Origin of the sequence: Pseudoalteromonas sp. JSTW (assembly GCF_013423925.1) — a bacterium.
Classification (GTDB): Bacteria; Pseudomonadota; Gammaproteobacteria; order Enterobacterales; family Alteromonadaceae; genus Pseudoalteromonas; species Pseudoalteromonas lipolytica.
Map to the genome: position 1 here is coordinate 2,470,590 of NZ_CP058972.1, position 115,343 is coordinate 2,585,932.

The 115,343-nt window shown below is 41.8% G+C and carries 98 protein-coding genes (2 of these 98 cut by a window edge); 53 read left to right on the forward strand and 45 right to left on the reverse strand.

Annotated features, from left to right (window positions below):
• The 6 genes from yegD to GZH31_RS11270 form a co-directional block, all read right to left on the reverse strand.
• Positions 1-144, reverse strand: partial view of a molecular chaperone gene (gene yegD, locus GZH31_RS11245; RefSeq protein ID WP_065978847.1) — the beginning only. The gene continues 1,224 nt to the left of window position 1, outside the view; 144 of the gene's 1,368 nt are visible here — the first part of the coding sequence; its start codon is at positions 142-144; its stop codon lies off the left edge, out of view.
• Positions 145-216: 72 nt separating this feature from the next.
• Positions 217-1,062 carry a DNA ligase gene (locus tag GZH31_RS11250; RefSeq protein WP_075593751.1) on the reverse strand — a complete coding sequence of 282 codons (846 nt, stop codon included), beginning with the start codon at positions 1,060-1,062 and terminating at the stop codon, positions 217-219.
• Between the two features lie 63 nt (positions 1,063-1,125).
• The gene (locus tag GZH31_RS11255; protein WP_074989565.1) at positions 1,126-1,782 is read right to left on the reverse strand and encodes an HAD family phosphatase; all 657 of its coding nucleotides are present in this window, start codon (positions 1,780-1,782) and stop codon (positions 1,126-1,128) included.
• Positions 1,783-1,847: 65 nt separating this feature from the next.
• Positions 1,848-2,147 (reverse strand): hypothetical protein, encoded by a 300-nt coding sequence (locus GZH31_RS11260; RefSeq protein ID WP_036966929.1) that lies wholly within the window; start codon positions 2,145-2,147, stop codon positions 1,848-1,850.
• A 109-nt stretch (positions 2,148-2,256) separates the two neighbouring features.
• Complete coding sequence (locus tag GZH31_RS11265) at positions 2,257-4,548, reverse strand: TonB-dependent receptor (RefSeq protein ID WP_036966926.1); 2,292 nt, start codon at positions 4,546-4,548, stop codon at positions 2,257-2,259.
• A gap of 367 nt (positions 4,549-4,915) precedes the next feature.
• Positions 4,916-6,607 (reverse strand): mechanosensitive ion channel family protein, encoded by a 1,692-nt coding sequence (locus GZH31_RS11270; protein ID WP_244887004.1) that lies wholly within the window; start codon positions 6,605-6,607, stop codon positions 4,916-4,918.
• Positions 6,608-6,763: 156 nt separating this feature from the next.
• Between GZH31_RS11270 and GZH31_RS11275 the strand changes: the two genes are divergently transcribed.
• Positions 6,764-7,312: an HdeD family acid-resistance protein gene (locus GZH31_RS11275; RefSeq protein ID WP_036966921.1), complete on the forward strand. Its 549-nt coding sequence runs from the start codon at positions 6,764-6,766 to the stop codon at positions 7,310-7,312.
• 30 nt (positions 7,313-7,342) lie between these two features.
• Here the strand turns inward: GZH31_RS11275 and GZH31_RS11280 are convergent, their stop codons facing one another.
• Complete coding sequence (locus GZH31_RS11280; protein ID WP_036966919.1) at positions 7,343-8,212, reverse strand: mechanosensitive ion channel family protein; 870 nt, start codon at positions 8,210-8,212, stop codon at positions 7,343-7,345.
• 183 nt (positions 8,213-8,395) lie between these two features.
• On the opposite strand from GZH31_RS11280, the gene GZH31_RS11285 reads away from it, so the two are divergent.
• The 6 genes from GZH31_RS11285 to GZH31_RS11310 all read left to right on the forward strand — a co-directional run bounded on the left by GZH31_RS11285 (position 8,396) and on the right by GZH31_RS11310 (position 15,572).
• Positions 8,396-8,605, forward strand: a complete 210-nt coding sequence (locus tag GZH31_RS11285) for a hypothetical protein (RefSeq protein ID WP_036966917.1) — start codon at positions 8,396-8,398, stop codon at positions 8,603-8,605.
• Between the two features lie 213 nt (positions 8,606-8,818).
• The gene (locus GZH31_RS11290; RefSeq protein ID WP_075593752.1) at positions 8,819-10,951 is read left to right on the forward strand and encodes a M3 family metallopeptidase; all 2,133 of its coding nucleotides are present in this window, start codon (positions 8,819-8,821) and stop codon (positions 10,949-10,951) included.
• A gap of 147 nt (positions 10,952-11,098) precedes the next feature.
• Positions 11,099-12,526, forward strand: a complete 1,428-nt coding sequence (locus tag GZH31_RS11295; protein ID WP_180310995.1) for an amidohydrolase family protein — start codon at positions 11,099-11,101, stop codon at positions 12,524-12,526.
• 98 nt (positions 12,527-12,624) lie between these two features.
• The gene (locus GZH31_RS11300) at positions 12,625-13,479 is read left to right on the forward strand and encodes a carboxylate/amino acid/amine transporter (protein ID WP_180310996.1); all 855 of its coding nucleotides are present in this window, start codon (positions 12,625-12,627) and stop codon (positions 13,477-13,479) included.
• Between the two features lie 38 nt (positions 13,480-13,517).
• Entirely contained in the window at positions 13,518-14,747 is a 1,230-nt protein-coding gene (locus tag GZH31_RS11305; protein WP_180310997.1) for a glycerophosphodiester phosphodiesterase family protein, read from the forward strand.
• Between the two features lie 87 nt (positions 14,748-14,834).
• On the forward strand, positions 14,835-15,572 hold the full coding sequence (locus GZH31_RS11310) for a dienelactone hydrolase family protein (RefSeq protein WP_180310998.1): 738 nt from the start codon (positions 14,835-14,837) through the stop codon (positions 15,570-15,572).
• 10 nt (positions 15,573-15,582) lie between these two features.
• Here GZH31_RS11310 and GZH31_RS11315 read toward each other — a convergent pair whose 3' ends face one another.
• A complete protein-coding gene (locus GZH31_RS11315) occupies positions 15,583-16,494 on the reverse strand; it encodes a LysR family transcriptional regulator (RefSeq protein ID WP_118844482.1) in 912 nt (303 codons plus the stop codon).
• A 136-nt stretch (positions 16,495-16,630) separates the two neighbouring features.
• Here GZH31_RS11315 and GZH31_RS11320 point away from each other — a divergent pair, with 136 nt between their 5' ends.
• The gene (locus GZH31_RS11320; protein WP_074988973.1) at positions 16,631-17,317 is read left to right on the forward strand and encodes a type 1 glutamine amidotransferase domain-containing protein; all 687 of its coding nucleotides are present in this window, start codon (positions 16,631-16,633) and stop codon (positions 17,315-17,317) included.
• A 104-nt stretch (positions 17,318-17,421) separates the two neighbouring features.
• Positions 17,422-18,006, forward strand: a complete 585-nt coding sequence (locus GZH31_RS11325) for a rhomboid family intramembrane serine protease (protein WP_065978581.1) — start codon at positions 17,422-17,424, stop codon at positions 18,004-18,006.
• An 18-nt stretch (positions 18,007-18,024) separates the two neighbouring features.
• Here GZH31_RS11325 and GZH31_RS11330 read toward each other — a convergent pair whose 3' ends face one another.
• Positions 18,025-19,044, reverse strand: coding sequence for an endonuclease/exonuclease/phosphatase family protein (locus tag GZH31_RS11330; RefSeq protein WP_118844484.1), 1,020 nt, complete (start codon positions 19,042-19,044; stop codon positions 18,025-18,027).
• Positions 19,031-19,426: an STAS/SEC14 domain-containing protein gene (locus GZH31_RS11335; RefSeq protein WP_180310999.1), complete on the reverse strand. Its 396-nt coding sequence runs from the start codon at positions 19,424-19,426 to the stop codon at positions 19,031-19,033. The genes GZH31_RS11330 and GZH31_RS11335 overlap by 14 nt, the downstream gene beginning before the upstream one ends.
• 178 nt (positions 19,427-19,604) lie before the next feature.
• On the opposite strand from GZH31_RS11335, the gene yghU reads away from it, so the two are divergent.
• From yghU to GZH31_RS11350, 3 genes are read left to right on the forward strand one after another with little or no spacing between them, the layout of a single operon-like run.
• Positions 19,605-20,444: a glutathione-dependent disulfide-bond oxidoreductase gene (gene yghU, locus GZH31_RS11340; RefSeq protein ID WP_036966885.1), complete on the forward strand. Its 840-nt coding sequence runs from the start codon at positions 19,605-19,607 to the stop codon at positions 20,442-20,444.
• A 55-nt stretch (positions 20,445-20,499) separates the two neighbouring features.
• Positions 20,500-21,798: an MFS transporter gene (locus tag GZH31_RS11345; RefSeq protein ID WP_036966882.1), complete on the forward strand. Its 1,299-nt coding sequence runs from the start codon at positions 20,500-20,502 to the stop codon at positions 21,796-21,798.
• A gap of 59 nt (positions 21,799-21,857) precedes the next feature.
• Complete coding sequence (locus GZH31_RS11350) at positions 21,858-22,241, forward strand: hypothetical protein (protein WP_036966879.1); 384 nt, start codon at positions 21,858-21,860, stop codon at positions 22,239-22,241.
• Between the two features lie 26 nt (positions 22,242-22,267).
• Here the strand turns inward: GZH31_RS11350 and GZH31_RS11355 are convergent, their stop codons facing one another.
• Positions 22,268-24,193: a S9 family peptidase gene (locus GZH31_RS11355; protein WP_180311000.1), complete on the reverse strand. Its 1,926-nt coding sequence runs from the start codon at positions 24,191-24,193 to the stop codon at positions 22,268-22,270.
• A gap of 185 nt (positions 24,194-24,378) precedes the next feature.
• On the opposite strand from GZH31_RS11355, the gene GZH31_RS11360 reads away from it, so the two are divergent.
• From GZH31_RS11360 to GZH31_RS11375, 4 genes are all read left to right on the forward strand, one after another.
• Entirely contained in the window at positions 24,379-24,978 is a 600-nt protein-coding gene (locus GZH31_RS11360; RefSeq protein WP_036966872.1) for an FMN-dependent NADH-azoreductase, read from the forward strand.
• A 156-nt stretch (positions 24,979-25,134) separates the two neighbouring features.
• Positions 25,135-26,631 carry a cryptochrome/deoxyribodipyrimidine photo-lyase family protein gene (locus tag GZH31_RS11365; RefSeq protein ID WP_118844486.1) on the forward strand — a complete coding sequence of 499 codons (1,497 nt, stop codon included), beginning with the start codon at positions 25,135-25,137 and terminating at the stop codon, positions 26,629-26,631.
• On the forward strand, positions 26,621-26,767 hold the full coding sequence (locus GZH31_RS11370; RefSeq protein WP_074988977.1) for a DUF2256 domain-containing protein: 147 nt from the start codon (positions 26,621-26,623) through the stop codon (positions 26,765-26,767). The genes GZH31_RS11365 and GZH31_RS11370 overlap by 11 nt, the downstream gene beginning before the upstream one ends.
• A 253-nt stretch (positions 26,768-27,020) precedes the next feature.
• Positions 27,021-28,163: a N(5)-(carboxyethyl)ornithine synthase gene (locus GZH31_RS11375; RefSeq protein ID WP_036966867.1), complete on the forward strand. Its 1,143-nt coding sequence runs from the start codon at positions 27,021-27,023 to the stop codon at positions 28,161-28,163.
• Between the two features lie 81 nt (positions 28,164-28,244).
• On the opposite strand, the gene GZH31_RS20030 is transcribed toward GZH31_RS11375, so the two are convergent.
• Positions 28,245-28,367 (reverse strand): hypothetical protein, encoded by a 123-nt coding sequence (locus tag GZH31_RS20030; protein WP_257473656.1) that lies wholly within the window; start codon positions 28,365-28,367, stop codon positions 28,245-28,247.
• Between the two features lie 36 nt (positions 28,368-28,403).
• On the opposite strand from GZH31_RS20030, the gene GZH31_RS11380 reads away from it, so the two are divergent.
• Complete coding sequence (locus GZH31_RS11380) at positions 28,404-28,832, forward strand: OsmC family protein (protein WP_036966864.1); 429 nt, start codon at positions 28,404-28,406, stop codon at positions 28,830-28,832.
• A 51-nt stretch (positions 28,833-28,883) separates the two neighbouring features.
• Here the strand turns inward: GZH31_RS11380 and GZH31_RS11385 are convergent, their stop codons facing one another.
• Positions 28,884-30,317, reverse strand: a complete 1,434-nt coding sequence (locus tag GZH31_RS11385) for a dipeptidase (protein WP_230235588.1) — start codon at positions 30,315-30,317, stop codon at positions 28,884-28,886.
• Between the two features lie 214 nt (positions 30,318-30,531).
• Here GZH31_RS11385 and GZH31_RS11390 point away from each other — a divergent pair, with 214 nt between their 5' ends.
• A complete protein-coding gene (locus tag GZH31_RS11390; protein WP_074988980.1) occupies positions 30,532-30,672 on the forward strand; it encodes a DUF2986 domain-containing protein in 141 nt (46 codons plus the stop codon).
• A gap of 231 nt (positions 30,673-30,903) precedes the next feature.
• A complete protein-coding gene (locus GZH31_RS11395; protein ID WP_065978586.1) occupies positions 30,904-31,761 on the forward strand; it encodes a GyrI-like domain-containing protein in 858 nt (285 codons plus the stop codon).
• Positions 31,762-31,827: 66 nt separating this feature from the next.
• Here GZH31_RS11395 and GZH31_RS11400 read toward each other — a convergent pair whose 3' ends face one another.
• Entirely contained in the window at positions 31,828-33,960 is a 2,133-nt protein-coding gene (locus GZH31_RS11400; protein ID WP_180311001.1) for a TonB-dependent siderophore receptor, read from the reverse strand.
• Between the two features lie 118 nt (positions 33,961-34,078).
• The gene (locus GZH31_RS11405) at positions 34,079-34,930 is read right to left on the reverse strand and encodes a universal stress protein (RefSeq protein WP_180311002.1); all 852 of its coding nucleotides are present in this window, start codon (positions 34,928-34,930) and stop codon (positions 34,079-34,081) included.
• Between the two features lie 250 nt (positions 34,931-35,180).
• Here GZH31_RS11405 and GZH31_RS11410 point away from each other — a divergent pair, with 250 nt between their 5' ends.
• The 6 genes from GZH31_RS11410 to GZH31_RS11435 all read left to right on the forward strand — a co-directional run bounded on the left by GZH31_RS11410 (position 35,181) and on the right by GZH31_RS11435 (position 44,810).
• On the forward strand, positions 35,181-36,371 hold the full coding sequence (locus GZH31_RS11410) for an MFS transporter (protein WP_036966850.1): 1,191 nt from the start codon (positions 35,181-35,183) through the stop codon (positions 36,369-36,371).
• Between the two features lie 315 nt (positions 36,372-36,686).
• Positions 36,687-39,941, forward strand: coding sequence for a winged helix-turn-helix domain-containing protein (locus tag GZH31_RS11415; RefSeq protein WP_180311003.1), 3,255 nt, complete (start codon positions 36,687-36,689; stop codon positions 39,939-39,941).
• 17 nt (positions 39,942-39,958) lie between these two features.
• On the forward strand, positions 39,959-40,336 hold the full coding sequence (locus GZH31_RS11420) for a DP-EP family protein (RefSeq protein ID WP_065978591.1): 378 nt from the start codon (positions 39,959-39,961) through the stop codon (positions 40,334-40,336).
• A gap of 149 nt (positions 40,337-40,485) precedes the next feature.
• Positions 40,486-41,466, forward strand: a complete 981-nt coding sequence (locus tag GZH31_RS11425; protein WP_257473657.1) for a GGDEF domain-containing protein — start codon at positions 40,486-40,488, stop codon at positions 41,464-41,466.
• 136 nt (positions 41,467-41,602) lie between these two features.
• Positions 41,603-44,122: a TonB-dependent siderophore receptor gene (locus GZH31_RS11430; RefSeq protein WP_180311004.1), complete on the forward strand. Its 2,520-nt coding sequence runs from the start codon at positions 41,603-41,605 to the stop codon at positions 44,120-44,122.
• A 139-nt stretch (positions 44,123-44,261) separates the two neighbouring features.
• Positions 44,262-44,810, forward strand: a complete 549-nt coding sequence (locus tag GZH31_RS11435) for a hypothetical protein (protein ID WP_074988986.1) — start codon at positions 44,262-44,264, stop codon at positions 44,808-44,810.
• 3 nt (positions 44,811-44,813) lie between these two features.
• Here the strand turns inward: GZH31_RS11435 and GZH31_RS11440 are convergent, their stop codons facing one another.
• From GZH31_RS11440 to GZH31_RS11455, 4 genes are all read right to left on the reverse strand, one after another.
• Positions 44,814-45,716, reverse strand: a complete 903-nt coding sequence (locus tag GZH31_RS11440) for a lipopolysaccharide assembly protein LapB (protein WP_075593761.1) — start codon at positions 45,714-45,716, stop codon at positions 44,814-44,816.
• A gap of 286 nt (positions 45,717-46,002) precedes the next feature.
• Positions 46,003-47,355 carry a magnesium transporter gene (locus GZH31_RS11445; protein WP_036966832.1) on the reverse strand — a complete coding sequence of 451 codons (1,353 nt, stop codon included), beginning with the start codon at positions 47,353-47,355 and terminating at the stop codon, positions 46,003-46,005.
• Positions 47,356-47,510: 155 nt separating this feature from the next.
• Positions 47,511-48,509 carry an AraC family transcriptional regulator ligand-binding domain-containing protein gene (locus GZH31_RS11450; RefSeq protein WP_036966829.1) on the reverse strand — a complete coding sequence of 333 codons (999 nt, stop codon included), beginning with the start codon at positions 48,507-48,509 and terminating at the stop codon, positions 47,511-47,513.
• Positions 48,493-49,410 (reverse strand): sensor domain-containing diguanylate cyclase, encoded by a 918-nt coding sequence (locus GZH31_RS11455; protein ID WP_036966826.1) that lies wholly within the window; start codon positions 49,408-49,410, stop codon positions 48,493-48,495. The genes GZH31_RS11450 and GZH31_RS11455 overlap by 17 nt, the downstream gene beginning before the upstream one ends.
• A gap of 284 nt (positions 49,411-49,694) precedes the next feature.
• Between GZH31_RS11455 and GZH31_RS11460 the strand changes: the two genes are divergently transcribed.
• Both GZH31_RS11460 and GZH31_RS11465 read left to right on the forward strand, forming a co-directional pair.
• Positions 49,695-51,995: a TonB-dependent siderophore receptor gene (locus GZH31_RS11460; protein ID WP_075593763.1), complete on the forward strand. Its 2,301-nt coding sequence runs from the start codon at positions 49,695-49,697 to the stop codon at positions 51,993-51,995.
• A 58-nt stretch (positions 51,996-52,053) separates the two neighbouring features.
• Positions 52,054-53,979: a phytase gene (locus GZH31_RS11465; protein ID WP_180311005.1), complete on the forward strand. Its 1,926-nt coding sequence runs from the start codon at positions 52,054-52,056 to the stop codon at positions 53,977-53,979.
• 77 nt (positions 53,980-54,056) lie between these two features.
• Here GZH31_RS11465 and GZH31_RS11470 read toward each other — a convergent pair whose 3' ends face one another.
• The 3 genes from GZH31_RS11470 to GZH31_RS11480 all read right to left on the reverse strand — a co-directional run bounded on the left by GZH31_RS11470 (position 54,057) and on the right by GZH31_RS11480 (position 57,268).
• Positions 54,057-55,637: an L-lactate permease gene (locus tag GZH31_RS11470; RefSeq protein ID WP_257473658.1), complete on the reverse strand. Its 1,581-nt coding sequence runs from the start codon at positions 55,635-55,637 to the stop codon at positions 54,057-54,059.
• A 78-nt stretch (positions 55,638-55,715) separates the two neighbouring features.
• Positions 55,716-56,300, reverse strand: a complete 585-nt coding sequence (locus GZH31_RS11475; protein ID WP_180311646.1) for a YqaA family protein — start codon at positions 56,298-56,300, stop codon at positions 55,716-55,718.
• A gap of 59 nt (positions 56,301-56,359) precedes the next feature.
• Positions 56,360-57,268 carry a GGDEF domain-containing protein gene (locus GZH31_RS11480; RefSeq protein ID WP_162898042.1) on the reverse strand — a complete coding sequence of 303 codons (909 nt, stop codon included), beginning with the start codon at positions 57,266-57,268 and terminating at the stop codon, positions 56,360-56,362.
• A 236-nt stretch (positions 57,269-57,504) separates the two neighbouring features.
• Here GZH31_RS11480 and GZH31_RS11485 point away from each other — a divergent pair, with 236 nt between their 5' ends.
• Positions 57,505-58,737: a TMEM143 family protein gene (locus GZH31_RS11485; RefSeq protein ID WP_075593765.1), complete on the forward strand. Its 1,233-nt coding sequence runs from the start codon at positions 57,505-57,507 to the stop codon at positions 58,735-58,737.
• Between the two features lie 80 nt (positions 58,738-58,817).
• Positions 58,818-60,857 carry a S9 family peptidase gene (locus tag GZH31_RS11490; RefSeq protein ID WP_075593766.1) on the forward strand — a complete coding sequence of 680 codons (2,040 nt, stop codon included), beginning with the start codon at positions 58,818-58,820 and terminating at the stop codon, positions 60,855-60,857.
• A 35-nt stretch (positions 60,858-60,892) separates the two neighbouring features.
• Here the strand turns inward: GZH31_RS11490 and GZH31_RS11495 are convergent, their stop codons facing one another.
• Positions 60,893-62,023, reverse strand: a complete 1,131-nt coding sequence (locus GZH31_RS11495; protein WP_036966807.1) for an ROK family transcriptional regulator — start codon at positions 62,021-62,023, stop codon at positions 60,893-60,895.
• 153 nt (positions 62,024-62,176) lie between these two features.
• Between GZH31_RS11495 and fucP the strand changes: the two genes are divergently transcribed.
• The 5 genes from fucP (at position 62,177) to GZH31_RS11520 (ending at position 67,301) form a co-directional block, all read left to right on the forward strand.
• Positions 62,177-63,457, forward strand: coding sequence for an L-fucose:H+ symporter permease (gene fucP, locus GZH31_RS11500; protein ID WP_180311006.1), 1,281 nt, complete (start codon positions 62,177-62,179; stop codon positions 63,455-63,457).
• A gap of 247 nt (positions 63,458-63,704) precedes the next feature.
• Complete coding sequence (locus GZH31_RS11505; protein WP_075593808.1) at positions 63,705-64,010, forward strand: hypothetical protein; 306 nt, start codon at positions 63,705-63,707, stop codon at positions 64,008-64,010.
• Positions 64,007-64,387 carry a hypothetical protein gene (locus GZH31_RS11510; RefSeq protein ID WP_074988994.1) on the forward strand — a complete coding sequence of 127 codons (381 nt, stop codon included), beginning with the start codon at positions 64,007-64,009 and terminating at the stop codon, positions 64,385-64,387. The genes GZH31_RS11505 and GZH31_RS11510 overlap by 4 nt, the downstream gene beginning before the upstream one ends.
• 278 nt (positions 64,388-64,665) lie before the next feature.
• Positions 64,666-66,549 carry a propionyl-CoA synthetase gene (locus GZH31_RS11515; RefSeq protein ID WP_180311007.1) on the forward strand — a complete coding sequence of 628 codons (1,884 nt, stop codon included), beginning with the start codon at positions 64,666-64,668 and terminating at the stop codon, positions 66,547-66,549.
• Positions 66,550-66,731: 182 nt separating this feature from the next.
• Positions 66,732-67,301: a DUF2799 domain-containing protein gene (locus GZH31_RS11520; protein ID WP_180311008.1), complete on the forward strand. Its 570-nt coding sequence runs from the start codon at positions 66,732-66,734 to the stop codon at positions 67,299-67,301.
• Here the strand turns inward: GZH31_RS11520 and GZH31_RS11525 are convergent.
• Together GZH31_RS11525 and GZH31_RS11530 are read right to left on the reverse strand one after the other, a co-directional pair.
• Entirely contained in the window at positions 67,287-68,969 is a 1,683-nt protein-coding gene (locus GZH31_RS11525; RefSeq protein WP_180311009.1) for a sensor domain-containing diguanylate cyclase, read from the reverse strand. The genes GZH31_RS11520 and GZH31_RS11525 overlap by 15 nt on opposite strands.
• A 112-nt stretch (positions 68,970-69,081) precedes the next feature.
• Positions 69,082-70,398, reverse strand: coding sequence for a DASH family cryptochrome (locus GZH31_RS11530; RefSeq protein WP_180311010.1), 1,317 nt, complete (start codon positions 70,396-70,398; stop codon positions 69,082-69,084).
• A 244-nt stretch (positions 70,399-70,642) separates the two neighbouring features.
• Between GZH31_RS11530 and GZH31_RS11535 the strand changes: the two genes are divergently transcribed.
• Positions 70,643-72,280 carry a hypothetical protein gene (locus tag GZH31_RS11535; RefSeq protein ID WP_180311011.1) on the forward strand — a complete coding sequence of 546 codons (1,638 nt, stop codon included), beginning with the start codon at positions 70,643-70,645 and terminating at the stop codon, positions 72,278-72,280.
• Here the strand turns inward: GZH31_RS11535 and GZH31_RS11540 are convergent.
• Both GZH31_RS11540 and GZH31_RS11545 read right to left on the reverse strand, forming a co-directional pair.
• Complete coding sequence (locus GZH31_RS11540; protein WP_074988999.1) at positions 72,277-72,750, reverse strand: VOC family protein; 474 nt, start codon at positions 72,748-72,750, stop codon at positions 72,277-72,279. The two genes, GZH31_RS11535 and GZH31_RS11540, sit on opposite strands and share 4 nt — an antisense overlap.
• Positions 72,751-72,874: 124 nt before the next feature.
• Positions 72,875-76,435 (reverse strand): ImpA family metalloprotease, encoded by a 3,561-nt coding sequence (locus tag GZH31_RS11545; RefSeq protein ID WP_074989000.1) that lies wholly within the window; start codon positions 76,433-76,435, stop codon positions 72,875-72,877.
• A gap of 223 nt (positions 76,436-76,658) precedes the next feature.
• Here GZH31_RS11545 and GZH31_RS11550 point away from each other — a divergent pair, with 223 nt between their 5' ends.
• From GZH31_RS11550 to GZH31_RS11560, 3 genes are all read left to right on the forward strand, one after another.
• Complete coding sequence (locus GZH31_RS11550; RefSeq protein ID WP_180311012.1) at positions 76,659-77,483, forward strand: alpha/beta hydrolase; 825 nt, start codon at positions 76,659-76,661, stop codon at positions 77,481-77,483.
• Between the two features lie 475 nt (positions 77,484-77,958).
• The gene (locus tag GZH31_RS11555) at positions 77,959-80,328 is read left to right on the forward strand and encodes a TonB-dependent receptor domain-containing protein (protein ID WP_075593773.1); all 2,370 of its coding nucleotides are present in this window, start codon (positions 77,959-77,961) and stop codon (positions 80,326-80,328) included.
• Positions 80,329-80,459: 131 nt separating this feature from the next.
• Positions 80,460-81,368: an alpha/beta fold hydrolase gene (locus GZH31_RS11560; RefSeq protein ID WP_180311013.1), complete on the forward strand. Its 909-nt coding sequence runs from the start codon at positions 80,460-80,462 to the stop codon at positions 81,366-81,368.
• A gap of 48 nt (positions 81,369-81,416) precedes the next feature.
• Here the strand turns inward: GZH31_RS11560 and GZH31_RS11565 are convergent, their stop codons facing one another.
• The 3 genes from GZH31_RS11565 to GZH31_RS11575 form a co-directional block, all read right to left on the reverse strand.
• Positions 81,417-82,784 (reverse strand): alkaline phosphatase PhoX, encoded by a 1,368-nt coding sequence (locus GZH31_RS11565; protein ID WP_065978608.1) that lies wholly within the window; start codon positions 82,782-82,784, stop codon positions 81,417-81,419.
• 325 nt (positions 82,785-83,109) lie between these two features.
• Positions 83,110-84,228: a GGDEF domain-containing protein gene (locus GZH31_RS11570; protein WP_180311014.1), complete on the reverse strand. Its 1,119-nt coding sequence runs from the start codon at positions 84,226-84,228 to the stop codon at positions 83,110-83,112.
• Positions 84,229-84,731: 503 nt separating this feature from the next.
• Positions 84,732-85,181 carry an Lrp/AsnC family transcriptional regulator gene (locus GZH31_RS11575; RefSeq protein WP_036969104.1) on the reverse strand — a complete coding sequence of 150 codons (450 nt, stop codon included), beginning with the start codon at positions 85,179-85,181 and terminating at the stop codon, positions 84,732-84,734.
• Between the two features lie 99 nt (positions 85,182-85,280).
• On the opposite strand from GZH31_RS11575, the gene GZH31_RS11580 reads away from it, so the two are divergent.
• The 3 genes from GZH31_RS11580 to GZH31_RS11590 all read left to right on the forward strand — a co-directional run bounded on the left by GZH31_RS11580 (position 85,281) and on the right by GZH31_RS11590 (position 87,718).
• Complete coding sequence (locus tag GZH31_RS11580; protein ID WP_065978610.1) at positions 85,281-85,871, forward strand: LysE family translocator; 591 nt, start codon at positions 85,281-85,283, stop codon at positions 85,869-85,871.
• A 121-nt stretch (positions 85,872-85,992) separates the two neighbouring features.
• Positions 85,993-86,754, forward strand: coding sequence for a hypothetical protein (locus GZH31_RS11585; RefSeq protein ID WP_036966755.1), 762 nt, complete (start codon positions 85,993-85,995; stop codon positions 86,752-86,754).
• A 49-nt stretch (positions 86,755-86,803) separates the two neighbouring features.
• Positions 86,804-87,718 carry a hypothetical protein gene (locus tag GZH31_RS11590; protein ID WP_180311015.1) on the forward strand — a complete coding sequence of 305 codons (915 nt, stop codon included), beginning with the start codon at positions 86,804-86,806 and terminating at the stop codon, positions 87,716-87,718.
• A gap of 3 nt (positions 87,719-87,721) precedes the next feature.
• Here the strand turns inward: GZH31_RS11590 and GZH31_RS11595 are convergent, their stop codons facing one another.
• Positions 87,722-89,011, reverse strand: coding sequence for a S8 family serine peptidase (locus GZH31_RS11595; RefSeq protein ID WP_118844508.1), 1,290 nt, complete (start codon positions 89,009-89,011; stop codon positions 87,722-87,724).
• 174 nt (positions 89,012-89,185) lie between these two features.
• Here GZH31_RS11595 and GZH31_RS11600 point away from each other — a divergent pair, with 174 nt between their 5' ends.
• The 4 genes from GZH31_RS11600 to GZH31_RS11615 all read left to right on the forward strand — a co-directional run bounded on the left by GZH31_RS11600 (position 89,186) and on the right by GZH31_RS11615 (position 92,076).
• Positions 89,186-89,677 carry an RNA polymerase sigma factor gene (locus GZH31_RS11600; RefSeq protein ID WP_036966749.1) on the forward strand — a complete coding sequence of 164 codons (492 nt, stop codon included), beginning with the start codon at positions 89,186-89,188 and terminating at the stop codon, positions 89,675-89,677.
• Positions 89,677-90,372 carry a hypothetical protein gene (locus GZH31_RS11605; RefSeq protein ID WP_036966746.1) on the forward strand — a complete coding sequence of 232 codons (696 nt, stop codon included), beginning with the start codon at positions 89,677-89,679 and terminating at the stop codon, positions 90,370-90,372. Before GZH31_RS11600 ends, GZH31_RS11605 begins: the two co-directional genes overlap by 1 nt.
• Positions 90,373-90,383: 11 nt before the next feature.
• Positions 90,384-90,860, forward strand: a complete 477-nt coding sequence (locus GZH31_RS11610) for a hypothetical protein (protein WP_180311016.1) — start codon at positions 90,384-90,386, stop codon at positions 90,858-90,860.
• 76 nt (positions 90,861-90,936) lie between these two features.
• Positions 90,937-92,076 (forward strand): GGDEF domain-containing protein, encoded by a 1,140-nt coding sequence (locus tag GZH31_RS11615; RefSeq protein WP_051501731.1) that lies wholly within the window; start codon positions 90,937-90,939, stop codon positions 92,074-92,076.
• On the opposite strand, the gene GZH31_RS11620 is transcribed toward GZH31_RS11615, so the two are convergent.
• Positions 92,073-92,594 carry a cytochrome b gene (locus tag GZH31_RS11620; protein ID WP_065978618.1) on the reverse strand — a complete coding sequence of 174 codons (522 nt, stop codon included), beginning with the start codon at positions 92,592-92,594 and terminating at the stop codon, positions 92,073-92,075. The genes GZH31_RS11615 and GZH31_RS11620 overlap by 4 nt on opposite strands.
• Before the next feature lie 84 nt (positions 92,595-92,678).
• A complete protein-coding gene (locus GZH31_RS11625; protein WP_180311017.1) occupies positions 92,679-93,494 on the reverse strand; it encodes a LytTR family DNA-binding domain-containing protein in 816 nt (271 codons plus the stop codon).
• Between the two features lie 218 nt (positions 93,495-93,712).
• On the opposite strand from GZH31_RS11625, the gene GZH31_RS11630 reads away from it, so the two are divergent.
• Complete coding sequence (locus tag GZH31_RS11630) at positions 93,713-94,132, forward strand: HPP family protein (protein WP_036966736.1); 420 nt, start codon at positions 93,713-93,715, stop codon at positions 94,130-94,132.
• A 247-nt stretch (positions 94,133-94,379) separates the two neighbouring features.
• Positions 94,380-94,898 (forward strand): DNA starvation/stationary phase protection protein Dps, encoded by a 519-nt coding sequence (gene dps / locus GZH31_RS11635; protein WP_036966733.1) that lies wholly within the window; start codon positions 94,380-94,382, stop codon positions 94,896-94,898.
• 67 nt (positions 94,899-94,965) lie between these two features.
• On the opposite strand, the gene corA is transcribed toward dps, so the two are convergent.
• Together corA and GZH31_RS11645 are read right to left on the reverse strand one after the other, a co-directional pair.
• Positions 94,966-95,922 carry a magnesium/cobalt transporter CorA gene (corA, locus tag GZH31_RS11640; protein ID WP_065978620.1) on the reverse strand — a complete coding sequence of 319 codons (957 nt, stop codon included), beginning with the start codon at positions 95,920-95,922 and terminating at the stop codon, positions 94,966-94,968.
• A gap of 303 nt (positions 95,923-96,225) precedes the next feature.
• Entirely contained in the window at positions 96,226-96,612 is a 387-nt protein-coding gene (locus GZH31_RS11645; protein WP_051501730.1) for a hypothetical protein, read from the reverse strand.
• 378 nt (positions 96,613-96,990) lie between these two features.
• Here GZH31_RS11645 and GZH31_RS11650 point away from each other — a divergent pair, with 378 nt between their 5' ends.
• Positions 96,991-99,261 (forward strand): TonB-dependent receptor, encoded by a 2,271-nt coding sequence (locus tag GZH31_RS11650; protein ID WP_180311018.1) that lies wholly within the window; start codon positions 96,991-96,993, stop codon positions 99,259-99,261.
• 66 nt (positions 99,262-99,327) lie between these two features.
• Here the strand turns inward: GZH31_RS11650 and GZH31_RS11655 are convergent, their stop codons facing one another.
• Entirely contained in the window at positions 99,328-99,558 is a 231-nt protein-coding gene (locus GZH31_RS11655) for a hypothetical protein (RefSeq protein ID WP_036966724.1), read from the reverse strand.
• 94 nt (positions 99,559-99,652) lie between these two features.
• Entirely contained in the window at positions 99,653-99,901 is a 249-nt protein-coding gene (locus tag GZH31_RS11660) for a hypothetical protein (RefSeq protein ID WP_036966721.1), read from the reverse strand.
• 159 nt (positions 99,902-100,060) lie between these two features.
• Between GZH31_RS11660 and GZH31_RS11665 the strand changes: the two genes are divergently transcribed.
• The 3 genes from GZH31_RS11665 (at position 100,061) to GZH31_RS11675 (ending at position 102,545) form a co-directional block, all read left to right on the forward strand.
• On the forward strand, positions 100,061-100,507 hold the full coding sequence (locus GZH31_RS11665) for a carboxymuconolactone decarboxylase family protein (RefSeq protein ID WP_036966718.1): 447 nt from the start codon (positions 100,061-100,063) through the stop codon (positions 100,505-100,507).
• A complete protein-coding gene (locus GZH31_RS11670; RefSeq protein ID WP_180311019.1) occupies positions 100,500-101,270 on the forward strand; it encodes an AraC family transcriptional regulator in 771 nt (256 codons plus the stop codon). The genes GZH31_RS11665 and GZH31_RS11670 overlap by 8 nt, the downstream gene beginning before the upstream one ends.
• Before the next feature lie 126 nt (positions 101,271-101,396).
• A complete protein-coding gene (locus tag GZH31_RS11675) occupies positions 101,397-102,545 on the forward strand; it encodes a hypothetical protein (protein WP_180311020.1) in 1,149 nt (382 codons plus the stop codon).
• A 57-nt stretch (positions 102,546-102,602) separates the two neighbouring features.
• Here GZH31_RS11675 and GZH31_RS11680 read toward each other — a convergent pair whose 3' ends face one another.
• The 3 genes from GZH31_RS11680 to GZH31_RS11690 form a co-directional block, all read right to left on the reverse strand.
• Positions 102,603-104,216: an RICIN domain-containing protein gene (locus tag GZH31_RS11680; protein WP_180311021.1), complete on the reverse strand. Its 1,614-nt coding sequence runs from the start codon at positions 104,214-104,216 to the stop codon at positions 102,603-102,605.
• 183 nt (positions 104,217-104,399) lie between these two features.
• The gene (locus GZH31_RS11685; RefSeq protein ID WP_180311022.1) at positions 104,400-106,007 is read right to left on the reverse strand and encodes a diguanylate cyclase; all 1,608 of its coding nucleotides are present in this window, start codon (positions 106,005-106,007) and stop codon (positions 104,400-104,402) included.
• Positions 106,008-106,419: 412 nt separating this feature from the next.
• A complete protein-coding gene (locus tag GZH31_RS11690; RefSeq protein WP_257473659.1) occupies positions 106,420-107,550 on the reverse strand; it encodes an AraC family transcriptional regulator in 1,131 nt (376 codons plus the stop codon).
• A 230-nt stretch (positions 107,551-107,780) separates the two neighbouring features.
• On the opposite strand from GZH31_RS11690, the gene GZH31_RS11695 reads away from it, so the two are divergent.
• Positions 107,781-108,593 (forward strand): DUF2306 domain-containing protein, encoded by an 813-nt coding sequence (locus tag GZH31_RS11695; protein ID WP_118844514.1) that lies wholly within the window; start codon positions 107,781-107,783, stop codon positions 108,591-108,593.
• A gap of 55 nt (positions 108,594-108,648) precedes the next feature.
• On the opposite strand, the gene GZH31_RS11700 is transcribed toward GZH31_RS11695, so the two are convergent.
• The gene (locus GZH31_RS11700; RefSeq protein WP_075593783.1) at positions 108,649-109,650 is read right to left on the reverse strand and encodes a family 43 glycosylhydrolase; all 1,002 of its coding nucleotides are present in this window, start codon (positions 109,648-109,650) and stop codon (positions 108,649-108,651) included.
• Positions 109,651-109,963: 313 nt separating this feature from the next.
• On the opposite strand from GZH31_RS11700, the gene GZH31_RS11705 reads away from it, so the two are divergent.
• Positions 109,964-110,272: a hypothetical protein gene (locus tag GZH31_RS11705; protein ID WP_036966705.1), complete on the forward strand. Its 309-nt coding sequence runs from the start codon at positions 109,964-109,966 to the stop codon at positions 110,270-110,272.
• 147 nt (positions 110,273-110,419) lie between these two features.
• Here the strand turns inward: GZH31_RS11705 and GZH31_RS11710 are convergent, their stop codons facing one another.
• The 4 genes from GZH31_RS11710 to GZH31_RS11725 form a co-directional block, all read right to left on the reverse strand.
• Positions 110,420-112,528 carry a TonB-dependent siderophore receptor gene (locus GZH31_RS11710; protein ID WP_180311023.1) on the reverse strand — a complete coding sequence of 703 codons (2,109 nt, stop codon included), beginning with the start codon at positions 112,526-112,528 and terminating at the stop codon, positions 110,420-110,422.
• A gap of 371 nt (positions 112,529-112,899) precedes the next feature.
• A complete protein-coding gene (locus GZH31_RS11715) occupies positions 112,900-113,487 on the reverse strand; it encodes an ACP phosphodiesterase (RefSeq protein WP_180311024.1) in 588 nt (195 codons plus the stop codon).
• 230 nt (positions 113,488-113,717) lie between these two features.
• Positions 113,718-114,464 carry a type II CAAX prenyl endopeptidase Rce1 family protein gene (locus GZH31_RS11720; protein WP_180311025.1) on the reverse strand — a complete coding sequence of 249 codons (747 nt, stop codon included), beginning with the start codon at positions 114,462-114,464 and terminating at the stop codon, positions 113,718-113,720.
• Between the two features lie 272 nt (positions 114,465-114,736).
• Positions 114,737-115,343, reverse strand: partial view of a DUF4785 domain-containing protein gene (locus GZH31_RS11725; protein WP_180311026.1) — the 3' portion only. 479 nt of this gene lie beyond the right edge of the window; only the last 607 of its 1,086 coding nucleotides appear in the window; the start codon falls outside the window, past its right edge; it ends in the stop codon at positions 114,737-114,739.

Sequence of the window (115,343 nt, forward strand, 5' to 3'; positions counted from 1 at the left end):
AACAACAAGTGCACTATGGTGGGTATATAACGTTGATGGTAAATAGTGTTTGCCCTGCTCAAGCGGCACCAATGATACTTGCTGCTCATTATTCATCACACCTATTGCACAATTAGAGCTTCCGTAATCAAAGCCTGCAAACATTCTATCACCTATACATCAACAAAAAGGCCGCGAAATTTACCATAGTCGCGGCCATTTTTGAATGCTTAAACGTTACAGCGGTACTCGCTCATGTAAAAAGCTCGCGAAACGTGGCAAACCATTTTTAGTAAATCCATGATATTTATAAGTAATGGTGCTACCTATCGCAGGAGGAAATTGCCGTTGCTTATCAGAAAACCCCGAACCTATTTTAAATTCAACACCCTCGGCATTGCGCACCTTAAGTGCACCTAACATATTTTTATACTTACCTTTGCCAGGAAAGTGAGCAATCACGACCGCTTCTGCATCAAGATAAGGCTTAAGCTTTAACAAAGCATCACTGCGACCCGCTTTATGTGTAGCTAAAGCAAGGTGCAACATTACGCCTTCAGCGCCCTTCGCAACAAGCTCATCCATAAATAAGCTTAGCTGATGGTTATCGGTAAACCGTCTTTGTTTGACTGCTCTGATATGCTCTGCGTTAATTTGCGTTACTAAGCCTGCGTAATTCTCATACCGCTGACTAAATGGCAACGTAGCATCAGGCATATCAAATACCTGATAACTTACTGTGTGCCACTCGCTATCGTTCGGTTGATGTGTGCGAACAATCCCGCTAAGGTTGGCAAAATCTTGGCGTTTCGTCCACAACTCACCATCGAGCCAAACATCAGGCAATGGGGCTGTAAACCAAACGGGTGCATGGATGAGGTGACCATTACGAGTGACAAGTTTATTTCCTGTCCAAATGGCTCTTATACCGTCATACTTTTCGCTCACTAAGTAATCATTAATATTTACCTTGTCTGCATCATAAACATTAGCAAGGAGAACATCTGGGGTGACTGCTGCGGTGGATGAAAAACTGATAACGAGTAAAAACACGGACAGGTGTTTTTTAATAAAGGTAATCATAATTGCTTCCTTGCAGTAATTAATAACAACGTGACCATAATCGAGTAGTCACGTTTTCCTTTACTATAGTTTAGTTTGTACCCATTTGAAAACTTCTTGAAGATTTGCCATGACCGCGGCTGCTTTTGAAAAATCGTGTTCAACGGTAAAGTGATTAGGCACTGCAAACACACTAACATTAGCGTTATTTGCTGCTGTAACACCGGTAAATGTATCTTCAACAGCGATAGCCTCATCGGCATTAATATTCAGGCTTTTAAGGGCGAGTTGATAGGGTTCACCTGCAGGTTTAGGGTTTTTGACATCGTCTTTCGTGACAATACAATCAAACCAATCAAATATGCCATATCCCTTTAAAATCGGATACGCTTCATCTTTAGCACTTCCTGTTACTAAGGCCATTTTTAAACCACTTTCTTTAACTTGCTCAAGCACGTCTTTTGCGTGTGGCATTAAAGCCGGTAAGTTTGCACTCACAAAATGACCAAATGCAGTGTATTTCGCGTCTGTAAGCGCCTGAGGCGAAATAGTTAATTGATAGTTTTCAACCACTTCTTTCGCTGCCTCAAGGGTTGGCCTGCCCGAAAATCGCTGGCAAAAAGTGGCTTCATCATAGTGAACGCCAAACGGCGCTAAAATGTCATTCCAGATATTAAAATGCACACTTTCAGAGTCGACAAGTGTGCCATCCATATCAAACAATACTGCTTTTAAAGTCATCCTCATTCCTTTTACAGTCTAAAAGATAAAAGGTGCCATTTGGCACCTTCGATAAATATAATATGTTACTCAGTTAAACCCGCAGGTGGCTCTGCAAAAGCCTCTTCACCCGTTTCAACATCAACCAACTCATAGCCACGCTGCTTTCTAACCACTTTCAATATAGGTTTTGAAAAAGCGGTTTTTAAACGATCTGCATCGGCTTCTAGTTCTTCAACAGTATGACCAAACGGTGCGGCACCTGTTTCAGACCAATTGGTCACTTTGCCATTGAGATTATATTCAACTTCGTGAATTTGATATTGTGCAGCCTCATCTTTAGTCGCTTCACAAAAAATGACACGGTAATTCCAAAATCCAGCCATGATAGTTCTCTTATAAATTAAGTTATAACCCGTACTTTATCAGTAACAAGAAGGTTTATAAACGAAAAAACCCGCTATAAAGCGGGTTTTAAAAACGTAACGTTTAAGGTTAGAAGAACTTAACCTTAAACTCTACACCAACAAAGCGGCCTTCATTAACCATTGCTGTGTTGTTGTTGAAGTCGATTGCACCAATTGCTTGTTGCTCGTCAAATAAGTTACGTGCAAATACAGCAGCTTCATACTCATAGTCACCTTCTGACCATGCATAACCACTACGTAAACCCACTTCTGTTAATGACTTGCCTTCAAACTCAACTGACTCATATAAGAAGTAGTTGATTTCGCTACGGTAAGACACGTCAGCATAGGTGAAGAATTCACCGCCAGCGAGTTCTTTACTGTAACGTAGTGTAAGGTTTGAAATCCACTCAGGTGCATGTGGTAAGCTGTTTCCATCAATAAACGCTTTGCCATCAACAACCGGGTCGGTAATTGTTAAACTTGGACGCTGTGGAACCGCAATAGATACGTTTTTGTCTTTAAGTTCAGTGTTATTATAACTTAAGTTAAATGTTGCGTTTAACTCATCAGTTAACATCCACTCTGTGTCTAGCTCAAAACCATAACCAGTTGTTTTATCAGCATTAAGTAAGCGAGTTGTGTTCGCTGTACCACCAACAGCAGTTAACTGCTGGTCGTCCATATTAAAATAGAACACGGTCGCATTAACACGGCCACGGCCGTCTAATACATCTGATTTAACACCCATTTCATAAGATGTCACGGTTTCTGAATCCGCTTTGGTTACTTCGTCTGCAAAAGTAATACGGCCCTGAATACTAGGTGCACGGAATGTATTAGCAACACGCGCATATAGATTTACATCATCATTTAACTTGTAAGAAGCTGAAATATCCCAACTGATATGATCATCACTCGCATCTTCTGTACGCGTTATATCAGTTTGGCACTGCATTAAGTCGTTGTTACATTCGTTTAAATCAGCTGGTACAATTTTACGGACCGCAACAAAGTCTTTATCGTCATCTGAGTAGCGAAGGCCCGCTGTTAGCTTTAAATCGTCGGTTAAAGTGTAATCGACCGTACCAAATACAGCCCAAGCTTTAGTATCTTGCTGCTGATTAACATAGCCATTCAATGCACCACCAGCCAAAGTATTATAACCAAAGTTATCAATGCTTACTGACTCGTCGAAGTAGAATAAGCCCGTTTGATAGTTAAAATCACCGACAAAATTACTCGAGATACGAAGTTCTTGTGTGTATTGGTCATGCTTTGGTAAACCACTTTCACTTTCTGAAGGGAAAGGAATAATACCAGGACCTTGGTAGTCGCCTAAGAATGCTGCGCCATAGCCACCATCAATATCACCACGAGAGTTAACTTTTGCACTTTCCCAGCCTGTGATTGAAGTAATCGTATGGGCTTCAAGATCATACTCAAGTTTTAAGCTTACACCTTCAGCATCTACTCTTTGGAATTCACGTGCAGCGGCATCATGATAGACCACATCGTCTTTAAAACCATCGACTAAGTCGTTTGAACCCGCTTTGATGGCATTCGCACGGAATGGAATTGGAGTACCTTCCATGTTACGAACGTGGTAATTAAGTAATGCTGAAAAATCGTCTTTTTCATACAAGAACTGTATACGAGCAGCTCTATCGGTATAGCCACCTAGTATGTCATCTTGTTCAAAACCTGGGGCGCGATTATCAATATAATCATCTTTATCTTGCCATAAAACAGAAACACGAGCTGATAAATTATCTGTCAGGCCACCACCAACAGCACCTCTAAAGTCAATCGCATTATTAGTACCGTAAGAAACTGAGCTAAACCCGTCAAACTCTTGACTTGGTTTTACTGTGTCAAACTTGACAAGACCGGCTGGCGTGTTGCGACCGAACAACGTACCTTGTGGACCACGAAGTACTTCTACACGTGCCACGTCAAATACAGGAAAGCCTTTTAAGATTGCGTTTTCTTGAACGACATCATCAACAACAAGCGATACCGGTTGTGAAGCATTTAAATCGAAGTCAGTGTTACCTAGACCACGAACATAAAAGCGAGGGAATGTACGACCATACGAAGATTCAATTGATAAGCTTGGAATTTTCGCATTCATAAAACGAATATCCATACCAGCTGAACTATAAGCATCAAGCTTATCACCCTGTAGAGCCGAAACAGCAACAGGTACTTCCTGTGCGTTCTCTACACGCTTACGCGCGGTGATTTGAATGACTTCTAATTGGTTGGTTTTTTCAGCAGTGGCTTCTTCTGCAATAGAAGAAAATGAAGTACCTGCTACTGCAGAGAACAACGTTGCATTAATTAGGGTTGCTAACGTAGATCTTTTCATTGCTTTCATGTCGGGTTTTAACCTTTTTAATGCACTCTTATTCAACGGTGATGATGTTGCGTCAATTCATTTGACGGGTTCGGCCAATTTTTCGCGCCTTGTAATAAGCTGCGCGGACCTCTTAATCGAGAGTGCAAAACGAGGTAAAGAGGCTGAACGAACGCTGACGATTATAACACTTCATAACGCTTTTACTGCATTAAAAATGATAAATAAACAAGTTTTTTACAACAGTTAGCGACAACATCGACACATTTAGAGGATTTTATGCAAATATTTTTTATTTTAGCGGACATATGTCCTGTTCAATTAAATACAAGAATGTGTATACATTATGCACAAATGATAACGACTGTCATTTAAGCGTTCATTGTCACTAATCGGTTACTCGCGCAAATTCTGGGTTAGCAAGCTCACAATGATGCTCGTTCAACAACCCCAAAATAGCCAAGTTCAACTCCTCAATTACTTCCATATAAAATGCAAAATCAACAGTCTCTACGTAGCTTAGTACATCAACTTGCAAAGCCCAAGGTGTAAAGCCTTTAAAGCGTACCCGACATGGCTCAAACGCTATGTGTTGATGTTTCTCTAATAACTCTCTCACTGCCTGCATGAAGCTTTCTAAGTTCTGCTTGGGTGTGTTTGCACTAAGCATCAGCTTTGGCCGATACGAAATACGCTCTCGCTCAGAAATATTTTCCAGTTGCATATCAACAAATTTAGCATTGGCCACATAGATAACAGAGCGGTCTAATGTACGAATACGCGTGGCTCTAAGCCCTATCTCTTCAATTGTTCCAAGGTGGCTGCCAAATTTACATAAGCTACCAATTTTGACCGGTGCCGAGATATATAAGGTGATTGCGCCTATAATATTTTCGACCGTTTTTTGTGCTGCAAGCGCAATTGCTAAGCCACCTATCCCTAAACCAGCCAATAACGTCGTCGCATTAAACCCCAAATTCTCAAACCACATAAACAGCACAATAATGACGATGCTGGTTTTAAGTACATTGCTTACAGGACGTAATAAAAACACTCCCTGTGGTTTATCTTGCATAATGAAGCGATTACTTAGCCTATGCTTGGCGATATCAACCGCTCTTAAGCATACCCATGCCCAAGCTATTAATAACACCGTTGCGCCATGAAATAGAGCCAGTACGGCAATGGTCACATTAGATTGATCACTTAACGATCGCGACATTAATACGGCCAGTAATAAACAAACAGGCCCGTTAATAAACCGTACGACATCTTTTTCGACTGGAACCTTTAAATGCGCAAGCACAAAGGTCACTATGCGCGTTAAAATGACTGCAACCACTAAAAATAACAAAAATGTGAATGCAAAATAAATCCACTGCCAGAGCATTACCCCTAAAAACTCGACATCAGGCAAGCGCTTATATAACCATTCACCCACTCGATTATATCCATACTCTTTCGTCAGTAAGGGAATTTGACTTACCGTTGCATTTGAAATTTTCCAAATACGGTTGCCTGTTTTTTCATCTGGCACGATTTGCAATAAAATTTGCACCTTGCCCTGTGATGTCGAGATCTCTCCCACTAAGTCACGATAACTCGGCACACTTTCATTTTGCTTTCCTTTTGGCTTATTACTTAAGCTATCAACATCAACCCATAAGGTTCGGTCGAGGACCACAGATAAGTTTTCGGCAAGTTGTGCCTTACCAATAGCTTCAACATCTTTCGGCAGGTTACGATAATCGAGGTAAAAACTGGCACGTTCAAAGTCACGGGCACGGGTTGCTTTTAAATAGCCTTGCATTGAACTTCGCGGGGTCATCCGAGAAAAGGCATCGAACGGTAATTCATCAGTCGGTTCAACTAACTTAGAATCAGGTTGTGAGGTAACGGCTTGTTGGGTTTGGTTCTCGGGTTTTGTTTCGGTGTGCTCTTCTTTATTGTCTTTATCGATAAGCGACTTAACGGTCACTTCGGGAGTTGTCGTTGCAGTCACAGGCTGCGAAAACAGTACCATGCAACACAGTAATAACCCAACTAGCTCTAGCGTAAACTTCTTAGCTATACTCTTCACACTTCTTTCCTTGTCCGAAAAACTTTAAACCATAGAAAAATTTATCTTTTTAAATTAGAGCATGCTTTCATTAACTGTACAAAAAATAATTAAATTTCTTTGCAAGCTGTATCTGAAATGTTAGTTATAGAGAGACTTAAGCAAAGGAAAATTATCATGCACATTTCAAATTCGCTGGTTCCACATTGGTCCTCCTTATTCATTCACGGTGTTATCGCTATTATTTTTGGTTTATGCGGCTGGCTTGCGCCTGAAGCATCCCTCGCCGTATTGATGTTTATTTTTGCTGCATACTTTTTTGTTGATGGCTCGATTAGAGCCTGGTTAGCGTTTGCTTCTAAAAAAGATAACCCGCTATGGTGGATGCTCCTCATAGGCGGTCTAATTTCTATTGCAGCAGCTTTAGTGACCTTATTTGCCCCCAATGTCACTGCGATTCTAATGCTTTATTTTATTGCAGCTTGGGCTATCGCTATTGGTGTCATTGAAATTGTCATTGCAAGTAAGCTACGTAAAGAAATAAGCAATGAATGGCTTTTGATTGGCAGTGGGGTTATCTCAATTGTTTTTGGTGGCTACCTTATGTTTAATCCGGGTGCCGGTATCATTACATTACTATGGCTCGTTGCTAGCTATGCGATTGTGTTTGGACTCATCATGGTGCTTCTGTCGTTTAAACTTAAAAAACTGCATGAGGCAACGTAAAAAAAGCGGCAAATGCCGCTTTTCTTATTGTTATTTTGAATGTGTTCTTTTCAAGGCTATCTGCCCATCAATATGAATATCGCGCTGTGGGAAAGCTATCGTTACATTATGCTCAGCAAAAATTTTATAAATGCTAAAGCGTAATTCACTGCGTACCTGACGAAGCGGGGCTTCAGACTCAGCACACACCCAAAATATTGCACTAAACGTGAGTGAACTGTCAGCAAAGTCATCGAACAATACTGACGAGGCTGGTTTTTTTAAAATAGCAGGATGCTCATCTAGCACTTGCTTAATCAGCCTTTCAACTAACACCACATCAGAGCCATATGCAACACCCACGTTTACCGATGAACGCGCATTACGGTCAATCAACGTCCAGTTAGTGACTGTGTTTTCGAGCAATTGACTATTTGGTACCAACATATGCACGCCATCATTGCGACGAATACGAGTTGAACGTGTATTAATTGTCTCAACCACGCCTTTTGCATCACCCACCTCTAAGAAGTCACCGATTCTAATCGGGCGTTCCCACATGAGTATCCAGCCACTAATAAAGTTGTTAATGATATTTTGTGCACCAAAACCGACGCCAATTGCTATCGCACCAGAGACAAATGCAAATGCCGTTAACGGAATATTCAGTACCTCAAGTGAAGTAAACACAAGCACTGCGATGGTAACAACAAGGTAAATACGCGTGAATAAATGAACTGTGTCTGGCCCTAGGTTTTTTGCCAACAGTGCTTTTTTAATTAATCGACCTATCCATGTGACCACAAACCACATTAAAAACAGCACCAAAGGTACTTGAATAACTTTTAGCACAGTGATTTGTACATCGTTATATGTAAACAAAACAAACGATAATGCAGATTGCAAATCAGCAAGGGTCATAAATGAACATTCCTAGTAAAAAGTCGTGTTTGATTCAGTTGTCACTAAGTTTAACACGGCATAATAGATGAAATCTTAGTAAATTCTAAGATCTTTATGCGCAAAAAGCGCTATTTATTAACTCTTTTAGACCATAAGTGCTATATACATAGTGAAAGCTTTTAATAGCATGAGGAGAGCACAATGTCACAAATGACACTTACACAAAAACTTGCAACATTACAGCCACTCGTTGACTTAAACCTTTTTGAATCAAGTCTAGAGTATCGCAACCGCATTTTGAACTTACTTGCCGAACAAGAACATTCATTAGCATTAATTAACAAAGAGTTCGGCAACGCCATGCCAGAAAATTTTGGTTCAGAGAAAAAGTTTGTCTTGGGTTACAACTAACTTATGGCACGCTTTAAAGCATCCATCAATATGGGACAGCGTATACCACTTTTTATCTAGCGAGCCATCACACTAATTGATGGCTTTTTTAGCGCCACCCACACCAAATCGACTAATTATTTCTAAAATACGAAAAATAAAAGATAAATATTATTATTTGGCATCAAAAATTTGATAGATTATAGAAAATTTATCCACATTATTGGAGCCATCATGCGTAAGACCCTAATAGCCACCACCGTTGCTAGTGTATTTTTATTATCAGCTTGTAGTCCAGAGCAAGCTAACACACAAAGTCAACCTATTGTTGAAACACAAAAAAAGAATACTGAGTCTATATTTTTCAAGCCGAGCCCTTTGCAATATATGGCTCCTGAGTTTGATAAAATATCAACAAACGACTACGAACCTGCATTTGAAGCAGGTATTGCCGAGCAAAAAACTGAAATCTTAAAGATTGCCAATAACCCAGAGCCTGCAACATTTGAAAATACACTCGTTGCAATGGAGTTATCAGGTGAGCTATTAGATCGCGTATCCGATGCCTTTTTTAACTTATCTGGATTAATTTCTGACAGCGAGTACCAACGCATTGACGCTAAAATGGCGCCAATTTTATCTGCTCATACCGACGATATTTATCTAAACCAAGCGCTCTTCAATCGTGTGCAAGCTATCTATGACAATGCAGAAAACCTCAGTGCTGAAGACAAACATTTAGTCGATTTTTATTTTAAAAAATTTATCAACGCGGGCGCTAAACTAAACGAAGCAGACAAAGTAAGAATGCGTGAAATCAACGCTGAACTTGCAAAACTTTCAACCGATTTTTCACAAAATCTCTTAAAATCGTTCAAAGAAGATGTAATTTTAGTCACAGATAAAACCGAACTTGCTGGTTTATCTGATGGTGAAATTGCAAGCCTTGCAGCCGCGGCTGACAAAGCGGGTAAAGAAGGTTATATGATCACACTGGTGAACACCACTCGCCAACCTATTTTACAAAGCCTTGAAAATCGTAAACTGCGTGAAAAAATTTGGACTACATCTGCAAATCGTGCGCAAGCAACAAACGGCCCTATCATTCTCAAGGAAACCAAATTGCGCGCTGAAAAAGCGGCATTACTTGGTTTCAAAGATTGGGCTTCTTATGTATTGACGATGCGAATGGCGAAAACGCCAGAAAATGTATACGGTATTTTAGATGACTTAGCACCAAAGGCAGTTGCTAAAGCCGAAGCGGAAGCGGAGCAAATTCAACAGGTAATCAATAAATCAGGTGAAACGTTTGCTCTACAACCTTGGGATTGGGCATTTTATGCAGAAAAAGTACGTCAAGAAAAGTACGACTTAGACCCAGCTTTAGTTAAGCCTTACTTTGAAATGCAATCAGTGATCCACGATGGCTTGTTCTTTGCCATGAATAAACTCTATGGTATCACCTTTAAAGAGCGTAAAGATTTGCCTGTATATCACGAAGACGTCATGGTGTTCGAAGTATTCAATGAAGATGGCAGTGCCATTGGCCTATTTTACATGGATCCATATGCACGTGAAGGCAAACGAGGGGGTGCATGGATGAGTGCCTATGTAGGTCAAAGTGGTTTAAAAGGCACCAAGCCTGTCATCTACAATGCGCAAAATATCCCCAAACCTGCAGAAGGCCAACCAACACTGATGACCTTCTCTGAGGTGACAACTTTATTTCATGAGTTTGGTCACGCTGCTCATGGTTTATTCTCTGACGTAAAATACCCAAGTTTAGCGGGGACAAAAACGTCTCGTGACTTTGTCGAATTCCCATCACAAGCAAACGAAGACTGGAATGTTGAGCCGACGGTACTTGCGAACTATGCCAAGCACTACAAAACAGGTGAGCCAATTCCAAAAGAGTTACTTGCAAAAGTACTTGAGTCACAAAAGTTCAACCAAGGCTTCGATACAACTGAGTATTTAGCTGCGGCACTCCTTGATATGGAATGGCACTCATTCGGTGTTGATGCCGATATCACAGACGTACAAAAGTTTGAACATGATGCGTTAGACAAACATGGTATTGCGTACTACCCCGTGCCGCCGCGCTATAAATCTTGCTACTTCAGCCACACTTTTGCCGGTGGTTACTCAGCAGGTTACTACGCTTATCTTTGGACTGAAGTATTCGCTGCAGATGCATTCACTCATATGACTGAAAAAGGCGGCTTAACCCGCAAAAACGGTGATCACTTCCGTAAAGAAATTTTATCTAAAGGTAATAGCCGCGACTTAATGCAAAGCTATATTGAGTTCCGTGGTCAAAAGCCAACAACCGACGCGTTATTAAAGCGTCGTGGCTTAGTTGAATAACCTCAATGTTGTTTAGAGTATGAGGGGCACCCCTCATACTTTTTAAGTATTAATTAATTTTTCACCCCGCTTTTACTCCTATTCACCTCAAAGCAATTGTCAGTTAACTCGTTTTTGCTAATCTCAAAGAAAAACATAAGTTCACACATGAAAAACGCTTTACTTTTAGGACTTTGCTCAGCTTTAGCTGCATGTTCATCAATCCCAGATGAGCACGCCGACATTGTTATCGATAACGCTCAGATCATTGATATGCACACTGGAGAAATCGCAGCAAACCAATCACTGGCTATTCGTGATGGCATTATCATACAACGCAGTAACCAGCCACTGAGTGCCCAATATCAAAGTTCAACGTTTATAGATGCAAAAGGTCAGTATGTCATGCCGGGTCTTTGGGATATGCATGTCCATTTTGGCGGTGGTGAAAAGCTCATAGAAGAAAACAAACAATTACTCCCTCTTTATTTAGCCCACGGCGTGACAACGGTGCGTGATGCTGCGGCTGATCTGAGTGAGTCAGTTCTCAGTTGGCGTGAACAAGTCAAACAAGGTCAGTTAGTCGGCCCAACTATTTTTACATCAGGCCCAAAACTTGAAGGAAAAGGCTCTATTTGGCCCGGCGACTTAGAAGTTGAGACGACTGAAGAAATGCACGCAGCAATGGATTTGCTAGACACCATGAATGTCGACTTTATCAAAATTACCGACAGTGCATTAACGCCTGAGCTTTATCTAAAGGCAGTAAAAGAGGTTAAAAAACGGGGTTACCAAATTTCAGGTCATATCCCGTTTTCGTTGTCTGTGACTGATGTCTCCAAGGCAGGTCTTGATGCCATCGAGCATATGACTTACATGCTAAAAGCAGCGGCTAAAAACGAAGCGGATATTTCAGCCAAAGTAGCCTCTAAAGAACTCACCTATCGCACCGCGCTGCCTATTATTACCGCTCAATTTGATGAATCTACAGCCAGAGAAAAGTTTACGGTACTCGCTAGCAACGACACAGCGGTTGTGCCTACTTTAATTGGTGGCAAGATCACCGCCTTTCTCGATGAAGATAATCATCAGCAAGACGCTTTTTTAAATTACATTGGCAAGGGCTTAAAAGCGACCTACCAATGGCGTGTAGACAGAGCTAATAAAGATACCCCTGAACAAATCATTCAGCGAAAAGCTCGTTTCACAAAAACGGCACAATTGTTACCACTGGCACAACAAGCGGGTGTAAGCATTATTGCAGGCACCGATGCAGGCTTTTTAAATTCGTTTATCTATCCTGGGCTTTCTTTACACCAAGAGTTAGCAATCTTTACTGATTATGGTCTTACACCGTTGCAAACACTTCAATCAGCAACACTTGCAGGGCCTAAATTTTTAAATAAACAGAAACAGTATGGGGCACTTACCAAAGGTAAAGTGGCCGACATCATTTTGCTTTCACAAAATCCCCTGACAGATATTCGAAACACCAAAACGCTTAGCGGTGTGATCAGTCATAACACATTTTACGACCGTAATGCTTTGGATAGATTAAAACAGCAAGCAAAAGCGTTCGTGGCAAACCAACCCTAACCCCCCCATTGCCCATGGCTGCGTATTATTGTCATGGGCAATTTTAATTCTTTGTTATCTCATATACACTGCCCCTTTTATAACAAAACTAAAACAACATGACTTACTTATTCGCTGTTACCCTTCTGTGGGCCTTTTCATTTAGTCTTATTGGCGTGTATTTAGCAGGGCAAGTAGATGCGTGGTTTAGTGTGTTAATGCGAATAGGCTTAGCAACGTGCGTGTTCTTACCCTTTTTACAATGGCGAAAAACCCCTAAAGCCTTAGCACTAAAGCTCATGGCAATAGGCGCGGTACAGCTTGGTGTCATGTACAGCTTTTATTACCATTCGTTTTTGTACCTCAGTGTGCCAGAGGTACTACTATTCACGGTAATGACGCCGCTTTACATCACCCTGTTAAACGATTTACTTGAAAAACGTTTTAATGCCAAATTTTTATTCGCCGCAATGCTGGCTATTTTGGGAGCCGTCGCTATACGTTACGAAGGCGTTGATGAGAACTACCTCATTGGTATGTTAATGGTTCAGGCTGCCAATATCTGTTTTGCTACCGGGCAAGTAACCTACAAACGTTTGATGCAAGATGAGCAGCTACCGCACTCTCGGGTATTTGCTTGGTTCTTTATTGGTGCCCTAATTGTTGCACTGATTTGTTACGGTTTGTTTGGCGATACTAGCAAGCTGCCCACCACAACGATGCAATGGGGCGTACTCATTTACTTAGGCACGATAGCTTCTGGGCTTGGCTACTTTGCATGGAATAAAGGCGCAACTATTGTGAATGTTGGCGCGCTTGCGGTAATGAATAACTTACTGATCCCAGCAGGGATAATAGTTAACATTGTTATTTGGAATCGTGATGCCGATATCATCAAGCTTGCCATCGGCGCGGCGATTATCTTATTAGCACTTATTATAAATCAGAAACTTAATAAAACTGCCATGGAGTAATGATAGGCTAAACTCTATTCGATTAGAGGGATGCTGTTATGCGCGCACTGGTTTTATGTTGTTTAGTGTTCATTATTCAAGGCTGTAAGAATCTGCCTGTAGATCAGGTGGTGCAGGTTGGCGCTAGGCCTTACTATTTAATCGACAATATGCCTGATGGGCCGTTAAAGCAGCAACTTGCTGCATGTGGCAATGGCCCTTTTTACAAAACTGATTTTGTCATTGGTCATCGCGGTGCACCCATGCAGTTTCCTGAGCATAGTAAAGAGTCATATTTAGCCGCAGCAAGAATGGGGGCTGGTGTACTTGAATGTGACGTTGCCTTTACCAAAGATAAGCAACTCGTGTGCCGTCATTCACAATGTGATTTACACACCACTACCAACATTTTAGCTATTCCAGAACTCGCTGCAAAATGCAGCCAGCCCTTTACCCCGGCCAAAGGTGGCCAACCTGCTCAGGCTAAATGCTGTACCAGCGATATCACCCAAGCTGAATTCTTAACGTTAAAAGCAAAAATGGATGGCGCCAATCCAAACGCCAAAACGGTTGCAGAGTATTTGCAAGGGACGCCAAACTGGCGCACTGATTTATATGCAAACAGTGGTACTGTAATGACCCACCAGCAAAGTATTGCGCTGTTTAAAGAACTGGGTGTGAAAATGACCCCTGAGCTAAAAAGCCCAGCAGTTAGCATGCCCTTTGATGGTTTTAGCCAGCAAGATTACGCGCAAAAAATGCTTGATGAATATCAGGCCTTAGGCGTGAATAGCCAAGATGTTTATCCGCAATCATTTAATCTTAACGATGTGAAGTATTGGCTAAACAATCACCCTGAATTTGCAAACAACAGTATTTACCTTGATGGCCGAGATGAGCAAGCACACTTTAATGCTATGGATGAAACAAGCTGGCAGCCATCAATGCAGGCTCTGTATGACGATGGAGTACGCATTATTGCACCGCCAATGTGGATGCTATTAAGTCTTGATCAGTCAGGTAAAATCGTGCCCTCGCTTTATGCTATTAAAGCTAAACAAGCCGGGTTGAACATCATTACTTGGAGTTTAGAGCGCTCAGGCCCATTAAATAATGGTGGTGGATATTATTACCAGTCGATTGCCCCTGTGATTAAAAAAGATGGGCAAATGATGACTGTGATAGACGTCCTTGCTAAGCAAGTGGGTGTGATGGCTATTTTCTCTGATTGGCCTGCTACTCTTACCTATTACGCAAGCTGTATGCAGTACCCTGCCTCAGAGAATTAACTGAGCATCAATAAATTTCAAGGGCTTTTACTCGTCCAAAAGGTGGGGCCGAGGTATTATTAGCTAAACCGTTTTTAGAGGATTAACATGATTATTCAACACCATAGCCACGACATAGATACCCCAACAGGTTTGATGCGAACCAGCATTTACCGCCCAGCTGTCGAAGGCCAATTCCCATGTATTATTTTCTACTCTGAAATTTTTCAAGAAACAACCCCCATTGCACGCTCTGCCGCTATGCTCGCAGGCCATGGTTTTATCGTGTTAGTGCCTGAGGTTTTTCATGAGTTAAACCCGCCCGGCACGGTGCTTGCTTACGATGATGAAGGCAAAGATAAAGGCAATGCCGACAAATGGGCTAAACCACTTGAAAGCCACGACTCTGATACCACAGCCCTTATCGCATTTGCCCGCGCGCAAGCGTATTGCACAGGCTATGTAGGTGCGATGGGTGTATGTATTGGTGGTCACCTTGCTTATCGTGCCGCACTGAATCCTGATATCAAAGCCGCATTTTGTTTATATGCAACAGACATACACAGTGACACATTGCCCGCACAATCAGGCAATAACTCGTTTGAGCGCATGGCAGATATACAAGGTGAAATTCACTTTATTTGGGGCAAACAAGACCCACATGTACCAAAAGAAGGCCGCCTTAAAATTTACCAACAAGCCGTTGCTACCGGAATTAATTACCAGTGGCAAGAAGTTAACGCACAACATGCATTTATGCGCGATGAGGGAGATCGTTACGACCCTGCTCTCGCTTTAACTATGTACCAACAAGCTGTTGCATTGTTTAATCGTACTTTGCGTTAACCCTGTTTGCTTAAATACCCATCGTGGCAACTTGATTAGCAAAATAATCCTTTAAGTAATCAAGCAATACTCGCAATTTTTTGCTTCCCGCAGCCCCCGGCGGGAAGACACCATACAATTCAATATCAGCCGATTTATACTCATCAAGCACGGTACGTAAAAGCCCGGCTTTTACTTTTGGCCACGCGTCATAAACAGGGATTTTTGCAAGACCATGCCCCGCTTCAACAAATGCCGTGCGCGCTGCGGCATTATTAGTGCTAATCCCGCCTTTAAGGGGAACATCAAAGCGACGCTTATCTTTTTCTAGGCTCAGTGTGGCGCTACTTCGCTGATAAACAACCCAAGTATGGTTCGCTAAATCATCTATGCTTTCGGGCACTGGGTGCTTGGCAAAATAATCAACAGAGCCACATATACACGTTTTCATTGTTGCCAGTTTAGTTGCTTGTAAACTTGAATCAGCAAGCGCAATACCTCGGATAGCTAAATCTATCCCCTCTTTAATAATGTCGACAACGTCATCGCTTAGTTGCAGATCTATATCGATTTTTGGATACAAGCGTTTAAATTGTGCAAGCGCAGGCACAATAAGCTGCAAACCAGCATTCACTGGGCAACTGAGTTTTATCACCCCGACAGGTTCATTTTTTAAGTTTTCTAGATGCAAATTAGCCGCTTGGGCATGTTCAGCAATTGCGTGACAACGCTCATAATAGACTTTACCCGCTTCTGTTAAGGTCATAGTACGCGTTGAGCGGTTTAATAAGGTAAGCTGTAATTGCTGCTCTAGTTTCTTTAAATGATAACTCACCACAGCGCGCGAAAGACCCAGTTGCTCGGCTGCCTTCGTTAAACTCCCCTGCTGCACAATATGTGCAAATACCACCATACTTTTTAACTGTTCAAACGATACATTCATGGCATTCTCCTAAAATCTAGCTCGATTGTATCAATAATTAAACCAATGAAGTCAATTTTATCTGCGTTGTTAAACTTAGCTTTAACCCCTATAGTGATATCAACGCTATTCATTAAACAATTAACGAGGATTAATTATGTCAGCGAAGAAAATCTTAATGGTACTTACTTCACACGATGAATTAGGTGACACGGGTCATAAAACAGGGTTTTGGGTAGAAGAATTTGCAGCCCCTTATTATGCCTTTATTGATGCAGGCGTTGACGTTACATTAGCATCAGTGAAAGGGGGGCAACCGCCTGTAGACCCAAATAGTGCCGCTCCTGATGCTGCAACAGAGGCAACTAAACGCTTTGAAGAAGACAGCGCCGCAAAAACCTTAATGGCAAACAGCAAACCGTTGAGCGAAATGAATGCCGATGAATTCGACGCTGTATTTTACCCAGGCGGCCATGGTCCGCTGTGGGATTTAGTTGATAACCAAGACTCTATTCGTTTAATTGAACAGTTTTTAAACTCTAATAAGCCTGTTGGTGCGGTATGCCATGCCAGTGCCGTCTTATTAAATGCCAAAAATGCCGAGGGTAAGTCGGTAGTGTTTGACAAAAAAGTGACGGGGTTCAGTAACTCTGAAGAAGAGGCTGTACAACTAACGAATGTTGTACCACTTCTTGTTGAAGATGAACTCATTAAACAAGGTGGTCAGTACCAGAAAACCGATGACTGGGGCGTGCTGGCTATCGAAGATGGGTTATTGATCACCGGCCAAAACCCAGCAAGCTCAGAACTTGCAGCTAAAAAACTACTTACTAAACTTGGCTAAAAACACGAGATAACAACCAGTAAACACCTTGCAAAACAAGGTGTTTACCTTCACTCTTAATACGTTATACTGATTCAGTCGAATTGATTTAAGAGCCTTCAACCATGACTGAAAAATCAGCTACTAAACTTCCCCCTATCAGCAGTAAACGGTTCGCTATTCTGGGCATAATGCTACTGTGTCTTGTACTACAAATTATCAATACACTGCCCGGTATAAACCTTAATGGCTTAGGTATCTTGCCTCGCCAACTATCGGGCCTTTCAGGCATATTTTTTGCCCCCTTTTTACACGGTGGCTGGGCACACCTTTTTAGTAATTTAGTGCCCTTTGCGATTCTCGCATGGTTAGTATGCCAATACAGTGTAAAACGCTTTTGGCTGGTATTTGTCAGTACTGCATTGCTTGGAGGATTGTTAGTGTGGATATTTGGCCGCAGCAATATACATGTGGGCTTAAGTGGCGTAATTTATGGCTTGTGGGGCTACTTAATTTGCTATGGTATTATGCATCGCTCATTCAAAGCGATTCTCATCAGTATTGCTGTCGTCATACTTTATAGTGGCTTAATTTGGGGTGTATTCCCGCAGCGTATTCATATCTCGTTCGAAAGCCACTTGTTCGGCGCTATTAGCGGTGCATTTATCGGTTATCTCTTTGCAAAGCGAGACAAACAGCATCTTCGATAATTTTAAGGAGTTATAAATTTAACTCCTTAATGCTAATGTAACCATTACCACACCATGGTCGGTGCTTTGATCATCGTAGGCAAATTGTGGATTGATTAAGTGCTGATCATAGGTGTGATAGTCGATGACTTCGTAGAAGCTACCTTGAAAGCCTGCATCAAATTCTCTGGAAAGCAAAATGTAATCAAACACCGAACTGCTGCTACCAAAGTAATGGGTTGCCTCTCTCTCATTGTCCGTTACAACATGGCGTTGATAAAGTTGCCAACTATCTTGCAGCGCATACTTGGCGGTAAACGCCTTGCTATGTCGACTAGCGGTGAATCGCAATGAGTCAGTGATTAAATGGTTCAGCACGCCATCATGCAGTTCATTATTAAAATCTCCCATCACAATAACAGGATTGTCTGTCTGTGATCTGCGATTGATAATTTCAATTAATAATAACGCCGCTTCACTGCCCCTTTGTATGCTTGACGCCCAGCGCCCTGCTACTTGGTCTTTTAGCTGCAAAAGCAGATTTTGCTCCTCGGTTTTGCTGTTATCTTCAACGCTATTAAGCAGGCTACGCTTTGATTTAAAATGCACAACATAACAATCTACATAACCAATATGTGGCACATCTATCGTGGCGCGAATAATCCGACGACTGTAACAAAACTCCCCGACAAGCCCCATTTGCTGTGCATAGTGAGAGTCGGGTTCAACCTCAGTTAAAGCCATAATTTTATAGCGAGAAGCAATTGCAACAACCGGGTCTCGATATATAAACTCATCGATAACGCTCGGCTCATCAACCACCGCAAAGTGCGCATAGCCTGCATCGTTCACTTGCTGTTTTAATGCATCAATACTAAACACTTCTTGAAAGCCAATAATATCCGGTTGCTGATTGTGAAGATAATCAGCCAACCAACGCTGCTTCTTAGCCCATTGCTCAGCACTATAAATACGCTGAAAATCATAAAACGCATCGGGGGGTGCTAAATAATTGTATAAATTAAATGTCGCCACCTTTAATTGATTAGTTGCTGTCACTGATTACCTTTTCGTGCAACCATTCGGTTGCAATTATTACATCTTCAAAATACTTCACTTCACCCGTTGTGAACCAATTACCCACTTTGCTGGCTACTTTTTGCCACTTTTTATTACCCAGTACCGCAACACGACAAAATTCCTTGTTGTGTTTCAGCCCTAATTTAAAGTCATCCCAAGCCGCTTGTAATTCCCACCCTTCCAGTTCTGTAATATCTACATATGCTCTAATTTTTGCGCGAGGCACTGCTTTAAGTGCATTATCCACTAAAGGGGTGAGCGTTTCGTAATCAGCGTGGGTAAGCTTACCAACGACTTTAAAAGTTAGGTAAAAGGTACTACCTATGCGCTCTAAACCAATGGCCAAACCGTGTTTTTTCATCTCATGCTCCTTAACAGTCGTCGACTTCGGTATTAAATTACTTTCAATTTAATTACTTAGGTACTTATTACACTCAGTAATAATGCTATTTTCTAACTCTACTTCCCTTGACTAGGTTGATCAACTAGGATGGTAATCTCGTAACAACATTCATTAAAGCACAATTTAGGGAGTTTCAATGAGTAATACCGACAGTTATACGCCACCTAAAGTGTGGCAATGGGACGCTGAAAATGGGGGAGAATGGGCTAAAACAAACCGTCCTGTAGCGGGTGCAACCCATGAACAAGACTTACCTGTTGGTAAGCATGCTTTGCAGCTGTACTCACTTGCGACACCAAACGGTCAAAAAGTGACAATTATGCTCGAAGAGCTATTAGAGCTTGGTATCGACGACGCTGATTATGATGCGTTCTTAATTAAAATAGCGGATGGCGATCAATTCTCTTCTGGCTTTGTTAGTGTCAACCCGAATTCAAAAATTCCAGCCTTAATGGATCATAGCACCACGCCAGTTACCCGCGTATTTGAATCGGGCGCTATTTTACAGTATTTAGCAGAAAAGTTTGATGCGCTTATTCCCAGCGACCATACCAGTAAAACAGAGTGTCGTAATTGGTTATTTTGGCAAATGGGTTCAGCACCCTACTTAGGCGGTGGTTTTGGCCATTTTTACAGTTATGCACCGTTTAAAATGCAATACCCTATTGACCGTTTCACCATGGAAGTAAAGCGCCAGTTAGATGTATTAAATCGTCACTTAAGTGATCATGATTACATGGCTGGTAGCGAATACTCCATTGCCGATATTGCTATTTGGCCATGGTACGGCAGTTTGGTACTGGGTTATTTATACGATGCTGCTGAGTTTTTAGATGTTGAGTCATACAGCCATGTATTACGCTGGGCAAAACAAATTGAACGTCGTCCTGCAGTTAAACGAGGTCGCCGTGTAAATCGCACGTGGGGTGATGAAGCTGAGCAACTTGTAGAACGCCACAGTAAGAACGATTTTTAACAGTGGGGCTGCTATGCAGCCCTTTGCTACATAAATTTCTCTATCCGATTCAAAGATGAAAAAGCTCAGTAAAGAAGACATCTATCAAAGACTCAGCAATACCGAAGACGCGCGCGCCTGCAAGGCCATTGATGAGGCCGCGTGTAAGGTTGTGCCAGGTAACTTTATTACCCTTTTAGTGAGTCAACTATTTAGTAAATTTGCCGATGCTCTGCTCAACCCAAAAGTAACCTTGCCTTGGTTATTACACAGCATTAATGTGCCCAGCAGCTTCATTGCGTGGCTGGTTCCTATTAGAGAGTCTGGCTCGATGTTGCCGCAACTTGCTATTGCCAACGTTATCCGCCAACTTAAAGTACGCAAGTGGGTGTGGGTTGTCGGCGCCATTGTGCAAGCATTATGCATTGTAGCAATGCTCATTACCGCATTAACCCTAACAGGAAGCAGTGCCGGGTATGCCATTCTCACTCTTTTAGTTGTGTTTAGCCTTGCTCGGGGCTTTAACTCTATCGCCGCTAAAGATGTACTTGGAAAAGTGATTCCCAAACAGCAACGTGGCAACATTAGTGGTCTTGCCGCCAGTTTTGCAGGCTTTGCGACACTTACGTTTGGTTTAGGCTTATGGTATTTACAAACGTTAGGCTACGAAAATGGTGTTTATGTTGCGTTGATGCTGGCAGCCCTCATGTGGATATTTGCTGCCCTGAGCTACAGTCGCATCAAAGAATATGAAGGGGCGACTGAAGGAGCTAAAAATGGTTTATTGCATGCGTTTAAGAAACTAAAGCTACTGTACGAAGATAAACAATTTGCCCACTTCATTGTTACGCGTGCTTTATTGCTTTGCTCTGCACTTAGCGCTCCTTTTTATATTGTTTTAGCCAGCGAACAAGCTTTTGATTTTTCTTTGCTTGCTACTTTTATGGCCCTTTCTGGGCTTGCGAGTCTCGTGTCAGCACCCATTTGGGGTAGGTTGAGTGACCTATCAAGTCGACGCGTTTTAATTTTTGCAGCCATGTTAGTCACTCTCAATGGCTTAGCCGTTTATTTAATCGCACACTTTAGCCCTGCAACCCTCCGTGAGTTTTGGCTTCTCCCGTTATGTTATTTTTTGCTCACAGTTGCTCATCAGGGAGTTCGTCTTGGTCGTAAAACGTACTTGGTAGATATGGCTGAAGGCAACAAACGAACCGATTATGTATCGGTGAGTAATACGGTGATCGGTCTTATATTATTGGCACTTGGGAGTGTTGGCTTATTAAATGCGTATTTAAGCACCGCAGAGCTGATTCTATTTTACAGTGTGCTGGGTATTGCTGGCGCTATCAGTGCTTGGTTTTTACCTGATGCCTAGACCCCGCCTCAAAAAAAACGCATAATCATGCCGTTTTTATTACATAAAAAGGATTTATCATGAAAAAGCTCTGCTTAGTACTTGCGGCTACACTTGTTTTATCAGCGTGCAGTACAAGTGTACCTATTCGTAACTTCGACAGTAACCCTGTCCCACAAACCGCCAATAAAACACACACTGCTGACAGCGTTAAAACAAATATTCTCAAAGCATGTATGAAACTTGGCTGGACATGTCGCGCGAGCGAAGACGGTAAAATATTAGGAAAGCTTGATATTAGAAAGCACCAGCTGCGTGTTGATATTAACTACAACGCCACTGAGTACTCAATTGATTACAAAGACTCAATCAACTTAGATTATGATGGCGATAAAATTCACCGCCAATACATTAACTGGGTTTCAAACTTAGTCAGAAATATTGATGCAGAGTTAGCTTATTAATAAAAAGGCGACCTAAGTCGCCTTTTTTAGTCGCTTTTTAAATGTTCATCAAAGAAATCTAAAAACGCTTTTAATGTTGTAATACGATAAGGCTGATGTGACAGATAATGATCTCCCTCTTCGAGTTCAATATACGTGACATTTTTTCCTTCATCGCTCAGCTCATCTTCCATCTCACGGCTATGATAAACAGGCACAACGTTATCGTCTGAACCATGCACGAGCAAAACTGGACGGTTAATTTGCTTTGCAAAATTAACCGGTGAGTATTTTGCCAACTCATCGTCGTCGGTACCAAATTGCTTACGCACAATTTCTTTATTTGTAAAGTAACGCGCTTTACTCACAATGCGTTCTAAATCGGTGACACCCGCAAAACTCGCGGCACATGTAAATGTTTCAGGATGCTTAACAACAGCCATCAACGCGGCGTAACCACCATAACTTGCACCGCCGATGCAAATTTTATCTTTATTAGCGATACCTTGTGAAACTAACCAAAGAGCGGCATCTTGCAAATCATCTTGCATTTTTTTACCAAACCCTTGCACTGCTGCCATTTCAAATTCATGGCCATACCCACTTGAGCCTCTAAAATTCGGTTGTAAAACGGCATACCCATTGTATGCAAGTAAAGCAGTCCAATAATCAAAACCTGAGTAGTCACGCGCCATAGGTCCCCCATGAGGGAATATAATTGTTGGTAACGTATCCCCTTCTTTATAGCCCACGGGCAAGGTTAAGTACCCTTCAATCGTTAAACCATCACGTGCATTATAACTAATTTTTTCTTTCCCTGAATAAACACGGTCATCAATGTCTGGGTACGCGCTGGCGAACACGGTGAGTTCATTGGTGTCACGGTTACCAAGCATATATGTTCCCGTGCTTCCATCACCTGTCAGGTAAAGTACATATTGACGCTGGTTTTCACTGGTATCGATTATATCAATATCAAACTTATCAGCCGGTAATACCGCACGCAGTGATGTATACAGCTTATTTAAATCGTCATCCCAATAACGGATCCCTTCTTCAATATTTGAATGAGTAAACCCTGCAACTTCGCCCGTCAGAGGAGAGTAAAAAATCCCTCCATCAAAGTCGTAATTATCATCACTAAAAACGAGCTCTTGCTTTTTCGTGGTTAAATCCATTTTAAATAATGCGTCATAGCCATTTTGAAGCGCTTTAAAATAGATAATATTGGGGTCTTTATCAAAGCCTAATATTGTCACACTCTCTTGGCTAAATGCTTTAAATTTGAATAATGAGCGGCGGTCTAATGAACCTTCGTCATACAGGAAATATTCAAATTCATCTTCATCCATTTTTCGAGCAATACGCACATTTCCTTGACGGTCAGCTATCCAATCGGTCACTTTGCTGCGCTCGCGTTGAACCCTTTTCTTTCTCAGCGTGTTAAGATCGAGCTCATAGACTCCCGGTGTATTTGCTATTTCAAAGTCGCCTTGAATCAAGATTTTATCTTTTTTGTCAGGTAAAAAACTTATAACTTGATCAGCAAACTGGGGTTGGCGTTCATCACGTCCATAGTTAGGCTTAATGGCAAGCTTTGCTTTGCCTTTATCATTAATATTGTACGCATAAAGGCGAGTAGATGAATATTTAGGGCCGCCAATTTGACGTTGTATATAGCGTGCACCGAGAAGTAATACCTCATCGTTTGCCCACGTATACCAATCAAAGAAAATCGTATGATTATCAGCGCGAATAATGGGAACAGCTTCTTGTGTTTTGCGGTTATACACCATTAACACCAGCTCACCTTTTATATTACGAATAAAGGATAAGTGCGTGCCACTTGGTGACAATTTAACCTGGCTGGTAGCTCTTAATGAAGCAAATGATTCAACAGACAGTGACGGCTTTTCTTCTGCGCGAGCAGTCAAGCACAGTACTACAAAAATACTTAGCATTAAGTATTTCATATAAAAGTCCTTTTTTAAAATTGTTAAATGAGCATAACATTAAGCATTTAAAAAATGCGAACAGAAATTATAGCAGCGTTGCAACCGTTCTATTAAAGCGAACGTATCACTCAATTTTTACCATTATTATTTCATTCATACCCTCATTATAATCGTTACATCAATTCAGTTTCTTAGGTGACATGATGAAAAAAGTACTTGTGTTAAATTCATCTTTAAATGGTGAACAAGGTAATTCGACTAAACTTAGCCAGCTATTTGTTGAGCAACTATCAAGCAAACAACAAATTGCTGTCACCACTCGCGATTTAAGCAACGATGCTATTGCTCACTTAACGCAAACAGAAATGGCAGCATGGATGACTGACGCTAACGAACGTAGCGACGAGCAAAAAGCACTGGCGGCTATCTCTGACGAGTTAATTGCAGAACTTACTGATAACGAATTAATTGTTATTGGTATGCCTATGTATAACTTTGGTATTCCATCAACATTCAAAGCATGGATTGACCGTATCGCACGCGCTGGTATTACGTTTAAATACACAGAGCAAGGCGCTGTCGGTTTGCTTGAAAACAAAAAAGTCGTTGTACTCGCTGCTCGTGGCGGTATATATCAAGGCACCGACATGGATACACAAACTAAATACTTAAAAGATGTACTTGGTTTTGTGGGTATCTCAGATATTAACTTTATCTATGCCGAAGGCTTAGCAATGCCGGGAGCAGAGCAAAGCTTGCAAGCTGCAGAGCAACAAATTAGTTCATTTACAGATAACCTATAAAAAATGGAGCGGCCACGATGACAGTGGCCGCTTTTACTTTTAGTAAAAGCCATTCAATCGTACGCCTCGCCATAATCAACTATTTCTCTTCTTGAATAATCATATCTGCGTTCTCATACGTATCAATCACGTGTTCAAGCAATTAACTATCAAGCTATGCCCACTGCAGGGAAACAAAAAATCAATATAGTATGGTTTAAACGTGATTTACGGCTTTCTGATCATGCACCACTCGCACAGGCCGCCGATTCACCTTTACCCTGTTTGCTTATCTATAATTTTGAGCCAATTTTGTTAGATGATCCTCATTATAGCCACCGTCACTGGCGATTTGTTTATCAGTCATTATGTGATCTCAATGCACAGCTAAAAAAACAACAAGCCGAAATTGCAATTTACAATCAAGACATGATCTCCTTGCTTGAATCTTTATCTAATGAGTTTGATATTAAGGCCATATACAGTCATCAAGAAATTGGCTTACTCAATACCTTTGAACGTGATAAAGCAGTGCATAAATGGCTCAAAGAAAAAGCTATTGTTTGGCATGAAACGCCCTTAGGCGCAGTAGTAAGGGCACGGCCAGCGCAATTTGATTGGCAGCAGCATTGGCAAACCGTGATGCAGCAACCTTTAATCACGCCTAACTGGCATTCTTTTAATGCTATTTTACCTTCGGGCTACAGTGCTTGCGAGCATGTAAAACAGTATCAAACAAATGATGAGCAGTTTCAGCACGGAGGACCCCACGCAGCCAGAGCCGTATTAAAAAGCTTTATAGAGACAAGAGCTCAGAGCTATCAACAAGGTATTTCGAGCCCATCAAAAAGCAAAGAGTCGTGCTCACGTCTTTCACCCTATTTAGCATGGGGAAACTTAAGCCTTCGTCAAGTGTATCAAACTCTTAGATACTACTTACCCAAACGCCCTTCGAGTTGGCGCCGTTCGCTGCATGCATTCGAATCACGATTGCATTGGCACTGTCATTTTATGCAAAAGTTTGAAACTCAATGCAGCATGGAGTTCGCACCGCAAAATCCTGCGTATCAACACTACCCCTATCGAAATGACGACAAGGTTAGCGAGCACCTATCACGGTTTGAACACGGCAACACAGGCATCCCGCTTATTGACGCCTGTATGCGATGTCTTGCAGCTACAGGCTATATTAACTTTAGAATGCGGGCGATGCTAGTCAGCTTTATGACCCATCATTTAAATATTCACTGGCATTGTGTCAGTCTTATATTGTCGCGCTACTTTTTAGATTTTGAGCCCGGGATTCACTATCCTCAAATACAAATGCAAGCCTCTGTCACTGGCACTAATACGATTCGACTGTACAACCCCATAAAACAATCTGAAGATAAAGACGCAGACGGCATATTTATTAAAACATGGTGCCCAGAGCTTAGTAATTTACCCATCGAATATATCCACCAGCCATGGCAACAGCCACCAATGGAAGCGTTATTTAATAATTTTAAATTGGGTGAAGATTACCCTGAGCCCATGGTGGATTTAACGCAAGCAGCGAAGGAAGCCCGCGAAAGGTTGTGGGCGTTTAGAGAGCGTGATGATGTAAAACATGGTGCCAGAGCGGTACTCAAAAAGCACATCCTCAGTTTACAAAGGCAACACAATGGCACATAAAAAAGTGAACTTACCGACAAAAATATGCCCTGTATGCCAGCGCCCTTTTGCATGGCGTAAAAAATGGCAACGAGACTGGCAACACGTTAAATACTGCTCAGAACGTTGTAAATACACTAAAAACAAAGCGGAATAAAACAATTTAAAAGGAGGCTTAAAGCTCACAAAGCAAACAGTTATCCTGTTATACTCACGGTGTGCGCACACTACAGCACAACCAACGTGTTACTCATAGCACGTTAAAATCCTGATTTATCACTGCTTAACATTCAGCACTTATTAACACCTTTTACTATGCATCACTTTACAGCGTAGGCTTTCGCTTGCCTGTGAATCCTTTTCAAGTTTATTAACACATGCGTTAATGAACATATAATCAAGGTTGTAGCATGAATAAATTAAAGATCGGCGTCATTGGCACTTCACGCAAAACAGATGAACGACGTTACCCTATTCACCCAGAGCACTTAAAACGGATTCCTGAAGAACACAGAAAGCAGCTTATTTTTGAACAAGGCTACGGAAAAGACTTTAATATAACAGATGATGAAATCGCAGCGCTTACAGGTGGTATCGCCTCTCGCAGCGCACTTTTAAAAGACCTTGGTACAGTGATTATCGCTAAACCCGTTCTTGCCGATTTAAACGAATTAAAAGAAGGCGGGACTCTGTGGGGGTATGCTCACTGTGTTCAACAACGCGATATTACCCAAGCAGCATTAGATAGAAAATTAACCTTAATAGCCTTTGAAGATATGTTTGTTTGGTCACCAAATGGGCATGCGGGTCGTCACACTTTTTATAAAAACAACGAAATGGCTGGTTACTGCGCCGTTATCCATGCATTGCAATTAAAAGGGGTTGACGGTCATTACGGAAATCAACGCAAAACCGTTATTTTTAGTTTTGGTGCAGTTAGTCGTGGGGCAATTTATGCGTTACAAGCTCATGGTTTTAGAGACATTACAATTTGTATTCAACGCCCTGATCATGAAGTTCGTGAAGAGGTTTTAAACTGTCATTACGTTAAAGTACGTCAAGGCTCTGAGGGAGAAGCCCGGATGATGGTCGTAGAACACGACGGAACACACAGACCCTTAATCGACCTCATTAGTGAAGCCGATATTATTGTTAATGGCACTTTTCAAGAAACAGCGAACCCAGTGCATTTTGTGATTGAGTCAGAGGCTGACTGCCTTAAACCGAATAGCTTAATTATAGATGTAAGTTGCGATGAAGGTATGGGGTTCTTTTTTGCTAAACCCACGTCATTTGCCGAACCAATGTTTCGTTATAAAACCATTGATTATTACGCTGTTGACCACACGCCTAGCTATTTATGGGAAAGTGCAACACGTTCAATCTCTGCTGCGTTAATTGTTTATCTACCCAGCGTGTTAGCGGGAAGAGCGCAATGGCAAAAAGATGAAACAATTCGACGCGCCATCAATATTGAAAACGGAATAGTAAAAAATAAGGCTATTTTGTCATTCCAAAACCGCCAGTTAACATCGCCCTATCAGGTCCTCTAAATTTACAAAATAAATCGACGTTATTTTTATGTGGTGTTAATTGCCCCAACTTAAGTTGAACGCAAACAGCAAAATAACGTCTTACCAATCAGCTAACGCCATACTAACTTGTTCATAGCAAACGGCTTGTGCACAGTCACCTTGGCCTTTAAGTTGCAACGTATCGTGTAAGTGACACTTTTTCGGCGAAAACCATGAAAGCATTTCACACTCGCCGAAATAATTACAAAGGAGATGACTATGACGATTAAAAAAACCGCACATTCAAGCTGGTCTGGCGACATTAAATCAGGTAAAGGAAGTATTAGTACCCAAAGCGGTGCTTTAGATAAACAACCGTATGGGTTTAATACCCGCTTTGAGGGCAAGGCTGGTACGAACCCCGAAGAATTAGTTGCAGCAGCACACAGTAGTTGCTTCAGTATGGCACTGTCGCTGGCATTAACAGAAGCAGGGTTTACTGCCGATGATATTACAACCAAAGCCACCGTCAGTCTTGATGAAGTCGATGATGGTTTTGAGGTCAGCCACATCGCTCTTGAGGTAACAGCAAAAATAGCTGATATCTCTGAAGAGACGTTTAACGAGCTGTGCCAGCAAACTAAACAAGGTTGCCCTATATCAAAACTGATGAATGCAGAAATTTCCCTTAGCCAAAAATTAAATTAACTAAACAAAAACGCCACTTCATTGAAGTGGCGTTTTTACGTTTGCAAATGATTACATATTTCCGAGCTTTATCATCATCGCGGTGTACATTTTTAAATTCAGCGCTAATTGCTGTTCAGTAATAAACTCATGTTCTGAGTGACCCGTGTATTTTTTACCTGGCATTGATGGCCCAAACGATACAGCATTATCAAACAGCTTTGCATTTGTGCCCCCGCCAATCGACACAAACCCCGCGTCTTCATCACCCGTAAAGTGCTTAAAAATATCCAATAAAGCTTGTGCATGCGGTGCGCTGTCTAACAGCATAGGCGTGCCAATAACAATATCAGTGTCTTTTAATGTCACGTTATTACGTGTTTGCCACGCAGTCAGCGCATTATTAATTTGCTGCTTTAATACGTCTTCTTGCTTTCCGACAGGGCGACGCATATTAACCGACAGCTTAATTTCATTCCCATCACGTGATAACAATGTTGGCGACACAGTCATAGGCCCCATAAAATCATGTTGATAAGCAATTTCACCAAACTGAGCGCCATATAAGTCAAGGCCAATTAACTGGTTAATAAACTCGATTGCTTGACCGTCGCTGTTGTTTTCAAGGTCTAGTCCTTTAAATATTTCAGCAAGATGCGCTATGGCATTTTCGCCCGACTCCGGCTCAGACGAGTGAGCTGAGGTCCCTTTTACTTGCACCAATAAACCTTCTTCTTGTTCTTTTATCGCCACTTTCACGTTTTTAAGTTTACCAACGTTATCGTGTAATTTTGCCACAGTCGCGGCATCCGCATTATGCACTAACACACTGGCATCTTCTGGTATTTGACTTACAAAAGCACCGCCTTTTAAATCAGTGACATATAAGCCTGTTTGCGCTGAAGTGGCTGAAAATGTTGGCGCAATTAAACTCCAGCCTTTTTCTGCCACTACGACCGGATACGACGCATCAATCGTCACCGCATACTTAGGTTGCTGGTAGGTTTTCATAAACTCTTTAAGTGGCGCCCAATCCGACTCTTCAGCAAGGTATACCATCAGTTCAATACGGTTATTTAGAGTAACCCCTTTATCTTTAATGGCTTTCATTGCATGGAGTGCTGTGGCAATTGCGCCCTTATCATCCTCAGTACCACGGGCAATCAGCTTTCCAGGTTCAGAGGTTTTATCCATTTTAAACGGGCTTTGTTGCCATTTACTGGCATCAGCAGGTTGAACATCCCCGTGCGTAACAATCGTTACTTTCTCAGCTTGGTTGCCCATGCCTATTAATACCGTGTAGCCTAAATCTTGATAATCAAAACCAAACTGCGCCGCTTTCATTTTTAAAAATGATTTAAAGCCAATAAAGTCTGGATTATCGGGCGTAGCTAGGCCCTCTTTATTGACCGTTGGATACGAAACTAGATTTTCGAGGGTATGAATTTGTGCTTGTTGATAGCGCTCGACCGCATAGTTAGCCAGTTGTTCACTTTGTTCAGCGATGGCAGCCTGACCAGAAAAGGCACTAAATAAGAATGCAGCAAGTAATGAATGTTTCAAGATAAGCTCCAGAGTTTTAGAAGGTTTTCGCAAGTAGACCTTGATTGTAACGGTTATAATCGCGACATGATATCTCTTGTGCGACGAAAACTGCTCGGCTTCTGAGCAATTGCTCTGTACAATACTGACTGGCCTATCCCATAACTTACAAAGTACCATGAACCGTAGAAAAAAGATCTTCACTAAACTGAAACAAAAAGACAAACGCGCCAATGCTAAATTACACAAAAGCAGTAAGCCTGCGTATGTTTCAAAAGCTGAGCGTGAAAAACTAGCGCAACAAGAAAATGAGATGTAGCCGCGATTTTACATCACATAATTTTTTAGCATAAACCTGGGGCACATCTCATCCCCGCTATTTTTAGGTCGTGCTTTAGCGCGTCTTTATTTTGCCCTAAAGCAACACCTGCTAGCACGCTACCTATTTACTCAATATCAATTAAACTCAAAATGCGCAATTTCAATCAGGTAACCATTTAAGGGTCATGACACACTTAACACACTTCTGAATAAGCATTAACGAGTCATCATGAAAACGAAGCAACAACAACGTATTGAGCATGTTTGTGATTATATTAGTCAGCATCTCAATGACTCTTTATCACTCGACACTTTGAGTGATGTAGCCTGTTGTTCAAAATATCATTTTCACCGTTTATTTGCCGCTTCAGTGGGAGTCAGTGTGACTAAGTACACGCAACTTGCTCGCTTAAAACGTGCATCATTTCGACTAGCATTTGAGCATCAAGTCAAAGTGATTGATATTGCACTCGAAGCACAGTTTGATAGCCCAGAGGCATTTAGCCGCGCCTTTAAACGCACTTTTACACAGTCTCCTAGTGAATTCAGAAGCAAACCAAACTGGCCTAACTGGCACTCTCAGTTTGAATTTTCTTTACCTGATAAAAAGGACTGTTTTATGAATGTAAACATTGTCGACTTAAAAGCCCAGCCCGTTGCTTTATTAACCCATCAAGGCGCTGCAAATACCCTTATGAATACCGCCGCACATTTTATTGACTGGCGAAAAAGCTCAGGATTATCACCGGTTAAAACCAGCAACACCTATGGTATTCCATACAGTGACCCTGCAACAACTGAAGATCATGCCTTTCGTTTTGACTTTGCCGGCAGCATTACCAAGCCAATTCCTGATAACCCACAAGGAGTCAGAAATGGCGAGATCCCAGCGGGACGCTGTGCCGTAGTGCGCCATAATGGTTCACACGATACGATTAGCGATACAGTGTATTATTTATACCGCGAGTGGCTACCACAAAGTGGTGAAGAAGTGCGTGATTTTCCGTGTTTCTTTCATTACCTCAATTTAATTCATGAGGTGGATGAATGTGATTTGCAAACTGATATTTATTTGCCGATTAAGTGACACGAAGCGTGTAAGCAGGTTGTAGGCGCGATTTGACATCGCGCCTACAAATACAAAACCCCTTGCCTAAAACCGATAACTGATACTGGCATTATAGGAGCGACCTTGTCCTGCTAGCTGCTCAAAGCCAGTGCGCATATCGTGCTTATAATTAGCAATGTTCACTCCGCCAAGTGGCTGCTGATAATACGCATCAAGTAAGTTGGTAATTGCTAACTTAAAGGTTAAATTTTGCCATGTTTTTTTACTTGAGATAGCTAATAAATTATAGCTATCGGTTTGGTTTTCTAATCGGCGCTCATCCACCTTGTCTTTACTGTCAACCCATTGCCAACTCAGGGTACTTTCCCAGCCTTTGTATGCGTGTTCAAGGCTTAGCTCTGTGTGCCATGGCATAATTTGGTATAAATCCTCGTGGCTGTCATCGCGCTCGCCATAATTGCTGGTATACGCTCCTTTTAACTGCCATTTACCTGCTTGCTTCGAATTATACAGCTCAATAAGGCCTGCTAATTTTAGCCCATACAACGTCGCATCTAAATTAGTAAAAGTAAGAATATGTCGCTTGGTATGAGCACTGTCAGTGCGGTTAAAGCTTTGCGTCACTTCAGCATCAATATAGTCATTTACCTGCGTGTACCAGGCATTCGCCGTTATTTGCCAGCTATCATCTTTTGCCAGCTTAGTGTAGCTAGCGCTTAGCGTATGAGCGGTTTCGGCTTTTAAATCAGGATTACCAATGTAGCCATTACCATCACCAAACCAGCCAATCATGGTACTTGCCATAGTGCCAACACCCCAGCTGTAACGCTCATATAAATTAGGGGCTCGGTTTTTACGGGCAAAACCAAATTGCAGCTCATCATTGCGACTTATTTGGTAGCGTGCAAGCAGACTAATATCAACTAAAGTATCGTCACGTTTGCGATCCCGCTGATTAAATTCCATCGCAGCCTGTGCATCGGTTTTTGACGTGTCCATCATTGAGTTCATATGACCCACACCGCCCATAGCCCCTTTGTTATAGGCTTGTACGTCGCCTGTATTTGTTGTTACCTGTTCAATACGCATGCCTGCCGACAGCCACCATGCTTGATTAACTTGACTTTCATACTCTGCGAATGCACCCAGACGATTACGTTTACCATCATTAATATTTACGTATTCGTTCGGCCCCATCATCATTGACCCTTCAACAGCAGGCCACCAATCATCGATACGATAACTGTAATATTCGTGCCCAAACAAAAGTGACGATTCTGCAGATAAGTCTAAACGCCAGTGCAACTGATAACTGTAGTCTTGTGCGTCGGTATTCATAGGCATCATGCCGGGTTTCTCTGTACTAAAAAAACCCATTTTGTGCTTCACGTCGTGGGCATTTACTTGTACATGTAATGCGCCCTCTTCAAGATCACGTTGGTACTGTGCCACCATCCCAAAGCTTGTGTTATCCGTCATATCCATGTATTGATTTGGAAAACCCTGATAGGGAATTTTTTGATGGCTAAATTTTACTATAACCTGCTGTTTGTCATCACGAATAGCACCTGTTAATGCATGATTTTGCACACGATATAACGTGTCGAGTACGCGCTCCCCATGACCATCGTTATAACTGTTAGCCTCTTCAAAGCTGCCTTGATAAGACACGCTTACATTGTTGCTCGCAATACCCATACCTAGCCCATAGGCTTGGCTGTCGCTAACGCTTTTATATTGTGCGGTGGTATAACCTGAGCGCCAAGTGAGCTGTTCCGAATCGCTAAACTCGGGCGCAATAGTATTCACACGAATAACCCCGGCAATATTATCGCCCCCGCTGCTAACCGGTGATACCCCCGCAACAACACTGTACGATGTTACTTGATTAGCAGAGACATAGGACAAGGGTGGGTTCATTTGATTAGCGCACGCCGCAGTGACATCCGCACCATCCACTAATACTTTAACCCTGTCTCCCATCATGCCATTTAATACAGGTAAGCTTGATACACCACCCGCCGCTGAAAAATCAACGCCTAAATCAGATAACAGTGAATCGGCAGAGCCAAGCAATTGATGACTATTTTGGGCATGACCTTGCACTTCGATCACTTCAATCGAATCATCAGCAACAGCAGAGACACTTAAAATAGCGCAAATCAATGCAGCAACTTTAGTAACTAAAAAACGAGGGGGAGTTAAATGCGTGTTCATAAGTCTATAAAATAAAAAGTTAATTTATAAACCGATTATAAAACGCATTAATTTGGCTGAACACGTGACATATTGTCGCACCCGCTGCGCAGCCAAAACTTACAGAACACAAAAAATACTAGCGTAATACCACCAACGGAATACGGCTATCTTCAAGCATTTTTAATGTGGTGCTGCCCAAAAAGAATTGTCGCCATTTAGAGTGACCAAATGCCCCCATCACCATAAGATCAACGGCATGGTCGCTTTTGTAACGCCATAACGCCTCATATACATCGCCATCGAGCATGCGTGCTCTCACATTAAACCCATGCTCTGCTAAGCGTGCCGATGCGGTGTCCAGCTTACCTTGGCAATGACCATCATGCTTATCGACCATGACTAAATGACAACCTAAGCCTTTTAAAACCCCCCCTTTAATAATTTGGCTTATTGCTTGGTCAGTACTGTCACTGCCATCGTAAGCCAGCATAAAATTAGTGGGAGCATGAAACTGCGGCGGCACAATTGCCACAGGAGTATGAACTTGACGAATTAAGGTTTCGATATGCGACCCTAGCATCTTAAAATTATCACCGTGTCCTTTTCCTGCGCGGCCAATAATCATTACTCTGGCACTGTCTTCGTGTGTCAGTAACGCATCGACTAAATTCATTGAAAGCTGTTGTTTTTCAACAGCGGTCAGCCCTGCATGCTCAGCTTTCTTTACAGCTTCCTCTAACAGTAAGTGGCCATGTTGAGCAGCGACTTTATTGCGCTCTTGTTCAAGTTTGGCAAGCTGTTCAAGTAATGATGTTTGCGAACCTAAGCCAATAATCGCCGTTAGGTCATCACTACCCTGTTGCAAAGGAGGCTCTAGCGCATGTAAAAAACGTATGGGGTGCGAAGTACGTTTGGCTATCCAAATAGCAGCCTCTGTCACTGCACTGGTGATAGTTGAACCATCAATACAGGCGAATATCTTTTCCATTGCCACTCCCTCCAAAGCCAAGTCTATATACACAGTATAGTTGGGATTTATATTTGTATTTATTTTGAAATGCTCAGCCTTAAGAAGTTCAACTTTATTCGTTATAGCAAACTAATATAGAACGTTCCAAAAAGTGCTGGTTTACTCTATTTTATTTGTATTACAATAGCGCATAGCACCTCTTATCATCAGAACGCAACATGGTTCTGGCATTTTCTATTTCTCTTAAAACATGTTTTAAAGGAGTTACATGACTAACGTCACCAAAACTCAAGGCCGCGAAAGCACCTTTACAATCTTAATCGTACTAGCCTTAGGAACATTTATTCTTGGCCTCTCTGAGTTTTCAATGATGCCAATGCTGCCGCTTATTAGCGAAACATTTTCATCAACTCCGGCACAAAGTGGGTATGCCATTAGCGCCTATGCTATTGGTGTGGTGGTGGGTGCGCCACTTTTTATGATCACCACAGCCAATATGCGAAAACGTAATGCCCTACTTATGTTTGTTACTATGATGTTTTTATTCAATGGCTTAAGTGCTTTTTCACACTCTCTTGAGCAATTGATTTTATTTCGCTTTTTAAGTGGCTTGCCCCATGGAGCCTATTTTGCCGCCGCTATTTTACTGGCCGCCGACATTGCCCCTGCCGACAAACGTGCCAGCTTTATGTCAAAAGTATTTATGGGCTTAACCGTGGCGACCATCGTGGGTGTACCAATGGTGACGTTAGTGGGACAGAACTTTAGTTGGCGCTATTGTTTAGCTGGCACCGCAGTGCTTGCTCTTGTTGCTTTAGTGCTAATTGTAAAATACGTACCAAACGTTAAGAACTCATCACCCACTTCAATTCTAGATGAATTAAGTGTGCTGAAAAACAAGCTAGTATGGACTATTTTAGGCATCATTATTATTGGTTTTGGCGGCGTATTTTGTGTTTACACTTACATTGCCGACACTATTTTAATTGTGACTCATACGCCCGCTTACACTATATCAATCGCTATGATCATGTTTGGTATTGGCTGCACCTTAGGCAACTATGTGTTAGGAAAGGCAGCCGACCATTCACCACTAAAAACCACAGGGGCAGCACTTATAGGTGCCGTCGTATTTGCAGCAAGTTATGTCAGTGCCAGCCACAATATTTGGCTACTTTATACGGTGATTTTCTTTATTGGTTTTAGTGTTGGTTTGGGTACTGTTATTCAATCACTATTAATGGATGTATCACCACAAGGCCATGCCATGATAGGTGCACTCGTACAATGCGCATTTAATACAGCCAATGCCATTGGCCCTTGGCTTGGTGGTATGGCCATTGCCCAAGGTGCATTGCCCAGTCAAACGGGTTATGTCTCGGCAGCCCTCTTTTTAGGCGGCTTTATGATGTGGTCATTAAGCGCAATACAAATGAAAAAATTACGCGTTGAAAGTTAACCAGTTAGTCAAATTTGTAGCCGCGATTTCATATCGCGTAGAAGGAGTGGCGTTTAATCAAGAATGGCTTACCATTCGGTGTTAAAACGCCTCCTTCAACTTGCTACTCTCTTTTTATTCATCCCGAAATATCTCTTCGTCCTTACGTTAAATACACTTTATAAAAACGTATATACACTCGATATGTTGATTTTTTTGTTTCAAAAAAGGCAACGCACTTGCCGTGAATCTCATAATATAGTATTAATCAAGAGTGTGCGTGGCATGAACAAAATCGGTCCAGTCGATTAATTTTAATAAAAAGAAGATAATACTATGAGTACGGCGCTGTTTTTCGTTGGTGAGTGGCAAGTTACCCCCAGCACAAATTCAATACGACGTGGCGAGCAAGTAAAACACATCGAGCCAAAAGCAATGGATGTATTATTGCTGCTATGCGAAAAACAAGGTGAACTGTTAACCAGCGATGAAATTATCAATCACTGTTGGCCAAATGTAGCGCTTGGCGATAACCCGCTACATAAAGTGATCACGCAGCTACGCAAAGCATTTGACGATAAAGCAAGTAACCCGCATTACATCGAGACCATTCGTAAACGCGGTTACCGCGTTATTGCCGAAATCAACTTTGTGCTCAACGAAGAACAAAAAGCCAGCCAAACCAGTTGGCAAGGTGACTCACCTTTTGTTGGCTTAAGTGCGTTTGCACCTGAGCAAGCCGATGTGTTTTTTGGCCGTAACAAACAAATTGCCACCTTGTTACAGCGAGTGTCAGCTCAAATAGAGTTTGGTCGCGCGTTTTGCTTAATATTGGGGGCCAGTGGTTCAGGTAAATCGTCGTTAGTTAACGCAGGTGTATTGCCCGCTTTAATGTCGAGTAATGGCTACGATGGCATTAGAGTACACAGTTACTGCCAACTCGACTTTGCCGATGTGAGTAAAGAGCGCTTACTCCTTGATTTAGCCTCAACCTTGCTCGATTTAGAAATAAACGACGCACCTGTACTTCGCGATATAAGCGCCGATACACTGGCTGAATTGTTATTAACAGATCCAGAACAGGTTATTACCCGCTGTAAAGCAGCCCTTGCAACGCTAAATACAGAGCACACTACGCCCTATTTATTTTTATTTATCGACCGGCTCGAAGTGCTATTGTCATCACCGGTATTTAGCGACGACGAGCGCAGTCAGTTTTTAAAACTCATAGAATGCTTAGCGACAAGTGACTGCATGATCATTTTTAGTGCCTGTCGTAATGACTTTTACCCGCAGGTAGTGAGTCAACCAAGTTTAATGGCGGGCAAAGCCAATGGCGCACACTTTGACTTATTAGCACCAACGCGCTCTGAGCTTAAACAAATGATCCGTTTGCCAGCACTGGCGGCAGGCTTAAGTTGGCAACATCACCCAGAGCATCACACACCGCTTGATGAACAACTTTGTAACGACACTGCCAATAACCCTGATGCATTACCGATGCTGCAATACACCTTGCAACAGCTTTACTTGCAGCGCAGCCCAGACAACGAATTATTGTTTACTGAATACCAAGCCCTAGGCACCATTGAAGGAGCCATCGGTCAAAAAGCCGAACAAGTATTTTGCCAATTACCCAAAGACCAACAAGCAGAACTTGCCGCAGTCCTTTCAAAGCTGATCACGCTAAACCCAGATGGCGAAACACTCACCAGCCGCGCTGCTCGCTGGAGCGAATTAACCAGCCCAGCTGCAACCAAACTTGTTCAGGCTATGGTCGACAGCCGCTTGTTTGTATCGCACCTTAAAAATGAGCAAGCCTGCTTTAGTCTTGCCCACGAAGCGTTGCTGCGCCATTGGCAACGCGCTATCGATTGGGTGCAAGAACACCAACAAAGCTTAGCAATTCAAAGCCGCGTGCAACTAGCTACCGAGCGTTGGCTGCTTGAACAAAAACATAGCGACTTTTTATTAGCCCAAGGCAAACCGCTGCAAGAAGCACACAGCCTAGTTAAAAACCCTATGTTTAGCTTATCAAGCGACGAACAAGCGTTAATTAAAGCTTCTAACAATAAAGCCAAACGTAAAAAACGCGTATTACAAATAACGGTGGCTGCACTTGTTTGCTTAACCTTTATTGCTACATTTATGAGCGTGCGCAGCTACCATGCAGAGCAAGTAGCAAAACAAAAACGCCAAGAAGCTGAGAGTTTATTGGGTTTTATGGTCGGTGAATTTGCCGACAAACTCAGAAGCGTTAAGCGTATGGATTTACTGGATGGTATTAGCAATAAGGCTCTTGAATATTTTTCCAATCAAGACGAAGAAGCTGCCTCGTTGTTTGACTTTAGCAATAAACAAGCTCAGTTTAATAACCGCTTTCAATACGCTCAAACCTTAGAGGCCATGGGCGAAGTCGCCTATTCGCGCGGCAAAACCGACGAAGCCTTCACCGCCTTTGAAAATGCGCGAACGCGCCTAGAATCTTTACTAAAAATTCAACCCAACAACCTTGATGTTTTAATGCTTGCAGGGGCCAATGCTTTCTGGCTTGGTAACTTAACTTATGAGCAAAGTAATTACCTAGCTACTGAACCAATGTTTAAACGTTACTTGGCTTACAGCGAAAAAATGTATCAGCTTGCCCCTAATGACTTTAATTCGATTATGGAGCTATCTTACTCACACAATTCACTGGGTTCACTGTATTTAAAGCAGTTTAATTACGCACTCGCAAAGCAGAGCTTTACTGAGTCTTTAAAACTTAAAAACCAAGCCCTTGAGCTAAAACCTAATAACAAAAATTTATTACGCGATAAAACAGACACCATAAGTTGGATTGCAACCACAGAAGAAAGGCTAGGTAATTTAAACGCAGCTCTCGAACTGCTTGAACAAGCCACTCAAGAACTAGTCAACATGCTTGAAACGTCACCGAATGATGCAAGCTTACATAATTATTTAGCAAACACTTATATGCAACAAAGCTTTTTATTGAGCTACTTCCCAAATAAGAGAGCGGCATTTTTAAAAGCAGAAAAAGCAACTAATGCGATTAATAGAGCTAGGATCCAAGATCCAAAAAATCAAAAGTTTCAACGCACTTTTTATAGAACGCTTGCATATCAATTAATGCTATTAGATAAAAGTAAAACAAGTGACAGAGTACCAGAAGTTTTAAGTTACATTGATGAACAGGGATTTTCAGATACGACTTTAATAAACGTTCAAATAGGTGTGATTCATTATTTAATAAATCGAAACCTTTTAAATGAAGCTGAAGAGCTACTATTAAAACTAGAAAGCAACTCAGATTTTATTGAGAGAATATCTGACACTAGTAAAGTAGAAAACAACTCTGCATTAATAAAAGCTAATTTAATTAAAGCAAAGCTCGCTAAAGACAAAATATCAAAACAACAAGCATGCCAAGAAACTATTAATACAATCGAAGAAAACAATAATGGTAGTAAAAGCATTAAAATGACCTACCCCCTAATTCAAGCATATACTTGCTTAAATAAAGAAAGTGAAATCAATACACTAAAAAACAAACTGATTGAGTTAGGTATCACTAACTTTGAACTATAAAAAATAAAGGGAAAAACATGAGCGAAAATCAAACTTACAATTTTACAGTGAATGTTTCACTTAACACTGAAAATGAAGCTGTATTTACATACTTCCAAGACGGTCAGCAAGTTTCTGGTGGCGGTACTGTTAACCAAAGAAACAGCCTAGGTATCTATACATTAGATGAAGCAACGAGTGCAGCAGGATTTGTATTTACAGGTGCTAACTTTTCAAATATTGAGGGCGAATGTGCGCAAGACTTTAGCCACTCTGTTACTGATAATGGCCAAACGATTCAGATTTCAGATTCTGATGAGAATAGCGGTAAAGCATGTATGGTTTTCACTGTAGAGTGCAATGGCATAAGTTATGAAAGTGCCGATCCGCAAGTAAACAATGAAAAAGAAAACTAAACAACACCCACATAAGGCTCCATCAAGGAGCCTTTTACTACTTATAAACAATAACTTAAAACCAGAAGATTACCGGAAGGTTAATTTGCACTTTTTTAAGTAACTTTATAGACACCAAAATCGTTTGCATCGGCAAAAAGGAAACGAACGTGTCTACTAACAAAAATGAACAACCAAGCACTGCTAAATCAGAAGTGAAAAATGCACTGTCGCAGTCTATCAATTCAGAGCAACTTGCACTAATTGTACAAATGTTTCAGAACATTCCTGAGGGAGTGTTTATCATTAATGGTCAAGGCACGTTTGAATTTGCAAACCCGATGGCGGCACAACTTTTAGGTGATAACCAAGAAGCGTTAATCGGTCAAAACCTGTTACATTACCTACACGACACCGACCGTGACAAATACATGTATACCCTACTCAGTTGGTTAGATCATAAAGACTCGCCCATTAGCCTTGGGCCAAACGAAGTTAAAATTAACCGTGCCGATAGTAAAACCCTTGAAGCGGATTTATGTATTTCAAGCTTGCCAAAAAATATTACTATTGCAGAAAACTTATTTATTTGTGTATTACATGATTTATCATCACACAAAGAGCAATATAATCGTTTAGTTAAACAAGCCACCACTGACCATTTAACCGGTCTTGCAAACCGCCTTACATTAGAAGAGTCATTAAAAAAACATTGGCAAGAAAGCGTACAAACTAATCAGGCGATTAGCACTATATTAATCGACATTGATTATTTTAAATTATTTAATGACCGATTCGGTCATGTTAAAGGCGATAAATGCTTACAAAAAGTCGCGATTATAATTGCCGAATCATTGCCTTCTCGCGATTGTTTAGCTGCGCGTTATGGTGGCGAAGAATTCGCCATTATATTACCTCGCTGCCAAAAAGACACCGCAGAGGCCATCGCTAAACATATTCAAATTAAAATAAATAATACGCTATTTACCGACATTGGTTTACCGAGCGACTTTAGAATAAGTGTAAGCCAAGGTATTGCATGTGAATATAATAATCAATATCGCACATCAGAAGCGCTAATTTGTGCAGCCGACACCGCGTTATATCGTGCAAAGACAGAAGGCAGAAATAAAATTAGCACGAGCATATAAACACTTAATTAACAAACTAAAAACCTAGTTAACAAGTCGTATTAGTTACGCATATACTATACTTTAATATTATTTGTTTGTTCCCACTTTGCATTTTACACTGCGCTAAAATAGATAAGTCAGATGGGAATCAACAATGGCATTATTCAACAAATTACCTTTGCAACTTGCAATTGCAAGTACGCTTGCTGCATCAGTGACTGCAATCGCTGCTGAGCAACCTGCTGAAAATACAGCAAAAGACATTGAAGTTATTTCAGTGACGGGCACACGTCGTAGTTTACGTAGCCTGTCTGAAAGTACAGTACCGGTTGATTTATTAACAAGCCGCGACTTAGCAAGCACAGGTCAGCTTGAAATTAGCCAAGTACTGGCCTCTCAATTACCAAGCTTCAACTACCCAAGTGCGACCCTTGCTGATGGTACAGACCACGCTAAACCTGCTGTATTACGTGGCCTCGCTCCTGATCACACCTTAGTACTTGTTAACGGCAAACGCCGTCATGCAGGTGCGCTATTGAATTTAGGTGGCACAGTGGGTCGTGGTTCAACGGCAGTTGATTTAAATAATATTCCTACCTCTGCGATTAAGCGCGTAGAAATACTGCGTGATGGCGCAGCGGCACAGTATGGCTCTGACGCCATTGCTGGTGTAATTAACATTGTACTAAAAGATGCCGATGAAGGCGGCAGTGTAAGCTACACCTATGGTGAGTACGACACGCAAATGGCAGGCTCGCCACAGTTATTAAGCACAGGCACAGACAGCGAAGGCAACTTAAGCTTTGCAAAAGGCGCTGACCGTAAATTAAACGATGGTATATCACGCACCGCAAGCGCTAATGCGGGTTTTTCATTTGCAGATAATGGCTTTATTAATATCTCAGTTGAATCACGTAATAACGAGCCAACCAACCGCTCAGGTATTGACCAGCGTGAGCAATATAGCCGCGATGCAAACGGTAACCTAGACTCACGTGAGTTTGACTTTGACCGTTATAACCACCGTTTTGGTAAAGCTGATATCGAAGATATTGCTCTGTTTTATAACCTAGGTTACGAGTTTGATAACTCGCTATCACTTTACTCATTTGCCAGTTACTCAAACCGTAAAGGTAACTCAGCGGGTTTTTACCGTCGTGCCAAAGACTCTCGTAACTTAACTGAGGTTTACCCAGACGGTTTCTTACCAGAAATTGATACCGACGTAGATGACTACTCATTTGCTATTGGCCTTAACGGCGAAACCAATGACTGGGCATGGGATATAAGCAGCAATTATGGTCGTAATGACTTTGCGTTAGGGGTAAGCAATAGCTTGAACACCTCAATGGGTGTAAATAGCCCAACTGAGTTTGATAACGGTGCGCTTGTGTACGAGCAATACCTCGTTAACATGGATGCCAGCAATACCCTTGATTTAGGTTTACCTGACGATGTGTTTGTGACAATTGGCGCTGAATACCGCCACGAAAACTACCAAATCAAAGCAGGTGAAAAAGCCTCTTATATCACTGTACTTGATGAAGAAGGCAACCCTGTTGCGGCGGGTGGCGCACAAGTTTTAGCGGGCTTTTCACCAGAAAGTGCCACCGACAAGAGCCGCCATAATGTCGCGGTATTTGCTGAGTTTGATACGTACCTAACAACCGACTGGAATGTGGTTCTTGCGGGTCGCTTTGAAGATTACAGTGACTTTGGCAGTACCTTTACATCGAAACTGGCTTCGCGTTACAGCATTAATGAATCACTGTCGCTACGCGGTGCAATCAGCACAGGATTTAGAGCACCATCACTTGCACAAACGTCTTACAAATCGGTAAGCACAGTGTTTGAAAATGGTATTCCAAGTGAAGTTGGTTTGTTCCCTGTTGATGAACCTGCCGCAAAAGCACTGGGTGCTCGTGACCTTGATGCAGAAGAATCAGTCAACATGACTGCAGGCTTTATCTTTACGCAAGGCGGTTTTAGTTTAACACTTGATGCGTATCGCATTGACATTGATGACCGTATCGTCTTGTCTGAAAACTTAAGCGGCCCAGAAGTAGAAGCTATTTTAGCCGAAGCAGGCGAAGTTAATACTCAAAGTGTTCGCTACTTTACCAATGCCATTGATTCACGTACGCAAGGTGTTGATATTGTTGCAACCTATTCATTAGGCTTAGAAAGCTACGGCGATTTACGCTTAAGTGCGGCTGTTAACTTTAATGATACTGAAGTGACTCATGTCAAAGAAAACCCCACTGAGCTGGAAGCGCTTGGTGACAGCTACGAGTACTTTGCACGCCGTGAAATCACCCGCTTTGAAGATGGTACGCCAGCAGATAAGTGGAACTTGTCGGCAACCTGGGACTTTGAAAACTTTCAAACAACATTACGTGCTACGCGTTATGGTGAAGTTGTGGATACATCAAGCACACCAGAAGGTGATGAAGTCATTGATGCAAAATGGATCACGGACTTAGAAGTCGCGTACCGCCCATCTGAACAGTGGAAATTTGCTGTTGGCGCAAACAACTTATTTGATCAGTATCCACAAGATACTGTTAGCAATATAGGCTACAGCGACTTTAATCAAATTTTCACCTACAGTGCATTCACACCTTATAGCTTAGATGGCCGTTTTATCTACGGAAACATCACCTATAGCTTCTAAAAATAAGCGGTGCTGGCTTAGGCTGGCACCGCGTCCTACTTTGTAAGTAAAGCCCGCGAGTAAAAATATCTCGCTTGTAACCAACTTTTTTCAGACCTGCTGCGACTAACTTAATAACTTAACCCATTAGGACAGCATCATGAATTTAGTACGCATTACGACATCAGCTCTATTAGCCGCAGCCACCACAGCCTGTATTGGCCTTTCAAGCGCAAGCACGACTATTGACGATAACAACTACCGTGTTATCACGTTTAAAGACTGTAAAAAAGTTCATGAAGGCACGTTAAACAACGAGCAAATTGCCGCCTATCAACAATTAAAACGTGAACAAGAAAAGCTTGAATCACTGGAGTTGCCACTAAGCGACATGGAAGAGCAAGTCACGGCCTATTCACAGCAAATAGAAGCGATTACAAATAAAGCTGTGGTCGAAGATGAAAACCACCTTAGAATAAATAAAAGTCTGTTAAAAGAACAAGATAAACTAACTAAACAGCTTGATGAATTAATCGCCTCGCATGATGCCGATTTCAAAGCGTTAGATGAACAAGCTAAGCACATGGAAAAAGCTGCCACGTTATTTGATGAGGCTATGAAACCAATGATGGAGCAAAATGAGACGACCCATTTGCAAATTTTAGCGCCGGGTGAAACTGAAAAACCGGGGTGTTTTTACACTATATAAAGCCTAAAGCTGCGTTTTGAGCTGTGTATAAAGTTTGGCATGAGATGGGCGAATGTCTTCTTTATGCACTTGCTTAAACCAATGTGCAGCTTGAGCTCGGTTACCCGCTTGCCAGTGAATTTGTGCCAAACGAAGTTTATAGATTGCTATTACAAGTCGGTCTGACTTCGCGTCCATGTAGTTTAGCGACTCGACATAAAAGTGATTTGCTTTATCGTATTGTGACAATAATTGATGAGTGCGGGCTAGATTCCCCATTGCCACTGATATTTTTCGGCTATGGTCAGTTTTCAAAATCCATTCAACCGCAGAAACCCGACTAACCAAAGCGCGCTCAATATCGCCTAACGAATGGAACACATTTGCTTTGTTTGACGCCAGCTCAAAATGAAAAATAGGATCTTTACTTTTACCAAAACGACGCTCAGCTCTATCAAGAATATGCAAAGCAGTTTCTTTGTTGCCAAACACATGCTGTAAGTTAGCCAATTCGACCATACGCATAGGGTTACCAAACGAGTCATAAATGGCTTGTAGTTTATCAAAGGCTTTCGTTGCGTATTTACGGCCCGTTTCATAGTCACCTAAATAGTGCATTGATTTAGCATAGTAAAAATACACTTGAACTTGAAATACGATGGGTAAATCGGATTTTTCAATAAAAGGTTCGGTACTGTCTTTTAACGTTTGATAAGCCAGTTTGTCGTAATAATAATCAAATTGGTATGACTTTATCTCATACCATTTATCAGAATAAAGCTGCGCACTGGCTAATTGCTGCTCAATGAAGTCTAAGCAGCTTACCTGCGACTGCTGAGCGCAATATACCTCGTGATCGCTAAAATTTTCAGACGCGGCCGCATAAAAACAGCCGAAGCCTAACAATAAGGTTAACGTTTTCTTCATTCACTAACATCTCAGTGAGAACACAACCAAAAAAATAACAAAAAGTAATACTTTATGACAGTTCTTTTTGACGTGTTTGATAATTTTAACGTGCAATCGCGTGTTTATTATACCCATTGGCTAAATTGCGTATTATTGTAGACTGCTCTAACCCTAAGTATCCGTTTTATATACAAAAATTATTAGTATCAATTTTTAGTTTTACACAAGATAAGTAAACAACGTATCCACTGATACCGTTAAATAGAAGCCAATAAGTATGAAGAACTACTGGCTTCACTGTGATTTATAGTAGCAACAGGCTTCCTAACCCGAGAAAGGTCACAAAACCAACAATATCTGTCACCGTGGTTAAAATTACAGAACCAGACAATGCAGGATCAATTTTAAGCTTATCTAGAATAGACGGTATCACAACGCCAGACAGCGAGGCAGCCACTAAATTAAGTAAAATGGCAATAGTGATAGTCACACTTAACATCCCGTCGTTAAACCAAAAATAAGTGAGTACACCAATCACCAATGCCCATACACAGCCATTTAATGCCCCTACCCTAAGCTCCTTTTGCAATAAAGCTCTGCGGTTAGAGTCGGTAACCTGTCCAAGCGCTAAACCGCGCACAATCACGGTCAATGTTTGGCTACCTGCAATGCCTCCCATCGACGCAACCACTGGCATCAATACCGCAAGTGCCACGACTTGCTCAATGGTGGCACCAAACAAACCAATAAACCAAGATGCTAAAAATGCAGTCGCTAAGTTAATGCCTAGCCAAATACCGCGGTTTTTCGCTGATTTGGTGACACTTGAGAACAGGTCTTCGTCTTCACGTAGACCACCCGCTTTCGCAGCGGCTTCGTCGGTTACTTCTTGGCGTAATTCATAGGCCGATGACACCGCTAGACGCCCTAATAACTTATTGTCGGCATTCACCACTGGCATTGCCATTTTTTCACTGTGGATCACCACCTCTGCCGCTTCATATAAGTCATCATCAGCATGTAAGGCTGATGTATCTAGGTTCGCATGCTCTAATAAGGTATCGGCATCATTGGCTTTGAATAAGGCATTTACAGGCACTTCACCAATCAATGTGCCTTTACGACTTACCAAATAAATTACTTCGGTGTATTGCGGCAAGCCTTTTTGTAAAATTTTACGAGCGCCCGCCACCGTCTGCTTTTCTGACACTTTTAACGCATCAAAGTCTAACCAGTGTCCTAGTTGCTCAGGGTTATACTGCTGAGCAAGTTCGTAACGCTTTGTTTGTACTTCATCAAGCTGGCGACGCGCATAATCAACAAAACGCTCTGGAATAATTTCTTCAAGTTCGAGTAGCTCTTCTACGCTCACTTCATCAAGTAATTTAAACCCTTGCGCTTCGTCTAAACTTTGTAATAACCACCGACAGCTGTCTCCCCCCAAATTAATGAAGATTTCATGCTGTGTGTCTTCGTCAAGCAGTTGCCAAATTTCTAATCGTTGTTCTTTGGGTAATGCTTCAAACAGCAGCGAGAGATGTTCTGTCGACAGTTTTTCTTTGGCGTCGGCAAGTAACTTATTTTTTCGCGTTGTGGTGTCACACTGAAGCAACTCATCAATGAGTTGTGGAAGTTGATCAACAGGATACTCAATCATCTAAGAGCTCGGTTAAATACATCAATAACAACAGTCTAACGCAGCTTTATTAAAATAACTGCCCCATCATTGATTTATTTTTCCTTGTATCATCTCAGTCATGTGCATTAACTTTTCGCTGTATACCTTATTAATCTTTATAACGAAATACCGGCTTATACCTTCAACTGACTTGGGGTAAGCCCAGTCCAGCGCTTAAACGCGCGCCTGAAATTAGCAATATCATAAAACGATAAGCGCATTGCGACCTGCTCATTACATTGTTCACGCATAGTCAGTAAGTATATGGCTTTGCGTTTACTTTGTTCTTCATACAACGCTGAAAAACGTACACCGTGAGCTTTTAACTTTCGCTTAAACGTCGCTGAGCTCATTGCAAACTGGCTTGCGACTTGTTCTAAATTAAGCGCTGGGTTTTGATAAATGACTCTGCTCACCGCTTCAACAAAGGTGCTGTTTGCTGTGTTTAATGTTGCCAATTGAGAGTTAACTTGTGAAAAGCGAAAACTACTAAAGGTAGGGTTTGTAAGCCTTAATGCTTGTTTGCTTAATACCCAGCGAGTAATGGGCTGTTCAAACGCAACGTTTAGCCCTAAATGTTGCTCATACTCTTGGCTGTGCCTTGCCCGTTTATAAGCGAAATCAAACTGACAAGGCACCCGCTCGCCAGCCACTTTTTTAAGCGTTTGATAAAATGCAGCACTGTAAATTTCGAGCACATATTGGCTCATTTCATCATCAAGACCCACAGCATTTTGCAACTCAATATAATACTGCTCGTTATGCACATAACTGTGGCTAAATAACAGCGGTGCAAGTTGCATACGCAAGGCGTTTAGTTGCTTAAGAGCTTGACCAATGCTCAAACTTTGCAAAACACCTTGGGCCACAACCGAGGTGTCATTAGCAAGTTGACTACCTAACAAAAAGCCACTGTCGGCCGATTTCATTAACAGCTTAAACTGCATCAATAAACGCAATTGCTGAGAGAGACTAAACTGATGCTGTACACTCATTAAGTCTTGCTCAAATACCCCTGTGCCTCTGAGTAATTTATGTAAACCAATACCGCGACTTAGAGCAAGCTCTACCAGAGTCGTAATCAGACCTTGCGCGGTTAGATACTTATCATCTTGATTAAGATACTGCTTCACAATGGCTGACTCTGTGTTGTTTTTGTTGTTGTAATGCGGCGTGTAAACGCGCGCTCAAACAGTGTGCTGTATCTCCTTGCTCACTGCCCACTAACGCAACGGTTGCATGCTGAAACTTCGCGTGTTTTTCGCCCTCAACCTTAAATGCGCAGTGACTCAGTGCCGAAGATATTTGTGCCACCAGCTCTTTGCCTTGTAACGCGGTGGTGTTTGGCATTAGCACCATAAAACAATCACCCGCATAGCGACATACCACATCAGTAAGACGACAATTCATTATCATAAGCTCACTGACTTCTCGCAGTAACCTGTCACCTTCGATAAAACCAAACTCGGCATTAAAATCGGCAAATCCACGAATATCAATGGCCGCAAGTTGCAACGGCTGCGACTCATTCAACTGCTCTTTTAACACCGTTTGTAAGTAATCGGCTTTATAAAGCCCAGTAATTGAGCACACTAATTCATGCTCACGGTGCATTGCTTCACGGCGCTTTAACTGACGATTAAGCACAAACTGCTCTTGGTGCCATTGATACAAACCTAGGCTTGTGAAAACCATACCAATGGGGGCAGGTAAAGACTCAATCAGACTTAGCCATGTATTTGTTGGCTGATGTAACCATTCATCAAATAAGTCCAGCGAGGCCGAAAACATAAAAAGACCAAGCCCTAACACTAAAAAGCAGGTGACTTTTCCGGGGGGTCTCGAAATGAGCAGTGCAAATATCCATGTTAGCGTCATCATCACAATGCCGCCCTCGCCGACAATATCCAGCCATGATATGTCGGCCAGCGCTTTTCGCTCTCCGTCATATGCACTGAGGATAAAAGCGCTCACAAATAGCGCAATAACCGCATTTGTTAAAAACCGATGATGAATAAAAGGATTAAATCGCATGAAAGACACCTAACTATGAATCGTGCTGCCATGCTAACCCGTTCGCATTTTTAGCAGCAGGGTCATATTAGCTCAATGATGTGACAGCAAAACGACACTCCCCCCTTTTTGATGACTTTAATCGCTGTATTTACCTTGATTAAGCGGGGTGATTACAGCTCAAAATGCTTTATAAACGCCTCTAATAGCTTGTTTTTAAAGGCTGCCAGCGGTTTTCTGTCACATTTGCGTCATTTAAGCTGGGTACTTTGCTCACCAAACCAAGGACAAGTAGGAGCAAATCCATGAAACAGTTTAAAACGAAGGCACTTGTAAGCGCCCTCGCCTTATGTCAATTCGGTGCCTTTGCACAAGAGTCAGACACCAACAATGAAAAGAAAGTAAAAGTATCAGAAGAGCTCGTTGTGTATGGTGAAATAGGTTATCGCAACCGTTCACAAGAGCTGGCCCCAACCCTTGAATACTCACAAGAGTACTTTCAACGTTTTGAGCCACTTACCGCTGGTGATGCTTTAAAACGTGTTCCTAGTGTGACATTTTTATCTGACGTATTAGAGTCAGATGGCGCCCGTATGCGTGGCTTGAGCCCGGCTTACACTAAAGTACTTATTAATGGTGAAGAAGTACCAGGGGCAGGCGCTGATCGCTCATTCTTTGTTGACCGCATTCCTGCTGAACTGATCGAGCGTGTAGAAATCATTCGCGCTTCAAGTGCTAATCGTTCTGCCGATGCAATTGCAGGAACCCTTAATATTGTTCTGCGTGATGGCTACAGCTTAGACGGTGGTTATATTCGTGCTGGCGGCCTGCGTTACGACGACGGCGAATTAAAAGAGAGCTTTGCAGGTGTGTACGGTACTGAATTTGCCGGTGGGCGTTTGTTACTTGGCGCAAACTTACAAGGACGCTATAACCCAAAACAAAAATCTAGCTTGCGGTATGGCGACAGCCCTGAAAACAACGAAAATTACAAAACTGAAGAATTTGATAACCGCGAAGATCAATCTGATATTCGCGATGGCGACGACACGTCACTGAATGCCAGTTACGAAATTGCCTTTGATAATGGCAGCAAGTTTGATATCAGTGCCATTTGGGTTGATACCGACCGGACTGAAGATGAACGCTCATTTGAATACGATGACCCAACAGCAACAAGTAACGCAATTGTAGAAGGCGGAAACCTCGAAACCGATAACGCCAATGTGTCTTTCATTGATCAAACTAACTACAACATTAACTCTGGGTACGAGTTACCGCTATTTGGTGGCACCAGTAAATTTAAAGTAGGTTATGCCCGCTTCGAAGAGTCGGTCTACGAGCAAGAGGTCGAAATTGATACCTCAGAACTCCCAATGGTGTTCGAAGAAGAGGAAGAAACCGTTGATATCGACGATAAAGAGTGGTCACTGCAATGGCAACATAGCCTATTTGCTGGTGAAAATAAAACCATTCAGTTTGGTGCATTTGTGCAAGGTAAAGAGCGTGATACAGCGGTTTATCAAGCAGAAGATGAAAATGAGCAAAGTTTTGCAAGTTGGGATCAATTTAGTCAAAACCCACTGTCGCTTGCCGGCTTTAACAATGAATTTGAAGCCGCCGCGGGGGGTGTAAATAAGCTTAAAGAAGACCGTCTAGATGTATTCGCACTCATCAAACACGAAGACCAAGATTTCTCGTGGGAAATGGGGGTACGCTACGAAACAACCGACTCAACCATCACGGATAATGTTAATTATGTGACGGCGAAGAATGATTACGATTTTTTCTTACCATCGGCCCACTTACGCTACAACGTTTCTGAAAACGGCCGTGTTAGCGCCTCTGTGGCTCGTAGCTTACGTCGCCCAGATTTTGACTACATTACCCCTGCTCTGCTTGAAAAAGAGCTGGGTGATAACGACTTTTTAGGTAATCCAGACCTACAACCCGAATCATCGTGGGGGATGGATCTTGGCTACGAATACCGGTTAGGTAAAAGCGGTGTAGTGGGTGTTAACGTGTTCTACCGTGATGTAAGTGACTTAATTGAAATTGCCAATACCAGCCAACAAGGTTCTGAAGGCGAAGGCACCTATATTTTGCAACCGCGCAACACCGGTGATGGTAATGTAAAAGGGATTGAGCTTGATTTATCAACACCTTTAACAGCCTTAAGTATGCCTAATACAGGGATTTTCTTTAACTATTCATGGCTTGACTCTGACGTTAATGACAATTTTGGTTCACGTAAATTTAATGACCAATCTGACTACGTATTTAACGTTGGCTTTATTCAAGACTTACCAGATCTGGGCGCTTCATTTGGTGCCACATACCGTAAACAAGGCGATGCGTATGGCCGCATAGTGGGTGAAGAAGTAACAACACACTACGGAGCCGACCTTGAGGTATTCGTAGAAAAACGCTGGCAAGACATCACCCTACGATTAGTCGGCTCAAATTTGCTCGATGCAAGCAAAGACGAAACGTTCAACAAATTCGATACGCTTGATGATCAAGTCAACCGTGACTTTGACGAGTATGAGCTGGAATCTGAAGAAGCAGGGCCTGTTATTCAATTAATGCTGCGTTACGCATTTTAATTTTAATAGACCGTTTTAAGGCAGCTCATTGCTGCCTTGTTTTATCTTGGGAAATCACATGAATATCACACAATCATTTAACCTTATCGCCAGTGCTATTTTGCTCAGTACAGTGGCGGCTTGTAGCCAAACAAACGCCCCTGTCGACAGTGCTAATCAGGTTCGCGCATTTGGACCCACTGAAAATGTACAAGGTTCACAAGCAGCAGCACTCACCAATAACACATGGTTAATAAGCTCAGAAAGCCAAGGGTTACAACTCATTGATGAAATGGGCAACAGCCATACTTTACAAAGCGGTAACTTTGAAACCTTGTCGGTGAAGGCGCTTGATAACGGCCACTACCTTGTCGCAAGTATTGACAATGAAGCAGACCAAGCCGTTATATTTAAACTTCAAAAAGATGCCCAATGGCAATTAAAAACGTTAAGCAGAATTACGCCACCAAAAGCGAAACCCGAAGCGGTGTGTTTATTTTCAAACTCAACCACACACGCGGTGTCGGCGTTTGTGAGTGATGCGCGCGGCCTTATTCGCGAAACCTTGGTTTATGATGTCAAAAACAATCACCCTTTAAACCTTGAATTACGTGAATTTGCAGGAATAAGTGACACATCTGGCTGTGCGGTCGACGATCACAATAAAACCCTTTACTTAAGTGAGGGAGAAGTGGGTATTTGGCGAATTAATGCCGATGCCGAGTCGCGCGCAGATAAAACGCCTGTCGCACTTATGGCCCCATTTGGCAACTTGGTTCCTGAGATTGGCGGCTTAAGCACGACAAGCGATGGCAGCCTGTGGTTTACAACCACTGAAGATAACACGCTACATCGCTATGAGAGCAAAAATAAACGCTTCAGCAGTTGGCAATTTGCAGGTGACTTAGCACTCGAATCAGCAGCGGTCCACTTTTACAACACCAAAGCTGATATTGTTTTTTACGATGATGAATCGGGGCATTATGTAAAAGGCTTCATCAACACGCCGTATCAAGAACAGGTAAAACCTACCAAACAGGCGGTCACTTACATTACCGCACAAGCGCAAACAGATGCTGTGCGAGCTTTTGGAGACGCCGCTGACGATCCTGCAATATGGATCAACACACATGATAAAGCGCACAGCTTAATTCTTGGCACTGATAAACGCCGCGGTTTAATGGTGTATAACCTTGCAGGGAACGAGCTTCAAGCATTAGAAACGGGCCGTTTAAATAACGTTGATGTACGCCAGAATAATAGCATTGATAACCCAGCCCATACGTGGATCACCGGCAGTAACCGCACTCATAACAGTATCAGTGTGTATACCGTTGATACACAAAACAAGGTGCAACACTTAGCCGAATTGCCCACCACACTGACTGAGATTTACGGTATGTGTATGTATTCATCATCCACGGGTAACTACGTGTTCATGAATGATAAATCGGGGCTATTTCAACAGTACAAATTAACCGGTAACGCCACCTCAGTTAATGCCAAGCTGGTGCGAGAATTTAATGTACCGAGCCAACCAGAGGGTTGCAGCGCGGATGATAAAACCGGTGAACTCTTTTTAGGTGAAGAAGACGAAGGTATTTGGTTTATTGGCGCTGAACCAACAGCAGGCACACAGCCCGTGATGTTACAAACAATCAACGACATGTTGGTTGATGACATAGAAGGCATGGAAATTTATCACGCCACAGATACGCGTTATTTAGTCGTGTCTAGTCAAGGAGATAACAGCTATGTGCTGTATAAAATCATCGACGGCAACGTGCCACGCCTTGAATTTGCTGGTAAATTCGCAATTAGTAATAACCTTGAACGTGCCATTGACGGCGTTTCCGAAACCGACGGATTAACGGTCACAGCAACCCCTCTGCCGGGCTATCCTGAAGGAATGTTAATTGTGCAAGATGGCTATAACCGTATGCCACAAGCACCGCAAAACTTTAAGATTATTGACTGGCGTGAAGTGAAAAAAGCGCTGAAATAACCGCTAAAGTGACTCCGTTAAGGTGTTGGGCTTGTCTCAACACCTTTTTTATTGAGTTAGGCGACCTGTGGCATACCTTAGCGATAAAACAGGTAACTAAAACAGCCTACCAGCGCCCCATAAATCAGCATAGGGAAAAAGGTTTTTTTAAGCACGGGGCCTTCTTGATTGTTCACCCCAACAATACTGGCCACAGCAATAATGTTGCTGATACAAATCATGTTGCCCATTGCCGCTCCTGTCGATTGAAGAGCCAACACTAAGGTTTCTGATAACCCAACCTGTTGGGCAATACCATATTGAATCCCCCCAAAAGTAAGATTAGACACTGTCGCAGACCCCGAAAAAAACGTACCTAGCGCACCCAGGTATGATGCAAATAGCACCCAATGCTCACCGGTTAAATGAGCAAACGTATTGGCGATATAAAATATCGGCGCATTATGCCCTCCTTGCATTAACACATTCACCATCACTAACGCGCCAATTAATGCCACACAAGGCAATGCAATTCGGCTTAAGGTGTCATGAACCATGTGCGACACCTGCTTTTTATTCATCTTAAGCAGCGGAACACTCACCAATACAACCAACACAAACGGAATCAGTGCTGGTACAAACAAGGTTTTATATGACCAACTAACGGCTGTACCGAACAGCTCATGCAACGATATTATCAGTGCTTTACTGAGCTCAAATTGGGCAAATCCTAAATGAATACTCAACCAAACGGTTTCATCATTTAAAAGTGCTTTAATACCTAACTGATGAATACGCGTCAGCACAAGCACCAAAATCAATAACACAAGCGGAAAAAAAGCCAAGAATAACGCCTTGCCATCTATGGGCTTATTAGAGACGGGGGGCTGTTGTGACTTAACCAGTCCAATGCCCTTTTTTGCCAAAAATATAGTCACCAATAACCCCACTGCTCCGCCAATGAGTGATGGAAACTCGTAATTCCACTGCGCAAACAACCAATAAGGTAAAACACATGACAGCACACTTAAATAAACAAAAACGCTGTTTTTGCGCACCGTGTGAAAAGGCAATACTAAACACAGCGCAATCATAGGTATCACCAAAGCGGCAACCACATGACACAGCGCTGTCCACTGAGAGATAGCCAACACCTGTTGCTCGTTTAACGAAAGTGCCGAAAAACCAAACCACGTTGGCGTTCCCACAGCCCCAAACGACACAGGAATCGAGTTTAAAATAAGCGTAAACACAATCACTTTAAAAGGCGAAAAGCCAAGCCCGACTAAAATAGGTGCCGCAATTGCCGCGGGGGTGCCAAACCCCGACGCGCCTTCGAGCATAAATGCAAACGCCCACCCTATAATCATTAACTGCGCAACGTGATTACCGCTAATCGACTCTAACCAATGCTTAATCGTGGTTTCACCACCCGACACCGCTAACATTCGATTAAGTAAAATTGCCCCGGCGATAATTGAAATAGGAGTCAGTACCGACAACATGCCCATAAAGGAGTTGGCGAGAAGTAAACGAGGATCGGCTTGAAAATAAAATAACTGAAGCAGCATACCAGCCAATGCCGACACAGGGAGTGCAACATAAGAAGGCACGGGACTGCGCTTAACCATCATCCATATGAGTAAAAAAATGGGCAACGCAGCCACAAAGGTATTCATGATATATCCTGTCTATAATTAGCGTCCATTACCCGCTAAGTATAGACAGAATAACTAAATTTATAGGCACGAAATAAATTAAATCAGCGTACTTAACCACCAAAGTAGTAACACTAAAATCGACAGCCCTATCAATGCGTTGGTTTTATGCTTTTGAATAATGCGTTCAGCATGATTACCTGCGTAATACACCACAAGCGCTAAACCAAAATATCGAATAGAGCGTGCTATCACGGTCGCAAGTAAAAACAGCACCAACGAAAACTTCGTTGCCCCCGCGGCTAACATCGCAATTTGAAACGGAATGGGGATAATGCCAAGACTCAACACAAACCAAAATCCTTGCCCTTGCATCTTTTGTTTTACTTGCTCGAATTGCTCAGGGTTTGAAAAGGTATTGATAACCCAATCCCCAACTACATCAAATAAGTAATACCCTAACGCATAGCCAAATACAGCACCGATAATACACCCGACTGTCGCCATCAGCGCAATTAACCACAACTTTTCGCGGCGTGCTTGCATAAGTGGCACAAGCACCGCTTCAAGAGGTATGGGCACAATAGTCGATTCTAAAAACGAGGCGATCGTGATTGATCTCAGCATATGTTTAGAATCAACAAACTGCCGTGTTTTTTGCTTAAGCTTTTTTGCTATACCCATCATTTATCCTTAACAATCGTGTTGCTTTTAAGGTTACAGCAAAAATGATTAACCGTCGCTTACGGTGCGTGGATATAGCGGCTACGTCCTTGATTTTTAGCTTGATACAACGCCTGATCGGCTCGTTTCATGGTGCTGCTAAAGGTTTCGGTTGCTCTTTTTATCGCTGATCCCGCACTCACACTGAGCGTTTTACCGGGTGAAATCATCACATTATTTGCTAAACCTAATAACTGCTCACATATCGTTTGCACGACATTGAGATCATCTGTGGGAATATAAAGCGCAAACTCTTCTCCCCCTATGCGGGCAAATAAAATACTCGGATCAAGCTGTTGTCGGCACTGATAAACAAAGTCGATCAAGACTTGATCACCCACATCATGACCGTGTTCATCATTAATTGCTTTAAAGTGATCAATATCGATAATAACTAAGCTGTGTGTTTTGGTTTGGTTTAACTGAACAAAATGGTAAAAATAGCGGCGGTTATAGGCTTTGGTGAGTACATCTGTTTTAAGCTCTTCGGCTAAGTTTTTGTGCGCTTTTGCTAAGTCTGACAAAGCCAAAAACAACCCAAAGCTGGTGACTAACATGCCAATTGTTCTAAACATGTCTTCGATATAAATACCAATCCATACCGGTTGATAAACCAGCTCATCAAGAAAGTCGAAGGTTAAGCCAATACTCCATAAATAGATCCCACTGCTCAAAAATAAGTAACTTAACTTAGCAACCGCCGACGTTTGTACAAATGAAAAGATAAAAATTAGGATCAATAAATTAATCACATCAGAGAGTACGCCATTTATATAAATATTGACTTCTAGACGATTAAAAATTGATAAATAACCCACCACAATACACAACAGAGTTACAATAAAGAAGCTAATAAATAATTGCTTCAAAAGTATCGGGGCAGGAGCAGAATTAGCACTCCCCTCAAGAGGAATCATCGTCTCATTCATAGGCATAACTACAATTTACAGCAAGTGAACAAACAGTATCAAAGGGTAAATAGATGTACAGAAAATTACACTCTGTTCACCTAAAAACCAGCATTTGGGCTGGAGTAATTAATCTAAAAACAAGACATAAGGGGTAATAAAATTACCCAAATTAGTACCATAGGATATAAGGTGTCGCATTCAAGCCGATATTTTCTTATTATCTGTGCCATCACTAACGACTCATACCCAATGTAATGACTAACGCACGTTTTATTCCCTTTCGAAAGCACGACATTATCACCCTATGCAATGATTATTTAGATGCGCAACACCGTGCCTCATTTCTAGAGTTTTGCAGCTTATTGCAAAGTGTTATTCATTATCAGTATCACGGCTTACTTGAGTCATTAAAAAATAGCTATGCGCCATTTGATCCTAACTCAGACACTCGCTCACTCACGTCGATTAATGAAGAGGCGCGCAGAAAGTACCAAAACGAATTTGCTAAGCACTTTGCCACAGTGCTCAATGCCGCTAATTTTGAAACCATCACGACTCAAGACTTACAAGAGGCATTAACCGAAGAGTCTTTGTTTAAAGTGCGTTTAGAAGTCGAGTTTGATGACTTCGCTGAAGTGGTGTTTTATCGCCGAGGCGAATCACAAAAAACCGAAACGTTACGTACCTGGTGGGGGCTGAAAAAAAAGCACATATCGTTTACTAATTACGATCGGGTTGCGGTTTTTATCCGCTTTAAAGACCAACAATACTTTATCGATAAAGGCCGCATGCCGGTGGGTTTTGAGCCTAGTTCAACAATCGTCAAATTGTTTCAAAACGTCCCCAAAGCCGATTTAGAAATGCTGTTTCCAAACAGCGAAGTAAAAATGCGCCCCATTGATAAACTCATTATTGGCTCATCAGCCCTTATCGGGGGAGCGGTGGTGCTTGTTACTAAGCTTGGCGCATCAATTTTACTGTTAATTGCCATGCTTGCATTTTGGGGTGGCTGGCGCAGCGAAGAAGTGCATATGAGCCAACAGCACTTTATCACCTTTGCCATTGGTATGGGGGTGTTCGGCAGTTTTATCTTTAAAGAGTGGAGTAAATTTAAAAACCGTAAAATTCGCTTTATGAAAGCCTTAGCCGATAACCTGTACTTTAAAAACCTCGATAATAATGCAGGCGTGTTTCATACTTTGGTCGATGCGGCCGAAGAAGAAGACGTAAAAGAAGCACTCCTAGCCTACACCTTTTTACTGCACGCAAACGCAGCCATGACTGCCAAGCAACTCGATGACACCATTGAAACTTGGTTTAGCAACAATCACCACTGCACTGTTGATTTTGAAATAGACGATGCAATTAATAAACTGGTCAATCTTGAATTGGTCAGTGAAAACAAGGGTCAATACCTTGCCGTTGATTTAAGAACAGCAAAACAACGCTTAGATAAACGCTGGGATGCGTTTTTCAACTTCAGTTAGTGCTGCTTTATCTCATTGTCCTTGCGTGATTTATGGTCAGCTTTTAGGATGAAATTTTACGGCTAAAAAAAGACGCTAACATGCAATTAAAAAAACACTTCATTATTGGGGCCAGTTTGCTGTGTGCTGCAACAACAGCGCAGGTTTACGCGAACGACAAATTTGTTTCTGAGGATATTTTCCAACTTGAATACGCGGGCGACCCGCAAATAAGCCCTGACGGTAAAAAAATCGTTTATGTGCGAAGTGGCTACGACATCATGAAAGATGGTAACAAACGCAGCTTTTGGCTTTACGATTTAAAATCAGGGCAACACACTCCACTTTTTTCTGATGAGCACAATTACAGTCAGCCAACGTGGTCGCCAGACAGCCAAAAAATTGCGTTCACCAGTAATAAAAGTGGCTCAAACCAATTACACGTTTACTGGTTAGCACAAGACAAACAAGCACTGTTAACGCAATTACCAAAATCAGTAGGCGACTTAACGTGGTCACATGACGCTGAGCACATTGCTTTTACAATGAGCATTCCTGAAGGTAAATCGGCGTTTGCGAAATCGGTTAAGTTACCAAAAAAACCGAAAGGTGCCGATTGGTCAAAACCGGTCAAAGTCATTGAAAAAGCGCGTTACCAAGCCGATGGTGCTGGTTTCTTAGAACCCGCTTATCGCCATGTATTTGTGATTCCTGTTTCGGGTGGTACACCCCGCCAATTAACGTCGGGCAACTACCAACACCGCGGTCCATTAGCATGGGATCCAACCAATACCAAAGTCGTCTTTTCTTCAGACCGCCATGACGAGTGGGAGTACCGCACCACTGAATCTGATTTATACGAAATAAATGTAAAAACGGGTGAACTTACGCAATTAACAGACCTTCCGGGTCGTGAAAGTAACCCTCATTACGCTAAAGATGCAGACGAGCTGGCCTTTATTGCCCGTGATAACGCCCCCGTGCCTTACATAAACTCGACACTGTCGGTGCTTGACTTAGATGATAAGTCAGTAAAACACCTAACAGAAAAGCTGGATCGTTCAGTGGCTGACTTCAAATGGTTTGGTGATGGCGATTTTGTTATTCAGTATGATGACTTCGGTAAGCGCAAGCTTGCTAAAGTATCAAGCCGCGGTAAAGTCACCGATTTAACCGACACGGTCTCAGGCACCTCGATAGGTCGCCCGTATGTCAGTGGTAGCTTTAGCATGGCACGCAATGGTGCCATTGCCTACACGACCGGCAGTGAATACCGCCCTGCTGATTTAGGTTACTTGTACAAAGGCAAAAACAAAACGTTAACCTCGTTAAACGAAGATGTTTTAGGCCACAAAAAACTGGGCAAAGTGCACGAACTGAATGTGAAATCACAATTTGATGGTCAAGCAATTCAAGGCTGGTACATCACACCGCCCGACTTTGACGAAAGCAAACAGTACCCACTGATGGTTGAAATTCACGGTGGTCCTCATTTAGCCTATGGCCCAAGTTTTACAGCCGAACTGCAACGCTATGCTGCTGAAGGTTATGTGGTTGTGTATGTAAATTACCGTGGTTCAACTAGTTACGGTAAAGACTTTGCCTTACTTCTTGATGGTAAATACAGCTCAAAAGAAGACTTTGCCGATCATAATACCGCCGTGGATGCCATGATTGAAAAAGGCTTTATTGATAAAGACAACTTGTTCATTGCTGGTGGTTCAGCAGGCGGCATTGCAACGGCGTATGCGGTGGGTTTAACAAATCGCTTTAATGCGGCTGCTATCACAAAACCGGTTATCAACTGGTTAAGTAAAACGCTAACAGCCGACAGCTACATTGGTCAAATTCGTAACCAATTCCCAGGAATGCCGTGGGATAATGTTGAACACTATTGGCAACGCTCGCCTCTGTCTTTAGTGGGAAATGTGACAACACCTTCACTGATCATGACTGGCGAAGAAGACCGCCGTACACCGATTTCTGAATCGGAGCAATTCTATCAAGCTTTAAAACTACGTAAGGTCGATACAGTACTAATACGTGTTCCGGGTTCACCGCATGGTATTGCGGGTCGTCCATCACGGATGATTTCTAAAATTGAATACACGCTTGCGTGGTTTAATCAATATAAGAAATAATCATTTTGAGCAGTAATGGGGTGACTCATTGCTGCTCAAAAATAATGATGACTAAGCGCAAGTTGAGCACTGCCTATTGACTGCGCTTTTTCACCACAGACCCCAACACTAACGTCACACAGACGCAGCCCTCTGCTGTCTAAGCGTGCAAATGCTTCAAGTGTTAATTGCCTTACAACATCCAATGCGTCTTTTGGTAACGGTGAGTCGATAACAACAGCCTGCATATCTAATAAACTTAAACTGTGATGCATTGCCACACTTATCGCCTCAGCCGCCTTTTTAAGCCAAGGTAGTATCAGGGCATAATGTTCTTTAAATTGACTATCTGTAAGCTGATACACCGATAAATTTAACTGTGCAGCGTCAAACTGTTTTTGTAATTCTAGCAACGAGCATAACGTAAGCAACTGTTCATGCTGAGCATTTAACATTGAACCGATTGCGCCCGCGTTGCCACTTTTACCCTCAAGAAGCTGGCGGTTAATCACGACCGCGCCACCTAAAAACGCACCCAAATAAACATATAAAAAATCACTGTAATTTTGACGATTACCTAGGCTGAGCTCTGCGCAGCACGCTGCATTATTGTCATTACTGATGTAAACAGGTAGCTCAAATTCAGTTTCTAGATACGTTTTTAAATCGAAATGTTGCCATTCAAGTAATTGCGCTTGTTGCTCAGGATTCTCAGCATGCCAATGCCAAATATCAAAAGGCATCGCCACTCCTAAACCACATACTCGCGTGCTTAAGTCACAGCCTAACTCTCGCAATAGCCGTGGGATATTGGTTTTCAAAAAAGCCTTAAGTTCGTCAATGTTAGGCACATTGACCTCAACGGATACACTGGCTCTTTGCGTGCTTTGTAAATCAATTAGAATCAAATCAAAACGTCGGCGTCCAATCTTTAAACCAAAGCTAAAAGCGCCATCGGGATTCAGCCGAAAAGGCACACTTGGCTGCCCTACTCGCCCTTTTACAGGGGCATCACGAAGCAATAATTTATCTTCTTCCAACTTATTAATATTCACCGTAGCAGCTTGTGCAGATAACGAGAGCGCTTTCGCTATTTGTGCTTTGGGCAGCGTTTCACATTGCCTAATCAAGCTCAAAATAGCTCGTTCATTATTACTTCGCCTTGTCGGCAATAAACTACGCTTCATAGCATCCTTCTTAATACGGTTAAAGACCCACCTATTAGACCTTTTTGCCATACTATCCGCTAGTTAAAATAATAAATCAACTATGTTGATTTATTATCTGGAGTCGTGAATACTATCGGCCACAACAATATGAACACAACAATCTGGTGATCTATGCCAACACAATCAGCTATTGTATCGCGCCAAATGCTATGGCCATTTATCTTGCTCGCCACCTGTTTCGCTGCATGGGGTACAGCAGCAAACATGACCGATCCTTTAGTAAAGGTTTTCAGTAAAACGTTTTCGATGAGTGCGCTGCAATCAGCATTGGTGCAATTTAGTTACTATGGCGCTTATTTTTGCTTAGCGTTGCCTGCGGCTCTAATTAATCGTCGTTTTAATTACAAAACAGGTCTGCTGGTTGGTTTGGCCATGGCCGCATGTGGCGCGTTGTTGTTCTATCCGGCGAGCCAAACAATGCTATACAGCCACTTTTTACTTGCCTTATTTATTCTGGCTGGCGGGTTATCTATTTTAGAAACCTCTGCAAATCCTTATGTAATGCAGCTAGGGTGCGAAAAATCGGCCACTCGCCGCCTAAATTTGGCGCAAGCATTCAACCCAGTGGGCACCAATATCGGTGTATTTCTGGCCGCCACGTTAATTTTACCCAGTTTAAATCAGGCCGATAACGCACACCGAGCACTCATGAGTGAAAGCCAATTAAAGGCGATTGTGAGCAGTGAGCTCAGTGCAGTGATGGTGCCTTACGTGGGGATGGCGGGCTGTTTAATCTTATTATGGCTGTGTATCTTTTTTAGTAAATCTCCTAAAACAATAACGCACACCCACACTCCATCACGTAATTTAACAAGCGCTTTTAAAACCTTATATCAAAATAAGCATTATCGTTTTGGTGTTGTTGCGCAGTTTTTTAACGTTGGAGCGCAAACATGTGTCTGGACCTACACTATCGGTTACACCATGGAGGCACTCACAACGAATGAAGTCACTGGGGGTCAAGTGCTACAGTATTCGATGCTCGTCTTTTTAATTTCTAGGTTTATTATGACGTGGCTCATGCGTTTTTTGAGTGGTGCTAAATTACTGCGGATTATGGCCTTAGTCGCAGCTGCGCTGTGTGTTTTGGTTATCACTCAAGTTAATTTACTGGGAGTGGCGGCACTTGTGAGTATTTCTGGCTGCTTATCGCTTATGTTTCCGACTATTTATGGCACGGCACTCGAGGGACTCGGCGATGATGCAAAAATTGGCGCTGCAGGATTAGTAATGGCGATTCTAGGGGGCGCATTTTTACCGTTACTCCAAGCAACATTAATTGATACATTGGATACGGCCAGCTCATTTATTATTCCTCTTCTGTGCTTTTTAATTGTCTCTCTTTATGGCCACCATACTCGGGGCACCAAAAATACACATAAACACGAATAAGTAGTAACAATACGATATAAAAAATAAGGCGCTGAGCGTAAATCAGTGCCTTATCGTATTGTACTTTATGAGTATAAAATGTGAAAATTAGCGCCTTTATCACTACCTAAAAGTAAGTATGAAATCGCTTAAGTCCGCTTTACAACCCCACATGTCTAAACTGTGCACTCAGCGCATTTCATATCATTTCAGCTTTTTTTTAGTTAAGTATATTTGTTTCTTTTGTGGCTGCTTTTTAAGCTTTATTTTGCACGATAAATTCAATGTTCCCATTGTAGTGGCCGCAGCTGGCACTGGGTTAATTGGCACTTTTATTCCTTTTTCACGCGTGTATAAATCTCACCCCTATGCAGCTATTTATGCGGGCAGCTTTGCGGGTATGTGCTCATCAAGTTTAATTAATAATTACTGGGAACTGGGTTTAATTTCATTTTTTGGTGCGAGCTTATATGTCATGACAATGAATCTTTTTGCTGGTTTTGGTGGTCGCTTAGGCAGTGTCGCATTTGCCAGTGTGGCCCTTTACATGTTTACGAAAAGTGCGTTTTTATGAACCTCGCGATTATTTTACTGTCAATATTTGCCGCATTTGGCACCTATCTTCTTGCACAACAAAATCGCTTTGACGGCATTCGTGCATCAGCCTCGTTAACAATTATTGCTTACTGTGTGATGGTTTATATCACCCCTCACGCTGATTTATACAGTGTGGCGTTTTTTGGCGGCACTTTTATTGGCATGAGTGCCCCTAAACGCTTTGGTATTTTTACCATTACCATTGCAGCCTTACTTTTTTCTCTTCTTTTTGAGTATCTTGTGCCTCTTTTAAATGGCTATGGTGGGGCTTTGGGGATCAGTGCATTTCTCGCCGTGTGTCTATGCCATATTGGTATATTGCTAGGTGCTCCACGCAGTAAAAAACCACATTAGTTTTTCACTTTATGCTGCAACAAGCACGCTTATTCTTACACGCATTAACACCAACACTTTAACCTTATTAATTAAAAAATTATTAAGATTAAAACACTGCTAACAACCCTGTTATCGCCTCTCAGGCCTTGATTAAGTGCAGACCAAGGTCGCATATTATTTAACCAAAAAAGCGCCTACATTTTAAATATCCACGCTCCCACGTGATAGCACTTAACATTGCATCTTCAAGGGGAGCGGATATAAATCTCTCACAAATAAAGTATAGGAGCCTCTTTATGTCGGGCGAATATCAACAACAATATCAACAGTTTCAGCGCGATCCCGGTCAGTTTTGGCTTGAGCAAAGTAAACGTATTGCGTGGTTTAAAGCCCCCAGCGCACCGTATCAAAACGATGAAAACAATTTTTATCATTGGTTTGCCGATGGCACGCTTAATACCTGTTATTTAGCACTTGACCAGCATGTAGATGCCGGTTTCGGCGAACAAACAGCATTAATTTACGACTCACCCGTTACAAACACAAAACAAAAAATCAGCTACTCAGAATTGCAAAGTCGCGTTGCAACATTTGCAGGCCTAATGCATTCATTGGGCGTTAGTAAGGGTGATCGCGTGGTTATTTATATGCCGATGATCCCCGAAGCGGTTATTGGCATGTTAGCGTGTGCACGACTAGGGGCTATTCACTCGGTGGTTTTTGGTGGTTTTGCACCCCACGAACTTGCCGTGCGTATCGATGATGCAAAGCCTAAACTTGTGCTTAGCGCATCATGTGGGGTCGAAATCAATCATGTCATTGAATATAAGCCACTGCTTGATGAAGCCCTTGAAACCGCAAAGCATCACGTTGAACACTGCATTATTTACCAGCGTGAACAAGCAAAAGCCGATATGCAAGCAGGTCGCGATATTGACTGGCAATCGGCCAGCGATACAGCCGCTCCTGTAGAGCCTGTCGCAGTAAATGGGGATGACCCGCTCTATATCCTTTATACCTCAGGTACCACAGGCACGCCAAAAGGCGTGGTGAGAGAAAACGGGGGGCATGCAGTTGCAATGCATTACAGCATGGAGACGGTTTATGGCATGAAGCCGGGCGAGGTCTTTTGGGCGGCTTCCGATATCGGGTGGGTAGTCGGTCATTCATACATCGTCTATGCACCTCTTATTTATCGCTGTACCACCGTTTTATATGAAGGAAAACCCATTAGAACGCCCGATGCCAGCGCATTTTGGCGTGTGGTAGAAGAGCACAAGGTAACCGCGTTATTCAGTGCACCTACCGCATTTAGGGCTATCAAAAAAGAAGATCCGACAGCCGAAGGCTTTAAAAAATACGATACCTCCTCGTTAGAACGCTTATTTTTAGCCGGTGAACGCCTTGACCCTCCGACGTATGAGTGGCTTAAAGAGCACACGGGATTACCGGTGCTAGATCATTGGTGGCAAACAGAAACAGGCTGGGCCATTGCTTGTAATCCAATTGGCATTGAGCAGCTAGGCACAAAACCTGGCAGTTCAACGGTGCCCACACCGGGCTTCGATGTGCAAATTTTAGATATGAATGGTGAGCGTTGCGCACCAAATGAAAACGGCGCGGTTGTAATAAAACTGCCTTTACCTCCGGGTTGTTTACCCACTATCTGGCAAAATGACGCGCGTTTTAAAGCGGGTTACTTGAGTGAGTACCCTGGTTATTACCTCTCTGGTGATGGGGGTTATATTGATGACGATGGCTATTTATTCATTATGGGCCGAACCGATGATGTGATTAATGTTGCGGGTCATCGCCTATCCACGGGGGAAATGGAAGAAATTGTCGCGGCTCACCCTGCCGTTGCTGAATGTGCCGTTTTTGGTGTAAGTGATTCACTAAAAGGGCAATTGCCAATGGCGATGATCGTTCTAAAAGATGATTACCTCGGTGATAGCAAAGAGGTTGAAAAAGAGTTAATCCACGCTGTTAGGCATCAAATTGGCGCAATCGCCTGTTTGAAAAATATTCTGCATGTTGAACGATTACCTAAAACACGTTCAGGGAAAATTCTTAGAAAAAACCTTCGTCAATTAGTCGATGGGGAAGAATTAAACATTCCATCTACGATTGATGACGCCTCTATTTTTGACGAAATCAACCAACAACTAAACAATCGCTAAATGCTTTTGTAATGTTACCAAAGGCCTTTTAATAAGGCCTTTATACTCTATTGAAAGCCACGCTATGTATTATTTACCCTACCGACAATAAGCTGCTTTAAAATAAAACTAAACGTACCCAAAAAACGAATAACACGCTAAACTTATTGAACTTATTTCGTATTTTTATGAGCCTTAAACACATGAAAAAATGGCTTTACCCTCTTTTGCCTTTGGTTGTTTTAACGGGTTGTACATCACTGAGTAAAGATGAATGTTTGCAAGCAAATTGGTATGGCATTGGCTATCAACATGGTGTTAATGGCACCCAATACCAAGATGGCGTAAATGCGTTAGCACAATGCAGTGAGTTTGGCGTGCGTGCAGACATAAGCGAATATAAATCGGGTTATGATCAAGGTCTCAATGTGTATTGTGAACCCGAAAACGGCTTTACATTGGCCATGCAAGGCATGCCTTATAACGGCGTGTGTAACAGCACTGCGTTTCGTAAAGCATGGCAAGAAGGTAACGACCGCTACCAAGTACAGCAACGGCTTATTGATATCGATGATCGTATAGAAGAAATTGATCGTCGGCTACATACTATTCGTGCTGAACTAAACAATAATCAGCTCGATAATCAACAGCGTAAAAACCTCTACCATGAGCGTAAAAGTTTAGAAGATGAACGTAATGACTTGCGCAAAGAACGGGCGCTATTGCCGCTACTCAATAAACTGCCCAGTGTTGAAATATCAACCGAATGGTAACGATTTTGGTATCGATTTCATCTTATACATTTGCTTATCAGCCATGGTAAGCAACTCTTTCACATTTTTGCCATGATGCGGATACAGCGCAATACCAAAACTTGCACTGACAGGCTGGGCAGTGGCATAGTTTTTTGCAATTACTTCCACCGCTTTTTGACAACGCAATGCAATTTCTTCGCATACTTCAGGCTTTACTAAACTAGGTAGTACAATCACAAATTCATCACCCCCTATGCGTGCAAGAATATCTTGCTCACGTAGCTGTAACGCTATCTGCTGGCTAATCGTAAGCAATAAACTATCGCCTTGTTCATGCCCAAAGGTGTCGTTAACCAATTTAAAGTTATCAAGATCAAGGTAAATTAACGCAAACTTAGGGTTATTTGCCGTTGTACTTTGCGTGATTGCACGTAACTGAATATCTAACCCTCGTCGATTAAGTAACTTAGTAAGCGGGTCTTGATTTACCAGCTCAGTTAATAATTGACGTTTTTCTACTGCCAGCGAAATATCATCAAAAGCACCTATGTAATGACTTACACATCCTTTTTCATCATATAAAGCATCGATAGAAAGCAGCTCTGGGAAAATTTCGCCCGATTTACGCTTGTTCCACACCTCCCCCTGCCAGCGACCTTTACTCAGTAGTGTTGCCCACATTTGTTGGTACACTTCTTTTCCTTGTTTTTTAGCTGAAAGTATCGCTGGACTTTGGCCTACCACTTCAGATTTACTGTATCCGGTTATTTGTTCAAATGCGGGGTTAACATCGACAATGCGTGGCTCAGGGGTTGTAATTAAAATTCCTCGACTGGTGGTTGAAAAGACGGCGGTTAACAATTTTATTTTTTCATTACTCGTCACTTCTTCACTGACATCTTCTAAGTAACCATTCCACTCAAAACAACCATCATGGCGCGCAATAGGCGACGATTTACCTTCAACCCATATGAGCCCTTTTTTTGGGTGATTTACCCGATAGATTTGGTGCCAGTCACATAATTCAACTCGCGAACGCTCAATACTTGTCAGCACACGAGGCAGATCATCGGGGTGTATTACCTGCATGACCAAAGCATCAGACTCTTTCAATTGGTCTGACGTACAACCATAAATTTCTATTACTTTTGACGTTGTGAAAGGAAATGACCCGTGACCTTTTTTATCTATTACATACTGAAAAACAAGGCCCGGTAAGTTATCAGTAAATTTTTGCAGTTTGTTATGTAAAGACTCTATTTCGCACTCTTTTCGCCACTGATTGGTTATATCTATGTGAACGCCAAACATCCATTCAGGCTCCCCCTCTTCATCCCATGTTTGCACTTGGCCTTTGTCGAGTACTTTAATCCAGTGCCCTTTTTTGTGCTTCATTCTGACTTCGCATATATAGCGCTCAGTTTCGCCACTAAAATGGGCTTGAAGGTGTCGCTGCGATTTTTCGAGATCATCAGGGTGTGCATGCACAAGCCACGTATCAATAGAAACCGGATGTAAGTCAGCTAAACTATAACCAATAATTGCCGCCCATTTTTCATTAAAAATGGTTTCACCTGTTTTTATATTCCATAGCCATATCCCCGCATCGCTACTATCAAGTATAAGCTGGGCGATGTCTATTCCGAGCTTCGACTGGATCCCCTCGTATCCTTTACTAAATGCCATAGTTAACCTTTTGAGTTGGATCACGGTGAAAAAGTAAGCCTTTATTTCTATTTTAGATAACAAAATAAAAAAAGACTAAAAATGACATTTAGATTTTTGATTTAAATTAAAATTACTCATTTAAGGGCCAATCAGCAGCATCGTATATATCAACAACACGACTCACTGTTTTATCACCTTGCCATTTGCGAATATAACACCCTGTTGGGTCATATAATGCCGTTTGCTTATTAATGTGGAAATGACGCCCACCTCGCTGATCCACGCCAACTCCTGCAATATATTGCCAGTTACCCCAATTCGCAGCGACATCATAGTCAATGAGCTGTTGCTCAAAGTAAGCCGCTCCAAAACGCCAGTCAACCGCTAACTCATTGACCAAACAACTGGCTGCAATTTGCCGCGAACGATTCGAAATATAGCCCGTTTCATTGAGCTCATGCATTATTGCATTTACCAGTGGAAAAGGAGTGGTTCCTTGGCACCAAGATGCAAAACGTTGACTATTAAATGTTGTTAGCGGCGCCGTTTTTTTCTGCCCTTTAAAGCGATATAGCTGTCTGCCAACATGCTTAGCATGCCACTTAAAATACTCACGCCAGAGTAATTCAAATTTAATCCAATACGTTGACTCATTCGCACCATTTATATGCTCATAATGTTCAACCTCAGCATACACTTGTTTTGCACTAATAGACCCACCCGCAAGCCACAAACTAAACTTAGTTGTGTTACTGAAGCCGTCTAATTCATTACGTGTTTCTTTGTAGCTGGCAGGTGCGGGCGATGAAAAATAGTGCAGGCAATGTTGTTGAGCAGCAAACAAGCCACCAGACACACTTTCAGGCTCTGTCACTGCATCTGGGATTGGTTGAGCTGGGCAAAGCTGCACTGGGTGTGGCAAACGCGAAACCGCATCACGCGGTGCAGCAATAGCCGCAGGTTCTGCTTCAACTTTTTTACGAAAAGCCGTGAAATTTTTTGGTAAATCGGCAACTGAGAACGGTAAATCAGGTGCTGTAAATAAAGTGTCTTGCTGGTAGGTTTTAACGTCAAGTTCTGGGCATAACTCAGTTATTTTATTAAGCTGTTTTTGCTCGTAATAGCCCACTTGCTCTGTACAGACAAGCGTTGAAACACCGTGTTTTTTTATGCGCTCGTGAATAACCACTTCGGGCTCACCTGTGACCACATGTAAGGTTTGCCCAAGCGCCTCCACAGCGTTAGAAAAAGCCTGTAGGCTCTGTATTAAAAAACAATATCGATGCTTACCAACAGGCCGTTGTTGATAATTACTTTGTTTAAACCACCTAGGCTCAATCACATAAACAAGGTCAAGTTCACCATTAAAGTGTTCAAGTTCAGATAGTATGACGTTATCACTCATTCTTAAGTCATTTTGCAGCCAATATAAAACACGCTTTTTCATTGTTTACTCTATTAGAAATCTTAATAAATCATACGCAAGCCAGCCTTTTACCGATTAATTTCACGCTAACGCATTATCTAAATCAAAAGTTATCAAGCTCTTACAATCTTCAACTAAGTTTCAGTTTTAGTTAAGTTTTTCTTAAGTTAGTTCTTTTATGCTTTCAAAATGAAGCGTTTTTAACGACTTAGGTTGATGTAGCATGACAACCTCATCGCTAAGTATTAAGTAGGCATAGTTCCAAATGTATAAAATAACACCTGTTTTATTATTCGCATGCACTGCTACAGGGACAGCTTATGCAAACGAGCCTTTAAGCTTAGATGTCGTCTGTGAGGTAAAAAGCAAACCCACTGCTGAGTTAAGCGAAGACAAAGACATCACTGTTGATAAACTCAACATTGATACACATACTATTTTTGATCCAAACGATCCTGAAACGACCGCCCTACACCGCTTTATTAACTGGTTACACATAGATACCAAAAACAAAGTTATCAGTGAGCAAATTACCTTTAAAGAAGGTGAGCAAGTAAGTGAGCGTCAGTTACAAGAAGCAGAGCGTATTCTGCGCAATAAAAAATACTTAAGAGATGCCAAAGTTAGCTATACAAAAGATTGCCTTGTGGATGAGCCTAAAGTTGTACAAATAGATACCTGGGATACCTGGAGTTTATTACCAACCGTTAATTTTGGGCGAAGTAGTGGCAACAATAAATACAGCTTGGGCTTTAAAGAAGAAAACTTTTTAGGGTACGGTATTCGCGCATCATTAAAGTATAAATCTGATCACGAACGCTCGGGCTTCCATTCAGTACTGCAAATGCCAGTACCTTGGCAGCCTCATGCGACCCTCACTTTACAAGCTGATGATTACGATGACGGGCAAGTCTTTTTAGTGGATTATCATCAGCCTTTTTATCAACGCAGCAGTGACGCACTAATGCGCTACTTTGCACAATCTCAAAAGCAAAAAAGTTATATCTATCAAAATGGTATAACTCGTTCAGAGTTTTTTACTGATGAATTAATCGCCCAGTTTGCCTATGGTGGTATTTTATCGCAAGACAGTCAGCAAACCTTCCACTGGCTTGCAGGGATTGACTACCAAGATGTCAGCTACCGCCCTTTTCAAACAGAACCTTTACTTGCAGGTCTCAACGATTACAGCATTGCTGCACCTTGGCTAGGATTGCATTGGTTAGAAGACAATTACGCTGTGTTGCACGATATTGACCTAATAAACCACAATGAAGACGTTAACCTAGGCTGGGAGTTAAACTCAAAGTTTGCCATCGATACGGTTAATTTGGGGCAAGGCTTTTTATTTGATACTAACCTCACCAAAGCGTGGTTTAACAATAATGCCTTGTATCGGTTTGCCACAGGGGTCAAAGGCAATATTGGTACAGAGCTTGATGACCGCTTAGCTATTTACTCAAAAGCGCAAATGAACTATCGCTGGTCAGATTCATTTGCCTTTTATGCGCATTTAAATGGTCATTGGCAAAACCATGAGTTTGCAGATAAACCGCTGGCTGTAGGCGGTGAAGAAGGCATGCGTGGCTTCCCTGAAAGTTACCAACATGGTACTTCAAGCGTACAAGCAACCGCTGAGCTAAGAATGTACCCAAATATCAATCTGTATCAGTTTGTAGATGTAGGCTTTGTTGGCTTTGTTGATGTAGGCCAAGCATTTGGCAGCACTGAAACTGCGAATATATCAGATTCAATGCTAACCAGTGCGGGTCTTGGTATTCGCCTATATTCATCGCGCTCAAGTAACGACAACGTTATACATATTGACTTTAGTACGCCTCTTGGCAGTTACCAAGACGTTGATTCATGGCAAATAGGAATGTCGGTTGAAACAACTTTTTAAGCATCCTGCTCTTTACTCATCAACTCGCTCATTCGCTGCATCAACTCTTGCTCAGTGAGGTCTTCTTTGTGTGTGCCTATAGTCCAAATATGACCAAAAGGGTCTTCTAAGGTCCCAGCTCTGTCGCCATAAAACTGATCGTGAACTGGGCGCAGCTCTTTTGCACCCAGCGACAACGCGTTGGCAAATACAGCATCAACGTCTTCAACATACAGCATAATACTCACAGGTGTACCACCGAGCTGATGTGGAGACTTAAACTGCACATCGGGGCACATATCTGAAAGCATGATGTGGGAATCGGCAATTTTAATTTCGGCATGTGCCACGCCACCGTCTGGTAAAGGCATTTGCATCACCAGTTCAGCAGCAAACGCTTGCTTATAGAACTCTATTGCCTTCGTGGCACCTTCAATAATCAAATAAGGCGTTACCGCATGGTAACCTTTAGGTATTGCAGATATAGCCATATTGAACCTCGTGTTGGAACGTGTCTTCTCTAAAGGTAGCAGTTGTTCACAAAATCACTAACTTATATACAAAAACGCCCACGAACATTCATGATCGCAGGCGCTTTTTAGCAAGGTTTATTGGTTATTCAGGCCAGCTTTGCTCCCCGTCAACAGTAAGCATAGGATGACTAAGCGTTGTGCAATAGCCTGTCGCAGAAGAAGCAAAATAAACATCGCCCAACACCGTGTAGCCTTTGGATTTCACTTGCTGCTGTGCTTTATCTGAGGTTGCCATGCCCCACATGCTGAAGTAGTCGCTCAAATCGAGCTCTGTTACTTCTGACAACGCTATTAATAGCCAATCATTGTTACCTATGCTCTGTGCCTCCGACAGACTGTAGTTCGAAAAACCAAGCCCATCTTTTTGTGCCTGCCAATTAGCATCACTGTTATCAGCTAGATTAAAAGCCCGTTCAATAATGTGTAAGCGAGGGTATAAATGCCAGCCGTTTTCAAGCTTATTGTATGCCTGTGCCGCCATCATAATTTGTAAGTAAATTGCATGGCTTTGTGACCACTCTGACATCGCTAACTCTTGCATATAAGCATAGGGGTTAGCCGTTTGCTGACTGGCCTGTAAGTGATTAAATAAACCTTCAAATGGCAAGTTTTGACACGACGCCGAGAATCCCGTTTCATCTTCAAATTTAGACTTACTGTAGTAAGAGTAAAAATTGGTATTGGAGTGACCACCAAAGCCTTCGATACGGAATCGGTCTTTTTCAAGACCATGGCCTAACTCATGAATATCGCCATGCCCAGTCGGATTAAAATTCCACCCTGCGTCATACGGGTTACCCGAGCAGCCCCAGCCGCATGTGGGTTGGTCGGCATTCATGTGCTTAACAATATCAATGGTCTGTATTTCAAGGTTGCGTGCGCTGGCAAAGTCATGAATTTCGGTAACTACATCAATACCAGGGCCTTTAAAACCCGCTAATACATGCGGGTAGTTATGAGTATAACGCTCCACGGCATGGGCAAAGTCAGAGGCAATTGGCCAGTAACCTTCGTTGATCGAAATACGCATTTTCTCAAGCTTTGAGTGTACTTCAAAACCGCCTGTTGCTACTTCGGCCCAATCGTAGTCGCCTTTTTCAAGTAGCTCAGCAAAACGTGTATCATCGCTGCTGCTTCGCCAATACGGATGCTCACCAACATTGTTAAATTCAAAGCTGACGTCTAAATCATTTTGATCGAACGCAATTTGAATTGGCCCACCATAGGGTGAGGTAAAGTACACGGTTTCATTGCTTGTCACTGGCACATGCACCGACTGCAATTTAGCAGGACGATTATAACCATTACTGCTCATATAGTGCGTTGCGCCATCACGTAAGGTATTTACAAACACCTTGGTGTTAACGGCTTGGTTGTCGGTGCGCTTTATCGAGAATGTTTGCCCGGGCAGCGCATACACACCTGTTGAGCGAAAATGCGCTTTACTTTGCATGTTTACTGTCACGCTTTTTGGCGTTACATGGCTAAAGTCACTGCGGCTAAAATTTCCCATATCACTTTGGGTTGGGTTCACTTTACGCACATTTAATACCGCATGATCAGCAAATAACGAACGAAAAAAAGCATTATTATCAGTACTGAGCTTATCCATCGGAAAACGCACATCTTGGCGATAATGATCGCCAAGCAGCGCTAATAATTGATAAAAGCGATAGCCTTGCTCTGCAAAAATATCGGTTTTTGCTTGGTCAAAGCCTCTAAATAATGAGTTCACTTTAGTGGCTGCATCGCTGAATTGTTGCTGGTATTGACTATCACTCGGACAACTACGGTTATCACAGGTGCTTAAATCTACAGTGAATTCACCTGTTTTAAAGCGGTTCAATAGGGCTTTAATGGTGAGCACATCACTCGGTAGGCTGTTGCTGATTACACTTGGGTTCCATTCTGCGAGTTCTAATCGGTGCCAATAGTTATCACCAGCAACACTGACATGGAATAACTCAAACAAGGCGTTACCCAACGCTGTTTGACTACCATCGCGCTGAACATAAATCACGGCAATATCATTCGCTAGCGCCTGCTTTACTGCTGCAACCACATTATCAATATTTAATCCTTCGCGTTCATGCTGAGAGATAATTAATATATCGGTGTCATCAGTTAAACACCCCGCTAAGGCATCGTTATCACAGCTGGCTTTCTCGTTATACCGAACTCGGTCCTTGTAATGCGTATCGAACCATTCTCTAGTGAGAATGCGGTCTTGAAAATAATAGCTCTGATCAAGCTGTGCCATTACAAGGTTAAGAGGCTGCTCTTCAGTTACTTCTCTGCCTGCAAGCCAGCTATGGCTGTTTTTCAAAAAGCTGAGCATTTGCTCATTAATCGTGTTGCGATACGGGTTACTGCCGAATACGAGGTAGCGGCCGCGCTGTGCATCACTGCTACCCACCACGGCGAGGTTTCTTACTTTTGCTTCATAACCTTCTTGCCAACTATTATTGGTTAACAGTACGGGCTCATTAAATGGATAAGTGGCCCTTAACAGCGTTGCATCCCATGTTGGATACCAGCTTAGTGCATCCAAGGGTGACTGTGTGTCTAAACCAAATAAACGATTTTTAATCGTTTGAAAGCGCGCTTTGTGAGTGTCAATTTCATTCAGTGCCGCATCAAGTAATAAATCACTGTTTGGCACATCAAGGGCGTTTCCCGATGCAAGAGCTTGTGCCACATAACTTTGCACTATGTTTAACACAAATTCATAGTTCGCGTGTTCACGTGAGTCACTGGCTGTGATAGTGAACCGAAGTTCACCTACATCCTCATCGCTAGGCGTGCCCGATAAGGTATTTGTTTGCGCATTAAAGCTAAGCCATGCCGGTAAACCTGCCACCGTTAGGCTTACCTCATCATTGTCAGTGTCATTATGGGTAAGCGTTAAACTAAATGCGTTTTCTGCACGCGCCTCTGCGGCGAGTGGGCTGATGCTAGGCAATGAATTAGCGCGAGGAGTCACAGTAAATATTTGCTCAGCAAGCTGCGATACTTCGCCATCTGAATAACGAAAACGAATGAGCTGCTCGCCACGGTCAGTAAATACAGGCGTTCCCGAAAAGCGCTGAGTGTTATTATCAAAAATTAACCAATCAGGCTGTGCAACGTCACTCACTATAATCGTATCGTTTTGTGCGTCGCTAAATGTGAGCTGATAAGCGTAGGCTTGGCCTTCATTCGCATTAGCTGGCGTTGAAGTAAGCATTGGCGATGTGTTTTCTTCCCGCGCTTTCTCCACCGTAATATCAATCAACAGCTGTGCTGATAACTGCCCATCCGATACACTAAACTCTATGTTTGAAAACACGCCTGCCTGCTCAGGTATACCGCTTATCGCCCCCGTTGCTTTATCAAAATTGACCCAATTAGGTAAGTTGCTCACCGAAACTGTGAGTGGATCATTATCTGGATCAGACACTTGTGGGTTAAAGTTTAGCGTATCGCCGACCTTTAACGTTTGTGACTGCCCACTGATTTGAGGTGCTTGATTTTGCGGTGTTTCAGTGACCGGAGGTGTAACGGGCGTTTCTTGTGGCTCTGAACCACCGCCACACGCCGTTACTAAAGCGAGTATTGCTGTGCTTAAAAGCGCATGCTGGTATGAAGAAAAAGGTTTGCTCATTAATCTTATATTCGATGTATACATTTTTTTAACATTATAAGGGGATGAGCCACACTATTAACTCGCACGAAAGACGTAAATTGACAACGCTATCAAAACATTTTCAAAAAATAGCCGACTCAAGTAAGTTCTGAATTTTCTGAGTGTGCGTCATGTATTAAAATAACCTTACTAGGGCTAGTATTAATGAAGGAATAAACGAGCAATTTGAATTTGGAAAACCATGAAATCTATTAGCGTGATATGTATCACTTTATTCTTTTTAATAACCAGCTATCCCACAAAAGCTGACATTGCTATAAACGCCACCCCTTTTGACTTTGCCACAACCCTAAGCTTTAACTCTGAAGTGTTGCATCAAGTTCGCTCTATAAATGTGTATTTGCCGCAAAGCTATGAAAAAAATACAGACAAACATTACCCGGTGATTTACTTATTAGATGGTTCTAAAAATGAAGACTTTATTCATATAGCGGGCCTGGTGCAATTTGCGAATTTTTCATGGATCAAAATGCTCCCCGACACCATTGTTGTCGGGATAAGTAATATTGATAGAAAGCACGACTTCACCACAAAAAGTAACAACCACTTTGACCAGCAAGAACTTCCAAGCCATGGGGGGGCTGAACAATTTATCCATTTTTTACAACATGAATTAAAACCATTAATCGCCAAAGAGTACCGTACTAACGGCACAGAGACCCTAATAGGTCAATCTTTAGGGGGCTTGCTTGCAACTGAAATATTGTATAATCACAGTGCGTTATTCGATCATTACCTAATCATAAGCCCAAGCTTGTGGTGGGACGATGAGGCGTTATTAAAAAGCGAATTTAAACCAAATCATCCTCCTAAATCGGTGTACATTGCAGTTGGCAAAGAAGGCCATGTAATGGAGCGAGTTGCGAAAGAATTATACAAACAACTTGCTCATTCACTTAAAGACAAAAGCCAAGTGAAATTCCAGTTTTTCTCCGAACATGAGCACGGCGACACATTGCATTTAGCGGTTTATGATGCCTTCAAAGACATCGACTACACGCGTTGAGTCATCGCTATAACCAGCAATAATGCCTAACCATTTGAACTTATAATTTTAGCCACTTAAAACAAAGCGGCTAAAAGCGTTACCGTGCAAATATGGCTCTCGGTTGTTCGTGTAAGCGCAAGCACGTGCCGAGTTCAGTATGTTTTTGGCAGGCTTTGGCATCTCATGTTTTTATAAAACAATTTATAAAGGAATTTATAAAGGAATTTATAACTCATTAAAATTTAAACGTTTAAACAGCGTTTCGTAAGCTTATTCCCCCACTTCACTTTTTCAATTACTTTGCTGCCATTACTTTTCTGCAATAAAAGTAATGATAGTTAATTACCCGCTATCAGCCCCTTTTTAAATAAGCGCCGTGGAAAGCTGGCTTTAAAACAAACGCTCAAATGCGAATTATTCTTGATCTTATTTGTGTTTTATATACTATAACCGCCATCTTATATGGACTAACAAAAAAAAATTGGGATCAACAATGAAATCAATAAGACTTAGCTTATTAACTCTGGCAATTACCGCACAATTTTCAGCAATAGCAGATGATGCAAAGCCTAAGCAAGACATGGAACGTTTAGTTATTACCGCCACTGGTTTTGAGCAAAAAGTAACTGAAGCACCTGCAAGTATTTCAATTATCACAAATGAAGATATTAAATCTCACGCCTTTACTTCGGTGCTCGATGCAGTGCAGTATTTAGAAGGCATCGACATTGGTACAACCCGCGACAAAACAGGCCAAGGCAGTGTGAGTATGCGTGGTTTAACAGGTGAATACACCCTGCTATTGATCGATGGTAAACGTCAAAACAACCACGGTGATATATACCCTAATAACTTTGGTGGTAACGCCTTTAATCACGTGCCGCCGGTTGACGCTATTGAACGTGTTGAGGTTATTCGCGGCCCTGCATCGACACTTTATGGAGCAGACGCACTTGGTGGTGTTATTAATATCATCACTAAAAAGCACACTGATAACTGGAGCGGTGCAGTGTCATTTAGCCGTTCATTACAGCAAAACGACGACTTTGGTGATGACATAACCACCGACTTTAGCGTGATGGGTCCGCTTATCAAAGATGTTTTAAGCTTAGGTGTGCGCGGCAGTATTTATGAGCAACAAGCCTCCTCGCCAACATTTGAACCTGCGGTCGATCCTAATGGTGTCGTGCATACTCGCTCACTTGGCTTTGGTAGTGGTGGTCGTACTGTTGATAATACCAACGAACAATACGGCTTTACTTTAACTTACACACCTTTTGATTCTCATCATTTACGGTTTGATTATGACAACTCAAGCCAAGTGTATGACAACACGCCAAGCTACGATATTGAATCAGGCACTATTACTTACCCTTTAGGCACTAAAGATAATATTGAATCTATTTGGCAAGACAGCCGCGGTCAGGTTAATCCACGTGCAGGTTATGCCGCCGATCAAGAGTTTGACCGTGAGTGGTGGTCATTTAGTTATGATGGTGAGCTTGAATGGGCCACCATTAAAGCGTCGGTATCGTATGTTGATACGCAAAATAACGGCCGCACTTTGCCTCTAAGCGTTAGTGAGCGTATAGAGCTGCAAGCTATGTACGATGGCACTGGCGAATATGAAGGTATGGATGAGCAAGCACGAAAAGATTTAGCCGAAGACACCTTCTTACCCCGCCCAGCTCGCCCACTCGAAAGCAGTCAGTACACGTATGATTTACGCTTTGATATTCCAATCACTGGCGGTTTTGGCAGCCACAATTTAGCGATTGGTGGTCAGTTAATTGATGGTGAGTTAAAAGATGGTGTATTTGGTCTTGAAAGTGACCAAGCCGGTCAAGTTCAAGAACAAAACATGTACTCGGTGTTTGCCGAAGATAACTGGATGGCAACCGATAACTTTACTTTCACTTTGGGTGCCCGTTACGACGACCATGATGTATTTGGCAGCCAAGTATCACCCCGCGTGTACGCTGTGTACAACTTATCTGACACTTGGACTTTAAAAGGCGGTGTTAGCACTGGTTATAAAACCCCACAAACAACCGACCTATACGACGGTATTACTGGTTTTGGTGGTCAAGGCACCAGCCCATTTGCTGGTAACCCAGACTTAGAACCAGAAACCAGTGTTAACTCAGAAATCGCGCTTTATTGGACATCACTTGAAGGTGATCACAACATCAATGTCACTTATTACAACACCAAGTTCGAAGATAAAATAGCCCGCGGCGACACCATTTTAAGCTGTGAGCAAACCAATGGTGTGCGCCCGTGTGTTAACTTAGGCCAATACGATCAACTGGGCTATGACAGCTACAGCCAAAAAATCAATATCGACGAAGTAGACCTACAAGGTGTTGAAATTGCAGGTCAATATACACTAACCAACACGGTGTCAATCAATGGTAACTACACATGGACTGACAGCGAACAAAAGAGCGGACCAGAACAAGGCAAACCATTAACTAACAGTGCTGAGCACATGGCAAACTTAACGCTAAACTGGGAAGCCACCGACTCAATCAACCTTTATTTACAAGGTGTGTATCGCTCAGATCGTTACCGTGGCTGGGATAACGTGCACGATAAAGCGCTGTATTACAAAAACTACAACCTACTTAATCTAGGTGCACAGTTCTATGTTAATGAGTACGTGCAAATTAACGCTCGCGTAAACAACCTACTCGACGAAGATTTCACCTCTTATAGTACGAGCTATACCGACTTAAATGGGGATGGAGAGTACGAGTACCTAACAGGTCGTGGCGTAGTGAGTGAAGTCACTTTCACTGATGACTACAACGTAAAAGATAAAAGCCGTAATTTCTGGATTGGCGTTACCGCTTACTTCTAATATTTTTCTCCCTGAATATAGGCAGCACTCACTGTTGTGCTGCCTACTTCGAGCAGGTCGTCCGACTGTCACTAAACTGCCAACAATGCCATTTATACTTCATTAACCTGCGTAAGCCTGTTAGTTAAAGAATGGAAAATATTCTCACAGCCAGCGGTATATCTATTAGTTACCAAGATAAAGGTGACCTTGATGCACCTGTGATCATATTGATTATTGGCTTAGGCGCACAATTTACCGTGTGGCCAGAGGTCTTGTATAGTGGTTTAGTAGAAAAAGGGTTTAGAGTAATTCGCTTTGATAATCGCGATGCAGGGCTGTCATCATCGCTCGATGAATTAGGCAAACCAAGCCTTATTAAACATTGGCTGAGCCGCCGTTTACCGCTACGCACCCACCTCCCCTACTCATTAGATGACATGGCCCGTGATGTAAAAGAGTTGATGAATGCACTTTCTATCAAACAAGCGCATTTAGTGGGGGCATCAATGGGGGGCATGATTGCACAAATAGCTGCTGCAAAGTACAAAAAGCGCGTACTCAGTTTAACCACCATTATGTCGAGTAGTTCACCTTGGTCGTTTTCAGGCTCGAACATTAATTTACTCATAAAACTAGCTAAAATACAGCCACGAAACCGAACTAAAGAAGCCGAAATAAAATACAACGTACGCCTTAATCAATTAATTGGCAGCCCTGCTTACCCGCAAGATGAATGCGCTTTGTATGAAAACGCAAACCGTTATAGTAAGCGTGCCGCTCATAATCAACAGGGTTTCAAACGCCAACTAGCAGCCATTGCAGCAACCCCTTATCGCGAAAAACTATTGAAAAAAATTAAAGCCCCGACTTTGATTATTCACGGCAGTGCCGACCCTGTCATCCCTCTTGAAGCTGGCATTAATACCGCACTTATAATCAAACGCAGTAAATTAAAAGTGGTGCCCGGCATGGGGCATGATTTTCCACCCGCTTTAATGAAAAAGATGACTAAATGGATAGCAAAGCATGCCCGTAGAGCATCAAAAAAGCCCCGTTAAATAACGCATACTCATTACGAATGAAAAACGTTATGAGCAGCGCTTTAATCAACCACTAAACTGATGCCAAGGACCTGTTATGGCGAGTGTTTTTGCTGGTGAGTAAACATTTACAAACAAGGTACTGCCATCGGGCGAAAAACAGGCTCCGGCAAGTTCTGTTTGCGCAACCAAACGCGCAAAATTATAAACCTGTCCTTCAGGAGTCACACCACGTAAGTGATTATCAACCACATCGGTGTATTGATCTTCACAAACAATTAAATGGCCATTTGGTGACACTGTTAAGTTATCGCCAAAGTTATAGAGTGTTTTGCTGGTACTCTCAACAAACAACGATATCTTGCCAGGTTGCTCAGCTTCTTTATTAGTGCCTTCAAATTCTGATGGCTGGTATTTCATTACCTGACCAAGTTGCTTTTTACCGCCATTAGTACAACAAAAATAAAGCTCTTTATCACCCCAGTGAATGCCTTCACCTCGCGCAAATAAAGCAGCGCCTTGCTTAAAGCCACGTAAGCGTAAGTCATCTTTCGGGCTTTCAGGGTTATCTAAGTCAATCCACTCAACATCCAACTCTTGATGCAGTGGCATGGTCTTACTATGCCAGTTACGGCTATCGAACTGTGGTTTCCCTTTAACGACCATTGCTTGTAATTGGCCGCCTTTGTGCAGCTTGCCATATTCGTTAGGAATGAAACGGTAAAAAACGCTGTCACCCTTATCTTCGGTTAAATACACAATACCAGTGCGTGGGTCAACAGCGGCCGCTTCATGATTAAAGCGTCCCATGGCTTTCAATGGCTCAGGTTTAATGAGGCCTTTACTATTGGCAGGCACCTCAAAAATATAACCATGATCTTGATTGAATCCATCGGCTTTGGTGTCGGTTGTTTCTTCACAAGTCAGCCACGAGCCCCAAGGCGTAATACCACCAGAACAGTTACGAATAGTGCCCACTAACGAAAGATACTCTTGCTCTTTTTGATGGGTTTTTAAATTATAAATAATGTGGCTGGTGCCACCAGGAAGTGCGACACCTTCGCGGTTAGTATCGAAGGCGAATGGTGTTTTATGCTGTGCGATACTGGCTTCGGCTTTAGTTAAATCTGTTGGTTTTAATTCGTGGTTACGCACCAAAGCAACACGGTCATTGCCAAGGGCAAGACAGCCCATACCATCGGCTTTGTCGGGAACAGTGAAGCCATCTGACATTTTCTCACCTAAGCTCGAAATAATCTGATAACTAAAACCTGCGGGTAAATCTAATAGCGCATCAGGGTCAGGCAATAAAGGACCAAACCCTTTGATCGTTGTTTGCAAATCATTAAGCGACACTTTGCCAATGGCACTTTTTGATAACCCTAAAAAGGCTAACGTACCCGCCCCTACCAAAAATTCTCGACGTGAAACCATGCTAACTCCAAGCTGAAACCAGCTTTATCATACAAATAAAAAGAGCATTATAAAGCAAAGAAATCATAAAAAGTTACAGTATCACAATCTTCACGAAAATGTCATAAAGCACCTAATAACGACGCTTTAATCACTACGAGTTGTTGATTAGGCACAATAAAATTAAATAACGGTGATATTCCAAACGGCAAAACTAACCATTCACATAGCCAGACTAGCCATTTTATGAATGCGCTTAAAAGTCATCATCACAGTATTGTGAAAAGTTAATGTTTTCTCTAGTGGAGTGTTTCAAACTCGGAATAAGCAATTATTTTCGAGATGCTTATATTTTTGCTAAGTCGCCACAACTCGTTACTTGATTACGACCTTGATGCTTTGAACGATACAACGCATCATCTGCACGTTTTAGTACTGTTTGCCAACTTGTTTCTTGTGGGTTCAACATTGCAACTCCGACACTTACTGTCAGATACACAGTTTCATCGTCTAAAATAAGCGGTGTTTTTGCAACTGATTTTCGAATACGCTGTGCCAATAACTCAACGTCTTGGCCGCTTATGTGGCTCACTAACACAGCAAACTCTTCGCCTCCTAAGCGAAAATATTGGTCATATTCCCTGAGTTGCTGTTTAGCAATTGCGGTTACATGTGCGATAGCTTTATCGCCAAGTATATGTCCAAACTGATCGTTCACTGATTTAAAGTGGTCAATATCAAACACTATAAAGGCTAACTGGGTGTCATTGCGTATACATCGCTTTAGCTCTTTATTAGCAAATACCTCAAGCGCTTTACGGTTATACCACCCTGTTAAATGATCCGTTAAAGAATACTCTCTTAACGCGAGTTCTTTACGCCAAGTCACCACAACAGAAAATGCTATCGTCAGTAAAAAGTAAAAAGCGATAACCGCTAAACTACCTATGTTTAAAAGTTGATGCTTTTCAATCCATGGCGTATTTTCAATACCTGTCAGTAACAAATAGCCTCTAAATAACTGTTGCGCCGAGAAAATAAACAACAAAATAATGAGCAAGTAATACGCTTTACCCGCCTCTTCTTTTCGGTGCTTCCAAAGTGCTAGCATCGCCGAAATATCAAGTGCAGCAATCATCGGATACAAAACAACAATACGCAGTTCAATTGACTCATTCATTGCTGGCACAAAATGCATAACAAAAATGCCAACAAAAACGATCAGCACAACCCCCCACATCGAACGATTATATAAGCATTTAGATACGCCACTGAAAAGCGCTGCATGCCCAGCTAAATAGCAAGCATTCGCAAAAGCAGGATGGAAAAACGAAGGAAAATCGACATTAGTCGCGAGAATACCCGATAAATTGGAAGCGAAAAATAATGCACCACACACCAGCCAATCAATTAAATAACTTTCGTTACGACTCGCAATGTACAAAGCAGCCATTGTTAACATCATTATAAAGCTAACCAGTGCCGTACAAACGAGCAATGTGTGGAGATCCATTCTTATTATTATCCCTTAATTAGAATTAGGGGGTGGATAATAAACCAACAATTAAGGCAAGTTCAATAGCCAAACTTAGAATATAATCCTCGAATTGACTATTATTTGTTCTATAGCGTAAAGATATAAAATTAAATATATTTTTCCATAACTTAAAAATGACTCGCTATTTTTATCTATAGACAAAAACCCTCTCATAAAAACCGCCTCTATAAAAACAGCAACTTTACATTTAACACGTTGAAATAAATGAGTTTAGAAAATAACTCCATGCTGTATCGGCTAAAAAATGCCTAACAAAACAGGGGATTTCTGGACTTTATAAGTAACCTTATTTAACAGGTACATTCTCAACGTATTGATTAAACGTATGAGCAGTCTGCTGTATTCATAGAGTGATTAACATGATTATTAAAATGCAAAAGAGTCATTTATCACTCTTTTAATCTCTCCTATTATGCTCGCTCATCTTTAGGAGACCCCATCACCACATGTGACGTAATGGTTCTTACCTGAGGAATTGAACCGAGCACATCAGCATGAAATGCTTTATATGATTTTAAATCTGCCGTTTCTACCCGCAGTAAATATTCAAACGCACCGGTCACGTTATGACACTCTTTAACTTCATCAATAAACGCGAGTGCTTGCTCAAATGCGAGCTGCGAGCTTGTTGAGTGGTCGTTTAAACCCACGCCTACATAAGCGATAAAACCTAAACCAACAGCGTGATGATTAATCACTGCGCGGTACCCCGAAATCACCCCGAGCCGCTCAAGTTCTTGAACCCTTCTTAGGCATGCCGATGGCGACAACCCCACTTTCTCTGCCAGCTCAGTATTTGCTAAACGGCCATCACGCCTTAACTCATGCAATATTCTGTCGTTAATTCTATCTTTCTTCATTTTAAATTGTGATTTCAAACTACCAAAAACAACATTAAGCGCGATAATTGCGTGCATTTCAATCTATAATTGCAACTTAACAAACAGGGAGAGACTACGATGAGTTTTGAGATGATGACAGCACTGGCGTTATTCGCCCTCGTTTCGTCAACTACCCCTGGGCCCAATAACTTAATGTTGATGAGCTCAGGTGCCAATTTTGGTTTTAAAAGGACCACACCGCATATGTTTGGGGTAACGTTAGGCTTTATGTTGATGCTCTTTTTAGTTGGCCTCGGCATTATGCAGCTGTTTGACTTATTTCCGCTAAGCTACCTCATTCTAAAAGTGTTTTGTGTTGTTTATTTGTTATATCTCGCTTATAAAATAGCCACCAGCAACGGACAACAACACACACAAAATAAAGGTAAGCCTTTTACTTTTATTCAAGCGGCCCTTTTCCAATGGGTGAACCCTAAAGCATGGGCAATGGCGCTTAGTGCGATAAGCTTATACGCTCCAAACAAAAACGTATCAGCGGTATTAATCGTCAGTGCCGTATTTGGTTTAATTAATTTACCTTGCGTGAGCTCGTGGACCTTAGTAGGCGAAAAACTACAACACTGGCTTTCAAGCCCCACTCGTTTAAAACTATTTAACTACTTAATGGCACTACTTTTAGTCGTGTCGGTCTTGTTTAGTTTGCTTTAGTAACGGGCCTTATTTAAAAATGAGACCAAGATTACAATTTTAGCATCTGCTAAAAAATTGGGAATAAATATCTCGTCTGTTCGTTACCTCTATGTCAATTCGTAAAAAAGAGGACGAGACAATGACTCACTTTAAACAAACTTTAATCGCAATGTGTGTAGTAACTTCAGCAGGTTTAACAACGGCGAGCTACGCAGCAGATGTGCAATTATCGGTATCAACCGACCAACAAGCTTCAAGTAATATGCAAACATCTCTTGCACCGGCTAATGCAAGCCAAACAAGCACGACATCATTGATGCAAAATAGCCAAGTTTCAGGCTCTGCGACAACTCAAAACTCAGCCACAGAAACAAACACGACTACGAGCAACAGTGCACAAACCAGTACTGAAACAAACACAACAAACACGGCTCAAAATGCTGAACAAACGCCTACTGCAACTACCGCAAGCTCACTTAATAGCATTAATGAGTCTGCCAACTCAGTGAGTGTAACAGCGATATCAAACCAAGCAGGTGCAACTATTGATAACAGCGTATCGATGGTTAATGCAATGACCACAAGTAATGCAATTAACCCTACTGCACTGACCTTGCAAAACCAGCTAGATCAGCAAACAAGTTCATTAACTCAAGCGAACATAACCGAGCTCCCACTGCTTGATGTGAACCAAGTATCTGCCATTAGCAACAACCTACAATCAAGCCTGTCAGGGAATGTGCAACAAGCCGCTATCGACTCTGTGCAAAGTAGTGTTGAGCAAACGGTAACTTCTACTGTGAGTAATAGTGTCAGCCAACAAGTTGCTGACCAAGTCACCGCGACCACAACAACAGAAGTGGTTAACAGTATCCAAAATAGCCTTAATTTAGGCCTTTAAAGTCGTGTTGTGCCGGGTTATTACCCGGCGCACTTTTAAGGAGGTCGCTATGCGTACACTAACAACACTTGCTGTAATGAGTGCAATGACGTTAAGCATTCATGCAACCGCAGCCGATGCAACGTTTAATACACATGCTCAGATTGGTTTAACGAGCAACTCAGATTTAGCAATAAAAGAGCTCGATGTCATTTCATCGCAAAGTGACACTGGCACCTTGCTGTCTGCGGGTCTAAGTGCAGAATTTAAAGCAACCGATGCACTCAAGTTCACACCCAGTTATCGTTATGAAAACACCAATTACCATACCTTGGATCAATACGACTTATCGCTCCATCAATACGGGTTAGACACAAATTATAAGCTAACACACACTGACATTGGCTTTCGTTATGATGGTGCAACAGCCCAAGTGGCAAACAAAACATTTTTAACGCTCGACCAAGGAAGTCTTTACATAGGTCACTTTGTCAATAACACCACATATTTAAGAGCAGCATTGAAAGCGGGTGAAAAACAGTTTACCACTCAACCTGCTCGTGATGCACAAAGCCTTGGCCTTGACACCAGTCTTTTTTATTTTATAAATCAAGGTAATACCATGTTGCTACTGGGTGCAAGTCTCGACAAAGAAGAGGCAACTGAGCAACAATATGACTTTTCTGGCTGGACTTTAAACACGCGCGTTTCACACACGTTCACCGCTTTCGGCAACACAAATAAAGCGAGCATTGGTTGGCGATATCAAGATAAAGACTATCAAGAGAATCCAAACGATATGCTCACTGAGCCAACTCCATCACGTGATGAAAGCCGCCATGTCTTAACCGCGCATTGGCAACTATCGCTGCTTGATTCGTTAAGTTTAATTACCGAGGCTGAGTATGGGGATTATCAATCTCAGTTAGAGGCAAATACATACACACAAAGCATTGCGTCCATTTCTTTGCGTGCTGAATTTTAAGCCTTAATAAGTGATTGAGCCATGCCCAAACACGCTATCTTTTCCGGGTTTTCCTTTATCGACTGCACGCTCAACTAACTTATTATAGATAGAATGGGGTGTGTAATCGGGATTCGCCGCCAAACATGCCGCAGCCGCAGTCACCTGCGGCGCCGCCATTGAAGTTCCTGATTCAACCCCTACACCACCGCCCGAGTTTAGTGTTAATACGTTGACACCTAAGGCTGCAAAATCAATGTAGTCACCTTTATTTGACCAACGGTATATTTGCCCATTTTTATCAACCGCACTCACTGCAATAACATTTTCATACGCCGCGGGATAAAGCGGCAATGCAGCGGGGCCATCATTACCGGCTGCTGCAACAAGAGTCACTTGCTGCGCAATTGTCGCCTTAATTGCTGCCGCTAAAATAGCATTATCTGGCCCAGTAAAACTCAGGTTAATCACTGGAACTTGCGCAGCCACCAGCCAATTTAAGGCATCAACAATAGCAGCCAATGTGGCACCCTGTGACAAGTCTGATTGACGATAAAAAACCGCCGCGCTGTATAACGTTGCTTGGTTTAATAATGGCGATAACTTGGCCGTTTTACCAATCATAACACCGGCGACCGCAGTGCCATGTAAGTCAGGTGATGCCACGGAATTGGGTAGAAATGACCGAGTCTCAATGGTGCTCCCCACAAAACCAGGGTGCGCCAAGTTAAGTGCGCTGTCGATCATGCCTACCCGCACAGGCAAGTCGCAAACGGGCCGGTTTTTATGTGTGTTAACGCCTTGCAAAGGACCTTGCTGCGCTTGATAAATGTGATTACGTCCTAATAAGGCCGCATCATCTATCGACAAAAGACGTTGTAATTGAGCTTTTGAATCAAACTGTTCAGGCACCACAAATCGTAATAAAACCATTCCCAAAGCATCGTATGATTGACGACTGACTATCTGTGCACCAATGTGCTCTAGCTTCGCTCTATGCTGCTCATTGGCTAACAAAATCCATTGCCGTTCAACGGCTCTAAAACCCTGCTCTGTTTCGATTTCTATGAATGCTGGTTTTCCTACCGTATTCAAAATGGCCAACCGGCTGGGTAATGCGCTTATATCAGTCGCAAGTTGTTGAATAGAATCAATGCTAGGCAATGCGCGACGTGGAATATCGAGCCTATCTTCAATACGTTCAATAGCTGGGTCTATCTGCTCTATAATAGGGCTGATCGGTTTTATAACCGTGGCATATAAATTACTCGACATGAGCAATAACGTGCCAAGGGCAACATCTTTTATTTTCATGTTACAGTCACTTCTCTTTTGACTAAGGTTAAAGGTATAACGTTTGAAATAAAAATAAATTGCATATTTAGGGAATAAAAACAGTTTCTACTCGTTATAGTAGTGCGTGTAGGCTGAATCATTCATGAGTCACTTAATTTATAAGGCCACACGCCCTAACAAATAAGGGAAAACATGACTAATACACTAACCAGTTTATTACCTGCACTTAGGCGTTTTGCATTTTCGCTAACCGGCAACCAAGCTGATGCAGATGACGTTGTGCAAATTACCATCGAAAAGCTATTGGTAAAAGGAATTCCTGACGATATTGAGCCACTAAAGTGGGCGTTTAAAGTATGCCGTAATGTATGGATTGATGAATATCGCTCGCAAAAAGTAAGGTTAAAAGCGGTTCAAAATACCGATTTACAAGAACCCACATGCGATGATGGGCAGGAACACCTGGCGACCTCGCAAACTCTTAAACGCGTCAACCACGCTTTAACTACCCTGCCCGATGAGCAGCGTGCAATCATCTCGTTAGTTGCAGTGCAAGGCATGGCTTATAAAGACGTTGCACACACGCTAGATATTCCTGTTGGAACCGTTATGAGTAAGTTATCGCGAGCTCGAAGTGCCTTGTATCAATTAATAAAGCCTGACTTCACTAAGGAAAACGCCTAATGATTGACGACCAAACTCTCAGTGCCTTTTTAGACAATGAATTATCAGCGCAAGAAATGGAGCGAGTTCGCAGCGCCATAGCGCAAAATGAAGACCTTGCCATACGCCTTGCCGAATTAAGCGAAGTTGATTTACTAGTGAAACAACATGCTGAGCAAATTGATGCAATGCCACTGTCTAAATCGCTAGAAAAAACCCTTGGCAAGCAAACAAACGACACGGTTGTTTCACTGTCGAAGTGGCAAAAAATAAAACAAGCCAGCCGTAAGCAACTCGCTGTCGCAGCAGGTATTGCTGTGCTATTTACTGTGGGCGTTGCCAGTTTAACGCAACAACAGCAATTAAATATTGAACAGCCCATAGCAAATGCATTAGAGCAGCAACTAAGCGGTGACAAAACAAATATAGATAGTGCACGCTCACTTACAGCACAATTAAGTTTTATTAATTCGACGGGGGACTTTTGTCGACAGTACACCCTTTACCAACAACAAACACAGCAGTCTCATATTGCCTGTAAAGAACACGGTACTTGGCAACTTAAAGTCTCTACTGAGCAAAAGCCCTATGATCGACAAACATATAGCCTCGCGAGTAACACGTCAGCGCTCGACACCTTTATCGATAATACAATTAAGGGGCAGCCGCTCGACCGCACTCTAGAACAGCAAGCACGCGAGAATAAGTGGCAATAGGTAAAATAACCATGAAGTTTTTAATCACACTATTAATAACGCTTATTCTCAGTGGCTGCAGCAGCACAGATCAGCATAATGACATTGATAATCATGTTGGACTGACAATTAAGCCGCTCGCAGAAAACCAATATGTGCTTCGCTATAAAAGTAATAGGCTATCAAAGCAAGGCGTGCTTGATGCTAGTTTGCATCACGCCGCCAAACTAACTCTAAAACAAGGTTACGACTGGTTCGTTGTCACCACGCAAGATACACACATATCGCACAACAATACAGCGCTTAACTCGCACAGACAAACTGCAACTTATACAACACGCTGTGGTTTACTTACCTGTTCAAGGCAAGCTTCACCTTACCCTAGTGAGTCGCCACCCCACATTGCAAAGCGTGAAATTACAACACAGTTAATCATTGTTTTGGGAAAGGGGATCAAACCCAGTATTGATGCAATAGATGCTTATTCACATATTCATCACCCTGAATAATCAGGGATATATCTCTTTCTCGCGGGGAAACTTTCTGTGCTACTCTTTACTAATACAGTGCATTTCAGTGTGACTCATGACTGGTAGCATCGAGAACTATTTTTATCACGGGTTCTATATTTTCTTAATGATCACCGTTATTACCTGCTCGGTTATTGCCACAAAATTAATGACCAGTGGGTTTAACAGTCGATCAATCTCACTATTTAACCTGTATTTCTATTTAGGAATGGCGGGCTTTTCGTGGTTATGGATACAGAATATTTTTGAGCTCACACCTGACTTTCGCTCAGGTGTCGCCATGTACGTGCTCTCTATTATGTTGCTTCAGTTAGCTATTTTTAATTACGACGAAAAGTCTCGCTTCAACCTGCAAGTAATAGCCTTTAGTCTCGTATGCGCCGTGTTTATATTTTTTATGAAAACCATAAACCAATTAGCTATCGCGCAGCTAAGTTATACATTTATAACTCTGCCCGTTCTTATTTACGTCAGTTTCAAACGCGCCATACTAAAAAGTAATATAGGCAATGGGGTACTCGCCATTGCCCTGTGTATTTTATTGATCATCGCAATAAGCCAATTAGCCATTGTAGTCTCTGGGAACCTAACTGTTGCGGTGCTTTATTCGCTAACGGTTGTTGGGCATGCCACTGTGTTTGTGATGATAGGACTAGGCCTCATAACAACGTTACTTATCGACGAGAAAAAACGTTACTTAGACCTTTCTTTAAAAGATCCCCTCACCAATTTATACAACCGCCGAGGGTTACAGTTTATACTTGAACAACAGCGTTTATTAACCTCAAAACACAACTCAAAACTGTATGCCAGCGTGGTAGATATAGACTACTTTAAACGTATCAATGATAGTTATGGCCATGAAGGGGGAGATCTCGTACTTGAAGTATTCTCTGAACTGTTAAATCACCATTTAGCCAAACAAGACTTATGTTGCCGTTTGGGCGGAGAGGAATTCCTCATTCTGAGTTTTGAGCCCAGCGAAAATGCTGCTCAACAAAAGCTAGAGACGCTTCGGACTATTGTTGAAACCAGCGAAATTGTTTTTCATGAAAATAACATCACACTCACTGCCAGTTTCGGGCTAACCCGTTGGCAACAAGATGACACATTCGATAACCTAATTAACCGAGCAGATAAAGCGCTCTACTCGGCTAAAAATAAGGGCAGAAACCGGGTTGAAATAAACCTTTAAAGCATGGCTTTTAAAGTCATATCTTTATCAATAAAGTGATGCTTAAGTGCCGCTAAGATATGTAACGACAGCGCGGCTGATAATAAATAACCACACAAAATGTGAACTTGCCATCCTGCCTCACTTAACCAAGCAATAGAGGCAACCGCCTCGCCTGCCTCATTGTAGTTACTAGCAATGAGTTGCCACGAAAACAAGCCAATACCAAAGCCGCCAAACCCACTATAAAATGCGCCAGAAACAAGCATGATAGCTAATAAAGTTAACAGCCCCCAATGATAAACATGCAACCATTTGGTAAGGTGATTTTGCACAGCTGATTGAAACGGATTTCGTATTCGATAGATAATTCTGGCTACCCATAGCATCGCAATCATAACCGCTATCGACTTATGCCAGTGGTATAAGCTGTAATCGGTAACCCAGGTCATGTAGTAACCCATTACAATCACAGTCAAAACCAATAGCGCACTCAACCAGTGCAAGAACTTATGCGTAGTTTGCTTGGTGTTTTTCATTTAATTAATCCTTAAACAATGATTTTTATGTGTTCAAGAATAATGATTAACCTTATGATTTATATAGAACTGTGACGAAATCACCTATTTTGTGATGAATGAATCTTCGACACTGAGCAAATCAGATACACGGGCTTTAAACGACTTACTCACTGGCACACTAAAACCTGCTGCCATCGTCAATTTTCGCTTATTGAGCGCCAGATTAAAATCAGCAATCTGGGCAACATTAACAATATAACTACGGTGTACTTGGCAAAATGTGTCAGACGGTAGTTCAGAATATAGGTGTTTAATGGTATCTCGCTTTAAGTAACGACTCTCAACGGTCTGTATCTCTAAGTAATTACCTGCTGACTTTATAAAAACCACTGACGCTAACGGCAGCTTTTTAGCGACTCCTTTATGGTTCACTTCAATATAATCAGTCTTTTCAAGATGCTCAGAGTGTTCAGGTCGGACCGTCGCAGGTGTTGACTCTGCTTGTACCGTGAAAACATGCCACAGTATTAATACTAGAGTGCTCGCAATGAAGTATTTTGGAAAAAGCTGAGTAACCGAGGCTGCGAGCGCATAACCATAAAAATCAAAATCTATTAAAATACGTAAGCTAATGATCAATGAGATGCTCATCAATAACATCGTAGGATAAAAGTAAATTCTACTTTTAACGCGCGCTTTTAAATTAAAAAATGCAACAACCCCTATGCTAAGCACACATAAGCTTCCCCACTCTTTTAACCAAAATAATTGTGAATCAAAAAATTGGTAATGACCGCCACCAATATAGTGACGCCAAAAAAAGCAATAGGCATTGAATAACAGAAAAAAAGCAAACCACGCACCTGCTGCGCGCTGCCAAGGCTCAGTGAGATGCCGCCATAATTTATTTATTGCCATAACTTTCTCCTTTTAAGCTCTAAGAAAGTAGCAAATATACAGCCGTGTTAAAAAGTACTTTTAGTTATATTTAAAAAGCAATGAAAGTAACAATGGCAGGCTGTCACTGCTGATCTAAAAAATTTCATCGATCAATAAAACTTTGATCTGAACAAAGTGTATTCAGCCCAATTAAAGCTAAACTTATACCTTATTAATTACTTTGTAGGGAATAAACCATGACACACCTCGTCGCCGACTTAATGACTCCAGACCCATTTGCGATTAGTGCGCACAACACCTTGCATGATGCCCACAATTTAATGAAAGAAAAAAACATCCGCCACATTCCCGTTATTAACGAGCACGGTGGCTTAGTAGGCATGCTCACGCAGAAAATAATGATTGCCCAAGTAATGAACATTATGGCCAACTTTAGCGCCAGCGCACTCGAGCGAAAAGAAAAGCAAACCAAAGTAGCCGATATCATGGCAACCGATTTCACCAGTATTTCTGCAAAGCAGCCACTGCATGAGGTGGCTAAATTCTTTGTCGAGAATCGTCATGGTTGTATGCCCGTTGTCGACGAAGACAATAACCTAGTAGGTATTTTAACCTCGTCTGACTTTGTTCGTTTAGCAGCTGCATTGTTATCTTGATATATAAACGAGTAATTATTTCTACCACTGCACACTGAATTTTTTACATTCAGTGTGCAGAGTTTTCATAATAAGCTAAACCCACAAACCTCACTGCACACCTCAAAATAAAAACAAACAAATAAAAACAATAACTTATAAATATCATTAATTTTGGTACAACGCTTGCTCCTCTTTAAATAACTTCGCTTTCTGGTCATTACAGAAAGCATCATGGAACAACTTTTTAAAGAAACTCGGAGGAGTAATGAGTAACACATCATCGAAAGTCGCAGAATTCACAGCACCCGGTGTTAACAACCAATCAGCCGCTGACACGATTGCTATTTTAGACCAACGTATGGTCGCTTTAATCGATTTACACCTCACTTTAAAACACATTCATTGGAATGTAGTCGGCCCTAACTTTATTGGTGTGCACGAAATGCTCGATCCACAAGTAAGTGCCGTACAAGAAATGACCGACACTATCGCAGAGCGTATTGCAACTATGGGTGGCGTGCCCGTTGGCACACCGCAATCGATTGTCGACCGTCGTAATTGGAAAGATTATTCAATTGGCAAAGGGCTCGTAACCGACCACTTGTCAGCCCTTGATAAAGTGTATAACGGGGTGAATAAAGATCACCGCCAAGCCATTGAAAAGTTAGCCGAGCTTGACCCTGTTTCTGAAGATATGATCACAGGTCAATTAGCAGACTTAGAGCAATTTCAGTGGTTTGTTCGTGCGCACATCGAATCGTCAACGGGCGAACTGAAAAGTTAAACCCTCCCTTCTATCCGAAGACCCCTTGCCCAGCATCTGCTGGGCTTTTTTATTCTTTAAAACAACGTTATAACCAGCCTTTGTGTTTAAAAAATAAATAAGGGGCAAAACCCGACAACAACATCACGCCAATCGCGAACGGGTATCCCCATGCCCAGTTAAGCTCAGGCATAGAGTTAAAGTTCATACCGTAAATACTGGCAACCACGGTGGGAGGTAAAAACACCACTGAGGCGATTGAGAAAGTCTTAATTATTTGGTTTTGCTCAATATTAATAAAGCCCTGAGTCGAATCCATTAAAAAGTTCACCTTATCAAACAAAAAGGTGCAGTGAGACATCAAGGTATCGATATCGAGGACAATTTCGCGCAGAGACTCGCGGTCTTCGCTGGGCGCTCCCAAATTACGCAGTAAAAACGAAATGTTTCGTCGCGTATCCATTAAACATAAACGTACTTTACCGTTGTTGTCCTCAAGGCGAGAAATTCGGCTCACTGCTTCCTCAAGATCTGAGTCATCCTCTTCGAGCACATACGCACTGAGTTTTTCGAGTTGATGATGCATATCTTCAAGCATATCTGCATGGTTTTCGACCTTTTGATCGAATAAAGTCACGAGTAATTGTTTAGGGTTATCACATGCCACTTGCCCTTTGCGAGCACGTAAACGCAATAAACGAAAATCGGCTAATTCATCATCGCGAATCGTTAGTAAGCAGTTATCTTGCAGTAAACATGCGACCGTCACCGTATTAAAACGCCCTTCGTTAGGCGACATAAACAATGCATGCACATGCAAGCCTTCGTGGTCGATAAAACACCGCGATGATGCTTCAATTTCGTCTACATCATCCGCCGCAGGAAGCGTAATATTTAATGTGCTTGCAAGTGCTTGGCGCTCTTCTTCACTTGGATTAATGGTGTCTATCCAATGCGCATTTTTAATAGCGGTTGCTAAAGGTGTATCGGGGGCTGGCTCAGTTTCGGTGATCACACCTTGGTTAATAGAAAAAAATCGTAACATACGCCCTGCCCTAATTAATCAAATTACTGAAATACTATAGTTGTTCGTCATAATGAACAATGCTCAATTTGTTAAGGCTAAAAAAAAGCCCCAACAAAGGGGCTTTAAACTTTATAATGGCAGTATTGCTATGCACCGAGCTGTTGCATTTGTTCTACTTCATTTTTATTTGCACTGACAAAGTCTTCAATATTATTCAATATTATCGACGCCGTTCACTGTGTTATTTTATAAAAAGCGAATATCCTGATGGTATATTGAGCCAGTAAAAGCTGGCATTAACAAAACTTGTAAGTATAAAGCTTAATAGCTACTTGATTGCATCGCAGGAAGTAAAATAGCTGCCACGATACCCAGTATAAATAGGCCACCAACAATCAGTACTCCCCAAAATGACCATTGTTTTTGCACTCGCTGAAAATGCTCAACACTGTCCCATCGTTTGTTTTGCCACGCCATCTCTCGGCCTTTAAAGCCCAAGTAAATAGACACAATAAAACCAATATAAGGAACTAAAGCTAATAGGCCTATCCACGTACTGTTGCCAATTGCCCAAATCCAGCTTAAAAAGAACGCTCCCCAACTAAACCCCTTTACGCCTTCTGGTAACTCGCCCACCTTACCTTGTCCTGAGTTATTCTCTGTGGGAATTTCAAGGCTTGCTTCAGGTGGTGTGTAATTATCTGTCATATGATTATCCTTATTTTAAGACAACTTATAGTAAAACTAATAGGCACTTTAATTTATAGTAATGACGATATTTTAAGCAAGCAAAAGTCGACTTAAATTAATAGCGACGTGGTGTGTTTTGTACCATTTATCTGATTCTCTGTGCTTTACTTAGAAGCATTGGCGAATCAATCGTGCCTTGAAAAAAGCTCGTAGAAAATATCCATCAACAGTTGCTTAGCAAGGTTTTTCAGCGTCGCAGTGCTCCTTTATGGAAAGAACTCTAACCGACCCTACTTAAGCCCACTTAAAAATTAAGTTAATAATGAACGTAATTGTTTGAACCGTATTTAGATACAGAATACAATTGTTATGATGTAACATAACAAAGAGAAAGTAATGAAATTTAAAATCTCCCTTTTATGCTTAGGTATCTCTTCATCTATGCACGCAAATGAAATCGAACACATAGAGATAAAAAGCGACATAAAAGACTATTCCCCCATAAACCAGGTTGCTGTAGGTAAGTCTGTATTGTCTGGTGATCTTTTAGAGCAACAAAAAGCAACAACATTGGGTGATACGCTTTCACAAATACCCAGTGTTAGTGCCAGTTTTTTCGGCTCTTCGGCAAGTCGGCCACAAATTCGTGGGCAAGGAGGCCAACGAGTACTGATCACCAGTAATGGCATGCCTATTCGTGATATGTCAGCGGTGAGCGACGATCAACTCATACCTATTGAGCCTTTTTTTGCAGAATCGATCACGGTACTTAAAGGCGCTCGTGCAACAATTCCTTTTGGTGGTGAAGCCATGGCAGGGATTGTTGATATAAATGATGGCCGTATTCCCTTACAACAAGGTATTGAAAAAGAAGACAAACTTGAAATTCAAACGGGCTACAATGCCCCGTCCTCTGTGCTTGGCACCGCAAGCGGTCAAGAACACGACTTTGCGTATAACGTTAACCTTCTTTATCGCGAGCAGAGTGATTATAAAGTTCCTCATACTAGCAAAGCAGCAGACTGCTCAAATTGGGACTCGTTGGTTTTAAATAGCCAACAGGTAAGCCAATGCCAAGTTTCTTTGGCAAGACCGACATGGGAGCATGATGGCACTCAGTTTGTTGATGTCACCCCTATTGAGCAGCAAATAATTACTCATCAACTCGCTAACTCTAAAAATAAAGTAGTCAATTCAAGTTATTACCAAACAAACTTAACTTTTGGTGGCAGTCAGCGATTTGACGATGAGCAGTTATTTGGCATGTCTGTGAATTACAACTCCGCAAATAGGGCAATACCGGGGTTTGTTCACATAGCCCGTCCAGCAGTGCATTCACACGATGCACAACAGACTGAACAGTCGGGAAATATTCGTATTTACTCATCTCAATATCGTATTGATGCACTTTACCAAAAACATTTTTCAGCTAATCCATACTTAAATGAGTTCAATATAAAAGCGGTGTACTCAAAACAGCTAGACGACGAAAATCTCGACGAGAGCAGCGTGAACACATTCGTTTTAAAAAACTGGCAACTTAGTCCAACGTTAAATTATCAATTTACAGAACAATTCGCTGGTACATTCGGACTCGTTGTCGATAGAAGTGAAAAACAAGGCAGTGGCAAAAACAATTACCTACCCGACATTAACGCTAAACGCCAAGGTGCATACATACTGCAAGATGCAGTAATTGGGCCTGTTTCGTTGCAAATTGGAGCACGCTACGAAAAAGTCAATTACACGCCAACTATTAACGACCACTATCAGCCCGGACGAGGTCAAGGAGCAGCCATAAAAGATAATGAGTTTGAGCTGTTTAATCATTCATTGTCTGCAAATTGGGATATTTCTTCGTTTTGGTATGTCGATGCAAGTACGACCCATGCCGAGCGCGCCCCCGGTATCAATGAACTGTATGCAAGTAACCCACATTATGCACTGTTAATTGAAGAGCAAGGTAATTCAAGCCTCGAAAAAGAAGTGAATAAAGCGCACGAAATTGGCACAGGTTTTCACTTCGACAACCTAAGCCTGACTGCGAGTTGGTACAAAAATAACTACGATAATTATATTTACCTAGGCAGCACAGGAGTATACAGAGGAGGTGTGTATGTTAAAGAATGGCGTCAAGCAGATACCTTAAATAAAGGCTTCGAAGTTGAGCTCAACTATACACTCAACACGCAAAATTTAGGCGATTTCACCTTTACTGCGTATGCTGACGAAACAAAAAACACACCGGTATATCAATTTGACGGAAGCTATGACCCTTTTACACCAGAGGCTTTTTTTAACCCTGATGAAGCCCAAGAGGCAGAGTATTTTCGCCGTCGACTCGAAGGAGATAGCATTCCTCGCACGCCTGCCGACAGCTATGGCGCAGCAATTCATTGGCAATTTGAAAATATAAAAACCACGATTGATTACCAACACAGCAAAGCGCAAGAGCAGCTTGCAAAGTTTGAACACGCATCACCAAGCTACTACAGTATGGGCATGAACATGCGTTACGCAAATTCACTTTTGGGATTTGATAATGAGCTGTTTATAACTATAGACAACCTAACAAACCAAGAAATACGCCCACATCAAAGCTATTTACGATATTTAGCCCCGCAGCCAGGTCGCAGTATTGCCCTCGGTATACGCACCGCACTATAACAAAAAAGGGCCACGTATTTACACGTGGCCCTTATAAATTCGATTCAGAAACAATCTATTCAGCGATTATAGTCTCACTGTATTTGTGCTATTTCGTTGAATATCACGAATGCCATCTCGGCCTTCTTTTTCCATTGCTGCAATTTGTTCTGGAGTACGACAAACACGCTTAGGTATATTGCTACCCGTTGGCTTTTCCATTTTACAAATTAAACCATCATTACTTGCTTGTTCATCACTTGAACTCGCACAACCGGTCATTAACACGGCTAAAAGAGCAACACTTAAAAACTTCATATACTTCCCTTTTTTTAATTAATTTAGCGCTCGATAAGAACATATTATTATACTACAGGCATAAAAGTACAACATTATAGGTACAAAACCCGTTTTAATGCGGTTTTTTCACGCCATATCGCACCATATCTTTACCATTCTCGTATACGTCATGACTAACATACCGACCCAGTAATAGTTGATGATTATCATCAAGAACAGCGACAAATGGGCGACCATCACTGTTATTTGTAGCCAAGGCGACCCCTGCTACATTTTCAAGGCCTAAGCCACCATTTTCGACAAGACGTAAAAATGTCTCTAATTCATCTAATGTTTCGATTACATCATTATCATTAATCATCTTAAACACTCAGTGATTGCTAATAAAGCTAGCATAACAGGATTAAAAATCGGGTGCGAATGACTGTAGATAAATAACATTCAAACATGTCGTTTTTTTGCAATATTTAAATCTATGCGTTTTCTAAACTGGCCCTAAATTGTTATTTAAGGAACCGTTATGAAACGTGCTAATTATCTTTCTTCATGCCCCGTGCTTATAAAGCACCTTATTAACCAAGAATCATTAATTAAAAATGCTGCCGAAGCGACTTTCGGCTTAACAATATGGGAGCTGATAAAACTGAGGGTATCGCAGCTTAATCAATGTGCTTTTTGTATTGCAATGCATACTAAACAAGCACGCGAGTATGGCGAATTACCTAATCGCATTATTGGTTTAAGTGCTTGGCAAGACATGCCGCTTTATACTGAGCATGAGCGCCTTGCGTTAAAACTGTGCGAAAAATTGACACAAGCACAACCAATTGATGATACTTTCTATCAAACACTGACTGACGCATTTTCAGCGCAAGGGCTTGTTGCATTAACAGTTGCCATTAATGCAATTAATAGCTGGAATCGTATAGTGAAAACATTTAAACCTGATGTCGAGTTTAATGAATAATCATTTAACACTTGAGCTCATGACGCCACAAGGTGACATAGCCGAAATTATTCAAGCTATCTGGTGTGCTTCGGCGCATTCAGAGGGTGACCAATGGCTCGCGTGCGATGGGGCAACTGGGGTTATTTTTCCTGTGGCTGGTGAGCTTTTTCTTGATGATCAGCCAGTCGCCCTACCCTATGCTTTTCAGCAAACATCGACACATGCATCAAAATTGAGTTTTTCAAAAGAGGCACGATTTTGCGGCATACGTTTTAATCCCACAATACTGCCGCAGCTGCACGCCACAACACATTCTTTAGTTAACGTTGAGTCACTCAATACAATAGCAACAGGCCTTAAAAAAGACCCAAGCCTTAGTGCTTTTGTGGCTCTTTTAAGCGAGTACTTAACCCTACCCAAAGTGATTAATCGCGGAACTGAGCACTCTAAGCACTTAATTCGTAACCTAATTAATTTAACCCCACTCGAAACCGCCTATCAGCGAGCACCACTCAGTCAAAGACAACTTGAACGACAAGTTAAAAACCAGTGCGGAGTAACACCTAAGTATTTTGAACGCATTTATCGCGTAAAAATGGCTAAACAAGCCATAAAAGATCACCCTTCTATGAGTTTTGCCGATATAGCGCAAGCGTGTGGCTTTACCGATCAGCCGCATTTTATTAAAGAGTTCAAAGCGATTATGCACATTACACCTGCCAAGTACCGAAAGCTGCTTTCAGACTCACAGAGTAAACAAACAAAACTGATCCTAAGATAGTTGCACGCACGCTTTTTTGTCTGAATGTAGGCAATAGCGGCACTGAACGATTTTATTTGCGCTGGGCTTTTATCCATAGGATAGTTAACTTAGTCTAAAAACTTGCTGTAACTTAACAGGATAACTATGAAAAACGTTTTACTTGCTACCAGCCTTATTGCCTCATCATTTACTGCGTTTGCAGCAGAGCTAACTGTTGAAGAGGTTCGTATCGAAAAAGCGACAAAAGCCATGCCAACAGTGTTAGCTGCTTTTTCGAAAGAGGTCTCGCAATTTGAAAAAGACTGGCAGGCGGTGTCGAGCTACCAGCAAGCAAGTGATCTTATCGATGATTATTCAAAACAACTTTGGCGCAATGCAAAAGCACGTATCAGCAAAACAAATAGCTTTGATGACCGCGAACTATATTGGGCACGCCTCCTTTCAAGCAAAGTGATGCGTACCAGCAAACCACAGTTTGCCATCACAGACAGCGAACAAACCGCATTATTAATCATGCTTGAAAATGGCAGCCGTGGTCGCACCGATCTTGATTACAGCAAAAAAACCGACAAAAAGATCTTAATTACCGGCTTTGATCCCTTTTTACTTGATAAAAACATTAACCAAAGTAACCCATCGGGTGTGGCAGCGCTTTTGTTAGATGGTCAAGTGATTAGCTATCAAGGTATTAGTGCCGAAATAAACACGGTAATGGTGCCGGTACGCTATGAAGACTTTGATCAAGGTATTATTGAATCATTACTTGCACCATATTATGCGCTGAATAATGTTGATATGATTGCTACGATCAGCATGGGCAGTAAAGATTTTGATCTTGAACGCTTTCCGGGTAAACGCCGTAGCGTCACTGCGCCAGACAATGCGAATATAGTGTATGGCGGTACTGCAACTGCACCAAAAATATCACACCTTCACGACCGCCCATTGCCGGGTAATGAATTTGTGACTTTCAGCCTACCTGTAGAGCATATGCAAAAAGCGAAAGGCCCATTCACAATCAACGACAATCATAAAGTGGTCACTCTTGAAAAAGCATTTGAACCACAATCACTGAAAGAGCTTGAAGGTGCAATTGCGGTTAAAGGTGGCGGTGGTGGCTACCTATCAAACGAAATTTCGTACCGGAGTATTCGCCTACGCGATGAGCTTAATTCAGACATTCCAACGGGTCATATTCATACGCCACGTATTGCACAATTTGAGCCCGAAACAGAAGCCAAAATCGTTGCACAAATAAAAGCCATGCTTGAACAGAGCTTAGTCGCACTGTAATAAACTTGCTCAGCGCCTGTGAAAAACATTCGCTGAGCAATAAAACGGGTTCTTAATCTATTGAGGGCCCGTTCCTCCATCTACTTGGCTACCCAAAGTATTTGCACTGTCTAATCGATATGGGTAAAGCTGCACATCACTAAAGACCGTTGCACCACTATCACGATATTGATCTGTTGCTGAACGTCCTGTGTAAATGTTTCCTGAGGCACTAAAATATCCAGAGCCTTGATTCCAATGAGGCTTTGCTGAGTTTTCAAAATAATTGTTCTCAACAAGTACTTCAGCACCATCACTCGCACTAATTGCAAAATAAGTAATGTTTTTCCAGTAATTATTAAACATATGAACGCGTGAATTATAGCCATCTATTTTAGGGTTTCGCCCTGCTGCTGTATCCCAAAAATTGTGATGAGCAGTCACCTGAGAGTTTCTGAATAAATGAGTGTACCAATGCTGATTAGCGCAAACTTGGGTGTTATAACCATAGAAGCGATTCCAACTCAGGGTAATATTCTGGCTATTATCAATATCGATATAGCCATCACTTATTTTGTTAAAGGCCATATGATCAATCCAAACATGGCTACTATCATCAATTGAAATACCATCGCCCGCTTCTACAAGTGCAGGATTAATGTTTTCGAGCATGACGTTTTTAATAATAATATTTCGTTGCTTGCTTATAACGAGGCTGGCACCCACTATTTTTGAGTTTTTACCTAAACCTTGTAACGTTTTATTAGACTGAACAATAATACGGCGTTCATTACGCGTCACGTTTACCGGTGAATTTGAAGAGCTGCCCAATTCACTACAGCTTTGATTCCCAACAGGCACTCGGTACCATGTTTTACCGTAATCGTTCCATTGACCACAGTCTAAGGGACATGCCTGCACAGTTCTGTTACTGGTCTGGCAGTTAATCGTCGTGTTATCAGGTATGTGGATCACCGCAGGAGATGTCGAGCTTAACGCCGTATTTAACGCGTTACAGCTTGTTACCGTAATAGGTGTTGCATTACCGCCACCCGTGGTTGTTGATAAGCCATCTTGGCCTGGTTGTGCAGCAAATCCCACTAAATTACTTGGCGTTGGTTGGCTGCCGCCGCCACTGCTGCTGCCACATGTTACATCAACAGGATTTATGAACCATCTTTGAGAACTGACACCTGCGTCATCATTTTGATAAACATTAGCCGCATTGTTTGACCCTGCCACAGTCAGTGACTTATTAGTTAGCTTATTCGTAATATTAAATCCGCCTGATGACGATGCTTTAAGTTGCCAGCGTTGATTTGCGCCCTGCCAATCATCATAAACAATAACGTTTGCTCCATTAGACTGAGACGAATCAAGCACATCTAACACTTTATTGTTGTACTTAGAGCGAATAATCCAATAGCCATCACTCTCTTTAATAAATTGAAACTTTTGATTATTGCCCCCCCAATAGTCATACGTTATGACATTAGGTGCAGCTCCCGAATCAGTCGTATTAATATCTAACGCTAAGCCAGAGCCTCGGTTAATAACAGAATACAATTGACCCGATTCAGGCATAGCATTGCAATCTTCAGCCTGCACTGAATAACAGGATAGCGCTCCTAACAAAGCAAACCCCCACTGCAGTAGTGAAGTTTTTTTAGATTTTTGTGTCACTTTATACATAAAACAAATCCCTTCTCTAATAGTATTATTAAATTACATATTTGAGCGTTAAGATTAATTCAAATGTAAAAAATTAAAAACTAAGATGTATAATCTTTGTAAACAAATGTATAAATAGGGAGAACCTACCGCTACAAAAAGGCGTGTTTTTATAATTATATTAAAGCAATAAAGATTATAAAATTAGCGACTTAACACACAACAATTTCGGCCTTGGGCTTTTGCCTGGTATAGCGCTTCATCAGCCTGCTTAAACAGTGTATTTGAGTCAAACGGCTGTGATACAGCTTTACTGGCAATGCCAATCGATAATGTTACAAATTTAACGTCCTTTCGCCCCTCATGCACAATGGCAGCAGACTCTATTGCTTTACGAAGTGTTTCAGCGACAGCGAGTGCTGCTTGCGCATCAGTGTTACTAAGCACAATAACAAACTCTTCGCCGCCATAACGTGCAACAAAGTCAGTTCCTCGTTTTGTAAATGCTTTTAGAACTTGAGCCACTTTACAAAGCGCTTTATCACCTTGGTCATGGCCGTAATAATCATTATAAAGTTTAAAGTGATCGATATCAGCAACGATCAACGACACGTTTTCGTTTATATTCTCAGGGTCATTCGCAAGCGTTTCTAAGTGAGTATCCAGCGCACGACGATTTGCCAAGCTTGTCATCGCATCGGTGTTGCTTATATGCCTTAACTTTTCGTGTCGCTCTATAATTTCTGCTCGCTGAGTTTCAATTAGCATAAATAGCTCATTCATCCCCCGACCTAACTGATGAAGCTCATTGTCGCCTTTATATTCTGCGCGCACAGTGAAATCTTTATGATTAAGCGCACTGCTCACCGACACAAACATTTCTGACAATGGCCGCAGTAACTGCTGATTAATATATAAATAAAACAACATAAATACCGAGCCCGATATAAGCAGCCCCGTGATCAAAGAACTGTCAAATAAACTTCTATCATAGGTGCGTTCACGCATTGGAATAGACAAAACAAATAGCAAGTTAGCGTGTTTATCTTGCACTCCTATATAAAGCTTTTTGTCATGCTCTATCGGCGTATTAACGGTATTTTCATGGCCAAAAAACGACGTGATGTACGCATTTAAAGCCTGTGCTTTTTCACCTTGGTAATACGTAATATCGTCAGCTAAGCCAGGGGTGAGGTTTTCAATAAATTCTTTATCAATAAAGCTCCACAATAATAGCGTTCCAACAGGAGAACCTGTTCCATCTGATTTAGTCACGTTATAAGCAACCGTCACCGCAGGTAATTCATTAATTTTTAAAAAGTGAATTTTAGAGGTCATGGCTTTTGACTCTGCGATGATCTCTTTAGGTAAAATAATTAAATCATTGTCTAAAAGGTGTTGGGGTACTTCGAGTATGTCTGGTGAGTAAGGTTGATAATTATTATCAAAGCTTCCTCCGCCAATGATCGTCGCGTTGGTGTCGTAAAGATACCAGCCATTAACGTCTAAACGCTCAAGTGCATCCGCTATTACATAATCATTGTTGAACCACGCTGTACGGCGGTTTTTGGCTGCATCGTACATGCTATCCCATGCTGCACTATCGAATACCATTTTCGATAACGCATCTATTTGCTGTTGAAGCTGAGATTCAACTCGCTGGATGTCTATCCGATCATTTTGTTTAGCCATCATTTCAAAGGTAGGCAATATCCAAAAATGCCGAATAATCGTTTGCGCACTAAGAATAGCGATGCAGGCTGCTGTAAAAGCCAGTAATAATTGCTTTCTGAGTTTTGTGCCTATCACCATAAAATAGTATGCCAAATTGTAAAAAACGAAATTAGTATTAAAAATTATAACGCTGTTTCGTGTGTTTGCTTATCAAGTTGCAATAAATCAGTAAATTAAACGCGTTCAAACCATAAAGGTTTGACCTTAAAAAGGGAACGTAACAATTGAAACTAGGTAATCAATCGTGGAGTTTTTTTGGCCTTAAACATACAAAAACAATCGTCGAAAAGCTGTTAATACACGGCAATAGACGTAGTTAAATGCACTGAAAAAGGCGTCGTTAAATACACTAAAAAGCCCTGTATGAGTACCTTGTATGAGTGCCCTTTAGGTGAACACTTGAGGGGTATTTTTTAAATGGATACACACGTTTGCATTAAATAATTGCAAAAAAAATCAACAAAAATAAAAGGAGGAAAAACTCACTCATCTACTCAGCAAGCTCAGGTAAACTTGAATTTTGCACCTTATCATTTTGTTTTCTAAACTCATTTGGGATCACGCCCACGATGCTTTTGAACACACGATTAAACGTAGCCAAAGAAGAAAAACCACTTTCCAATGCAATACTCAAAATGCTCCAGTGCCGTGCTTCATCTTTTAGTAATAAGGCCTGAGCATGCTTAACCCGATACTGATTAATAAATAAATTAAAGTTAGCTACTTTGTAATAATGTCGAATTGCGCGACTTATTTTGTACTCTGGCACTGAAAGGGCTTGCGCAAGATCTGAAATTTTTAAGTTACTTTGTAGGTATAATTGCTGCTCATTAATCAATTGGTTTATCCCTTTAATGAGCTTTGGTGATATATCCATTTCCTCAAATGGCTCATCAACTTTAACACGATTCACTTCATCGCTTGTTTCGCTTTCAGTTTGATTACAGCAATGCGTTTTATCTCTACTTTGTAAAACCATGACAACCTGCATTGCTAACACAATTAATAAGGCAGAAGAAGTAATGATAAACGGCTCGTATGCTTTGATATCGGCTTCACTAAACAGGAATTTAGGCAGAATGCTGGCATTAAAAACGGCAAAAGCGTAACTACTAGCAAAAATAATTGCCTGTAATTTTTGGCTTTCATTTTTTTGTTTATAGCCCCTCAATGCTTCCCAAAATGACAGCACAAGAATACTGGATGACAGTAAAACTGTTATTTCATTCATGCCTTGCTTTAAACGCCACATTTGCTGGCTATCGGGGAAAGATAAAGCGTCGATACTGACTAAGTAATGCCACGTTTGGTTGAACATAATCAGCCCTGCAATAGACACTGCAACTGCAATATGAACACCTGATATAGGCTTACTTTTACGAAATAATGTTCGTGATACTAGCCAAGAAACATTGCACGTTGCACACGTAAATAATCCAATTAAATAGTGATAGACGCCAATCGTAGGAGCACTGAGCTTTTGCACTCCCACCATACACAGCGAGCCGCAAAATATCGCAAATAAATAATGAATAAGCTGCTTATCGTTTTTTAATGCATTAACCAGCATGAGCACCATACAAACAATCACAAGGAAGTAATAGGAGGAATTATTTTGCATAGCCATTTATGCCTTTAAAAAGAGTGTGCTTATTCAATTATCGAGCGTTACACGTATCTTACAAACTAACTTTCATCTTAGCAAAAAGACTTTGTTAGTGAATGTGTCTAATTAATTCAACACACAGGCAAAAATTAACACGATTTCATTGCTCAAATTTCGAATTTGAGAAGAAATTAAGCTGCAGCCCTTTATATTTGAGGCATTATAAAAATGAAATGGAAAGAGACATGGCTCCCCATACAACAACACACACCCCTATTAACCTACTCGAAACAAGTAAAAAACTCTGGTTTATTTGCTTACTCCTTGCGCAAGCCTGCTTTGTGACTTACCTGATCCTCGGTTATGCAGTAACAGGTATTACTCATGGTTTATCACAGTGGACTCGCCTGAATAATACAGCGTACATAGCAAATGATATGACCGGTAACGTCATGTACGCTGCTCATGTTTTACTGGCTGTTATTATGATCATCGGCGGGAGTTTGCAATTAATCCCCACATTAAGAGCAAAATATAAAACATTTCACCGCTATAATGGCTATGTGTTTGTTATATTGGCGTGTTGTATTTCACTCGCAGGATTGTACTTAATTACAGTAAGGGGAACTGTTGGTAATACACTGATGCATGCGCTCACCATGTTTGGAGGCTTATTGGTCATTGTATCGAGCATATTTGCAGTAAAAACGGCTAGAGCGCGTAATATCCATGCTCATCAAATATGGGCTATTCGTTTATACCTTGCTGCTAATGGCGTGTTATTTTTTAGGCTGATGATTTTTGCATGGTTTATCGTATTTGGTTCACTGGGAATAGATACCGCCACTTTCACCGGACCGACGGTCATCTTTATTAGTTTATGCTCCTACGTGTTCCCTATTTTAATTGCCGAGTTAGTGAGATATGCAGCTAAAAAAACCTCACATAGATTAATAACACTCACTTGTGCCTGCTTAATGTTACTGATATCTGCGATATTTTTGACCGGTTTATTCGGCGTAGTCCTCGCAAGCTGGTACCCCGCTATCGTTGCTTAATATAAATACAACAAAGCCACCTAATTAGGTGGCTTTGAATTTAGCGTAATGCTCATTAATACAACGCAAATAACGGTCTGCCATTTTCGTCATAGTTAACTTCCATAACACGCGCATGTCGATTTGGATCATAGAGTGGATCTTTAACAATCTCTTCAAGCGGACGCGTGTCGGTTTTTGGCACAACACTTGGTTCACCCACTGCGTGTTCGTAATCACGAGCATGGTAAATACACAAAGGTGTTTTATCGTCTTCGGCCACCGTAAAACAGTTATGACCCGGACCAAATATTCTCTTTTCAACACTTGTCTCAAGCACCGGCATACGCGTTTTTGTCCATGAATTGCGGTCTAACAGATCGCTGTTTTCATCGGCTTCCATGTAACCCATGCAATAGCATGCACCTGTTGCACTTGCAGAAAAAGCAATGAATATTTTACCGTTATTTTTAAGTACGGCAGGACCTTCGTTAACCCAAAAATCAACACGCTCCCAATCATAGTCAGGCGTGGTCAGCATAAACTGTGTTGTTTTTAGTTTTATTGGCGATTCCATTTCCGCTAAATACAAGTTTGATGCAGCAAATTGACCACCCGTTTTTTCTGCCCAACAGCAGTAACGCTTGCCGTTGTTTTCAAAAATTGTGGCATCTAATGAAAAATCGGTAAATGACTTATCGTCGCCATCGGCTGCTTGCATCATACCTAGCTCAACCCATTCATCATTTAATGGATCTTGGCCTTTACACTCAAGAACATAAGGACGTAATGCCCAAATATCGTCTTCTTGGCTGGCTGCAAAATAGATATACCATTTACCATCAAGATAATGGATTTCAGGTGCCCAAATATGACGGCTCATAGGGCCGCTGTCGTGCTTGAACCAAATATCAAACGTTTCTGCGTCTTTTAACCCTTCGAGAGTCTGTGATTTTCTAAGTTCAATACGGTCGTAGGTTGGTACAGAGCCAGTAAAATAATAAAAACCATCATTGTGCTTATGTACAAACGGGTCGGCACGCTGCTCGACTAACGGGCTATTTGTTTTTAATGTCATCTTGAAACCTGATCGTTAAATTTAATTTGTATTATTTTATTACTTTTAAGTAAGAAAACAAATATAACATCATTTTTAACAAACAGTGAAAAGAATTGTTGATAAGCGACCGACCTCATAAATGATACAAGCATGACCGACTCTCGACTCTGCGCACACCTTAAACGACATAAATAGCATAGTAACTTTTTTGCTGAATAAGCAACAAACCATTAGTTGCACTTATTCTGAAAACGAATTAATCCTGCAAAATATTGTTGGCCTCGTTAAAGCTTAGGTATAATCACTTTTTCGACTGAATTTTGGTTTTTAAATGAAAAAGCTTTCTAAAGTACAACAAAAACAACAAGCGCTTGTATTAAACGTTGCCGATGCCCTTGAAATTCAAGGCCGCGCAGAGCTTGAAGGTATGGTGCAATGCTGGTTTGATGTTGAATATCACTTATTTCCTGGCTCATTATTGCTTTGTTTTCAGTTCGAAAACCAACAAACACTCGATGCTGCAACCCCAGAATTATTAACGTGGCAAAAGCGCCTAAGTGGCGCAATGCTAAAAAAAGGCGTGATTTTAAAAGACATGCGCAGGCACTTAGTATTTACCCTAAAAGGGCCTGATGATTAATCGTTAAAATATAATACCGGTTACAAGGGGCAAGCCTATTAGTCCTTGTAAGCAGAGTAAATTCACGCCTACGATTAAATAACAACGTGCTGCAATAATCGTAGGCGTAACTTTAGCCGTAAAGGGCTTAGCTTAGCGCCAACCTCGTTAAAAGGTATATTTTAAGCTTAATTTATAATTTATTGGCTCGCCTGGCTGAGTCCAAATAGCAGAATAAGAGTTGGCGTAATATTTTTTATCCAATAAGTTATTTACATTAAATTGTATGCTTACATCATTGTTCACATGATATTTTGCAAACATATTTACTAAAGTGTAAGAAGGTAAATAATAAGTAGGATCAATGGTTTCACCTAGCCTTTCACCAACATATTGTACAGCAAGTCCAACCGTTGCATTTAAATCGACTAGGTCGTTTAAATCTCTTTTTATTTGAGCATTAGCACTGTGTTTAGGAATATTAAGTAACGGACTCCCCTTTGGCAGTTTTACCCACCAATCAGGATTAACAGTGTCGTTTGCTGTTTTGGCATCTGTGTAGGTATAGGCAAAATCGAATGACATACTGTCTGTAATGTCACCGTGTAAATCAAGCTCAACGCCATCACTTGTCACTTCACCTAACGCCGTTGATACACCTGCTTGCAAGTCTGTTGTTAACATATTGCTTTTTTCAGCACTAAATACTGTAAAACTACCACTGACACTATCGGTATTAAACTTGATACCGGCCTCGAAAGAAGCGGTTTCTTCAGGCTCAAATGCATCGCCGTTACTGTCGTAACCACTGTTAGGTCTGAAGCCTTCAGAATAACTCGTGTAGTACTGCAGGTTGTCTGAGTGGGCATACACTAAACCTACACGCGGGCTAAATGTACTTTGATCACTTTTAGACTGCTTCAGATTAATATGATTATCTATTTGCTGATCAAACCAATCAAAACGACCACCTACTTGTACTTTCCATTGCTCACTGACATCTATTTGATCTTGAATATAAACCCCATAGCTATGCTGTACTTCAGTGCTGTTATATAAAAGTGACCCTTCTGGCGCTGTTTTTCCATACACAGGGTTGTACATGTTAATGGCATAACGGGTATCTTCCAGTGTAGGACGGTATCGATACCACAGTTTATCAAAGTCGAACTTGCTGGCATCTGCGCCAATTAATAAATGGTGTGTAAAACCAGCGAGCTCAACACTCCCGCTAAGCTCTGTTCGCGCAGAAAGATACGCTGTTTGAAAGTCGCGTTGATTATGCTGCCGACTTAATGTTTCGCCATCTTTAAAATAAACTTGTCTACTGGGTGCCAGTTCGGCATCACTTGATTCACTTAAAAATTTCGAATCACTGTAACTAAAGCCATTCAAAAGAGACCATTGTCCAATTTGGTGTTCAAAAGTAAGTTGATGAGAAATAGCATCAACCTCTGTTGGCTTGTCACTGGGTTCACCTAAAAAAGTCTCAATGGGTAATGAATCAATTTTTCCATCAATGGCAACAATACCGCGGTCAAAGGTTGTGCTTTGATCGACATACTCAAGTTCATAATTTAACTTTGATGTGTCTGAAATTAACCATAATATTGAAGGAGTAACCACCCTTTTACTTGACTCATGGTAGTCTCGGAAACTTTCACCATCTTCGACAGCCCCATTTATTCTAAAAGCAACGTGCTCTGAAAGCGCGTTAGTATAGTCGGCTTCTGCACGGTAATTTTGCCAGCTTCCCCCCGTTACTTTTACATAACCCTGCTGTGCAAACTGTGGCTTTTTAGTAATAATATTAATTGTACCGCCTGGCTCAGAACGACCATAAAGCGCAGACCCCGGTCCTTTCATTACTTCTACGTAATCAATATTGCTCGTATCACGCGTACCGCTGAAGCTTCTCCCAGATGAATAACCATTAATTAAAAAGCCTGACGGAATACTCTCATCACCGACTAATCCACGAATAGCAAAGCTTTCCCATAAACCGCCAAAATCATTTTGCTCAGCAATACTTGGGGTTAAATCAAAGATATCGGTGAGCGTGTTCACACCCGCATCATCAAGACTTTCAGTAGAAATAAATTCAACACTTTGTGGTTGTTCGTTCAGAGGAATGTCCCCACGGAACGCTTGCCTAACACCCGATACAGATATTTTCTCTATATTCGGTGACGCTGTTGTTGCATAAACAGTAGGAGTTAAAAGAGTGCTAATAGCAACTGAAAGGGCTGACAAGTGGTATCGGTTAATTATAGTCATTCTATCTCTTGGGTATAAATACAGCTTAATCGGTTAGGTTCTTACTCAAATAGTGTCAATAAAACCCATAAGATACTGCGTTGAGTGAAGGTAAACTTACAGGTAAAGGCACGCTTATGAGTATGAAAACAACAACCATTATCATTTAGATAGATGATAACTAAACATAATAAAAAGTGCCACCCCCTTCCATATAAATATTACAAAAGTATTGAATGACTAAATTAAGGGGGTTGTGAGGACTAACGAGTGAATTTTTTAAAAACCTTGCGCACATCGCAATTTTACAGCGACGATTAAGCAACAGGCCATTGTAATCTTGGCATAACTGGCTTTCGTCGTGGGGGTTGTAATTCGGTATTTATAGTTGCTTACAGCTTTTCAATCGCCTGCTGTTTCACATGTTCAACCAATTCAGGGAAGAAAGCTAAAAACACGGCGTCTAAATCATGGTAATGACGGGCAATGTCTTCAGCTGCACCCGCAAAGTTATTAGCAAAGCGAATGCGTCGTGCAATGTTATCGAGCGCAAGACCTACTCCATCGAGAGTTTCGTATTCCTTAAACCAGTCGTTTTCAGTCATGCTTTTTACAACATGCTGCATACGCACAGGCATCATGTCGCGTCGCGCATTTAAAAGCGAATAACTCATGTGTTTAAAGTCATGCAATGGTTGGCTATTAAAACGCGACCAATGTTGAATTAAAAAATGATCAAACGCCACATCAATTGCAACACTGGCAAAGCGTTTACGTGCAGGTGAAAAGTACTGTTTGGCCTCTTTAACGAGTGGATGCGTATCAGTAAATTTATCAACGAGGTAGTGATTTTCAAGGCCAAACTTAACGGGCTTAGGTAACTGCGCCAAATGCCTACGCCCACCAAAATCTCCCAGCAGATTGCCAAAATGCGAATCAGCCGTTGGTTTTGCTAAATATAGATGAGCCAAGTAATTCAACGTATTCTCTAAGATAATGTGTTTGTGACAGTTTAAAAGATAACTGGCTGTAGAATCTAGGGTGAAGGCTAAACGCTAAAGTCACAAAATGCGGATTAAGACTCTTTGGCGCTAAATAAATTTCACGGCTACAAAAGCATCCTAAATCACGGTTAACCCTAAAAGGGGCTTAACCGTGAATGGTTAAAGTAACGCGCCCAGCGCCTATAAACACAGTAATCTCGTTGCGGCTACACTAACTGCCCAACTAAGTTCACCGAATTATGCGCCAAAATAGGAAATACAAGGCTGCCTGTACGCTCTCTTAACCACAGTAAAATAAAACCATAGGTGCTCGTTAATGCGATTCTAAAGGTAGAAAAAAACCATTCTCCCTCGCTATACATGACCCCATGCGCTAAACCAAATAGTAAAACCAACAGTAAACCAGCAACATTTATTGGCGCACCCAGCAAGTTAAAACGCGTTGATATGACTGCTAAAGAAAAACAAAACAATAATACCCCTCTAAACATAGGCTCTTCATCAAATCCGGGGATGACTGCTTGATACAGTAATGTTTCAAGATCATAGTTAGGATCGCTTCCTAAAATCAGGGTGATAACTACCTGCAAAATGATAAACAAACCCATCATCATAAACGCAGGTTCAATAGAGCCTTCATTTTGCTTAAAGGTAAAACCAGCCTCTTTAATTTTAAAGTCTTTTTTAAAGCGAATTAAAGCAAGTAATACACACCCCCAGAGGATAATGGCGGCTATTTTTCCTGACCAATTCCACCTAAGATCTGAGAACAATACGTCGAGTGGAATAATCGTTTTACCATTAAATAAGGCGAAGCAATAACAGATAAAAATGACTAATGATATGCATAACCAACGAGGGCTAATGGTCACTTTTTTAAGTAACGTTAAGAGCAAAACAATGAAAGCTATAAAGCCAATATTGGCCAATACTGCTAAATAAATACCTGGCATTCCCTTTCCTTAGTAAAATTGTCAGTCCCACATTTTTATGTCCAAATTTTATCTTAAACATAAAAGGCGCATTATTAAACAGATATTTAGCCCTTTAGTGCGAAATAAATTTCACGGCTTCAAATAACTTAAAACACTTTGATACAGCAGAAATGGCTTTAGTCATTAAGAGGAGTAATCAACTTACTTAGGGGGGTCATTTGCTTTATAGCTCAGCCTTAAGGCACAAAAAAGCCGGTTTATGCACCGGCTTACAAATTGGTTAGTTGTGTTTATTGCCCCTGTGCAAACTTTAACATTCGCGTTTGGTCGGTAAGTTCAATATCCACCAGCTCAAACGGGGCTTTAGCAGCTTTTGAAACAGAAAATGGCATCATAAATTGATCATAGTTGTCTATTTGCTTAGCCACTTCTACTGTTGTTAGTTTTACGCGTTCGCCCTTATCGCCTTTACCGGTTAAAGTGGCACGAATAGCGTAACGTCCAGAGTCAGTAACTTGCACAGGCACCCATGCTTGGTACTGGTTGTTGCCAAGTGCCGTAACTTTAGCCTTATCCATAGTAATGGTTTGCGAACTGTTCACAAACGGCATTTTTATAGAGCGTTTTACAGTTTGCCCATTTACTTTTGTTTCGACATTCGCCTCAAGCTCATAATAGCCATTTGCTGCACCGAGGGTTTCAAGCGGGTATGTGAAAACTGCCTCATCATTTTCATAGCGTACATCAAGTTGCTCGCCTTCAGGGCTGTATAAGCTAAGTTGCACCTCGTTATCTTTAACGCGCTTTTGCCCCATACTCAACTGCATGCCTACGCGCTGCTGCTGGTCGTTTACTTTAAATTGCGTTTTGGCATGTAATGCGTTACGCGAGCCTTTT

What these genes read in the sequence shown, in the direction of transcription:
- GZH31_RS11485 (WP_075593765.1), top strand. Translation starts at nt 57,505, where the DNA reads ATGACTAACGCACGTTTTATTCCCTTTCGAAAGCACGACATTATCACC.
- GZH31_RS11285 (WP_036966917.1), top strand. Translation starts at nt 8,396, where the DNA reads ATGTCACAAATGACACTTACACAAAAACTTGCAACATTACAGCCACTC.
- GZH31_RS11365 (WP_118844486.1), top strand. Translation starts at nt 25,135, where the DNA reads ATGCCCACTGCAGGGAAACAAAAAATCAATATAGTATGGTTTAAACGT.
- fucP (WP_180311006.1), top strand. Translation starts at nt 62,177, where the DNA reads ATGCCAACACAATCAGCTATTGTATCGCGCCAAATGCTATGGCCATTT.
- GZH31_RS11405 (WP_180311002.1), bottom strand. Translation starts at nt 34,930, where the DNA reads ATGGAAAAGATATTCGCCTGTATTGATGGTTCAACTATCACCAGTGCA.
- GZH31_RS11445 (WP_036966832.1), bottom strand. Translation starts at nt 47,355, where the DNA reads ATGATTGAGTATCCTGTTGATCAACTTCCACAACTCATTGATGAGTTG.
- GZH31_RS11345 (WP_036966882.1), top strand. Translation starts at nt 20,500, where the DNA reads ATGAAAAAGCTCAGTAAAGAAGACATCTATCAAAGACTCAGCAATACC.
- GZH31_RS11720 (WP_180311025.1), bottom strand. Translation starts at nt 114,464, where the DNA reads ATGCCAGGTATTTATTTAGCAGTATTGGCCAATATTGGCTTTATAGCT.
- GZH31_RS11375 (WP_036966867.1), top strand. Translation starts at nt 27,021, where the DNA reads ATGAATAAATTAAAGATCGGCGTCATTGGCACTTCACGCAAAACAGAT.
- GZH31_RS11705 (WP_036966705.1), top strand. Translation starts at nt 109,964, where the DNA reads ATGAAAAAGCTTTCTAAAGTACAACAAAAACAACAAGCGCTTGTATTA.
- GZH31_RS11665 (WP_036966718.1), top strand. Translation starts at nt 100,061, where the DNA reads ATGAAACGTGCTAATTATCTTTCTTCATGCCCCGTGCTTATAAAGCAC.
- GZH31_RS11400 (WP_180311001.1), bottom strand. Translation starts at nt 33,960, where the DNA reads ATGAACACGCATTTAACTCCCCCTCGTTTTTTAGTTACTAAAGTTGCT.
- GZH31_RS11495 (WP_036966807.1), bottom strand. Translation starts at nt 62,023, where the DNA reads ATGAAGCGTAGTTTATTGCCGACAAGGCGAAGTAATAATGAACGAGCT.
- GZH31_RS11525 (WP_180311009.1), bottom strand. Translation starts at nt 68,969, where the DNA reads ATGGCATTTAGTAAAGGATACGAGGGGATCCAGTCGAAGCTCGGAATA.
- GZH31_RS11360 (WP_036966872.1), top strand. Translation starts at nt 24,379, where the DNA reads ATGAAAAAAGTACTTGTGTTAAATTCATCTTTAAATGGTGAACAAGGT.
- GZH31_RS11315 (WP_118844482.1), bottom strand. Translation starts at nt 16,494, where the DNA reads ATGAATGTATCGTTTGAACAGTTAAAAAGTATGGTGGTATTTGCACAT.
- GZH31_RS11265 (WP_036966926.1), bottom strand. Translation starts at nt 4,548, where the DNA reads ATGAAAGCAATGAAAAGATCTACGTTAGCAACCCTAATTAATGCAACG.
- corA (WP_065978620.1), bottom strand. Translation starts at nt 95,922, where the DNA reads ATGTTACGATTTTTTTCTATTAACCAAGGTGTGATCACCGAAACTGAG.
- GZH31_RS11565 (WP_065978608.1), bottom strand. Translation starts at nt 82,784, where the DNA reads ATGGTTTCACGTCGAGAATTTTTGGTAGGGGCGGGTACGTTAGCCTTT.
- GZH31_RS11320 (WP_074988973.1), top strand. Translation starts at nt 16,631, where the DNA reads ATGTCAGCGAAGAAAATCTTAATGGTACTTACTTCACACGATGAATTA.
- GZH31_RS11670 (WP_180311019.1), top strand. Translation starts at nt 100,500, where the DNA reads ATGAATAATCATTTAACACTTGAGCTCATGACGCCACAAGGTGACATA.
- GZH31_RS11530 (WP_180311010.1), bottom strand. Translation starts at nt 70,398, where the DNA reads ATGAAAAAGCGTGTTTTATATTGGCTGCAAAATGACTTAAGAATGAGT.
- GZH31_RS11325 (WP_065978581.1), top strand. Translation starts at nt 17,422, where the DNA reads ATGACTGAAAAATCAGCTACTAAACTTCCCCCTATCAGCAGTAAACGG.
- GZH31_RS11690 (WP_257473659.1), bottom strand. Translation starts at nt 107,550, where the DNA reads ATGCAAAATAATTCCTCCTATTACTTCCTTGTGATTGTTTGTATGGTG.
- GZH31_RS11470 (WP_257473658.1), bottom strand. Translation starts at nt 55,637, where the DNA reads ATGAATACCTTTGTGGCTGCGTTGCCCATTTTTTTACTCATATGGATG.
- GZH31_RS20030 (WP_257473656.1), bottom strand. Translation starts at nt 28,367, where the DNA reads ATGCTTTCATGGTTTTCGCCGAAAAAGTGTCACTTACACGATACGTTG.
- GZH31_RS11590 (WP_180311015.1), top strand. Translation starts at nt 86,804, where the DNA reads ATGCGTACACTAACAACACTTGCTGTAATGAGTGCAATGACGTTAAGC.
- GZH31_RS11625 (WP_180311017.1), bottom strand. Translation starts at nt 93,494, where the DNA reads ATGGCAATAAATAAATTATGGCGGCATCTCACTGAGCCTTGGCAGCGC.
- GZH31_RS11555 (WP_075593773.1), top strand. Translation starts at nt 77,959, where the DNA reads ATGAAATCAATAAGACTTAGCTTATTAACTCTGGCAATTACCGCACAA.
- GZH31_RS11290 (WP_075593752.1), top strand. Translation starts at nt 8,819, where the DNA reads ATGCGTAAGACCCTAATAGCCACCACCGTTGCTAGTGTATTTTTATTA.
- GZH31_RS11350 (WP_036966879.1), top strand. Translation starts at nt 21,858, where the DNA reads ATGAAAAAGCTCTGCTTAGTACTTGCGGCTACACTTGTTTTATCAGCG.
- GZH31_RS11580 (WP_065978610.1), top strand. Translation starts at nt 85,281, where the DNA reads ATGAGTTTTGAGATGATGACAGCACTGGCGTTATTCGCCCTCGTTTCG.
- GZH31_RS11255 (WP_074989565.1), bottom strand. Translation starts at nt 1,782, where the DNA reads ATGACTTTAAAAGCAGTATTGTTTGATATGGATGGCACACTTGTCGAC.
- GZH31_RS11535 (WP_180311011.1), top strand. Translation starts at nt 70,643, where the DNA reads ATGTATAAAATAACACCTGTTTTATTATTCGCATGCACTGCTACAGGG.
- GZH31_RS11455 (WP_036966826.1), bottom strand. Translation starts at nt 49,410, where the DNA reads ATGCGATTTAATCCTTTTATTCATCATCGGTTTTTAACAAATGCGGTT.
- GZH31_RS11540 (WP_074988999.1), bottom strand. Translation starts at nt 72,750, where the DNA reads ATGGCTATATCTGCAATACCTAAAGGTTACCATGCGGTAACGCCTTAT.
- GZH31_RS11645 (WP_051501730.1), bottom strand. Translation starts at nt 96,612, where the DNA reads ATGACAGATAATTACACACCACCTGAAGCAAGCCTTGAAATTCCCACA.
- GZH31_RS11630 (WP_036966736.1), top strand. Translation starts at nt 93,713, where the DNA reads ATGACACACCTCGTCGCCGACTTAATGACTCCAGACCCATTTGCGATT.
- GZH31_RS11460 (WP_075593763.1), top strand. Translation starts at nt 49,695, where the DNA reads ATGAAACAGTTTAAAACGAAGGCACTTGTAAGCGCCCTCGCCTTATGT.
- GZH31_RS11680 (WP_180311021.1), bottom strand. Translation starts at nt 104,216, where the DNA reads ATGTATAAAGTGACACAAAAATCTAAAAAAACTTCACTACTGCAGTGG.
- GZH31_RS11675 (WP_180311020.1), top strand. Translation starts at nt 101,397, where the DNA reads ATGAAAAACGTTTTACTTGCTACCAGCCTTATTGCCTCATCATTTACT.
- GZH31_RS11695 (WP_118844514.1), top strand. Translation starts at nt 107,781, where the DNA reads ATGGCTCCCCATACAACAACACACACCCCTATTAACCTACTCGAAACA.
- GZH31_RS11585 (WP_036966755.1), top strand. Translation starts at nt 85,993, where the DNA reads ATGACTCACTTTAAACAAACTTTAATCGCAATGTGTGTAGTAACTTCA.
- GZH31_RS11515 (WP_180311007.1), top strand. Translation starts at nt 64,666, where the DNA reads ATGTCGGGCGAATATCAACAACAATATCAACAGTTTCAGCGCGATCCC.
- GZH31_RS11440 (WP_075593761.1), bottom strand. Translation starts at nt 45,716, where the DNA reads ATGAAGAAAACGTTAACCTTATTGTTAGGCTTCGGCTGTTTTTATGCG.
- GZH31_RS11390 (WP_074988980.1), top strand. Translation starts at nt 30,532, where the DNA reads ATGAACCGTAGAAAAAAGATCTTCACTAAACTGAAACAAAAAGACAAA.
- GZH31_RS11550 (WP_180311012.1), top strand. Translation starts at nt 76,659, where the DNA reads ATGAAATCTATTAGCGTGATATGTATCACTTTATTCTTTTTAATAACC.
- GZH31_RS11600 (WP_036966749.1), top strand. Translation starts at nt 89,186, where the DNA reads ATGACTAATACACTAACCAGTTTATTACCTGCACTTAGGCGTTTTGCA.
- GZH31_RS11260 (WP_036966929.1), bottom strand. Translation starts at nt 2,147, where the DNA reads ATGGCTGGATTTTGGAATTACCGTGTCATTTTTTGTGAAGCGACTAAA.
- GZH31_RS11490 (WP_075593766.1), top strand. Translation starts at nt 58,818, where the DNA reads ATGCAATTAAAAAAACACTTCATTATTGGGGCCAGTTTGCTGTGTGCT.
- GZH31_RS11380 (WP_036966864.1), top strand. Translation starts at nt 28,404, where the DNA reads ATGACGATTAAAAAAACCGCACATTCAAGCTGGTCTGGCGACATTAAA.
- GZH31_RS11305 (WP_180310997.1), top strand. Translation starts at nt 13,518, where the DNA reads ATGCGCGCACTGGTTTTATGTTGTTTAGTGTTCATTATTCAAGGCTGT.
- GZH31_RS11615 (WP_051501731.1), top strand. Translation starts at nt 90,937, where the DNA reads ATGACTGGTAGCATCGAGAACTATTTTTATCACGGGTTCTATATTTTC.
- GZH31_RS11300 (WP_180310996.1), top strand. Translation starts at nt 12,625, where the DNA reads ATGACTTACTTATTCGCTGTTACCCTTCTGTGGGCCTTTTCATTTAGT.
- GZH31_RS11395 (WP_065978586.1), top strand. Translation starts at nt 30,904, where the DNA reads ATGAAAACGAAGCAACAACAACGTATTGAGCATGTTTGTGATTATATT.
- GZH31_RS11605 (WP_036966746.1), top strand. Translation starts at nt 89,677, where the DNA reads ATGATTGACGACCAAACTCTCAGTGCCTTTTTAGACAATGAATTATCA.
- GZH31_RS11650 (WP_180311018.1), top strand. Translation starts at nt 96,991, where the DNA reads ATGAAATTTAAAATCTCCCTTTTATGCTTAGGTATCTCTTCATCTATG.
- GZH31_RS11310 (WP_180310998.1), top strand. Translation starts at nt 14,835, where the DNA reads ATGATTATTCAACACCATAGCCACGACATAGATACCCCAACAGGTTTG.
- GZH31_RS11465 (WP_180311005.1), top strand. Translation starts at nt 52,054, where the DNA reads ATGAATATCACACAATCATTTAACCTTATCGCCAGTGCTATTTTGCTC.
- GZH31_RS11480 (WP_162898042.1), bottom strand. Translation starts at nt 57,268, where the DNA reads ATGAATGAGACGATGATTCCTCTTGAGGGGAGTGCTAATTCTGCTCCT.
- GZH31_RS11280 (WP_036966919.1), bottom strand. Translation starts at nt 8,212, where the DNA reads ATGACCCTTGCTGATTTGCAATCTGCATTATCGTTTGTTTTGTTTACA.
- GZH31_RS11545 (WP_074989000.1), bottom strand. Translation starts at nt 76,435, where the DNA reads ATGAGCAAACCTTTTTCTTCATACCAGCATGCGCTTTTAAGCACAGCA.
- GZH31_RS11420 (WP_065978591.1), top strand. Translation starts at nt 39,959, where the DNA reads ATGAGCGAAAATCAAACTTACAATTTTACAGTGAATGTTTCACTTAAC.
- GZH31_RS11295 (WP_180310995.1), top strand. Translation starts at nt 11,099, where the DNA reads ATGAAAAACGCTTTACTTTTAGGACTTTGCTCAGCTTTAGCTGCATGT.
- GZH31_RS11410 (WP_036966850.1), top strand. Translation starts at nt 35,181, where the DNA reads ATGACTAACGTCACCAAAACTCAAGGCCGCGAAAGCACCTTTACAATC.
- GZH31_RS11275 (WP_036966921.1), top strand. Translation starts at nt 6,764, where the DNA reads ATGCACATTTCAAATTCGCTGGTTCCACATTGGTCCTCCTTATTCATT.
- GZH31_RS11435 (WP_074988986.1), top strand. Translation starts at nt 44,262, where the DNA reads ATGAATTTAGTACGCATTACGACATCAGCTCTATTAGCCGCAGCCACC.
- GZH31_RS11355 (WP_180311000.1), bottom strand. Translation starts at nt 24,193, where the DNA reads ATGAAATACTTAATGCTAAGTATTTTTGTAGTACTGTGCTTGACTGCT.
- GZH31_RS11575 (WP_036969104.1), bottom strand. Translation starts at nt 85,181, where the DNA reads ATGAAGAAAGATAGAATTAACGACAGAATATTGCATGAGTTAAGGCGT.
- GZH31_RS11710 (WP_180311023.1), bottom strand. Translation starts at nt 112,528, where the DNA reads ATGACTATAATTAACCGATACCACTTGTCAGCCCTTTCAGTTGCTATT.
- GZH31_RS11430 (WP_180311004.1), top strand. Translation starts at nt 41,603, where the DNA reads ATGGCATTATTCAACAAATTACCTTTGCAACTTGCAATTGCAAGTACG.
- GZH31_RS11700 (WP_075593783.1), bottom strand. Translation starts at nt 109,650, where the DNA reads ATGACATTAAAAACAAATAGCCCGTTAGTCGAGCAGCGTGCCGACCCG.
- GZH31_RS11595 (WP_118844508.1), bottom strand. Translation starts at nt 89,011, where the DNA reads ATGAAAATAAAAGATGTTGCCCTTGGCACGTTATTGCTCATGTCGAGT.
- GZH31_RS11620 (WP_065978618.1), bottom strand. Translation starts at nt 92,594, where the DNA reads ATGAAAAACACCAAGCAAACTACGCATAAGTTCTTGCACTGGTTGAGT.
- GZH31_RS11370 (WP_074988977.1), top strand. Translation starts at nt 26,621, where the DNA reads ATGGCACATAAAAAAGTGAACTTACCGACAAAAATATGCCCTGTATGC.
- GZH31_RS11520 (WP_180311008.1), top strand. Translation starts at nt 66,732, where the DNA reads ATGAAAAAATGGCTTTACCCTCTTTTGCCTTTGGTTGTTTTAACGGGT.
- GZH31_RS11415 (WP_180311003.1), top strand. Translation starts at nt 36,687, where the DNA reads ATGAGTACGGCGCTGTTTTTCGTTGGTGAGTGGCAAGTTACCCCCAGC.
- yghU (WP_036966885.1), top strand. Translation starts at nt 19,605, where the DNA reads ATGAGTAATACCGACAGTTATACGCCACCTAAAGTGTGGCAATGGGAC.
- GZH31_RS11560 (WP_180311013.1), top strand. Translation starts at nt 80,460, where the DNA reads ATGGAAAATATTCTCACAGCCAGCGGTATATCTATTAGTTACCAAGAT.
- dps (WP_036966733.1), top strand. Translation starts at nt 94,380, where the DNA reads ATGAGTAACACATCATCGAAAGTCGCAGAATTCACAGCACCCGGTGTT.
- GZH31_RS11655 (WP_036966724.1), bottom strand. Translation starts at nt 99,558, where the DNA reads ATGAAGTTTTTAAGTGTTGCTCTTTTAGCCGTGTTAATGACCGGTTGT.
- GZH31_RS11475 (WP_180311646.1), bottom strand. Translation starts at nt 56,300, where the DNA reads ATGGGTATAGCAAAAAAGCTTAAGCAAAAAACACGGCAGTTTGTTGAT.
- GZH31_RS11335 (WP_180310999.1), bottom strand. Translation starts at nt 19,426, where the DNA reads ATGAAAAAACACGGTTTGGCCATTGGTTTAGAGCGCATAGGTAGTACC.
- GZH31_RS11610 (WP_180311016.1), top strand. Translation starts at nt 90,384, where the DNA reads ATGAAGTTTTTAATCACACTATTAATAACGCTTATTCTCAGTGGCTGC.
- GZH31_RS11510 (WP_074988994.1), top strand. Translation starts at nt 64,007, where the DNA reads ATGAACCTCGCGATTATTTTACTGTCAATATTTGCCGCATTTGGCACC.
- GZH31_RS11570 (WP_180311014.1), bottom strand. Translation starts at nt 84,228, where the DNA reads ATGATGTTAACAATGGCTGCTTTGTACATTGCGAGTCGTAACGAAAGT.
- GZH31_RS11660 (WP_036966721.1), bottom strand. Translation starts at nt 99,901, where the DNA reads ATGATTAATGATAATGATGTAATCGAAACATTAGATGAATTAGAGACA.
- GZH31_RS11685 (WP_180311022.1), bottom strand. Translation starts at nt 106,007, where the DNA reads ATGGTGATAGGCACAAAACTCAGAAAGCAATTATTACTGGCTTTTACA.
- GZH31_RS11250 (WP_075593751.1), bottom strand. Translation starts at nt 1,062, where the DNA reads ATGATTACCTTTATTAAAAAACACCTGTCCGTGTTTTTACTCGTTATC.